The organism is Flavobacterium sp. ST-158 (assembly GCF_058309975.1).
Genome location: NZ_JBZEEN010000002.1, coordinates 57,672 through 173,014, shown reverse-complemented (window position 1 = coordinate 173,014; position 115,343 = coordinate 57,672). Strand labels below are relative to the sequence as shown.

Below are 115,343 nucleotides of genomic sequence, written 5' to 3'. Positions count from 1 at the left end.
GAAATACCTTTACCTAAGAATTATAAACATTTAAAAATCAGAATTATGAAAATTATTATTGTAGGTGCCTCTGGCACAATGGGAAAGCATTTAGTAAAAGCTTTAGAAAAAGAACATGAAATTATTAAGGTAGCCTCAAAAGGCGGAGACATTAATGCTGATATTACTTCAACAGAATCCATCGAAAATATGTTTAAACAAGTAGGTTCATTTGATGCATTAATTTCAACAGCAGGACCAACATTTGTAGGACCTTGGAGTAAATTAAATAATGAAACTTTTAGAAACGGTGTTGAAGGAAAGATGATGGGACAAATCAATTTAGTGCTAATTGGTCAAAATTACATTAATCCTAAAGGTTCATTTACCTTAATCACTGGTGCTTTAACAAATGAACCTCAAGTAAACTTCGCCAATGCTTCTGCATCTAATGGTGCTGTTGAAGGTTTTGTTCGTGCTGCGGCAATCGAATTAGAAAATGGAATCCGTATCAATGCTGTGAACCCTACCGTTATTGAGGATTCTCCACAATATTTCCCCTACTTTCCTGGTGAAATTCCAACTACTATGAGACAATTAGAATTTATGTTCCGTAAAAGCATATTTGGAAAAGTTACCGGACACATTATCAAACCCTAAATAATCTACTGGTCATTATTAAAAAAGATAATGACCAGTATAGTTTCAGTCATTAAAATAATCAAAACACATGAAAATAAATAAATATATTATCTATCTTACTATACTTCTTAACACAATAGCTGCGCCCATTTCAAAAGCTCAAAACAAAATAAGTCTTGTCCGTTACAATGATGACTTTTCCTCGTTAAAAAAAGACACGTTAAAAAAAGGATTCGACAAACTAAAATATATAAAACTAGGTGAAAACAAAAATTTGTCAATTGGAGGCGAAATTAGAGAACAATTTCAATATTATGAAAACCAAAATTTTGGGGATGTTCCACATTCTGTAACTAATCCTAATGCAATACAAGTCTGGCAAAGAATAATGCTACATACCAATATTGAACTGGGAAATAAAATAAGACTCTTTTCACAAATAAGTAGTACGTTTCGATTTGGAAATCCAGACCCGTTAGTACCTGAAATCGATGAAAATCAACTATCCATTCATCAGATGTTTATAGATTACAAGTTTAATGAAAAATGGTTAACCAGAATTGGGAGGCAAGAAGTTTTTTACGGTAATCATCGTTTATTTACTTTTAGAGAGGGACCTAATACACGTCTAGCATTTGATGCCGTTATCATTAAGCATTATACAACAAAAAGAAAATATGATTTTTTTGTTATGACACCAGTAATCTCTCAAAAAGGAATATTTGATGATAAATCTTTTAAAGAAGTAGTTATTGGACTATATACTACCGAAAAAATATATAAAAATCATTTAATCTTAGATTCATATTCATTCTTCTTTAGTTCAGATAAAAGAAGCTATAACTACACCTCAGGCAATGAAAAAAGAGAAACTTCAGGGATAAGACTTTATTCTGAGAATAATAACTTTAACTATGAAGTTGAAGCTAATTATCAAAAAGGAAAATTTAACAATCAGAAAATTAAAGCATACAGTTTCAGTGCCGATGTTAACCACAAATTAATTGATAAAAATAAATTCATAGTAGGCTTTAATGTAAATTATATGTCTGGCGACAAAAATGAAAATGATAATAAATTGAATACATACAATTCTATATTTTCAAAACCGCCTTTCGGATTAGTGGCTCCTATCGGTTTATCTAATATCGTAAATTTCAATCCTTATATAAAAATAAACCCAACAGCTAAAAGTAATATTTATGCCGGAACATATTGGTTAAGCAGGCTAAGTTATCAGGACGACATCTATTCTCCTGGTGCAGGAGGCGCATTAGAGACACGACCAAATAATCCATTATTCAATAATGCTACTTCAAAAAGAATAGGTACTCTTTTTGTAATAGAAAGTAATTTTTATTTGAATAAAAATACAACCTTTAGTTTTGATACTTCATACCTAAAATCAGGAAGTTATCCGAAAGAAAGCGGTTCAGGAAAAGACATTCTATACCTTTCATTTAAATCTAATTATAAATTTTAGAATGTGAATAAACAAAATAGAAACAGCTCCCGTAGAATAAAGTCGGAAATGATTACTCTTAGCTTTAATTAAAAGATATTTTCCTTAATTAAAAACACTAAAAATGAACTTAAAATTATCAAACAGTAATGATTTAATATCATTAAAAAACAGTAAAATACCTTTGTCTCGTAAAACCGCTTTTGGAGCTGGTCTTTTTTACATACTCACATTTGTTTCTATTCCAACCCTATTTCTTTACTCACCTATTCACAATCCTGATTATTTACTCAGCAAAGCAAACAACAATAATGTTGTTATAGGAGTGATATTGGAATTAACAGTGGCACTATGTGGTATCGTCTCATCTATAATTCTACATTCTGTATTGAAGAAACAAAATCAAACTCTTTCTATTGGTTTAATAGCTTCGCGCATTGTGGAAGCTGGTACAATATTCGTTGGTGTATCATTTTTATTGGCCGCTGTATCACTGCATCAAAATGGTGCAAATACCTCTTATATTCCAATTACAAAAACACTTGTTATACTGTATGATCGTATTTTTAGCATCGGACAGGGATTTATGCCGGCCATTAATGATATATTACTTGGCGTATTACTTTACAAATCCCGAATAGTCCCTCGCAGTTTGGCGCTTATTGGAATTATTGGTGCATTTCCATTATTCTTAGGATTTCTCGCCATTATCTTTGGAATTATTGAACGAACTTCTCCTTTTGCAGCTTTATCTGCCTTAATGGTAGCCGTTTTTGAGTTTTCATTAGGCATTTATTTTTTAATTAAAAGTATATAGAAAATCATAAAAACTAAACAGCCATAACAGTAAAATCTTTTTATATCATAAAAATTTCTTTTTGTTATTCATTAACTCTAAAGAATATATAAGTCAATTTATCATAGAACTTAAACCACACATACAAAAAACCAACTAACTAAGACAGAATTATTTTATTGTACTTATTCCTGTATTCTACAGGTGTTAATCCCGTGATTTTTTTAAACATAGTCCTAAAAGCCTTACTGTCAGTATAGCCTATTTCAAGCATAACATCATTTATATTTTTATTACTATTCTCAAAACTGCGTTTAGCGGCTTCAATTTTAACTCTATGAATATATTCTAGAACTGAATTGTTAGTCGCTTTTTTAAATCTCCTTTCAAACGTTCTTCTCCCTAAAAGTGACCTGTCTGCCAAAACCTCAACGTTAATTCGATCTTCAATATTATTTTCGATATACTCTTGGGCTAGTTTTATAATTTCATCATTATGATTTTTTTGTCCTCTAAATATAGAAAATGCCGATTGACTCTCTCTATCAATATCTATAGCAAAAAATTTAGAAGCTAAAATTGATATCGAACGATTAGTATACTTTTCAGCTAAATGCAATAATAAGTTCCAGTAAAAACTAGCTCCACCACTTGAATAAATTCCTTGATCTTCAGTTATAATTGCATTATCTACTAATTCAACTTTGGGGTATGTACAACGGAATTTATCCGCTAAAAACCAATGTGAAGAACATTTTTTATTATTTAACAATCCTGTTGAAGCAAGAAAAAAAGAGCCTAAACATAATGAAACCAATTCAGCTCCATTCTCGTATTGTTTAATAATCCATGGAATAAATGCCTTATTAAGTGATAAAGCTTCATTCATGTCGCCACTCAGTGGAGTAACAAAAATAATGTCATACGGTTTATCTTCTTCTAATAATGAATCAACCGTCACACTATATTTTCCATTATTCAGTTTAACAACCTGATTCAAACCTACTAATTCAGTAGTAAAAACCGGATCCATATTTCTATTAATTAAAATCTGATTGATTACTTCAAAAAAATGTTCAACATCAGTAATTACATTTATTAAAGTAGTTTCAGGAATTAATATCGCAATTCTTTTCATACAATTAACTTTAAAACATTAAGTAACAAACTGGATTTTCAAATGTAAAATTAATAAAAAACATTGTCGCAAAACACCTCTATATTATCACAAATACACATTTTCAATCAAATCTTATATTCTAAATTTGATATACAGAACAAACAAGTACAAATTATCCCAAATTGATATTTAGACAAGAGTAGTACTTATCTTCTATTTTGTTATCGATTTCAATTTTAAAATAACAACCTTTTTAATACTTGAAAAATGAAATATGTCTTAATAATCCACGAAGTTGAAGATTATATCGCTTGGAAAAAAATATTTGATAACGCTAGTCAAATTAGAAAAGAAGCAGGTGAAATCTCCTATCAAGTTCTTAAATACGAGAACGAACCCAACAAGATTGTACATTTCTCGGTTTGGACTTCAATAGAAAATGCTAAGCAATTCTTTGAGTCTCCAAAACTTGTTGAAATTAGAAAAGCAGCAGGAGTTAAATCCCCAGAGTTCATCTATTTAGAGCAACTCGATTACGGAATCCTATAATAAATAACGTCAACTTAAAAATATAAAAATGGATATTAATTATTTAGAAAGTGCCAAAAAGCAATTTGAGTACTATAAAATGTTAGGCGATAAAACCTTTGCGCAAGTTCCAGACGAGAAATTGTTTTGGAAATTTAATGACGAAAGCAACAACATTGCCATTATCGTAAAGCATATGAGCGGAAATATGTTATCCCGTTGGACAGATTTCTTGACCTCTGACGGTGAGAAAGAATGGAGACAACGTGATGCTGAATTTGAGAATGATGTTAAAAATAAAGAAGAACTTATTCAAAAATGGAATCAGGGATGGAATTGCCTATTCGAAGCGTTAAATACTTTGAAAGAAGAAGATTTATACAAAACTATATACATCCGAAACCAAGGACATTCGGTTACTGAAGCTATCAACAGACAACTGGCACACTACCCCTATCACGTGGGACAAATAGTATTAATTGGTAAAATGATTTGTAACGAAAAATGGACTTCACTTTCTATTCCAAAAGGCAATTCAAAGAATTATAATGCTGAAAAATTTTCTAAAGAAAAACACAACGAACACTTTACTGATGAGTTCTTAAAAAATAACAACAATGAATAAAAACGAAATAATAAACAATCTTACTATGACACATTTGAGTTTTTGGAATACGGCAATTAATTTACCAAATGGCAATATCTCAATAAATAATAAATGGTCGGTAGCACAAAATGTGCAACACATAAATATGGTTCTATTGAGAGTCAATAATTATTTGTCTGTTCCAAAATTAACCATCGAAACCAATTTTGGCTTATCAAACAGAGCATCCGTTAAAAACGAAGAATTAATCAAATTATACCTGGATATTTTAGCTAAAGGTGTAAAAGCTACTGATCCGTTTATCCCACAATCAAACTTAAAAACGGATTGTAAAGAATTAATCGCTCAGAGCAAAGAGCTCCTCAAGTCTATGATTTCAAATTTAGATAATTGGTCAGAAGAAGAATTAGAAAAGTACAATTGTCCACATCCTGCATTGGGTATAATTACAGCCAGAGAAGTTTTGTTCTTTACCATTTATCATGCACAACATCACGAACAGATAATAAAAAGAAACAATAATTTAAAAAACTCATAAATATAGTAGAACCGGAATATGAAAAACAAATCTAATAATCCAAACATCCCTATTCCTGAAAAACTGGTCTTGGAGTTTTTTGCCAGAGTTTGGAATAATCCGCATGATTTAGATGCCATCGACGAATTAATGACCGAAGATTATACTATTACAACAGCAGGGAAAGTAGTAAAAGGACGAAAAGAATTTAAAAACTGGGTAGCTGAATTTCAAAAACAACTGCTTGATGCAACAAACGAAAGTGTAGATCTTTTCTACAATGAAGAGAAAAACAAAGTTGTTTCGAGATGGAATACCTCAGGCAGAAATAATGGTCTTTTCGGCCTTAAACCCGACAACCGACATATATCATTTACCGGAATTGCTATCTGGACGATAAAAGACAATAGACTTTCAGAATGTTGGGTTGAAAGAAGCGCTTATGAATTGTATCAAAATTTAATTTCTGGAGAAAAAGAAAATGATTTTGTTTAGTCATTCCCAAATCTATAATTTTTAATGTAATTAATTATGAAAAACCAATTCGACAAAGCAGTACTATTTAAAAAATTGCACGATGACAAATCTACTTTTATAATTCCAAATCCTTGGGATATTGCTTCTACAAAAATTTTAGCTCATTTTGGTTTTAAAGCAATAGCAACATCAAGTGCAGCATATTCATTTTCACAAGGAGAAGCTGACAACCAATTACCAATGGATAAGGTTCTGGTTCATTTACAAGAAATTGCATCTGCTACAAATTTACCTGTTAGTGCTGATTTAGGTAATGGCTTTGATGATGCCCCGGGGAAAATATTTGAAACGATTAAGAAAGCTTCAAAAACCGGAATTGTAGGTGCATCTATAGAAGATGTCAATTCTAAATCTACTTATCCTTTAGAACTTGCAACTGAAAGAATTAGTGCTGCAGTTGAAGCTGCTCGAAGTTTAGATTTCCCTTTTATCCTTACTGCACGTGCAGACAATTATTTCATTGGCAAGCCAGACATTAAAGATACTATAAAACGACTACAGGCTTACCAAGATGCAGGTGCCGATGTACTCTTCGCTCCTGGGATAAAAACGTTAGAAGACATTCAATCCATACTCCATGAAATAGACAGACCGTTAAATGTATTAATGGGAATAAAAGGAAGTAATTTGAATTTTGATGATTTATCAAATATTGGAGTAAAGAGAATTAGTCTGGGAGCATCATTGTACAGAAATGCCATGACAACTTTCATCGAAACAATAAAGAGTATTAATAAAAATGGAAAATTTGATTATGCAGACGAATCAGTTAGCGCTAATGACCTTATTAAGCTTTTCGTATCAAATAATTAAGAACTTACAATGAAAAACGAATACAATGAAAAATTCATGCACAGAGCAATTGAACTTTCTCAGATGGCCTATACAAGCGGTAAAGGACTTCCAATAGGTTGTGTAATTGTAAAAGATAACAAAATAATTAGCGAAGGTCATAATGAAATTTTTTCAAGAACCAATCCTACCGCTCATGGTGAAATGGTAGCAATAGAAAATGCTTGTAAAAACTTAGGAAACTTAGCATTAACAGATTGTGCCATCTACACAACATTAGAACCTTGTCCAATGTGTCTTGGAGCTATTTACTGGGCTAAACTGGATGTGATCTATTTTGCTAACTCGAATGAAACCGCTTCTAAAATAGGCTTTAGTGACAGCTTTATTTTTGATGAAATAAAACTTCAACCTGAAAAAAGAAAAATACCAATGTTCAAAAAAGAAGATACAAAAGCAATTAAAATTTTGACAGACTGGAAATCCAATGAACTTTCATCTTCTCAACCATGGTAAGACAAATAGTTTCAAATTAGGATCCAAACCACACTTTTTCATAAATAATCAAATCATGAATTTCAATCTTAACAAATCAATCGAAATACTAGAAAGGACTCCTGTTTCATTATATTCTCTTTTAAACAATGTGTCTGAAGATTGGACATTAAACAATGAAGGTGGTCAAAGTTGGTCAGCATATGATATTGTTGGACACCTCATACATTGTGACACCGATAACTGGATACCTAGAATTGAAATTATACTCACAAAATCTATAGTCGTTCAATTTGATCCACTTAATAGATTGGCTCAAATTGAAAAAAGTAAAAACAAAACACTTACAGATCTATTAAATGAATTTATTCGAGTCCGTTCTGCAAGTATTGAAAAGCTAAGAGCTTTAAACATTTCTGATGAACAATTATTAAAAGAAGCAATCCATCCGGAGCTTGGAAGAGTAAATTTATCCCAATTAATTGCTACTTGGGTGGTACACGACCTGGATCATCTTGCGCAAATATCACGTGTAATGGCAAAACAATATAAAAACGAAGTGGGGCCATGGATTCATTACTTAAAAATTTTAAACGTATAAAATAGAACTAACCTAATACAACCATTAAGATAAAAACACTAAAAAATAGCTTTTCTTTAAAGCAATATTAAAAATACAGAAATGTCCAACTAAATACCACGGGTTTGCCATTTTTATAGCGAAATACTAGTAATTAACACTACTGGTATTTCTCGTATTGTAAAACCACAGTTGTCCAAAATGTAAAATAATCATACTTACAATTGATTGTTATATCAGGACTTCAAAATCCAGTTCAAACACACAACTTCTAAACTGGAAAGAATACCTTTTTTAAACTATTCAATTGTACAGTCAATAAATAGCATAAAAAGTTACATTCAATAGTTTTACAAAACATGAACAACAAATACCTACTTGAAAAATTTGACACTCTAATAAGTGAAATACAAAATTCAGAAAATATTACCTCTGAATATATGCTAACACTTTTATATACTGAAATACCACAAAGTCACACAATTTATGAAGTAGAATTTTCAAATTCAAACACAAAACAACCAATTCGTATTTCGAAAGGAATAAACAACTTAGATCCTCTTGCTCCCATTCTAAAAAAATCCCGAACAAATCTTCCTGAAGAAATAGTAAAATGGATTCCTAATATTGAAAAACAATTACAAATTAATAAAAACACTTATAACTGTTTTTTGGATAAAAAAAGTGCAAAATTATATTGCCTGGTTAATTGCAAATTAGAAAGCCATTCCGACCAAGATCTATTTTTATACTATTGTAACTCACTATTAAAAAAAGAATTAGAGACAATCAAAAAAAAAATTAAAGAAGTCGTTGCTTCCTTATCATCAAAGGAAGAAATCCAAAACTTTATACAAAAAAAACATTCTGACATACAACGTTTATTAGACAAATTACTTACCGAAATCAATCCCAATACATTTGATGAATTATATGAACTTTGCAATAATTGCTGTGAAATAAAAGGACTTAAACTTACTTACCAATATCTCGAAAAATTAATCAATTACTTAGAAATAGACCACTATCCATATCTTGACAAAAAAGAGAACGCAACGTACCAAATCATTTTAGATACCAGAAAGAAAATAGAGCCGCAATACAAGCAAATATGCTCCTATTACAATCAGTCACAACCTGATTCAAAAATAGTAAAGCTCATAAATGATAATCTGTCTAAAATTATAGAACCGCAACTATCCCATACGGTTACCTATAACGAGTTAAATTATACTATTGAATTCACAACTAAACTTTTACAATTAATCAACAACAAAGAAGATTCAAACCTTTTAATCATACATTTACTCCTCTTAAATTTCAACTCTCTTGATTTCTTCGATTATTATACAGATATAATTATCAAAGATTTAGAAAAGCAACCATCAGAAATCGAACAAATAAAATTACTCTACAAATACCTCAAATCTACCAATCAAAAACAGCTGCACATCCAAAGCAAATTAATTTACAACCTACCCTCAACCAAAGAACAAATTGTAGCTTGGATTGAAGAAGAAATTCATTATTTAAATCAAAAGAGACTACTGGAACCTTACCAGCCGGTCAAACGAGATACTCAGGAAGTAAACGATAAAATACAAACTGGCTTATCAGTACCTCAACTCAGTTACTTCTTTGGATTACTTATCCAGACAGGAATCATACAACCCAAAACTCAAAGATCAGTATTTAGATTTATTGCCAATAATTTTAGAACTAAAATCACTGAAACAATTTCCGTGGATAGTATCAACTCAAAATACTATAATGTAGAAACAGCAACCAAAATGGCTGTGAGAGAAAAAATAATTGAATTATTGAATTTTACGAAGTTGTAATACCTCTTTTAGCAATCGCCATCCAAAACCTTCCATCCCAAGCAAGCGCTCATTATCAAAAACTAATAAAGCGGCCACACTTGGGATTTTTTGTGTGCTCATAAATTCCTGTAGTTCCGGCGAAACAACCTCTTCCTGCTTTGTTTTCATAATTTTAAAAATTTAAAATCATGTCCCGGTTGGAGTTGCTATAAACAAACTGCGTGGGACATCGATCACCAGCCACAGAGGTACCGCCAAGCACCCACAGCTCCGATAAACCGAGCCCACGCATTGCGTAGGCGACAGTTTATTTGTAGAGCTTTTATAGAATTTTTTGGCGGTTTTCTGTGGCTCGAAATAACTTTCGCTAATATGTCGTAAGAGGATAAATCCTCTGTATTTATTTACAAAGCAAATCTAATCATAAAACAATATAAATACAATTTATTGGGCTAGTATTAAAAACTTTTTTCATTCAAATAGCTTGTTTTGCTACTATTTGGCAGGGGTTGTACAACCCCCACAACTGGCGCAATAAAGAGTAGTATCTTTTATTTGTAGTCAATTTAAAATAAAATAGTATGCCAATCGAAATTATCACAAAAGAAGATCTAAACGAATTCAGAACACTTTTACTGTCTGAACTTAAAGAAATCCTGCAATCCAAACCCGAACAAACAAAACAATGGCTAAAATCCAATGAAGTCCGCAAACTATTAAACATCTCTCCCGGCACACTCCAAAACCTCCGCATCAACGGAACCATTAGCTACACTAAAATTGGAGGAATATTATACTACTCCAGTACCGATTTAAACAAATTACTAGAAGCCAATAAAGTCGATGCCTCAGTTACCTTATTCAATCCAAAATGGCTAGTGCGATAAACTATGTAGTTACTTTTTCCTAAAAATGTGTCCTTAGCTTCCGCTGTCCAACGTCAAATATTTAAACGAATCGAAAATGTCCTTAGCTTCCGCAGTCGAGTGTCAAATGTTTGAAGAAGTCGTAAAAACAAAAACTGTTTGAGCGTAGCGAGTTTTTTTGTTTTAGACTTCGAAAACTAATTTGACCGACGAGGAAGTGCAGACTTGATTTTTTTGTTTCTTTTTTGATCAAGCAAAAAAGAAAATAGACAACTCTAATTATTCACTTTTAATGAAAACATCATTGCTAATTTATCAAAGATTATTTGGGACTATTTACTATTCACTAATCACTCAAAAGAAATGAACTACATCAAACACCTCACTGGCTTCTTCGAAAAAGTCGCCATTGACAAAACACTCAATCCAACACACATCAGTTTGTACATGTCTTTGTTCCAATTCTGGAATTGCAATCGATTCAAAAATCCTATAAGTATATCTCGTGATGAGATCATGCGGATAAGTAAAATCAGTTCCAAGGCAACTTACCATAAGTGTTTGAAAAATTTGCATAGTCTGGGTTATATCAATTACGAACCGTCCTACAATCCCTTCAAAGGAAGTCATGTCATTTTATTCAACTTTTCAGATGATTTAAAACCACAGCCAAAAAGTGAGAGAAAGCTAAATAATGAACCTCTTTTTGAACCTGTTGCTGAACAAGCTTTGAACAAGTCTTGTACTAGTGATGAAACAAGTACTGAACAAGCAGTAGTACCTTATATAAACAATACAAACATTACAAATAGTTTAAACTATAAAAACGTTTCAAACTTGGAAAAGCAAGCAAAAAAATTCATTGCAAAAAATGAAACAATTTCTGAAAATGATTTTTTTAAAACCGAAAAAATAAAAGAAGAAAAAAGTTCCGTTAAAAAAGAAGAAAAAGAAATGCCGGATGAAAAGCTTGTAGGGAAAAGAAATACTCCTGATCCGGCATTCGCTGACTACAATGCGAAGCAAACTGAAACGAGTCAGCAAAAAAGTTCCGCGAAAAAAGAAAAAGATAAAATTAAGAATTCTGATTTGTCATCCCGAGCGCGTCACCTCGAGCCTGTCTTCTCGAGCGCAGTCGAGAGACGAGAGGTCAAGGACGAGAAGCCAACAATCGAAGAAGTCAAAACCTATTTCTTGGAAAACAACTTCCCGGAACTCGAAGCCCAAAAGTTTTTCAATTATTTCTCCAGTGTCGGTTGGCTCGTTGGCGGCAAAACCCCCATGGTCGATTGGCAAGCCGCAGCACAAAACTGGATATTAAACAGCGTAAATTTCAACCACAACACCGATACAAAACCATCACACCACCGTCACAACCTCAACGCAACAACCGAGAAAAATTATGCAGAACCGTTGTAGCTGTCATTGCGAGGAACGAAGCAATCTCACTTTACAAACCTCGCGTTGTCACCCTAAGCCTGTTGAAGGTCTTTGTGAACCTTGCGATAACTCTTTGCGCCCTTTGTGGTTAAATTTTAACTTATGGAAAACGACATAAAATCCCATTACAACTACAATGAAGTCATTTCTTGGCTCGAAAAAAAAGGCGTAGAACTCTACGGCAATCATTTCAAAATCCATGAATCCGATTACCCTATCGTTCACAAACTAATCGCTTACTTTCTCGTTCATTTTTCCAGTAGCATCCGCCCTTAAATAAAAAGGGGAAGAAAGCAACGAAGAAGTGAAGTGGCAGCAGTCCACGAGTTGAGCCTGAAAGGCGAACGGCTTGGGCTGCGGAACATTTGAAATTAAAAGGAGGACTGCCAGTGGCAGTCAGGTATAAAAATTAATTTTATTATGAAAGAAGCTTATAACTATTCGGAAGTCATTTCTTGGCTCGAAAAAAAAGGCGTAGAACTCTACGGTAATCACTTCAAAATCCATGAATCCGATTACCCAATAATCTACAAACTCATAGCCTATTTTTTAAAAGATGAACCAACATGCTTTCAATACAACATCAACCTCAAAAAAGGAATCCTACTTTCCGGACCAGTCGGCTGTGGCAAAACATCACTAATGAATGTAATGAAATACCTCACCCCTACTGAACACAAATTCTCAGTAAAACCCTGCCGGGACATCAGCTTCGAATTTATCCAGGACGGCTACCAAATCATTCACAAATACAGCATTGGAAAACTATACGAATCCCAACCAAAGACCATTTGCTTCGACGACTTAGGAGTAGAAAACAATCTAAAATACTATGGCAATGAATGCAATGTAATGGCAGAAATTCTATTAAGCCGTTATGATCTATACATTTCCAAAAAACTACTAACCCACATTACCACAAACCTATCAGCCACAGAAATAGAAAATCATTATGGCAATAGAGTTAGAAGTAGATTAAGGAAAATGGTAAACTTAATAGCTTATGATAAATCAACACCAGACAAACGTTAATATTCCCATCCTTTGGAGGGGTGCCCGAAGGGCGGGGTGGCAAAAACTTAAAACAAAATGAACACAATAACCAATTTCTGGAATCACTTCCTACAAAACAACTTCGTTTTCCTACTCCTAAACGAAATCCCAAAAGAAGAACTAAAAACCCATTTCGACCAACTAATCGAGATACTACATCAATATAACAAAGACCTTGACCTCATAATCAAAAACAAAACAAATGGTGCAGAGTTAATCATCACCGCAAACGGAAATCCTTACTTGTTCAAAGAAGTAGAATTACTAGTCCATCATGCTCCAGTTGTAGAACGTTGGAAAATAACCCCATTCCTCCAACCCGAAACCAACCTATCGAAATACGAAAACGGCACCGACAAACCACTAGAATATTACGGCATCACTTTACGAATAAGCAAAATGTATTTCATTCCATTAGAAAACCCAAACAAGCCAACCGATTTAGGAATTAAAGTACTACTCAAAAATTACATCGTCCACAAAGACAACCCAAAACTTCAAGAAGCAGTTTATGCTCATATAGAACACTTAATAGGTGAAAAAGCTTTTGCTAATGATATTGCTTTTATTAAGATTGGGCAATTGGAAGGAGATGATGAAAACCAAATTGAATTATATCATCTAAAATCATATATCGACATTGAAATGAATAATTAACTTTCGGCAATAAATTCAATTTACTGCCAGTACTTAACAAATATTCCATTCGCAATTTACTACACAATCTGTAGTAAATCGCAAATGAAATAGATCAAATGAAATAACTGTATTATAAAACTAGCCTATTATCAATCGCATATCGCAATATGCAATAGTTGTCCCAATTATTGACAAAATTTGGGACAAAAAACAAATTAACTTTCGGCAATAAACTCAATTTACTGCCAATACTTAAATACTATAATTTTGTCGCAAATATTTACTATTTTTGCGACAAATTCTTTACAGAAAAACTATGCAAAGCATTGATGACAAAGTAATTTTTAAAATTAAAAAAGCCAAGAGGGGTTCGCTATTTTTTACCGAAGATTTCCTTTCTTTTGGTTCGGCTAAAGCCGTCGCAAAAGCCTTAGAGAGATTAGTCATAAAAGAAATGATTTCCCGTGTGGCTAGAGGTATCTATGCCCGATTGGAAACAGATCCGGTTTTTGGAGTTTTAAAACCCAGCACAGAGGTCATTGCACAAGCAATCGCAAAAAGAGACAAAGCCCGGATAATCCCAACAGGCAGTTTAGCACTAAACGCTTTGGGACTCTCTACTCAAATTCCAATGAATGCCGTTTACCTTACCGATGGTGCAGCTCGCAAAATTGATTTAGGCAAGCGAAAAATCATATTCAAAAAGACGAGTCCTAAAAATTTATCGGCCATTGGCCAAATAAGCAGCTTAGTTATTCAGGCTGCCAGAGAAATTGGCAAAGACCATATTTCCGAAAACGAAAAACAAATAATAATAGAACACCTGAAAAACGAAGATCCATACCGTTTGGAGCATGATATAAAATTAGCTCCCGAATGGATTAGAATCATCATGCGTCAGGCATTAAAAAAAGATACCGATGAATAAATGGCTAACATTCCCGGATGAACGTAAAATTGCTGACTACTTACTGCCAATACTTAACAAACATTCCGTTCGCAAAACACTACACAATCTGTAGTAAATCGCAAATGAAATATTTCAAATAAAATAACTGTATTATAAAACTAGTTTATTATCAATCGCACATCGCAATATGCAATATATGTCCAAATTATTAACCAAATCTGGGACAAAACAACAAATTAACTTTCGGCAATAAAACTATTTTACTGCCAAAACTTAATTTTCAAAAAAAAGTAGTATCTTTCAAAAAATTTAAAAGCTAAAGTGACAAAAACGATAGAAAATACAATCCAGAGTTACTTCAAATCGATAAGCCAAATTTCTAGAGAAAAACTTGGTAGCTTGATCAAAAAGGATTTTCCGGAACTTTCGGAAGGTACAATTACAGTGTATTTGTCTAAACTAAAAAAAGCGGGAATCATAAACAATCCGGAAAGAGGGGTATATTCCATTACAGACAAACAAATCTTTAATCCGGAAATAAATCAAACCTTAAAAAAAACATACAATAAAATCCATAAAGAATTTCCATTTATTAATCTATGTGTATGGAATACCAAATGGTTAAACGACTTAATGCGACACCAGCCATTTAAAAACTATATCATTATTGAAGTAGAAAAAGAAGCAGAAGAGCAAATATTTAATGCGGTAAGCGAATGGAATAAAAACGTGTATTTCAATCCAGATGAGGAAATATTGGAACGCTACATCAGCACTAATTGGGAAGAAGTTACAATTATTAAAAATTTAGTAACCGAAGCACCAACAACTAAAAACGATAAAATTGAAATTCCAACATTGGAAAAGATGTTGGTAGACATTATCATCGACAAAGAACTTTTTGCAGCCCAACAAGGAGAACTCGAATTCATTTACAATTCCGCTTTCAAAAAATACACGATTAATACAGCAAAAATGAAACGGTATGCCATTAGGAGAAACAAAGAAAGTGAATTAGAAAAAATGATCAATACAATCACGATCAATGATTAATAACGAAACCCATACATTAGATTGGATTATTAACTTAAAAAGCAAGTTAGGAAAACGCATCGATCCCAAATTAATCGAAAAAGTGATTTGGGCACTAACACTATTGGAACAATTAAAGACAAACGGGCTACACTTTACATTCAAAGGCGGTACAGCATTGTTGTTGGCTACTGAAAAACCAAAACGATTCTCAATTGACATCGATATCATAACAGAACATTCTGAAAAAGAAATAATAACCGTTTTACAAAAAATAGTGGAGGAACAAATCTTCCTGGACTGGGAACCGGACAACGATAGAAAACATACACCCGATGCACCAATCGGACATTTCAAAACCAATTACAAAAGCGTAGTAGATGGTAATATCGAACCTATTTTATTGGATCTGCTCTATACACCAAACCCATATCCTCAAATTCGCGAACTACCTATAAAACACAATTGGATTTCCACTTCGGGAGAAGATAGTATAATCGCAATGCCCACCTTTGATGCCATTTTGGGCGACAAACTAACCGCATTCGCTCCCAAAACAACTGGAATTCTATACAGCAAAAACCGTCCGGTAGAAATCATAAAACAGCTATACGATATCGCATTTCTATTTGATAACCTAAGAGATTTAGAAGTAGTAAAAAGCAGCTATAACAAAGTAGTTCGGGAAGAAATTGGATTTAGAAAATTAAATATTACAGCAACTGAAGTTTTAGAAGATACCTGGCAAGCTTGCTATACATTAGCAGAACGCGATATAAAATCAGAAGAGTTTAATCATTTACAGTTAGGTATCAGAAACTTTACCAATTTCACAATTGACAGATTCAACATAGATGAAGCCATAACAGCAGCAGCCAAAGTGGCATATCTCACCAAGCTATTACAATCCGAAAAAGAAATAAAAATGGAAAGGTTTAAAAATCCATTAGAAATAAAAGATTGGATAATTGAAGACCAGAATTACAACAAACTGAATAAATTAAAAAAGAATAATCCAGAAGCTCTTTACTATTGGTTTAAAGCTTTCTAACAAAATAACTAGGATGATTAATATCAAATACCAAACCAATAAAGGAAAAATTATTGAAGGAAACTCAATAGAACTTTTAAGCGGTAAAATGAAGAAAGAACTTAAAGGTAAGGTAAATTTAATTATTACCTCACCTCCTTTTCCATTAAATAATAAAAAACAATATGGAAATGAAAAAGGTGACGAATATTTAAAATGGTTTATTGATATGGCTCCAATCTTTTCAGATTTGCTAACTGAAGATGGGTCTCTAGTCATTGAAATTGGAAATGCTTGGGAGCCTGAAAGACCCGTACAATCATTATTACATTTAGAATGTTTATTTGGTCTTGTAAAACATCCTAAAGCAAATTTAAGGCTAATACAAGAATTTATATGTTACAATCCTTCAAAACTGCCATCCCCAGCTCAATGGGTTACAGTTAACAGATTGAGAACTGTAGATAGTTACACACATGTCTGGTGGATAGCTAAAAATGACTTCCCTAAAGCAGATAATAGTAAAGTGCTTAGACCTTATAGTAAGAGTATGCAAAGCCTGTTAAAAAAGCAAAAATATAATGCTGGAAAGAGACCTTCTGAGCATAATATTAGCGAGACTGGATTTTTAAAAGATAATGGTGGTAGTATAGCCCATAACTTTTTTGAATTAGAACAAGTTGATGATAATAGAGAAGTAAGGTTACCGCACAGTGTCCTAAGCTTTTCTAATACGAGTTCCAATGATTATTATCTGAAAATGTGTAGAGAAAAAAACATAAAACCACATCCTGCAAGAATGTCTGGAGGCTTAGTTAATTTCTTTATAGAATTTCTTACAGATGAAGATGATTTGATTTTGGATCCATTCTCAGGAAGCAATACGACTGGGTATTGTGCTGAAAAATTAAATCGAAAATGGGTATCATTTGAAGTTAAAGAAGATTATATAAATCAAGCTATTATAAGGTTTAGTAACCCTAATTTAAAATCTCTATCAAAACAGCTATAATTATGGAAAACTTAAGAGACGAATTTGAAAAAATTGCCAAGACAGACATTTTTGAAGTCGCAAAAGACTCAAATAATTTTGTTGGTAATCCTTTCAAAATAGATTACAGCAAAACAAGTCTACTTACATGTGATGATTGGAAATATAATGTTGGAGGAATTGCCCAAGGTTGTTTTTTGTTAGCATTCTATGAAAATGACTTTGGAGAAGAAATCATTCATGAAGCATTATTATTAAGAGCACTGAGACCTTGTCCTATTCCAAGTGATAATAGCGTAATTAGTTCTAGGATAGAGTACTTCAAAGAAGAACTTAAGACCGCGGGAAAGAACAGGCAAATTGATCAATTTACCAGATTTGAGTTTAGTTGCTCGGGGATGGAATGTTCTATACTTGGAACATTTTATAAAACAGCTGACGGCAAAGTTGAGTTTGGTGCAGATTTAGAAAATTTTTATTCTCCTCATTTATATAAAGTGTATAAACCGTCAGGTCAATATCTTCAATATATTGTAAATCTTAGGGATAATGATGGTCCGTTAAAACCAGATTCTAATTTTCAAATAGGAACTGTTCGTTACAGTTCAAGTAGAAAAAACTATTCTGAAAACACTAGTACTGATGAAAAGGTTTATATGCATACCAAAGATATATTAGGAAAAAGGACGGCATTGTTTGGTATGACTAGAACCGGTAAATCAAATACAGTTAAAAAGTTAATTGAGGCTACTCAAGAACTTTCAAGTAAAGCTACAGTTAGTACTTCAATAGGAAACTTTCAGGAAGACATTAACCCATATAATGAAAATGAAATTCCTAAAGTAAAAGTAGGTCAAATCATTTTTGATATTAATGGTGAGTATGCCAATAAAAACTTGCAAGATGGAACTGCGATTTTCGAAAAATATAAAAAAGATGTAACTCGATATAGCGTATTAGAAAAGGATGATTTTGAGGTATTAAAAATTAACTTTTATAAAGATATTTCAGCCGGACAGGAATTAATGCGAGGATATTTTAAGCAATTCGGAAAACAATCTGATTACGTAGAAGATTTTCTAGGTGTTAATCTTGAAAAAGAAGGAGAATTACAAGGAGGAGAAAAAATTAGATATGACAGAAAGATGGCGGCTTATAAATGCTGTTTGAAACTAGCAGGATTCACCTTGTCAGGAAGTAATAAACTTTACTTCGAAGGATGTAAAGAAATTAATGAGCAGGTAAAAGAAGGTGGTATAGACCCCAAACAAGGTGTTATTTATGATGAAGCAATAACCTGGTTCAGCCAAGTTTGGAAAAATTATAACGAGTGGGATTATTTAAAAAATTATGAATCAAAAAAAGGAAAACCTTGGGCAGATAATGACTTAAAAGCCATTTTAAGGTTTTTAACTCAATATAGAAGTCCAGGAGAAAGAGGTCCGGTAAATAGTTTCATAAAATTACGTCCTTTGATAAAGTACCATACAACTTCTGAAACAGATTTGTTTGAAAACAATATTTGCAAGCTTGTTAAAGCTGGAAAAATAGTAATTGTAGATTTATCTCAAGGAGATCCTGAAATTCAACATTTATATTCTGAAAAGATTTGTCGTGCTATTTTTAATTCGTCTATGAGTAATTTCATTGATGCTAAACCTAATAATTTTATACAGTTTTACTTTGAAGAAGCACACAACCTTTTCCCTAAGAAAGATGACAAAGATTTAAGTCAAATTTATAATAGAATTGCCAAAGAAGGTGCTAAACTTAACTTAGGAATGGTGTATGCTACACAAGAAGTGAGTTCAATCAGTTCAAATATTCTGAAAAACACACAGAATTGGTTTATAGCACACTTAAACAATGAAGATGAAGTGAAAGAATTACGTAAATTTTATGATTTTAGTGATTTTGCAGATGCGTTGATTAAGTTTAGTGCGAAGAATGATAAAGGATTTGTCCGAATGAAAACCTATTCTAACCCTTTTGTTGTTCCTGTACAAATCGGACTTTTTAAATAACAGAATATGTCAAATGATTACACAAATAATAGTTTTGAGCGAGGCAGTCGAATTTCACATAGTCACATTATTAATGATGATGAGGTTAAGCAATATTTGAACAATTGTGAAATTCCTGTTGAAGCAGAGGATGTAGAATTGAATGATGCTCTTAAGCATGATATTGTTTATCCAGAAAAAAATACAATTGAATTTATTGTTGCAGTTGATGGAGAAAGCACGACCATTCCTGTCAAAAAAAGTTTTCCATCTTCACTAATTACTTTTTTTCAATTTGGTTCACTTCTTATCAAAGGTTCTGATTTGGATGAAATGGAAAAGAAGCCGTTTGTATCTCCTTCAGATATTAATAAACTGAAGAAAATAGAGAGAGAAAAGTTTGTTTTACCTACTAAGAACGTTACTCTTAAAAAAGATATTGATTTTAGAACTACAGTTAGAGAAGCTATTCACGAATTTTTCAAAAAGAAACATTCGGGGACAACATCTATTCTAGAAACATTGTATTGGTTCATATTTGAGCAATATAATCTTGCTTCAGATAAAAGTAATTATAAGCTTTCTCAATGTCCACATTGCGGAACAAATGACATTCTTTTGAATAAAAATCAAATGGACTTTAAGAATTATTCATGGAAATGTACAAAGAGTAATTGTGAAAAAGAAATATTGATTACTGATGTACTAAGGTTATTTGAGAAAGTTGATAAGCTTGAAAACGCTGATGCATCGGGAATTATTACTTATTTAGAAAAGGCTACAGAAAGTTTCTTTATAATCCACACTATCAAAAGCTTAATGGAAATTCAGGATGGTTTAGTAGATAGATTTTTATTTGTAAAAGATGGACCTTTAAGTTTTGGTGGTGAAACTGCTAATATGCATAAACCAATGCAGGCATTGCTAACTTATCTTAACAAGAACAATAAGATTAATTTCATTGGAGTTGAAACTTCGGGGGCTTTTGTAGATCATGCAAGACAAATCAAAGATAAACTGAATCCTGGTCAGGTTTTTCTATTAAATAACGAACATATATATACTTATATACAAGTAGGTAATCACAAAGAACAACAATATGGTAGTACGTCATATTACAGTGGGAAGTTTATTTATAAATCTTTTGACGAAAGAGTGTATGTTTTAACATTGCCAGTTGAAAATCACAAAACATATTATAATCAGCCCGAACTGACCGATTTAAAGAATATTCAGGAAATACTAATGAATATTGATAAATTAAGATGTGATATTTATGAAAATGCATTGATTCCTGTTGCTGTAGCCAATAAACTTATATCACTAACAAACCATCCTAGCTCAAACATATTGGAAAGGTTTGCTAAAAAATCTATGGGAAGATGATTAAGATAGAAAAACAAAAAGCTCCTGACTTTTTAAATTCTTCAACAGTTGATTTAGCCATTGAAAAAATGGAAGAATTTTTCGCATCTAAAAACAGAAGCCAAAAACGTTACGATTGGCCTTTTAATGTAGCAATAGATAAAGAGCTTAAAGGACATTTACATGAAGTGTTCCATGGAAAGTGTGGTTATTGCGAAATTAAAATTGATTATCCGGAATTAGGAACTGTCGATAGATACAGACCTAATAATGGAGTAAGGGATAAAAATGAATTTTATCAGGATTTATATTGGTGGCTAACATTTGAATGGGATAACTTGATTTATGCTTGTAAAGAATGTAATCAATATAAAGGAAATTATTTTCCAATAAAAGGAAGGCGGGCACTAGATGAAAAAGATGATTATGAAAATGAACATCGGATGCTATTAAATCCCTATCTTGATGAAACCGATAAACATTTAAACTATATACATAGTAACGATGGTCATATTGATGCATTAACAGATGAAGGAAATCAAACCATAGAATTGTTACGACTAAATAGAACTAATTTATTAGAAGGAAGAAAAAAAGCAAGAAAAGAGATAATAGAAGCAGTAGAATCTTTAGTTAATGGAAAACAAATCGATAATCGTTCAGTTAAAAAATACCTTGGTAACATTTACGAACTAGAAGATCCAAGTATTGAATTTCTTTCATACAAAAGATTTGTATTACTAAATGAATTGGATACAGAGCCTTTTTTAGGGCAAATAATAGGTCTAGAGGATTTTCAAACAGACGATGATTGGTTTAGAGAAAAAGAAAAACCAACTAAAAGAGAAGGATTATGGAAAGATCTTATAAAAAGTGACTACTTCCCAATAGAGTACATTCATATCAAAAACTTTAAATCCGTTGATGATTTAAGAATTGACTTTAAAGAAGACGAGTTAAACAAAAAATCTTGGTTGTTTTTACTTGGAGAAAATGGAGTAGGAAAAAGTTCAATTCTTCAAGCGATTGCAGTTGGTTTAAAATTAGACAGAAAGCTCATTGAACCATTAATTCAATCATTGATTAAGAAAGGTAAACGAACTGCCGAAATTACAATCAAAGAAAGAAACAACGAAAATATTATCTACACTAAACTGGTACGTAAAACTGGTACGGTAGAACAATCAGGTAGTTTTAATTCCTACCTAATTGGTTATGGTTCATTGCGACTTTCAGTTGATGAGATTGAAAGTAGTTCACCAAAAGATACTTCAAAAATAAGCTATCAAAATCTATTCAAGCCAACTAAAGCATTAAATGATGTAACTAAATGGTTGAGGTCAATACATAGAAATGATGTTGATTTTTTTGATCGTATAGCTATTTCTATAAAGCAATTATTACCACACGATAAATCAGACACTAATCTTTCCATAAAGAATGGAGAAATCGTTCTTGGTAATTCTGAAACATTGTTTGCAGAATTAAGTGATGGTTATAAAAGTACCATTACTCTAGCTATTGATATAATGATGAAACTTTCTGATGCACAATCAGATATGAAAGTAATGTCAGGAATTGTGTTAATTGATGAATTAGGCAATCAGTTACACCCAAGGTGGCAAATGAGGATTGTTAGACAGCTGAGAGAAGTGTTTCCTAATATCAACTTTATTATTTCTACACACCACCCGCTCTGTTTAAGAGGAGCAGAGAGGAAAGAAATATTGTTGCTTAGAAATATAGACAATCAAGTTATTTCTAATACAGAATTACCCGACCCTGCTTCCTTAAGAGTAGATCAAATCTTAGCATCTGAATTTTTTGGATTAAGCAGTCTTGTCGATCCCGAGATAGAAGCGAAGTTTAATCGGTATTATGAGCTGTTGGCTAAAAATAATGATATTACACCAAGTGAAAGAACAGAAATTGATGAATTGAAAGATTTTCTTAGAAATAAGAAACAACTCGGAGCTTCTTTGAGAGAAGAGCTAATGTATACAGTTATAGATAGGTTATTAGCAGAAAAAGTAGCATTTAATAAGAATTCTTTTGACCGAGATAGTTTAAAAGAGGAAGCTGTGAAAAGGGTAAAAGAAGTATGGAAAAATCTAAATCTTAATACAGATGATTAATGTTAAAAGATCGGATTGTCCAGACATACTTAAAATAAGTTCAACTCCTCAAAGTTCTGGTGAATTGGAAACAAGAGATGCAATCGAATATTATCGGGATATTGCTAATCATCCAGAAAAATACAAAAAAACTGGAGCAAATGGAGTAAGAATCCAACAAGGGTATTCAATTTATTCAGATAAAAGTGTAAGGAAGATACTTTTAAAGATGTTTAATGGAAAATGTGCTTATTGTGAGAGTAAAATAACAGCAATTTATAATGGAGATATAGAGCATTTCAGACCTAAAGGAAAAATTCAGAATGCCAATCCTTCCAGACCAGGTTATTTTTGGCTAGCTTCTGAATGGGAAAATTTATTGTTTGCTTGTCCTTTCTGTAATCAAACGAATACACATGAATTTAGAAATGGAAACAATATCGAAGAAGCAGTTTTTGGTAAACTTGACCAATTTCCATTAGAAACAGAAACTCACCGTTTAAAATATACTCACGGAATAGTATATTTTACGGATAGTGTGACCTACAAACAAGCATTTGATTTAGAAGAATCCGAAAGACTGTTACTTAATCCATGTAATGATGACAATGTTGAGAAGTATTTCAAATTTGCTGATGACGGAGCTATTATTTCAAATGATGGTCTAACCGATTTTGAGGAAAGGAAAGCCCAAACATCAATCATTACATACGCATTACATAGATTACCGCTAACGATAGCACGAGAAGAGAAAATTATACAGGTTAAGGCTCAAATTCGAAGAGTAGAAATAGCTATTACTAACTATAATAAATACATGGATAAATCGGACGAAGAAAAAGTTTGGTTTGAAGGAATTATGAGAGAGGAAATGAAAATACTGAGAAAATTTAAAGATGCTGACCAAGAATATTCGGGATTGGCTAGATACATTATTGACAAATATTTTGATGATGCAAGTTTGTTATGACAGGAAACTATTTAAATAAAATATTATCTGTTAATGCTAAACATGCCTTGTATAGAGAGGATGGAAAATGGTATCATAATCTTACCCGGTTTCCTGGAGTGTTATTTGATAAAAATGGCTATATAATTTTTAAGAAAGAAGAGGATTATATTAATAACCCTAAACTGCAAATAAAAAAAGACTTACACATAATTAATGGTATAGAAAGCCTTGATAATTATTCAAAGTTCACAGAAAGAGAAAAGGAATTAATCAAAGGTATTGCCTTTGGAACTGAGGACAAAGATGATAATGAAGAGAGTACAATTCGCGTCTTTAGAGAAATTGAGATCATTCTTCGCAAAAAGAATTTAGTTGATAAGATAAAAAAACTTTATTATAACACTTGTCAATTATGTGAAACCCAAGTTGTAATTGGAGAAAATAAATATTATTCTGAAGTCCATCATATTATTCCTTTAGGAAAACCTCACAACGGAGTAGATTCTCTAGAAAACATGGTATGTGTTTGTCCAAACTGTCATATTGAGCTCGACTTTAAAGCTATTCCATTAAATGAAGATATGTTAAAACAGACTCGTCACACAATTTCTTCGAAAAGTATTGAATATCATAACTCTTTATATAGAATAAAAAAGGGATTGCTGTAAATGTAATATGAAAACTAAAGACGAAATCTTATCAAAACTAATAGGAGATCTGTTGGACATCCAAACAGAAGGGGAGCATATTATCATTGCGGAACTTAAAACAATTGACAAAAATGGATTGAATGAAACAATTGATATAAATACTGCTTTAATATCATCAAACCTGCTCAATAGAATAAAATCATCACATGTTAATCCATATGTAAATCTGTCAGGAGCTTACTATAGAGAAGATTATGAATACAAACCTTCATTCTCATTATATCTTTCAAAATCTTCAGGATTAAGTAAAGCAGAACCTTTGGTTATTTCTTGGTGCTCAGGTAATCTCCCGCTGGTTCGAGCGTCTCGCTCGGATCTCGCTGCCTAATAATCACTAACGGCTTTTACGAATGGCAATGGTTGGATTCCAAAGGCAAAGAAAAAGTAAAATACGAAATAGGTATTGGAGACAGAGAACTATTTGCTTTTGCCGGACTCTATTCACACTGGTCCGATACCCACACCGGTGAAATCATAAACAGCTACACCATCGTCACCACCGAAGCCAATCCGCTAATGGCAGAAATACATAATATCAAAAAAAGAATGCCTGTCATCCTTAAACCCGAAGATGAAATAAAATGGCTCCAAAACGAAAACTACCACAATTTTGCTTTTCCTTATCAAGTCAACTTGACAGCCAATAAACTATCAGATAATCTTAGCTTATTTTAATTTTATACTAAAATGGACAAGCAAATTTTACTACACGCTATATCTCCAGACGATCTAAAACAAATAATCAAAGAAGAATTCATAGATTTTAAAAAGAATTTAGAAATAAAAGAATCGGATATTTTGTTAACCAGAACAGAAACCTGTGAATTACTTAAAATAAACATGACAACCCTTTGGCATTGGACAAAAAAAGGAAAAATTACTTGTTATAGCATTGCTTCTAGAAGATATTACAAAAAAGATGAAACCTGCTGACTCTATGAAAAAATGGGTCTGGATTGCCATATCTTGTGTGTGAGGTTAGTAAATAAGAATGCCTGCTTAAAGAGTAGCATTTTGGCTTTTCAGGGACAAATATTCTCCCTAATTAGGATTTTAAAAAATTACTGCTTAGCATTTTAACGGTACTGTACCGATAAAAAACAGCCTTGTAAAGCAGAGAAACTTTTATTGTTTTGTAGTGTTTTTTAGATACAAAAAAACATAGGTAGTTAGGGGAACTTATGGGGTAAGTTCCGTACCAGGATTTTTTATAAAAGGAAAGGGATAGCTTATTTGAAACTACAAATAGAAGTTTTTTACTCCAGGTTCGCAAAGCATAAAGTAAAAACCTAAATCTATTCAAATCTAAACATCATTGTGAACGCTGCGCAAAGTCAGGAAACATTTGCGCAGCAACAGTAGTAAATAGGAACACTTCGGAGAGTGTAATATTTTAAACGTTGAATTATAGTTGTTTTATTTATTAAATTCTAACTATTATTATTGGAAATAATAGCTCTTGTCTTAATATAAAAATGATCTATATAAAAAGAAACAAAATTGAACCAATGCTCACATTTATTTAATATCCAAGCGTCTGAACTAATAACAACTTTATTATCCGTTATTAAAAATTTATCAGGAGAAAACTCCAAGTAAACATCCCAATCAAAATTATATCTTTGGGCTATTTCATAACAAAACGCTTTCATCATACCACTATTGGATACAGGCGAATCGAATACCCAAACAACTTTTTCAACTTGTAATTCCTGAAGGGTTTTACCTAAAGTAATCAATACTTCTTCAGTTTGATTCACTCTTTTATAAGTACCTCGTACAACTGAAATATCCCTATAGCAGCCATCCAATCCTTGAAAAACATAGGCTTCAGAAAACAAACTCTCTAATAATATTACAAGATTAAATCCATCTATATGTATAGTTTTACTTAGTAATTGAGTATGATTTAATTCTTTTTCTCTTCTTTTTTGTATATCCTTTTCTGAACAACTCATCCCTTGCAAGGCAAGAATTTGTCTTGGTTTTAAACGATATCTAAGACTAACCAATGGCAATATTGATTTTATAGAATACTCTTTACTCATTAAATAATACATATCATCTAGAGCCTGATATAACTTGTTCAATTCATTTGCGTTACCAAATAATTTATCGTCTTCTGAACTCTTCCCTCTATTTTTTCTTTCTTGCAATGGATTAGTTTTTGTATGTTAAAAAGGATTTCCGCCTTCTTTATATCGTTGAATTCGATTATTTATCAGACTTGGTAATGTATGAGTCATTTTTTTGTAAGGTTCACTTAAACCCGCCGCTTCATCATTGTAATAAGTAAGATATAAATTAGGATTATCTCCTTCGTCTAAATATATAAAAATACACCAATCGCCACTATAAATTTCTAATGCAAAAAAAGGTCTTGTATATACCTTACCGTTATCTAACAATTCTTCTCTCACGTATTCCTGTAATTCTTGTTGGGTTGAGTAAATGCCTCCGTCTATTACAGTACAAAAATTACCTGCCAAATGCAAATATTCTTTAAGCACTTTAGGGAAAGGATTGCCATTGTTATACAATTGCTCTAATTGCGTAATTTCTTCAAGCGATATAGGTTCACAAGTACGTTCATACATCGAAGGATAATCTTTTAATTTTTTTAAATAGTTTATTTCCATATTAATTATTTTAAATCAAATGTGGTTTTCACTCCAGGTTCGCAAAGCATAAAGTAAAAACCTAAATCTATTGAAATCTAAACATCATTGTGAACGCTGCGCAAAGTCAGGAAACATTTGCGCAGCAACAGTGGTAAATATCAACACTTCGGAGAACGGGATCAATAGTTTAAAAATCAGTTTTCAATTGATTTACATACTTATTTTCTGTCAAGTTAAAATGATTTTGTTCTAAAATTAGTGTAATATAAATATCACTTATAGTTATAGCAAAATGAAAATCAGAATTTGGAAATCTTTTATAACTGTTAGGATTAGCCTTAATAGCTGTAAATGCTTGCCCAACAATATTTTTTAAAGTAACTTGATTTTGATATTGTTCTTTAAAATTTTTGATTTCAGTTAATAAATTAAGCATCGTGGTATTAGGCACATCTGCTAATTCATTATCATTTTCATCTTTACATAAAGAACCTTCAGGATCTGAATCAACCATAAACTGATCAACTCCCCAAGTGATTACTCCAGTGGGTTTTGTTACTATATAATTTAAATCATCAATTGATTTGTTGATAGAATCTAAATCTAGTTTTGATAAATCTCCAGAATTAGGAATTGTAGTATCACTAACTCCTATATTAACCCTTTTGTATTTAGTTACTAATATTCCTTTAAAATATGACATAATACAATTTTTATTTTTTACTTATCTTTTTGGAAAGGCTGAACCATAATTAACTAACTGACTAGGTACACCTATTGGGAAATCATTTGTTCCAGCCCCAATATACATGTTAATTTTAACTCCAGTACTACTAAGACCACTCCATTCATTAGAATAATTACCTATTTTCTTGGGCGGAATCCATCTAGAGACTGACAAATTAAACCTAGCAAAAGCAATTTCATTCAATATTTTTTCTTCAGTCAAACCAACAAATACAGTTGTTTCACCTTGGTTATTTAATTTTGGCACCCAAGCTTTAATAGGATTTCCATTTGTATCTAAAACAAATTGCCAATTAGGACTATTTCTTGTTCCTACATTCTCTCTAGCATAACCCCAAACTAATACTTCGCATTCTTTAACTCCATTTCCTGGTTTTACCGTTCCCTTTTTAATTGCCGTTTGTACTGTGGCAGTAACTGTAGGCAATGGTCCTGTAATATGAGTTTTACCTTTAATAATTGTTTATTTAACTTATCTATCTGACAACCAATGTGGATCAGGAATAGTTTGTAAAAAAGCTTTCCATTCTTCTAAGATTTGTAAAAAATCCGAAAGAGGTATGATAACCTCTTTACCTCCAGTATTAAAAACAGCTACTGGCTGATTTGGGGGAGAATTACGTATCTCTACACTTTCAGAATCATGATAGCCCCAAACATCATAGCCTGTAAAAGGGTTATTAAAATTAAAAAATTAATTTCGTCTTTTATACTATCAACAAGTTCGATTCCATTAGGTTCTAAAAAACTTGCAATTTCATAGTTTTTTGATTCTCCATTTACTAAAGAAACACCTATACTAGGCTTTACTGTTTCATCATATCTATGGTGAATGCTAAAATGTAAATTATATTCTTCTGCTTTACTCATAATAATAAATATTTAAAACTATTTTAATTCGAAATAAGAATAGTGATTATAAAAAGGACTTTGTAAATTATATCTGTGAAAATTCACATATTTTATATCTATTGGTGTACCATCTAATAATTCCCCGCTCTCCGAAGTCTTCTAAAAACAAAATAGTCGAGAAGGCTTTGCGAAGTCTCCTGACATCGTACCCACTCCTATAAGCTGTACCAACTTTTTCAAAGTCAATATTCATTGTATTTAGTAAAATTATTTAATTTCAAAACATCAACAATAGGAATATTTGCTTTCTCTATTTTTAATAAACCTGTATCTGAAACATAATTACTGGCGCTAGAATAAATGTAATGTGATGCTTTCTCAACAATTCCTGCACGAACAGGATTTAAATGGATGTAATTTTTATTTGCACATCCATTCTTAGAATCTACAAAACTTTAGATTTTTCACTACAACGTTTTGGTAACACAGCATTTATCATTTTGGCTATATGAGATGAAAATAGAATTGCTGTAAACATAACTACTACATGAATTATAACCTTAACTACATAAATAGGTCCTACCGGCCCGCTATAACCCAGTTCCGCAAAGTCTCCTGACTTTGCACTACCACAGTAGTAAATAGGAACTCTTTAGAGAGCGGGAATTAATTTAAAAGAATACTGAAATATTAACCTTTAAAAAGTCGTAGTAATTTAAAAGTTGATTTCATCTTATAAAGATTATATCCAGGCCCACTTAAATAATTCCAAGAAATAATAAAATAGAGTAAAATCGTAGGTAAAATAGCAACAATAATATAAGTTTGTAAATCTAATTTAGGCTTTCCAACCTTTTCTATAAAATAATCATTCCAACTTTTATAATATAATACAGCATTAAATCCTGCAAAACTTAAACCTATTGAACCTATAAAAAATAATAATTCTATACCATTGGTAATTTTAAAAAAAGGTAATACTATGAATAATAAGCCCAGAAGTATAACAAATAAAGACAACCAAACAATGAATAGTCTTTTATTTTGCTTTGGGTAAGTATCTAATCGATGTTTTAATATCTTATTATGAGCTGCTTTAATTAAAGCATTAAATTCATCAGGATCTATTTCCTGATTTTTTAAAAACCTTTCAAGATCATCTTCATCATAACCTGCGTTAATTTTATTTACCAAAGTATCAATAACTTTTTTATTTTTCATATGATCTAAAATTAATTTTACTATTTTCTTTTAAATTTTACTCTTGTAAATAATTTCTCCAAGCCTCTACTATAACTTTAAAATGAACTGTTGGTAACACAAAATCAGGGGAAATATTATTATTTTCTTCCCAAGCTTCCATATCTCTATAAATTTTAGTTTCATTACTATTTATATCAGCAAGATACAGACTTCTAGATTGACCTCCCGCTCTTAAAATCTCTCCGTTAAGAACCTCATTTATATCATTTAATAATTTATCTGCAACATAATAATAATAATAATCACACAAATAAGCAGACATCCATGTATTCATTGTAAAGATTTGTTTCCCAAATGTAGGTCTATTTATAAATTGAACTTTGTAATCGCTTAATATACTCATCTTCTCTAATTTTATTAACGTTTTGGCCAAATAGTTTTAATTTTTTCTGAATAAGTATTAACATCATCAATACAAATAATTAAAGTTTTACCATCACTCATAATACCACGGTATTGATTTCCTATTCCAGTATATACTTTTGAGGAATATGCCAAAGCAACATTTTCTAGCAACTCTTGTTTTGTCCAATGTCTTGGAAACATATCATTCTCTATCAAATTTCCTCTAAAATCTCTTTTTTCTACCCATATATCATTTACCTTAACTGAAATATATGCTAAGAAATAACCTCTTGGATCTGAATCATCTATAATGCTATCTGTTCTTCCAAAAGCATTGTTTTCTAAAAAACCCCCGCTCTCCGAAGTCTTCTAAAAACAAAATAGTCGAGAAGGCTTTGCGAAGTCTCCTGACATCGTACCCCCTCCTACAAGCTGTACCAACTTTTTCAAAGTCAATATTCATTGTATTTAGTAAAATTATTTAATTTCAAAACATCAACAATAGGAATATTTGCTTTCTCTATTTTTAATAAACCTGTATCTGAAACATAATTACTGGCGCTAGAATAAATGTAATGTGATGCTTTCTCAACAATTCCTGCACGAACAGGATTTAAATGGATGTAATCCAATTTTGACCACATGAATTTGTTGCTATAAATTTCTTCAGGATGATTGCCATAACGCCAATACTGATAATTTTTGTTTCGAGAATGACTTTCGGTTGCTAGTTTAAAACTTTCCAGCATCCATTCTCTTCGGCTCTCAGGCTCTGATTTTATCTTTTCAATAATTTTTGTAGCTGTAAATTTTTTAAAATCTCGTAACAAATCTGATAATTCTCCATTGCTAGATTGCACAACTATGTGTATGTGATTACTCATAATTACATAACCATACAAAACCATAGCATTTTCTTTAATACAAAACTCTAAACAAGCTATAACGATGTCTCTGTAATTTTTTCTTGTAAAAACATCAATCCAATCAACAACAGTAGCTGTTACAAAATGTGGCAAAGCCTGATCTCTTATTTTATATCCATCTGACATAGCTTTTTATTCAAATGTAGCAATTTTTACTACAAATAATTATATGACTTGTCTATTGGAACGGGTACGAAGTCGGGAGACTTCGCACAGCACTCCTATATTTAAGAACGTTTAGTTTTCAAAGAACACTTCGGAGAGCGGGGCTTTCTAATAAAAATCTCTCTTCTCCCTATTATTTCCCCTTTAAATTAACATTAATATTCTACAACCACGATTTCACCATTTTTTTGATAAACTACTACATTGAAATCAACATAAAATGGAGAATCAAAATCCCTTTTTGTTTTTTTGAATACCTCTCCTTGTTCTAGGTTATAAATAAGTAAATCGTTGCTTCCTACTATACACAATAATGTATCCGTAATATAATGTATTTGTTGTGGTCTATAGTTTCTATAACTTAAAATAGTTTTAAATATTTGGATAGGTTCTTGTTCATTTTCAATAGAATACACACATATTGAAAAATAATCTCTATCCTGAAGTTCACCATTAAATGTAAGAGAAACAAATCTATCTCCTTCAGCATTAAAAGTTATATTTCTTATAGGATAATCATAGTTTAAGTTGTCATAATCAAAAATTAATTCAGTATTTCCATTGTTAGTATTTTCAAATATTTTTATGCCTTCAACTCCATAAGTGGGGAAATCACAAATCACAGCAAATTGATTAGGTCTGTTAGTTGTTGCCATTCCGGCAATATATTCATAACCACCCCAATCTTTTCCTTCAAATGCTTTGTGGTCTAAAATATCGATATGATTTATACTCTCATTTTCAATCGAAAAAATACTAATTGGACTATAACAACATTCAACATCTTTGGTTAATGAAACTAATATATCATCTCCATAATTTACTAAAATTATTTCTCCCGATGTCGAAAATTGTTTATGGTAATGGACAGTTTCATCAAAATCAAACTGATAGTAATTGAGTTTATCGTATTTCAATTCTATCATTTTTTTTCCATTAAGGATGATGATTTTAAAATGCCTAATTTTTTCTGTATAGTAACAAGACTCTAAATTTAAATTGATTTCTTTAATAAGATTTCGATTTGCATCATAAACAGATACAAAATAGAAATTATCTCTTGAATTAAGTGCGTATAAGGTTTTATCTTCCTTATCAAAATAAATTTGATGTAATTCTATCGTTTTTATATAATAATCATCGGGTATTAATAGCCTTTTGGTAATTGTAGTGTTGTCGAATATTGGACTCTGTACAGAATTATCATTTTCTTCAATTTCATTACCACTACTAAAACCACTTCTTTTTATGTACAAATAAAGAGCCAGAAAACAAGCTCCAACTATAAGTGCAAAATTTTCGATCATTATTTTTAAATTAATTCTTACATAATCACTCCTTCGTAATCCTATCCATTTCCTTCAAAATAGTAGACATTCGGTAAGCTCCTTTCATGTTTTTAATCAGTTCGGCAGTCTCTTCCAAATCCATAGCCACAACCGAAACGTAAAGCGGCTATGGCATTTACTCCTAAAACTTCTTTATTCTGTGATTATCAATTAGTTTACCACAATATACCTTCTACTTAGATTCTATAACGCTGAAAACTTTTCACTATAGCTTTTTGGTAAAACAGCTTTTATTATATTGGAAATAGGAGCTGCTAAGACTATCAAAATCAATAAAATAAGTACTCTAAAAACACTCCCAATGATATAAACAGGTTCTACGGGGCCAATATGATCATGATATAAAATTAGAGTAATTAGATTGGATAAGCCTCTATCTATTGTAAACATTAAAATGGAAATTGAAATAATTAATAACGTAATAAAATCGCCAATGGTATTTAATTTCAATTGCTTTCGAACCGCTAGTTTTCCTATTAATAAGAATCCTATTATTTGAGGAATGTAAATAATAACTAATAAATTCAGTATTGGCCCGAAAGCAATAATACTACTAAAAAATAAAAGCACTAAAAGGCTGATAATCATAAATGAAGTATTATTTGATGTGACTGTAGTTTCAATTGGTTTAATCATTTTTAATTCTATTTTTTCCGATATCTTATCCAAAAAACCTGTTTTATTAGAGAGGAAAATGAACAACAAACCACTAACTAGGCAAAAATAGATTCCAGTTGATTGCTGATTCAAATATTTAATCAAAGAACAAAAAATCAGAAGCATCCCTGAAATCAGAAATAAGAATCGGCAAGATGAAATTGGTTTGATTGTATTGGCCAATCTATGGGAAAACAAAAAACTCAAGGGTACTAAAACGTGAAATGTTAAATCCTTAATCATATAGACTGTATCACCATCATTATAATCAGATTCATATAAAAAATGATCTAGATTAAGTAAAAAGAGGATCCAAAAAAATAGGACATAGCTAAAATGTAAATTGGTTATTTTGGTTTCATCTTGGGCTAAAAAACTATAAATAAATGGAGAACCAATACAAAGAAATAGAATTGTAAAATTTAAAAACAAATCTCTTACATAAAAAGGACCATTATAAAAATTACCATATACGCTGAAAATGCAAAAGAAAAGCAGTATTGAAAATAATGAAAACACAAAAGCATTTTTTGATTGAGCATCAGAAAGTGAATTAATTTTTCGAATCATGTATCTAGTAATAATCTTATGAGCTATGATTAAAAACAACGCCATGATAAAAGATACAGATTTAATCATTAACCAAAAATGTTCCGCATTATAAAACAAGATAGGACGAACCAATGCAAAAATGGCAAATGTTAAAAAGACCAATTTTAGAAGCTTATATTGATTGTGCTCATGTAAATCAATAACGTAATTTCTTTTGTAGAACAAAGAGCTTAAAAAATCGGGCTTATTTACAAAAAATACAAAACAAAATACGCAAACGGCAACTACATTCAATACCCCCCATATACCCATATCTATTTCATCATGAATGTAACCATTAATGTCAATTAAATTTCCTAATGTAAATTTAAAAAGTGTTATATAAATAAGAAGACCTCCTATAAGTCTTAAAAGCAAATTGTTAAATTGTCTGATTTCCATTTTATAGTTTGTTGGATTATATTATTAAGTTATCAGTTCCCTAGTTTATTAATCTTTTCTGTCATTTAAGCAATAGGATCCTAGATCATTACCATTTAAATATGTATTGTTAATCTTTCGTAATCCTATCCATTTCTTTCAAAATGCTTGGCATTCGGTAAGAGCCTTTCATCGTATTAATAAGTTCGGCAGCCACATCCAAATCCATTCCCAAGGCAGAAATGTATAACGGCTTCGAACTTTCTCCACGAAAGACTTCCTTAACTATATTTTTATTCCTGAAGAAAGAAGTTTTAGCAACACCTATAACTGGGATTTTTCGGTCTAAACTTTCCCAGGTATAACCACCCAGTCCGTAACTACCATCATTATCTACATAAATATGGCCATCTATAATTACTGCTTCAATATCGTTTAAATTAACTTTTTGAAGAATACTTTCAATACATGGTAATTCTCTTTTATAAAATTCACCAGATACATAATCCTCAATACCAGTTATTAGGTCAATAACTATACTTTGTGGAATCTCATCTTCAGGATTAAATAAAACAGCTACAACTTTAGCTTCATTTTCTTTGTAATAGACATCTATTGCTAATATCATTTAACTGATATTTAAGGTTGATATTCAGTGCCAAAATCTATTTGTTTCACTAGATTACCATTTTCATCCCATTTTCTTGAATTACCATATGGCCTATTAAAACTTTCAAAATGTTCTTCCATTATTTGTCCATTATCATAATATATAGCTACTCTGCCTTTTTTGTAACCACCCACCACAGTTATTTCTCCTATCAATACATTATCATTATTAAATTCAACAATGGTTCCTGTGAAGGGTTCATTATTATAATAATATTCCGCCCCACCTCCAGCATCAAAGTTATTAATTTCTATGTCATCAAAATTTACATTCATTTTTTTATTTTATAAAGGTTAATAAATCTGTTATATAAAAACAACCACCCCCCGCTATCCGAAGTCTTCTAAGAACAAAGTAGTCGAGAAGGCTTTGCGAAGTCTCCTGACATCGTACCCACTCCTATAAGCTGTACCAACTTTTTCAAAGTCAATATTCATTGTATTTAGTAAAATTATTTAATTTCAAAACATCAACAATAGGAATATTTGCTTTCTCTATTTTTAATAAACCTGTATCTGAAACATAATTACTGGCGCTAGAATAAATGTAATGTGATGCTTTCTCAACAATTCCTGCACGAACAGGATTTAAATGGATGTAATCCAACCTTGATACTTCGTTAGGTTTCTCTTCAGCTCTCAGGCTCTGATTTTATCTTTTCAATAATTTTTGTAGCTGTAATTTTTTTAAAATCTCGTAACAAATCTGTTAATTCTCCATTGCTAGCTTGCACAACCATGTCTATGTGATTACTCCTAATTACATAACCATACAAAAGTTGATGTAACCCCATTTATTTTAAAATATCCTAATTAATTTACATTTTCTAATTGTTAGAATCCTGCCATTTAATAAAAAAAAAAAATCGTAGCAAACGAACCTGAAATTATTACTTAAATCATACAAATACATTTGAAATTATATTTTTTTAAAAATACTGTATTTTTTCGTACTAAAACAAATAATTTTATACAATAAAGCTTATTATATTTGATAAAAATTACTTGACTATCCTAAAAAAATTAAGTTCATTCACTAAGCCAAATACCTTAATATTTTGAAAAAATTGATTTCCATATTTAATAAATTATTTAGACAAAAAGAGCAATCTGCACTAACGCAATCTGCCCCTGATGAAAGAGAAATCATGAGGAGATTAGAGGAGGATTATTTTAGTTACCGTAGAGTACGTAATACAAGTAAAATTTTGGATTATTATTTAGGGCGCGATATCTATTTTATTCGCGATGACTGGGGAACTCATGATACTTCAACTACTTTTTACAGGCTAGAAAAATATGCTTATCAAGTAGGTAATGCAAAAATGCTTCAATCATTTAAAAAAGATTTGGAAACCATATTATTTTCAACTTTAAATATTAGCGATTTTTTACATACTATCAATTATATATGGATGTATTCAATTCATTTTTATGAAAATAAAAATTCGCCTTTCACAATTGAGTGGAGAGTAGAAAAAAAAATACGTTCGTTAATTGTAAAACAATTTAATTATTTCCCAGTTGTATCATTAGAAGAAAACTACAAACAGTTAACTGATGAGTGGTTGTATCAGCAATTATATCGGAAATTGGAAAATATAAAAAAAAGATTCGGTATAGATTTATTAGATGTATCTGGAGCTAGTGATATCCCCTATCAAAACCTTGTTTAAAACAAAATGTAAACATCACGGGCAATCAAGCGGTCTCTCTCCGGTCGTTTCCTTTGTTCCGTTCGGCTGCTCCAGTCGGTTCACCCTGAACTCGTTTCAGGGTCTATTCCTGATAAAAATCAGGGTCTCCCTCCATTCCACAGACACGGCGCAGCCACAATAAAAACAGCAGCTTGACCCGAGCCTGTCAAGGCGAATTGGCGTTAGCAAAATAAGCAGCTATTTGTATTGCGCTGCTTGTTCCTCATCTTCACACGGTCACTTCCTGCGTTCGGTCGGGCTTATGCATCCACAATACCGCTTCATTCCGTTACGCTTTCACCTTGTTTTGTATTTTATGGAAGTATCACTATTCTATAATTATATTTTGTCACCCTGAGCGCACTCGAAGGGCGCTCCACTACATTCCAGCCGTATTATGTCTGCCGCCCTATACTTTTTCAGCGGTTGCTCCTTCGCACAGCCATCGGGGTTGGCTCGCTCCACAATCTGCATATAGAGACGTTTTAGTATAAAAAGCCGATTAGGGTTTCTTTTAAACTTTTATTATTCTAGGTCGCTATGCCCTAAATCAAGGTTTGCCTTTGGCAGTCTTGTATTTTTTCCCCGCCGTTACACGCTGCTATCCCTTCTCTCCATTACGCTACCGCTTCATTCCGTTCCCGGTCTAGCGTGGCTGTTCGATTGCCGCAACCCCGCCACGGCGCTCCTCATCCGCAAAAAAAAGTTCCTTGCCCCTGAAAACGGGGCACCACTTTTTTTGCTCCTTGCGGTGCTTGGGGGGCTTTGAATAGTATCAAAATAACATTCATATAGTAAGGTCCTTAGCATCCGCAAGCGAGTGTCAAATATTTGAAGAATGCGTTAAAAGAAAAGCTGTTTGAGACCGTAGGTCGAGTTTTTTTCTTTTAGCATTCGAAAATAAATTTGACCGATGAGGATGCAGAGACTTGATTTTTTTGTTTCTTTTTTGATCAAGCAAAAAAGAAAAATCGAGTTATTATTCAATTTGTACTTCTGCACAAAGACTTAAAAAATATAGGAATAGAACGTTCCTACTATTTTCCGAAAAGAAAACAGAAAAAAAGGCAGCAAGTTTAGCGTCCATTCCTCACTTTCAGTCGGTTCACCCTGAACTTGTTTCAGGGTCTTCTAAATTATTTGTTTCAGGGTCTCCCTCCGTTTTCGTTCGTCTTTTCCGCTGTTTTAAGGGCTTTCTTTTTTTCTGTTTTTTCTTTTCGAAAAATCAGATTGTAACTTTTAAAACAATCGAGCCATGCTGAATTTTATTATCAAAACCCACCGAAATCAATACCTCTACAACGGAACTACCATCTTCATCCTGAACAAAGGAATGAACAGTGGCCGACCTTCAAAAGAACCTTGTGCCAACTGTTTTGTGCTCCTGTTCCAAAATGAGCAAGATGCCGAAAACCTATATTTTGTGGCCTATAGCTTGTGGAAAATCAAGTTTTGGCACCAACATTTGGTTGGCTCTGTTATTCCCTTTTTACGCCTGTCTGAGTTTAAGAAAATGTTCTTTTTGAAATCAACAACGATGTTACAAGAACACCAGGAGCATCTAAAATATGTTGAAGCGCTAAAACAGCTGCAACAAAGAGAAGAGCAATTACAACAAAACACCCACCTCATCAACGAAATGCGCAACTTGATTCTTTATCGCTTTTGTAATAAGTAATTGATTGACCAACCTTTAAAAATGAGTAGTATGAGTATCTTTTTATTATTTCAAACCGACACTTGGAAGTCTAGAGCTTCCAGAATATTTTTTGGGGCTTTCGATAGCCGAAACAAAGCCCTTGATTTTGCCAAATACCATCATTTAACCGGAAAAACCGCAGCTGTAGTCGTTGTTGAGGTTACCCTTAACCAATTTGGTGAAATATAAAAACAGAAAAACCTGATCTCACGATCAGGCTTTCATTTTGTTTAACCCAAAGGTCACCACAACTAGGGCTAAACTTATTTTTTGTGCTTCTTATTTAGGCTTTTAAGCAGTAACGAAATAGCAAAACTGACAATTGCTCCAACAGTAGCCAAAACAGCCGTTTTTACAATATCTTCAGATTGAATATTAGGTATCATACTTAAAAATGTGCCTCCGGCAGTTCCCATCAAAGTGTGGTTATTGGCTGTCATCAGTGGTACTAAGCTGGCTAGCAGCGGACAAAACACCACCGGCTACAGCAACATAACCTCCAATAGTAGTTACTATTACAGGTAACGCAATAGGAGCAGCTAAGATAGTTCCACCAATAGCTGCCATAGCCAAACCAACATTTCGAAGCACTTTAAAAAACTTTGGTGTGGGAGCTGTCGCTCTTTTTATAATTTTTTTCATAATCTAATAGTTAAAATTGAATTAGTATTTCGACACTTTCTTTATTCTCCAAAGCCTTATAAACAATGTCTTTTAGCTTCATAAAAGCTTTTCGGGACATCAAACCAAGTCCTGGACCAGAAAGTTTAGTCACCGGAGCAATACAGCCTTGCAATTCTTTTTGGGCATTATTAGCGGGATGAAAAAGAATAAACTTTCTATTGGGTACATCCACCAATTCCAAATGCCATTTATATTTAGCACTGTATCGTTTTCTTATAAAATATTTCCCTTCCGGAACACAGGAAACCTTCGTTTCGTTCCTCCTCCACGGCAATTCAATGGTATTACAAATCAATTTGCCTTCGCATTCGAGTTTACCATTGGTTCCTTCAGGGAAATAAGTTCTAGTTAAAAACAAAACCATAATTCTGATTACACGCCTCCGTTAACTACGATAAGCGCTAAAGGGTTGTAAGCACCGTTTTTCAAGGAATACATTTTGCCGTTTACCTCTTGGTAAAACTCCAATCCCAAAGCCAAAAACAAAGGTTTAGTACTGTTGGGAGTAACGGTATTCACTTGGTTAATCACAGCTGTAGCCGTAGCATCCCAAGCTAAAATAGCTGTTTCTGCATGCTGCTCTACAAAAGTTTCATTTTCAAAATCAATTTCAACACCAGCTGAAATAATTTTGAAATGAGTAGTTCCTCCTGGAGCAGCAATCATGTTGGATGGAATAAAAGAGGGAATATCCACAGTAATTTCACCCGTAACCCTGTCGATGCTACCAGTATAGGGGGCAAATAAACTAGTACCTAACTTACCGCGAATATTAAATTCAAATCCAGCCAACAATTCTGCTTCACCATCAATCACGTTTCGCAATCCACGTTCGTTAGTAGAGTCAGCCTGTATCACCTTTACCATAGATTGTGTCAAACGACTTACCATTCTGCTATCCGCAGAATTCAAAAGCAACACTCTAAGGGCTGTTCTTAAAACCTTTCCGGCTTTTCCGGCTCTCCCAAATTCAGAACCGTTTTCACGTGTTCTTTGAAACGCAGGATCAGTTGCGATTCTGTTAGCATCAATTCCGCCTTTTTCTCTCGCTAAATGCCCGTCCTGCGTTTTGTAAAAAGTAATATCTCCGATAGTACCCTTCAATTTAATTATGCCTTTTTGCCTTGCCATAATTCCTCAAAATTTAGATTAATAAATGTTTCTATTTCCCTCAATCATCTCTTCCTGTTGCAACATTTTAGATTGAATTTGAAACAAAGATTACACTTAAACTAATGAGTTATATCAAGCTAATGTTCCATATGTCTTTGAATGGAATAAATGACCTATAAAGACATAAATGGCGCTCAATTTTAAAAACAACTATCAATCAATAGCTATATGCTTTTACATATAAAAACAATATATTTACACAAAGTATATGCTTTTACATATAATTAACTATATTTGTTTAAAATCAATGCTAAAGCATATAATTATGATGACACTAGCTAATTTCGTAAAAGAGAAAAGAAACGAAGTAAAACTCACCCAAGAAGCCTTTGCGGAACGTGCTGGAGTGGCACTTACCGTGATTCGAAAAATTGAACAGGGAAAGGAAAACCTCAACCTCGAAAAAGTAAACCAAGTACTCAAAATGTTTGGGCATACCTTGGCACCAGTAAATGCAAGAGAATTATCCAAAATTGACAAGGAGAACGTATGAGAAAAGCAGCTATATTTTATAAAGACTATCTGGCGGGAACACTTACAGAAACGGACGACGGTGACTACTACTTTCAATACGATGAAAATTACATTGCTGAACATCCTCAAGAAAGCATCAGTTTGACGATGCCAGTTCGTTCAAAAACATACACTGATAAACGATTATTCCCTTTTTTTGAAGGTCTAATTCCCGAAGGATGGTTACTGGATATCGCTTCTAAAAACTGGAAAATTAATCCAAACGACCGTATGGGACTTCTTTTGGCTTGTTGCCAAAATTGTATCGGTGCGGTAAGTGTTCAACCAATACCAAATGAAGATGCCTAAGAAATGTTTATATTGTTACCAATCACTAGACGATACAATCGTAGGTGATTTCCACGAGCAATGCAGTCTGGAGTTTTTCGGTACCAAGCAACAACCTGTATTCGAGCATTCGCTAAAGCAAATGTCGGAATTAGCTAAAAATGTAGTAGAACGAAGTGTAGCTGTTCCTGGAGTGCAACCCAAGTTATCCTTAACTATTGTAAACAATACAATACAAGACGGAACCAAAGGACGCCTTACGGTAGTTGGTGCATTGGGCGGAAATTATATTTTCAAACCACCATCCGAACATTTTTCTGAAATGCCCGAAAACGAACACCTCACCATGCGAATAGCGGAAGCCTTTGGAATTAACACCGTCCAATCCAGTTTGATCCGACTGCAATCAGGGGAACTCTCGTACATCACCAAACGCATCGACAGAACCGAAACAGGAGAAAAAATCCACATGCTCGACATGTTCCAAATCACAGAAGCTTTTGACAAATACAAAAGCTCCATGGAGAAGATAGGCAAAGCTCTGGATGATTTCTCAGATAACACCTTACTCGACAAACTATACTTTTTAGAACTGGGTATCTTCAGTTTCCTAACAGGCAACAATGATATGCATTTGAAAAACTTTTCGATGATTCATTCGGCAGATACTTGGACATTGGCACCAGCCTATGATTTATTAAACGTAGCCATAGTAAATCCAGACGACACCGAAGAACTAGCACTGACATTGGATGGAAAAAAGAAAAAACTAAAATGGGATCATTTCAAAAAACTTGGCATCAGCCTAGGACTAAATGAAAAACAATTAAAAGGAATCGCAAAACGCTTTCAAAAAAACAAACTCATCGCTCACCAATGGATCGATAATTCATTCCTATCAGATGATTTCAAAGAAAAATACAAAACACTACTAGAAGAAAGATACCATAGATTGTTTGGGACAGATTAAGCAAACACTTTTTTTTATAAATTTATACTTAATAAAGTCTGACAAGTAGTCCTTTACAGTAAATCAAAGCCTAGTCAAAGTAATAGATAGAGTATGAAAATAGAGAAACAAAGAATTTGCATCTATCCAAAGGACATCCAACGTATAACTGGAAAGAGTTATCGTCAAAGTACAAGACTGATGCAAAAAATAAGAACAGACCTTAAAAAACTAGAAAATGAGTTCTTAACTATTGAAGAATTTTGTTCATATGCAGGATTAAAACATGAACAAGTTGTTCACTTAATTTTTGGTTAAAATTGAAAACTACTTCACACAAATTTTAATCAAGATACACATAACTAAACACTTAAACTACCAGTTCATTTTTTAGCCTTGACACTTTGAAAAACAGACTATTATACTTATATTTGCTCTATACGATTTAAGATAATTTGAATAGTTTAAAAAGGTGGTAAAATCGGTTACCCTAAATTGGTTAACTTTTCTAACACCTTTGAAATAGCACGTTTAAAGGGAAAGTTCGATTCCCGGCGACTCCACAAAGGCAGAAAATGATATATTTTCTGCCTTTTTTTATGTTAAAAAGCAATAAACCAAAGGAATCTAAAGTGTTCGATTAAAAAATCCATTCTTAACACAAAAAAAAAACACAAGTAACTTATAATCTACACACTACATATGAAAACAATAATAATATCAATGGGAGCATCAAACTATTTTGAAAATCTTGTTTTCGTATAACAAAAGGGATGATTTTTCAATCATCCCTTTTGTTTAAAAATTATTTTTTATTCAGAAATATTAATATTTATTTGACAATCCAACCCGTCATCAGGTAATTTCACATAAACAATCCCCTGTTTTTCATCCCAACTGTAAGATGGTTTTTCATTTGTCGTAAAGCCTTTTTCGTTTAACACTTCTGTTTTTTCTTTTTTAATTTTGGATGTATTAACCAATACACTTTTAGGTTTAGAATTGCTATGCAATTTTACAATGTAGTTTCTAGCCCCTGTAGGCCTGTATCCTTTATCCTCTCTGGCATTTATATGTATTACAAAGCCTGTTGAATTGGCTAATGAAGTAATTTTTGTTTTACAAAAAACATCTTTTTCATAATCTCTGGTTTCTCCATCATCTTCATATAACACAAAGGAAGATTCTTTCCTTATTTTATCAGGATAAACATCAAAACTAACAGGGTAATTAGGTTTTTCATGTATGTATTGCATCACTGGCATTGTAGGTATTATGGCTCCTTTTTTTACAAACATTGGAATTACATTTAAAGGCGCTTCAACGGTAATCCATTGTTTTCCTTTGTAAACAGTTTTACCGTCATTATAATTAATCCATTCTCCCTCTGGTAAATAAAGTTTTTTTGAAGTAGACCCTTTTTCAACTACTGGTGCGACCAATAATTCGCGACCAAACAAGAACTGCCCATTCAAATCAAACGTTTCACTATCATTAGGATATTCCAAAAACAAAGCTCTTATTAAAGGCATTCCGGTATCGTGAGCTTCTCTGGCGTAAGTATAGATATAAGGGAATAATTGATATTTTAACTCAATAGCAGTTCGGGTAATGTTTTCTGCTTCAGTACCAAAAAGCCAAGGCTCTACGGCATTTCCACCTTCATGATGGGCACGACTAAGAGGATTAAAAATACCGAATTGCATCCAACGTACATACAATTCTGCCATTGCATCATAATCTTTGATATCACCACAATAACCAGAGATATCTGAAGTCCAAAACGGAATGATACCCATCCCGGCAGAAAGTCCCACAGGAATCTGATTCGCAAATTGATTCCAACCTTCTAAAACATTATTACCATTACCGGAGTCACCAGACCAACCAAACGTATAGCGTTGTAAACCGGCATAGGCAGCTCTTGTCATTTGAAATACGCGCTTATTAGGATTATGCTTGTAAAATTGTTCCGTTACAACTTTATCCCATGTAAAACCATATACGTTGTGAATCTCATCATGCATTCCTAAATAATGTTTCATATGAAGTCGATCAGTAGCATCTTCGTTACTCCAAGCGGGCTCTCCCATATCAGTCCAAAAACCTCGAACACCATCATTTAAGGGTTTTTGCTGATAGTTGCCCCACCAGTCAGCCACTTCAGGCTTGGTAAAATCAACTACCCCACAATTCCCGCCCCAAGGCCATGGCATATCATAACTCTTTCCAGTACGCGCATCAATGGCAAAATAGCCTTTTGCATCAGCTTCACTCCACTGTTTTTTATTGGCTTGGGAAATAACAGGGTCTTGAGAAACTATTATTTTAAATCCTTGGTCTCCCAATTCTTTTACCATGTTTTTTGGATTTTGATAGTTATTTTTCTTCCAGTCAAAATCCTGAAGTCCTTCAACCCAACCAATATCTTGATAAATTATATCGCACGGGATTTTTCGTTTTCTAAACGCTGCAGCAATATCCTTGGCTTGTGTTTCTTCTGTATAATTCCCTCGACATTGCGAAAAACCCAATGCCCATTTTGGAGGCATAATAGGTTTTCCGGTAAGTGCGATATAATTCTGAATGATTTGTTTATAATCATTCCCATACATAAAATAGTAAATCATTTCTCCAGAAGCTGCTTCAAAAGAATAATAATCGTTGGATTCACTACCGAATTTAAACTCTGTTTTATAGGTGTTATCAAAGAAAATTCCATAATGATTGGTGCTCATAAAAAAAGGAATACTTTTATAAAGAGGATCTTCATTTACACCATAGCAAGGCTGATCGCTATTCCACATTTTGTAACTCTTGCCTCGTCGGTTAAGAGTTCCCGCTTTTTCTCCTAAACCAAAAAATTGCTCATCTGATTTTAATGTTTTGTAACTCGTAATATGTTTGTTGTTTTTGATGTATCCTTTTTCATTGTAATCACTAAATAATAGCTTTTGATATTTATCAAAAATTTGCAATTTAAAAGGACTCTTTTGAACTCTTATTCTCAATTGTTCTGTAAAAACCTCATAGGCAGAGGTTTCTTCATTGACATTAACGCTACCTGACCAACCCAAATTCTCATTGACAACAGCAAAGGATTCATTATTTCGTTTAAAATTTCCATCAGCAGAAATCCATACTTTTAGAACCTGACCGCTACAAAATTGTAAAAATACTTTCGCTTTATTCTCACAATTAAAAACGACCTGATTATTATGTATTTCGTAGGAGGAACAATTGCCTAGCGTTTGATTTTCTTTTCCTGTATTTTGAGCAATAAGTGGATTCAAAATCACTACGAAGATTAGAATCAAATAAATGGATGTTTTTTTCATAACTCAAGTTTTCTTTTAAATACAGCTTAGTTTTTAATTTCAATGATACTAATCGCATAACCACCGCCAGGAGCTGAAAACTGACTCAATTTTGATTTATTAGTTACTTTCATTTTGCGAATAACATAAGCCTTTGTATTGGTTTTATAATCGGCATCTTTTGCATCAGCGTAAATAGTCGCTTCATATTTTTTTCCTTTTTCCAAAAAGTCGAATTTAATAGTTGAAGTTCGAGCAGTTTCACCATTTACATTTCCAATGAACCAATTAGAAGTTCCTTTGGCTTTTCTGGCAACCGTAATGTATTGTCCCGGTTCTGCTTCAAGGTATTTACTGTCATCCCAATCTACGGCAACGTCCTTAATAAACTGGAAGGCATCTGAGAAACGCTCATAATTCTCAGGAAAATCTGCCGCCATCTGCAACGGACTGTACATCGTAACATAAAGTGCTAATTGGTTAGCAATAGTTGCATTAACATGTGAGCCATTCGTAACATCCATTTCGAAGATACCTGGAGTATAGTCCATTGGACCACCAATTAATCTTGTAAAGGGTAAAATAGTAACGTGGTTTGGATGATTTCGGTCATTACCAAAAGCTTGGTATTCGGTACCTCTTGCCGCTTCATTGCCAATTAAATTAGGATAGGTTCTGCAAATACCTGTTGGACGCACTGCTTCGTGAGCGTTAACCATAATTTTATAATCAGCAGCTTTTTCAACGGCATATTGATAATGATTTACAATCCATTGGTCATAATGATTTTCTCCTCGTGGAAGAATTGGTCCAACATACCCACTTTTAACAGCATCATATCCATTGTCTTTCATAAACTGATAGGCTTTGTCCATGTGACGTTCGTAATTGCGTGTTGACCCAGATGTTTCATGATGCATAATCATTTTTACTCCTTTTGATTTAGCATAGTCATGAATACCTTTTACATCAAAATCCGGATAAGGAGTAACAAAATCAAAAACATAATCTTTAGAATTTCCAAACCAATCTTCCCATCCTTCGTTCCATCCTTCCACTAAAACTGCATCAAAACCATTTTTAGCTGCAAAATCAATGTATCTTTTTACATTAGTTGTAGTCGCTCCATGTTTACCGTTAGGCTTCGCTTTGGAATAATCGGTTACGCCCAACTGCACAGAAGGAAAATCATCTGTATAAGCCCATGAGCTTTTTCCACTAATCATTTCCCACCAAACACCCACATATTTTACTGGTTTTATCCAAGAAGTATCTTCAATTTTGCATGGGTCATTTAAATTTAATGTCATTTTTGAAGCCAAAATTTCACGTGCATCATCACTAACTATAATGGTTCGCCAAGGTGTATGACAAGGTGCTTGCATGTATCCTTTATCTCCATTTGCATCAGGAGTTAACCAAGATTCAAAGACCATATTTTTGTCATCCAAATTCAAATGCATACAAGAATAATTGATTAATGCTGCTTCATGCAAATTGATATACAATCCATCTTGCGTTTTCATCATCAAAGAAGTTTGCACACCGGTTGGAGAAAACGAAGTTTGCGAAACATTTCCTGTTGTGTATGCTTGTTTCATTAAACTTCTTATTTCAGAAAGTTTTGAAGTGGTATAATTGTATTCCTGAGTGTCGTAATCTCCAGGAATCCAATAAGCGGTATGATTTCCATTCATGGCAAACTGTGTTCGCTCTTCTTTAATTACAAAATAAACCAAGTTATTTTGTTGAGGAAATTCATAACGAAAACCAAGACCTTCGTCAAATAAACGAAAACGAATTATCATTTGTCTATTCGTCCCTTTTTGATTTAAAGTGACTGCCAATTCATTATAGTGATTGCGTATTGAAGCTACTTCACCCCATACCGGTTTCCAGGTTTCATCAAAAGCACTGGTCTTTGTATCTAAAACCGTAAAATCATTCAATAATGATTTCGCATCATTTTTTAATTCAAGGCCTAGTTTACTCTGTTTTATTACAACTTTATTTTTGTAGTTTAAACTATAAGTTGGTGTGCCATCACTTTGAAGAGCAAATTGCATTTGCAATTTTTGATTAGGCGATTTTAGTTGTTGTGCATTTATAGTGGTAAAAAACAACATAACTAACAAAATTGTAAAAATTGATTTTTTCATATGATTTCTTAATTATTTTTTTGTGAAAAATGAATGTATAGCTGAGCTTAAAAAGCATTAATACTCAACCACTATCATACCCCAATATTGAAGCGATGGAATTTTAAACACCAAATTACCGCCTACCTGATTGAAACTTAATTCTTTTGAAGCACCACCGTCTAAATCTGGTGAAGCATACCAAACCTTAGTGACATTTTGATTGTTTTGAAGATTCAATATCATATTTGTTTTTTGAGTTGGAGTAGCTTGTTCCCCATTAGTATCTCTCCAATTTAAACTGGTTGCATTAGTAAAATTGATTAAATGAATCAATTGTTTATTCGCTATTTTTTTTCCAACTACGGCAACATTAGAATAACTAGGAGGCCACGCTTTTAAATTTATTTTACCATCTCCTGAACTTATAATTGGGGTGTTAAAATCCCCTCCGTCACGTAACAGATTTTGATAAGCCACCAAGAAATCATAATACTCGATAAGAGATTTTTTTAGTTCACCATCCATTTGTAAATTATCATGAGGAAAATATTCTTTGCTCAACATGTGTTCTCCTAATTCTAAATGAGATCCTCCAAATGCAAAAATTACAGCGTCTGTCAACAAAACTCCTGAAGTGTTAAAAAAACCAGTACCATTAGCTTTGTCATAATCCATGTAAGCTGCTAAAATAGTATTCAAAGTATTATTAGAAAGGGTATTATTTTCCTGAATAATATCAGCTAAATCTTTATAGCCATCACGTGGTCCCCATACTTCAGTATAGGCTGCGTCAACTGGAGCATTTAGTATATAAGATTGCCCATATTGAGAAACGGCATTCAACATGTTTTTTTTGTTTGGAAAACGCTGTTTAAGATTTTGAAGAAAAGGAGTAAAAGTTTCATCTACTCTAACAAAATTTCCGTTGTAATCGTAAACATTTCCGCGACCACCTAATTGATCCAAATGCCATCCGTCAAAATTTAAATTTTGATATACCAGATCCGTTTTATCAAAAATATAGTTTTGCCAAGCTGTATTGGCTGGATTAGTGACCAAAATATCACTTTGCCAGGAATCCGGTAAGTCATGTTTATTAATGTTGCTGTGATTTTGATCATTAAATAAAAGCCATTGACTAGACACACCATCAACACTATAATCACTCCATGCTCCGTACAATAAATTATAACTCATTGAGGCTATATTTTTAGTATGCGCTTTATCAATGTAAGTTTTGACTGTGTTAAATGACATCGTCCTTCCGGCAATATCCAACCAAGTAGCGGCTGGGGAACTTCCATTCATTTTCAAAGGAGAATGATGTTTGTTTCCCCAATCGTAATATTGTAACGAATTGATATGGTAATCTTTTAAATTATCTAATACTGATGTGATCTGGTTGTCGCTCATCGTTCCAAATTTAGATAAGAAACCATATCTTGGAAATTTAGTCCAATCTGAAGAAACATCAATTGCAGTAGTTCCTAAAATAGTTTCTATATTATCTACTGTTTTATATATTTCCACCATATAACCTCTATAATCATCAGAAGGGGGAGTCCAGCTCCAGGAATTTGATGATAATGGCTCTTCAGATAAAATTACATTCAAATATTTATATCGGATAGTACTGTTTTCAGATACTTTGTCGATGGTAAAATTAACGACATCGCCAGGAGCATATTTTGCCTTATCTGATTTAATAATTACAGATGTTATAGCAGAAGGAGGATCTACAGGTATTGGTGAAGATGTTGATTCACTGCTGCTACAAGCATTAAAAAATATAATGAATACAATACATTTATAAATAGTTATGATTAAATGTTTCATGATTTTAGTTTAAATAGGCCAATCCATTATAGATTGACCTAAAGTTTAATTATTGAGGAACAACAGTCATCGTTCCATTGTCTAAATTGATAGTAATTTGGTAATTACCCGCATTTCCGCTTTGTAACTTCCATTTGTTATCGGGTCCATCACATCCATGAGTAATGATATAATTACCATTCAATATTGACTGATTGGCAGTTGAAGGATTAATCCAATCGCCATCACACCAGTCGCCTTTAAATTTTGAAATTTTAAATTCTCCGGTAGCATTTAAACTTCCAAGAGCACCAGTATAGGTATAATTCCCATTACTATATGTCATTGCTGTTGGGGTTGCTATATTCCAACCATTTGGTCCTCCATCACCTATGATGTATAAGTTTACTTTTTCTATTTTTATGGTATTATTTTGAGTATCCAAAGTAATCTTATATCGTCCAACATCTCCAGAACCTACAGCCCAATTGTTATCTACAGTACAGCCTGAATTTTGTTCTACAGCAGTTGAAGATAATGCCTGTCCGTCAGTTAATGGGCGGTACCATTCTCCACACCAATCACCGGTAGTGCCAGCAAGAATTTTGAAATTACCTTGTGTTAAGTTGGCTTCGTAAATAAAAATAAAAGGGTTATCCTGACTTTTAGTAAATTCTCTTGGAGTATTAATATCCCATCCACTTGGCGATGCATCTCCAACTATATAAATATGGGAAAATGCCGGTCCTGAAATTGCTTCTATATTTATAGTTAAATTCAATAAATCTGCCGTAATCTTATATTGTCCGGCTTGTGTAATTTCCCATTGTAAATCATCACCGCTACCGCCTGTATTATGGACCATTTTTGTGGCATCTGTTGCATTTTGGGTATAAAAATCTTGACAAAAACAACCCTCTTTACTTACTGGTAGTTTGAAAGAACCAGTACTTAAAACCCCTTGATAAACAAATGTTCCCGGTTTAGAGGATGAAAGTGTTAATGGTAAGGCATTTGAAATATCCCAACCTGAAGAAGTGGCACTTCCTATGATATACAGCTCTTTTGAAACAGGCAAGTAGGTTGTTACCGAAAATGTAACACTTGCTATTTGAGGTTCAACATTTTCATTGGCAACAGTTGCTATGACCCTGGCTTCAAAATTCTGAGTAGCTCCAGGCTGCACTCCAAAAGTATTTATTAAAATGGTATTTAAAGTAGTCGAACTTAAGGAAAATAAATATGAATTGACACCCATTTCATAATCAATAGCTGTAGCATAATTATTCCCCTCTTTGTCAATTTGAAGGACATAACTAATGGAGGCACTAGTGCCTTCATTTGTTCCCGTTGTCCAATTAAAGGTTAATTTATCATTAGGTTGACGTTCATCTAAAACCAATTCAGAGTTTGAAACGCTAAGTGTTAATTCGTCATTTTGATTCAGGCTAGAATCATTTAATACATCTTCACAAGAAGTATTCATTAGTACTAAAATTAGAGTACCAAGAATAGAAAGTGTTTTTATAAAAATATTTTTCATAATCGTATTTTTTAGTACCCAGGATTTTGGGTTAATTTTGGATTTCTATCTCTTTCAATTTGTGGTATTGGAAATAATAAATGTTTAGTAGTGGCATTTGTTTTTCCTATAGAATGAAGAAAATCAAGTCCGTATTGTCCATTGAGTACCCGTACTAAATCAAACCATCTTTGCCCTTCAAATGCCAATTCGACTCTACGTTCATGCAATACCTTTTCTCTAAACTGTTCTTTGGATAATCCGGTAGCAATATTTGGAAGTCCGGCTCGATTTCTAACTTTATTCAAAGGAGTTTCAGCTTGAGATGTTTGTCCTAATTCATTTAATGCCTCTGCTTTCATCAATAAAATAGTAGAAAAACGAAGAATTGGAAAATTCATAGGACTATTATCATAGGAACTAACAACACTTAAGGGCACCAAAAATTTTCTAACATTATACCCCGTTGTAGAATAACTGCTTTGATAGTTTTTCCCATCAAAAGCTGGCGCTCCGTCATAAAAAACAGTTACATCTTTTCTGGAATCATTAGCTTCATAAGAAGCTACAAATTCCTGTGTAGGCTGATTCCATCCAAATCCACCTCCTACAAAATTTGCACCTCTGGGTCCCATAAAAGGACTAGTCCACGAAGCTTGGTTTTCATTATCCCAAAAACTATATCCTCCATTGCTGGCATACTGTACTTCAAAAAGAGACTCTATGGAATTTTCGGCATTAGGATTGAAATTATCAGCATAATTTTCATTTAGTGCAAAACCAAGTCCTTCAACTTGAGTAGTCAAGTCAACTACTTTTTGCCAATTATTTCCAAGTGTCAAATGGACTTCTGCCAATTCTCCTAAGGCAGCTCCTTTATTGGCTCTTCCAATATCGCTTCCTGAATATTCACTTTTATTGGGAAGTAATTGAACCGCTTTTTCTAAATCGGAAATAATTTGTTCATAAACTAAATCTTTAGAAACTCGGGCTGGAAACAAATCAGTGTTAGAACTTCCAGGAGTTGTAATTAAAGGCACATCACCAAAAAAGCGTACTAAAATGAAATAATAATGCGCTCTTAAGAAATAAGCTTCTCCCATTGAACGATTTTTGATATTTTCATCAATATTTAAATCCGGAGCAACACTTAATACAATGTTTGACCTTAAAATACCCGGCCATGGACCTCTCCAAATGTCTAATACGCCTTGATTATCAGTACTGGTTACAAAATTAGACATGTCCTGAGTCTCAATACCATCTGTACCTCCACCTGCACCTACAATACTATTTCCTGCCATTATATCTGTAGTCCACATTCTTAGATTATACAATTTAGGCCATTGTAAAGGTTGGTAGGCTCCATTAACTAATGTTACCAATTCGGCTGCATTAGTAGGATAATTTGAAGTGTTAATGGTGTCTAAGGGAGCTTTATCCAAAAAGTCATTAGAACATTGAGTACTAGCAAAAATTGCTAATGCTAAAACTATTATTTTTATAAATTTCATCTTTTTATTTTTTAAAATCCAACATTTAAACCAAGAGAAATAATTCTTGTAACAGGATAGATATTGTTGTCAATACCATTAGTAGAAACTTCTGGGTCAAACCCACTATATTTTGTAAATGTGAATAAATTTTGACCAGACAGATATACTTTTGCATAATCAAAAATCTTATCTTTTCCAAAATCAGTTGGGATATTGTATGTGAGACTTACATTTTTAATTCTTAAATAGGAACCGTCTTCAATATATCTTGAAGATGCTCTGTTGTTGTTATTCGGGTCTCCATAAACAGCTCTCGGCATACTGTTACTTGTTCCCGGTCCTGTCCATCTTCCTAATACTGCAGTAGATTGATTGGTGGTGATTGACATCGCTTCATTATACAATCTATTAGCATTGAAAATATCATTCCCATAAACTCCTTGTAAATAAACACTTAGACTAAAGTCGCCGTATATAATTGTATTGTTTAAAGAAGCTGAAAAATCAGGGTTTGGATTTCCAATATAGGCACGGTCAGCATCTGTAATCAAACCATCATTATTTAAATCTTTGAATCTAATATCTCCTGGAGATGTACTGTTGCTCGAAGAAGTTCCCTGTACTTGAATAGCATGGTTATCTACTTCAGCCTGAGTTTGGAAAATACCGTCTTGAACAAATCCATAAAATACATTGATTGGTAATCCTTCTTTGATTCTTGATACATTATAATTTAAGCCTAAACCTCCTGTTACTAGTGGAGCATCACCGTTTAGATCGATTACTTTGTTTCTATTTAATGAAAAAACAAAGTCTGTATTCCAACTAAATTTATCTTTTTGAATGTTTTTGGTATTAATAACCAATTCAATTCCTTTGTTTCTAATTTTTCCGGCATTAATATAAGGTACAAAAATGTCTGAATAACCGGATGTTACCGGTACCGATTGAGGCACTAACATATCGTTAGTGTTTTTAATATAAGCGTCCAAAGTAAGATTAACTCTCTCGTTAAAAAGTGACGCATCTAAACCTATGTTATATTGTTCCTGAGATTCCCATTTAACATTCGAATTAGGCAAAACCGTTGGAATGGCAGCACTAACAAAATTCCCATTAAAGTTATACAGATAGGTATTGTAGTTAGAAGAAAAGGAATAATTACCAATTTCCTGGTTTCCGGTAACTCCATAACCTAATCGTAATTTCAAATCATTTACACTTTTTGATTTAAAAAAATCTTCATTTGAAATTCTCCAGGCTAATGAAGCAGAAGGAAATGTTCCATATTTATTTCCTTCACCAAATCGTGATGAACCGTCTCTACGTACTGTTGCTGTTGCATAATACTTACTTTTATAATCGAAATTAGCTCTGGCAAATGTGGAGAAAATTGCCCATTCGGAACCACTACCATGTAAAGTACTTTGTGCGATACCATTATTTAAAGTTTGGGTACTTTCGCTTGGAAAATTTTGAATAGAACCACTGATATATTCGAATTTATTTTGTTGTGCACTCGTTCCGACAACAGCTGTTAAATTTATACCACTATCAAACTTTTTAGAAAAAGTCAATGTGTTATCAAATAATAAAGTAATTGCCTGATTTGAAGATTCTGATAAAAAAGCATTTTGCCCTATTTTAGAATCCCAATTATAGGTTGGTGCCCAAGTTCTGCTCTTCCAAAAATTAGCTTCAGCTCCTGCAAGTGTTTTGAATTTAAAGTTTTTCAAAAAAGTAAGCTCACCAAAAACATTTCCTTGAACATTATAGCCTTTTGTCGAATTATCAATAATATTAGCTTTACCAATTGGATTATCTACGTCACCAGAGTATATAGCTTGTCCTATTGGTCCCGAATAATTACCATTTTCTCTATAAATAGGTTGGGTTGGCAGTGAAATCAGTGCATTTTGAATACTATAGTCTCCTTGCGATTTTATATCATGGTTTAATTTTAAACTGTTGCCAAATTTTATATTGTTAGAGATTTTAGTGTCCGTATTAAACTGTAAAATATATCTTTTATAATCCGTATTGATGATGATTCCTTTTTGATCAAAAACATTTAAGGAAGTGTAAACTTTTGTTTTCTCATTACCGGCAGAATAGGACATCGTGTAATTATTTTGAATCCCTGTTTTGAAAAAGGCATCTACCCAATCCGTGCCTTTTCCTAAGGATTCAGGATTTTGAAAGTCAGGATTTGGTGTTAATCCGGCATTATTTAAAATGTCATTATGAAGACTTGCAAACTGCGAAGCATTTAAAACGGGAAGTATGTCGGTTGCTTGAGATATTCCGGTAGAAAAATCAAATGACAACGAAGATTTTCCTAAAGAGCCTCTTTTTGTTGTAATGATTACTACACCATTCGCACCTCGGGCTCCATAAATAGCGGTCGAAGAAGCATCTTTAAGTATTTGTAAACTTTCAACATCATTCATGTTTATTTGATTCAGTCCTCCGGTTAAAGGCATTCCGTCAACAACAATCAATGGATCATTATTCCCAATCGTACCAGTACCTCTAATTCTAAAAGTTGGATTATCACCAGGCTTTCCGGAAGTAATTACCTGAACACCGGCGGCACGTCCCTGAATAGCATCACCCACATTGGCCACAGGTTGTTTATTGATGTCAGCCAGTTTTACAGTAGAAATAGATCCGGTCAAATCTTTCGATTTAACCTCACCATAACCAATTACAACAACCGTGTTAAGAGATTCTGAAGCTAATTCTAAATTAATATTTAAGGATGTTTTACCGTTTGTAGCAATATCTTTGGTCTTATATCCAATAAAAGAAATACTTAAAACGGCATTTTCATTAGGTACAATAATTTCAAATTTTCCATCAAAATCGGTAATGGAAGTCTGATTACTGTTTTTAAGTAAAACCGAGGCACCTGGTAAAGGTTGGTTGGTTTCATCCGTTACTTTACCAGTAATTTTAATTTTTCCATTTTGAGCCATCATAAAGAATGGAAGGAGAAGAAAAATTAAGAAACACAGGATTGTTTTTTTCCTGTTTAATGAAGCAATTTTCATAATACATTAATTTTTTAGTTAGTTATTTTAGTTTTGATTGTGTCTTATGAAAAACACTTTCAATACAAAATTGCATAAATAACATGTCGAGAATACTCTCTTAAAAAAACGTATAGAAAAATACAGCCTATTTTTAGATAAAATTCAGAACAACCCCTTTATTTTGTTGACTTTACCACATTTAAAAGCCAAATAATGATATAGAAAATCAGACTATTTTATAGCTTTAAAGTGGTGTTTTTGAGTAGTTTTTTGTCAAAATCTTCTTTATTAATTGACGAATTATTTCGGATTTTTGTTTTGTAAGCGTAAATAGAATTAACAGAATAGCCTAAAATTTGCGCTATAATTTCATTCTGTGTAATTCCCAGACGAATTAAAGCATAAATTCGTAACTCTTTAGTCAGAACTTGTTCTTTGTCTAATAGAATTTTGTGTTCTTCTTTCATTAAAGAGTTAAATTCTTTTATAAAATTAGGAAATAGACTCACAAAAGCTTTGTCAAAATTCTCTAATAATTTTTCTTTTTCTTTCTTTAAATTATAGCTTAAAATGGTACGGTTTACTTTGTCGTATCTTTCTTCTTCAATGTTTTTTTTCATCGAATTTATAAAGGCATTAAATTTTTCAAAAATAGCGTCGTATTGTGTAAAAAATAATCCTAGATATTCTTCCTTAATTTTATTAGCCTCAGAAAGTTGATTGTTAACCTCTTTGATTTCTATATTTTGAGATTTGATTTTATCGTTTACTTTTAGTAACTGTTTATTAATCTGCTTTAAATTTTGATGAGCATCTGCAATAATTTTCCTTGCTTTAGTAAGCTTTCTATTTTGATTGTAGATAATAACTGCAAAGCAAATAGCTATAATCAAAAATATACTTACAATGATATATTGCCAGTATAGTCTTTGTTTTTCCTTTTCAACAAGTTTAAGCATTTCTTGTTCTACAAGAGGTAAAATAGCTCCAACCTGAATTTTTCGCTGTTGGGCACCATAAAAAGAAGCATCTTCATTTGCCTTTTTGATGAGTATTGAAGCATTAATCAAATCACCTTTTTTAAATAAAAGTTCTGAGAGTTTAATTATTGCTAATGATTCTTTGGTTGAAGTTTTAATGTCAGAAATTACAGCTTCAGAAAAATGCGAAATTGCTTGATCATTATTTCCTAGTTGTTGGTATAATTCACCAAGCATATAATGCACTAACGCCTGATCATGAGGTTGATTTTTCTTTTGTAAAAGGGTTTTAAAATCAGAAAATGATTCTTGTAATTTACCTTCTTTAAACTTATTAAAAGCCTCTAAAAAATAATGAAAGAAAGTGCCGTCTTCTGTTAGCGAAAGAGCTTTCTCCCTATATAAATAGGCTAAATTTAAATATTGTTTATTAAAATAGGGCGTATTACTATATTCAGCCATATCACCGTAACAACGTCCCAAAATACCATAATAAAGCGTATTGTAATCGGTATTTTTATCATCTATTTTAGAAGGTTCCAAAAAATCCAGTGCTTCTTTATACATTCCTGATGACACACAAATATCTGCCAGATTCATATTAGCAGTTGCTAATAACGATTCATTATTTAATTGTTGCGCCAGTGATTTACTTTTTATTCCATAATAAAATGCCGAATCCCGTTGAAAAACTTTAAAGCGATAAAACATTTCGGTATTTAGATTATAAAGTGATAAAACGTCACTTTTTTTTGTATTCTTTAAAATAGTTCGAATACTGTCTATTTCAGCTTTTTTCTTTGCATCATATTTTGAGGCATTTTCAATAATATGAATTAATGAATCTAATTTACTTTCTTGGGCTGACGAAGAAGTATAAATTAATACTATAATCGTAATTAAAATGCTTAACTGTTTTGATGGGAATAATTTTGTCATTGCCAATATAATTTAAAAAGTCAATTAAGAAGTATTGTTTTTAAAATTCAGAAGATGAGTTGTAATACTTGCAGAAAGGAATTCAATTTGTTCTTAATGAACTTGATATTTTTACAACTAATACTCTGCAATTTTACTATTAATTACACTAAGATTACTCTTTTTCAATAACTTTTTTAAAGTAAACCTTTTTGATTTGATTAAAATTCCTGATAAGTTTTCTACTAAACAATAATGAATTACATAACAACTATTAAAAATGCCCCAAAGAGTATTTAACTTTTTGGGGCATGTTCAAAAGAATGTACAGGCTTTTCGAAAAAATAGTAAATTAAGATTTTAACATCATAAATTTACTGATGTCTTTTTTAGTCAATACAGGATTAGCGCCTTCACTTCCGGCAACCAAAGCACCTACTGCACAAGCAAAATTCAAAGCTTTTTGAGGAGTTTTACCTTTTAACAACTTAAATAGTAAAGAGGCTAAAAAAGAATCACCGGCTCCAACTGTGTCGACAACCTTAATGAAGTAACCACTGTTGTAATAAAATTTATCATTATAATACAAAACGGCTCCAAAAGCACCTTTGGTCACGCATATATGCTTGGTATTGGTTTCTTTGGCTATAAATTTGATATTTTGCTCAAAAGAGTGATAAGGAGATCCCATTTTTTGGCTGATTTCCAGTAATTCTTCATCATTTAATTTGACAAAATCTGCCTCATGCATCAAATGACTAATCAATTCAAAAGTATAGTATGGTGCTCTTAAATTAACATCAAAAACTTTATAAGTACTACTATTTTCTAACAAATGCATTAAAGTAGCCCGCGAATCTTCGTCACGAGCGCTCAAACTTCCAAAAACAAAAACATCGGAATCTGAAATTTGATGTACCAATCCGTCTTCAGCTTTTATCTTGTCCCAGGCTGATGGATATAAAATATCATAAGATGCATTTCCTTTCTCATTTACCATTACATGAACTACACCTGTCTTATAATCTGCTCCTGCCTGAATATAATTGGTATTCACTCCATTTTCTTTCACAAATGTAACGATAGCCTCTCCATCCTCGTCAAGCCCTACTTTACTTATCATCGCCACATCGGCACCTAAAGACTGCATTCTCAATGCCACATTTAAAGGAGCTCCTCCAATTTTTTTATGAGTTGGAAAAACATCCCACAATACTTCTCCAAATGAGAACGCTTTTACTTTTTTATTTTTAGTCATTTTATCTAAAAAATATTTGATTTACTCGATTCCTTTTAATGTCAAATTAGAAACTTTGAACTGGTTTCCTTCAGACAGTAATCCCCATTTATTAAGTTCTCTGCCATAAATGCGATTGCTAAGTACTTTTTTCCCTCCAATATAAAATGTGCAAATACTGGAATCTGTAATTATTTCTACCTCATAATTAACATCTTTCACTATTTCAAAAGGAATTTGTGTTACCAGCTGGTTTGTCGAATTATATGCCGCAATTCGGTTATTTGACGGTTCTAAAACTATTTTGTAATACGCTCCCGCATCATTAACTTCAAATTTAAATCCTGCTGAAGCTGTTGTATTTCCTAAAGAAACAGTAGCATTAATTTTTGCTTTTTTACCAGCTGATTTAAAATCTACACTCGCATTTCCGCTGAGCTGAAAGTTAGTATTATTTTCGGTAACTGTTCCACTGGTATTTACCGATTCCAAAAGAATTTCTTTGGTAAATAAATCCTTAACAGCTTGTGGTGCCTTAAAAATCAAAGTTCCATCGGTATTTTGATTGATTTCATGAATGACCATATTTCCGGCCCATTCTTTATTTCCGCCGTCATTTTGCGGTGATTTACGCGCAGTCCAACCAAAAGCATAGCGTTTATTTCCATCCGATGCGGTTTTTGCCGCATAAAAATATTCTCCGTCGATCATATCCTGCTCTGGTGTAATCCAAGGACCGTTAAAAGAAGTTGCCATTCTGTAATGAGTTCCTTTACTGTTTCCCCAGTTTTCTGAGAAAAGCAAATACCAATAATTCCCCATTTTAAAAACATCGGCACATTCCATCATCAAATAATTTTCCTGAGGTGTCGTGGTATAAATTGGAGCCTGAACATCCCAATTTCCAGAAGCAGGATTAGACGAAGTAAAGTGAAGCAAAACAGCTTTCCTTCCCGGTTCTGTTTGCGTACTTACTAACATCGAATATTTATTTAATTCTTCATTAAAGAAAACATGAGGATCTCTAAAATCATAATCCAAATAACTCGCCGGAGCAGTAATTTTGAAATTTGAAATTTTAGTCCAATTCTTTAAATCCGTACTTGTGGCACAAAGTACACTTTCTCTTGGATTTGATTCTAAAAAAGCATCAATACCATTATGCCCTGTGTAATAAAAATAATAGGTACTTCCAACCTTCACCACAGAACCAGTTCCTACTCCAAAATCTGCCTCATTAGCAGTACCATAGGGAATCATCTGTCCATTATAGTTAAAATGAGCCAAATCAGTAGTTTGGTATTCATGAATATCATGAAATCCTTTTCCGGCAGGCTTGTTTTGGGCATCGTGCAGGAAATAAATATGAAATTTTCCATTATCAAAAAATGGCATAATATCTCCGGTATAACCGGCGCTATAATAGGGATCCTTTCCCCCCATCCATTGGGATGGAGGAATTGGATAAATACTGGCTATTGACGATTCGCCACCTGAAATGGAACCACCAATGTAAGTGTCTTCATTTTGACTGCATGATAACAGCGAAAAGAATATTGATGAGCCCAGAATTATATTTTTAATTTTCATCTGTTTTTATTTTAGTTATTTATTGCTAAATAATTGATGCTATTTTGCGTTAGTGTTTTTATATTGGTAATAAACTCATTTGGCTGACTTGGCACACCATTACTTTCTTCATTATACCAATCATAAGCCCCCATTGATATTACTACAACATTTTTATCAGCATTGTTATTAGGCCATTCTGCAATAGTTACGCGACCATCTAAATTATCATCCCAACCTTCACTGGCTAAGTTTGTACCTCCGGTTTGATCTCTCCATCCGGCACCATTAACATATCCTCCCCATTCCGGCACAAACCACCAGGCAGTATGATTTAATCTGTAAGTACCACTTTGAAGTAAATAAGCTTTTCCTGTTTCATAAGTAATAAGACCATTAAAAATTGGATGTGATTCATGACCTCTAAATGACATTCCCCAAGAATTGCCGTCAACCCAACCACCAGGTAAGAAATCTCCAAAAACATTATTTGGCCCTTTTCCGGATGGAACAATACCCAAAGCATCTACATATTGTGACGCAAATGATGTTAGTAATAAATTACCTCCATTAGATCGGAATGTTTGTAAGGCTTGCGTAACAACTGGTTTAAATGCAACCGTAGGTAAGTTAGTAGCTGAGTCAAAATGCCACCAAATCACATCAATGTCCGCTAAAGAAGCACCATTAACAATATCATCAAAAGAAATGTATCGGGCACCTCCTCCGTAAGTATCAAAAAGCCAATCAGCTGCAGTTATTTCGTCCATATTTGTTAAAGCTGCACGGTTGGCTGCTGTTCCTAAAAATGCCACCACTAAACCTTGTACCGGCACCCCCACATTAGCAGTATAATTAACACTTTTACCATTAGCCGTAATTACAAAAGTAACCGGAGCAGAAAAATCAATTGTTGTTCCTGAAGTTGGAGAAATACTAACCCCTGTAGTGGTTTCTATAACAGGTTTTAAACTGCTTAAATCTGTTCCTTCCGGTAAAGTAAGTGTAATTGTTTTGGCTGCATCATTGATAACCGCCGCTACATTGTTAATTGTAAAAGTTTTGATAGGGCTTAAAATGGTTGTCTTGATGGTATAATCTTTAAAAAGATTACCATTTACGACTCTAAATTTGATGGTATTTCTAAAATCCATCGCCTCTGAAAAATCAATATTGGCAGTTGCACCATCTTCTAAAACCACTTCAGGTATTACAGAAGTTACGTCAGAACCATAAGGCATAACCAAATTAATTTCTCCTGTATTTTGACTTATTGTTGCTTCAACACCATTAACTGTTAAAGAAGCAACATTTGAAGGACTGTCAATATCTAATCCGTTTTCGTTAAAATTATCTTCGCAGGAAGTTAGACTTAACAGCATTAGTATAAATACTGTCCACAGATATCCTATTTTATTAAGTGTTATTTTCATCTTTTCTGAATATTAGAATTAATAATTCGAATTTTGTTTGTATAAGCCTTGACTAAAGTTAATCTGAGCCAATGGTATCGGACAATATTCTTCTTTTTCGGCATCAAAATGCGCATCGCTATAATAGCTACGTTTTGATTTTTCTCCATCATAAAAAGTATTCATCACCTCCTCAGTCACTCCCCAACGCACTAAATCAAAGAAACGACTACCTTCCATTGCAAATTCCAATCTTCTTTCAAATCGTAATGCCTTACGGGCATAATCCTGAGTCCAATTACAGTTTACACCATCTACATATGGATTGATTTTGAAATTAGTAACATAGGTCAATCTTCCTGTACTTTGAGCTGCACGGTTACGAACCTCATTGATTAGAGGCAAAGCATCTGCTTGTTGCCCTAATTCGATTAAAGCCTCAGCTCTGAACAAAAGGACATCGGCATATCTGATTTGGATTCTGTTTTTTGAATTTCCGTAAAAAGGGTCAATATTTACTACACAACTACAACTTGGAGCCACGTTTTCTTTTAATGATGCATAATAGCCGTAAGCACCCGGATTACGAACCCAAGCTTCAACATATAAATATTCTGGATCGTATTTATAAGGCAATCCCGGCATAGCTACCGTATGATACAATCTAGGATCTACCGTAAATTCATCGATGTTTTTATAATCAAAATCATCATTGTTGAAAGTATCAAATTCAGGTAAACCATTCGCATCGGTCTTGAAAGCATTCACCAAATTTTGACTTGGTTTGTGGAAATCACAACAACCCAATCCCTGTGGAGTAGAAAGCACATCTGAAAAGTTCAATCTTCCGTATAAAGTCCCATCGTTATCCGAAAACTGTATTGCAAAAAGGGATTCCTGACCATTTTCATAAGTTCCCGGTAAAAAGTTATTTGCAAAATCACCTTCCAGACTTGCTTTTCCAATTACTTTGTCGGTTGCATCCAAAACCTGTTGCAAATGCTCTGTATTAATTCCTGTTACATTGTATTTTTCATCCTGTGTATAAGCCTGATACAATCTGGTTTTGGCCAAATAAGCGTAGGCTGCTTTTTTAGTCGCTCTTCCTACCTGAGATTGAGTATCTGGCAATACTGCTGCTGCAGCTTCAAAATCTTCGGCAATTTTTTCCCAAAGTGCTTCATTTGAAAGCGCATTATTAGCAATTAATTTATAATCTTCCACCGGAATATCTTCTGTAATATAAGGTACATTTCTATACATTATTTTCAGCATAAAATAAAAATGCCCTCGAAGAAAACGCATTTCAGCTATTCTTCTATTCTTCAAAGGATATTCACTTTCGTTGATTAATTCTAAAGCTTTCAATGCTTTGTTAACTCTGGAAACCCCTACATAACTGATGTACCAAAAGGAATCTAATTCGCCAAAATCCGGACGAATGTTATTGGACACTTCAAAAAAGTGGAAGTTTTGAATATCATTCGTTCCGCTTCCTCCTTTGTATGCATCATCGGAACGAACGTTCCCAAATGGCCACAAGCTATATGGTGAATCGTAATGGTCATTCCCTAATTGGGCGTAAGCCGCATTCATAAAACCTTCAATCGATTGTGGTGTTACCACATCATCTTCAGATAAAACACCTCTCGGGTTATTATCTAAAAAATCGGTACAGGACGAGCTGATCAATAAGGTTAAAAAACTCGCTATATATATTATTTTTTTCATTTTGCTAAATTTTAATTAGATTATAAAGTCAGGTTTAGTCCCATTGTAAAAGTGGTTGGTTGCGGATAACCAAATCCGGCATTTTCCGGATCAACGCCTGTAAATGATTTTGCATCCAGGATAAATAAGTTTTGACCACTAACATAAAATCTAAAGCTGTTCATTTTCATTTTTTTCAATAAATCTTTAGAAAAACTATAGCCCAATTGAAGCACACGTAGTTTTAAATAACTTCCATTTTCAACGTAATAGGTAGAAAATCTTGATTCGGCATTTTTATCAATGGTAGTTAATGCCGGAATAGTAGAATTAGGATTATCTAATGACCAGGCATTCAATAATCGTGTTCCTTTATTAGATCCTACATCGTCAACACTCCAAAAATCGGTTTGATATTTTGTTCTGTTTATTACATCTACATTTCCGGTTCCTTCCCAAAATGTTGTCAAATCAAAGTTTTTATATCCTAAACCAAGATTAAAACCGTATTGAAATCCAGGATTTGGATTCCCAATCCATGTTCTGTCTTTATCGGTTATAGTTCCATCACCATTTAAGTCAACGTATCTGATACGACCTAAACCTTTTCCTTCCTGAAGTGGAGAATTGTCAACTTCATCCTGAGATTTAAACAATCCGTCTGCAACATAACCATACATGGAATTAATAGGTCTTCCTAAAATATTGTCATCCAAACCATTTCCTCCATAGCTGTTTTTAACCTCATCCGGTAGTTTTGTAATTTTATTTCTATTAGCTGAAAAGTTTGCCGAAATATCATATTTTAATCCAAAAGAAGTTTCATCATGATAAGCCAAAGCAAATTCCCAACCTTTGTTTTCCATAGCGGCACCATTTACCCAGCGACTTCCTCCTTCACCAATTACTCCTAAATAAGGTGGCAATACCAAAATATCTTTCGTTTGCTTATTGTAATAATCAATAGAACCGCTCAATTTTTGTTTAAAAAATCCAAAATCCAAACCAATATTCGTTTGCGTTGTGGTTTCCCATTTTAAATCATCATTACCAGTTTGGGTAGCAATAAATCCAGATGGAAGTAATCCGTTTCCATTACCGGCAATATCATAAGCCGTTCCAAAAGAGGTAGCCCAGGTAGGACTTCCACCGGCATAACTGGCCAAATACAGACTATAAACAGCGGTATTACTAATTTCCTGATTACCGGTTTGTCCCCAACCGGCACGTACTTTTAAGTCAGAAATAAAATCTGCTTTGTCTTTGATAAAAGCTTCATTACTGATTCTCCATCCTGCTGAAACCGCCGGGAATGTCCCAAACTGATTGTTTTTTCCAAAACGGGAAGAACCATCTCGTCTAATTGTACCTGATAACAAAAAGTGATTGTCAAATTCGTAATCTATTTTACCAAAATAAGAAAGCAAAGAATAACTTGTTGATGAACCGCTTGTAAAAGACTCCCCTGTTCCGGCATCCGGATACATATAGTCAGGAGTTTCAATTAGAAAATCATTTTTACGTAAGGTAGTTGTATCAAAAACATCTTTGTACATCTCAGTTCCGGCAAGTAAATTTAATTTGTGTTTGCCCAATTCTACATTATACAAAGCGGTATTACTCCAAGTCCATTTGTCACTTACAGATTGGTCTATGGTAACCGAATTTTGGTCATTTTGCAAATAGCCAGAAACATAACTGCGTTGCAAATTTCTTTTTTTGTAAAAACCATAATCTACCCCAAAACTGGTTTTGATATGTAAATTTTTAACCACTTCTAAATCGGCATATGCATTTCCGAATAATCGTAAGTAATCGTATTTGTTGTCTTTATTGTATTCTAATAAACGTACCGGATTTTGTCTGTCGTTCATTCCGCCTACAGGACCACCCCATCCTTTACCGTCTACTGTGCGAACCGGAATCAAAGGCAATGCACGTAAAGCCGGATCAAGAACTCCCGGATCTGAAACTTCATTAGTACGGTTTAAAGTGAAATTCTCTCCAATAACTAATTTTCCATCAAAATATTTATAAGAACTGTTCATTCTTGCAGAAATTCTTTCAAATTCGGTCGTTTTTACAACTCCTTGGTTGTTGTAATACCCCAAAGAAAAAAGATAACTTCCCTTATCAGAAGCATTTGAAGCAGCCAAATCATAGGATTGTGCTATTCCTGTTCTGGAAATTTCATCATACCAATTGGTATTTCCCGATTTTAAAGTTTGATTAGCATCTAAATATTCAGGAACCAGAATCTTATTCAATTGTGGTTTGTTATTTGCCACTTCCCAGTCAAACTGATAACTCAAATTGTTACTGTTTGGATTTAAGCCATCATTAATATTAGCCTGCCAAAGTGCTTTTCCATATTGTTCTACATTTAAAACACTCAATCTTCTGCTGTAAGATGATAATGCAGTATAATGACTGAAATCAATTTTCATATTACCGGCTTTTCCTTTTTTGGTAGTAATAATGATTACACCGTTTGAAGCTCTCGAACCATAAATACTAGCCGAAGAAGCATCTTTTAAAACCTGAATAGATTCAATATCATTAGGATTTAATTCATGCATACCTGACTTTGTTGGCATACCATCGATTACAAGTAAAGGAGAAGTGTTGTTAAGAGTTCCAACCCCTCTAATCACAATATTAGTATTAGCGCCACTTGGAGAACCATCAGAAGTAACTTTCACCCCAGCTAATCGCCCTTGTAATCCTTTTAATGGATTAGGTTCCGGCTGTTTGGATAATTCTTTCATATCCACCACACTTACAGCTCCGGTAATGTCTGTTTTTTTCTGTTTGGAGTACCCTGTAACAATAATTTCAGTTAATTGATTACTTTCACCTATTAAAGCTATTTTAAAGGTTTTTTGTCCCTTTATTTGAATCGTTTGCGTATTATATCCTACATAGGAAATAATTAAACTTCCATTGGAAGCAACATTTGCAAAAGCAAAGTTACCATCTATATCTGTACTTACACTCTTATCTGTGCCTGCAATCAGTACCGTTGCACCTGGTAAAGGCAATCCGTCTTCAGAAGAGATTACAGTACCTTTTATCCCTATTTTCTGTGCCTGTATAAAAGACATTGAAAAGAGGAAACATAAAAAATAAATTAATTTACATTTCATTGGTTAGTTGTTTTTAGTTAATATTTATTTGGTTAATTTTTAGTTTTTTTACATTGAGTTCTCCTTTGGACACAAGATCTAATTGAGTAAAAGGACTAGTATTGAAAAATATTTCTGTCATTACTTTTTCACCATTATTATAAAATAATTCTATAGATGTTTTATCGAGAATAATTTTAAAAGCGGCTTCAGATTGGCTATTATCTAAATTCACACGGCTAATAGATGAGGCAAACTTTTCAGAAAAATCAGTTATCCCAGACTTGGAACGATCAAGAAATAAATAGTCTTCAATGTTATTTATTCCAAAAGTCAGTGATTCACCTTTTGAATTGGAAAGAATAAATTGGTAGCTGTCACTTTTCATATTTACCAAATCCAATTCTATAATTGCTTGGGTCAAATCGATTTCTCCGGCTTTTACAATTGCTAATTTTTCATTGGCTGTTAAATTTTTCTTCTTTATCGTTTTTGAAATATAATTATTGATCTCTGAAACCGGTTTACTGATCAAATTATAATCGTTTTCTTTTTTAATTAATTTCAATTCACGAGCAATCGTTGTGCTTCCTCTCCATGTATAGGTAGGCACTTTTTGTGCATAATCCCAATTTGACATCCATCCTATAAATAATTTTCTGCCATCAGAATTCGGAACATTATTCCAGATTACTCCTGCATAATTATCTTTTCCATAGTCAATCCATACAGCGTTTCCATTAGCTACTCGCTTTGAAAAATGAGCATCAAGTGTATAATGAGTCCCATCAAAATCACCTACAAAGTATTGCGTCCCCGAACCACCATTTGCCCCTCCTGGATTCAAACTCTGTATTAAAACCCATTTGGTTTCAGCTAGCCCCTCTACTTTCATCTCAAAAAAATCAGGACATTCCCAAACACCTCCATAAGCTCCTTTTTTATCTCCAAAATCAGATAAGAATTCCCAGTTTTTAAGATTATCAGATTTATAAAACCTTACCCTGTCTTGCGCTGCAAGAGCCATAATCCATTGCTTATGCTTAGCATCCCAAGTTACCTTTGGATCACGAAAATCGCGTATATCAGGGTTCTTTATGACAGGATTTCCTTCCTCAAATTTTTGCCAAGTAAAACCATTATCATTAGAATATGCAATATCCTGCTGTTCCACATCAATTCTCCCTTCTTTTTCTTTTGCCATATCATGCAGGGTATAAATGGCTACTACAGGAGATGATTTTCCCTTTTTAAAACCAGAGGTGTTTTGATGATCAACAACAGCACTTCCTGAAAAAATATACTTCCTATTGTCCGGATAAATTGCAATTGGTTCTTCTTGCCACTGAATCAAATCCTTACTGGTAGCATGCCCCCAATGCATGGGGCCCCAAACATTCCCTTCAGGAAAATATTGATAAAACAAATGATAGATTCCGTCTAAAAAAAACATCCCGTTAGGATCATTCATCCATCCTTTTTGAGGAGTAAAATGAAAATTAGGACGGTACATAATTTCCTCTTGAGTCTTTGTCTTATCTATAACTTTTTGCGTTAATGCCGATGAATTTTTACAACTTTCTAAAGCCAGAATTAGAAAACTACAAAATATCAGCAGTAGATGTCTTTTTGAATTCATTTTTGTTGAGATTTTTATTAGTTAAATTTTCACTTAAAGTTTCTAATGAAATCCCTTTAGTTTCAGGCATTAAAAACATGACAAACAGCAATTGTAAAACCATCATTAAGGTAAAAATTAAAAATACAACTGCTGGACCAATTTCTGAGAATAACACCGGGATCAAAGATGGGATTATTGCAGCCAAGACCCAGTGAACGGAACTTCCAAATGCCTGTCCGGAAGCGCGAATATGATTTGGAAATATTTCAGATATAAATACCCAAATCACAGCTCCTTGTCCAATAGCATGCGAGGCGATAAATAAGAACAGAAAAACTGGTACTGATAAACCTCCCCAATTGAAATAAAAAGATGCCGAAACCAGTCCCAATGAAATGATATAACCCACGGACCCAATATACATCAAGATCTTTCTCCCTAATTTATCAATTAAACTAACCCCTACTAATGTAAAAACAAGGTTAGTAATGCCAATTCCTATACTACTTAGTAATGCTGTATTTTGACCTAAACCAGCTTCTTCAAAAATTCTTGGAGCAAAATATAAAAAGGCATTTATCCCTGATAACTGATTAAAAAAAGCAATTAAGAATGCTAGAATAAGAGGAAATCGATATTTCTTAAGAAAAATATTTTCGTTAGACACCGTATTTTCCATCTCTTGCTTTATCTCTAGCATGAGTGTTTCGGGATCCTGACCAGGATTGATTTTTTGTAGCATCTTTATGGCCTCATCCTTTCTGAATTTGGTAAGCAACCATCGTGGACTTTTAGGGATGCTAAACGCAAAGACTGTATATATAGCTGCAGGAAACGCCTCTATTCCTACCATCCAACGCCAGGCATTCTCTCCAATATCATTTAAAAGATAATTTGATAAAAAAGCAATTAAAATTCCAAATACAATATTAAATTGGTAAAGTCCTACCAGTTTACCTCTGTCTTTCGCTGGCGCTATTTCTGAAATATAGGCTGGTGCAGCGATTGTTGACGCGCCAACTCCTAAACCTCCAATAAACCTAAAAAAAGCAAAAATCCAAGGGCTGTCCGCTAATCCAGAACCAATTGCAGATATAGTGTATAATGCACCAATCCATATTAAGGTATTTTTACGCCCAATTCTATTTGTAGGGATTCCTCCAAAAAAAGCACCAATCACGGTGCCCCAAAGCGCCATACCTATTACTACAATACCATGGAACATATCTGAAGTACCCCATAATAATTGTAATTTTTTTTCAGCCCCCGATATCACTACGGTATCAAAGCCGAAAAGAAAACCTGCCAGTGCAGCAGTAACTGACCAAAGTAGTATCTTATTCATTGTACATGTAATTAAAAATGTTTTGCTAAGATATTCGTAAAAAAAGCAACTTATTTTTAATGATGTTACAATTAATTAATTCAATAAATTCAGTATTAGTATTTTTATATTAAATCCTTTGTTTTCAATGGTTTTCAGCTATTTTATTTATGTTACGAAAACCATATAGTTATGATTTTGTAACTTTAGATATGAAAATGTTACCTAAAAATAACCTGACTTTAACTCTTTCTATAAAGATGTTTTGTATTCTTTGGGAGAAACTCCAAATTTATTCTTAAATGCAGTTGAAAAATAATTTGGAGAAGAGAAACCAAGTGCATAGGCAATCTCCGAAATATTCATTTCATTGAGTTTTAAAAGTTCAGCTGCTTTCTCTAATTTAATATTATTAATATGATCACTAATATTAATTCCCATGATAGCTTTTACTTTTCTATACAATTGAATTCTGGATACCCCCATTTTACTTGCTAAATCTTCAACTGAGAATTTTGAATTCTCAACATTATTACCAATAATTTCATTCATTTTTGTAATAAAAGATTGTTCCTGATTGCCAAATCTTGATTCCGGTTCAACTCTATAAATATTATTGGTATAATAATATCGAAGTTTTTCTCTGTTAAATAGTAAACTGGATATAAATTGTTTCAGAATAGCCAAGCTAAAAGGCTTGGTTAAGTATTGATCTACTCCGCTTTGTAAACCTTTTAAAATGGACTCTTTACTACTTTGAGCTGTCAATATTATAATTGGAATATGTGAAGATCGCAAATCCTTTTTTAGCGCTTTACTAATTTCGTAACCATCCTTATCAACCAAATTAATATCGCAAATAATAATATCAGGAATTATTTCAGTTGCTTTTTCAATAGCATCACTTCCGTCAGAACTATAAACTATGTATTCATTAGATAATTTTGATTTTAGAAAAGAAACTAAATCGCTATTATCTTCAATCAACAAAATAGAATGCTTTTCAGAATCTGTTACGATATTAAATGGTTCCACCTCAGATCCAAGTTCTGCATAGTCACTAATTATATTTTGACTGATATTCTTGCTTTCGATGTTTTCAATAATTTCATCATTAGTCAAATGACTATTTCCTTTTAATAAAGTAATTACAAATTCACTGCCCTGTTTTGATTTTAAATCAATGGTACCATGATGTAACAAAACAAATTCTTTAGATAAATGAAGTCCTATTCCGGAGCTGTTTTTGCTGTTATTAGAAGCTTTAAAAAATGGCTGAAATACATTAGACAACTCCTTATCAGGTATTCCTATTCCAGAATCTTTAAAACTAACTTTAACGGTGTTATCTTGAGTTTCAGTAATTGAAATATGAATTTTACCATTGTCTGGCGTAAATTTAAAAGCGTTGGATAATAAATTAAAATATACTTTATCCATCAAATTCCTATCGATAAATAATTCCAGGTTTTTATTTTTACAATTGATCTGAAAATCAATATTTCTACGATTTGCCTCACTTTTAAAATTAATCATTACCTCATTAGTAAAATCATAGAGATTTGTTTTAGAAGCTCTTAAGACAAATTTTTGTTCTTCTATTTTTCTAAAATCCAATAATTGATTAATTAATCGTAATAATCGATTTGAATTTTTATAAATCAATTTCATTTCTTCAATGACTTCTGATTCTTTAATTTTTTTATCTTCAATCAAACACTCAGTGGAACTCATTATCAAAGTTAATGGCGTTTTAAATTCATGTGAAAGACCGGTGAAAAAATTAAGTCTAATTTCATTTATACGTTTTTTTTCTTCAGCAAATTTTTCTATTTCATTACGCTGACTAATAATCTTGGCATTAGTCAATTCCAATTCTTTCTTTTTTCTGCTGATAACAATTCGGGAATAGATGCTATGAATCGCAAATAAAAAAATAATGAGACTCAATACAATTAAAGCTTTTAATAAGTTACTTTGATTACTATATTTTTGTAATTGTTCTTTAATAAAATGTTGTTGATTTTCAATATCAGATTGTTGCAAAGAAATTTTATCAAATTGACTACTCATGATTTCTGCATTCAGCGTATCTATCAAGGTAGTGTTAAGCTTATTAACTTTTGGAACAATTTCTTTATTCTTAATTTTTAATGCCAATTTTATAGCTTCGGCACCCCCTGTAGGATATAATATTGTTCCGGTCAAAACACCTTCTTTAACAAACTCTAAACCTCCATTAGGTCCGTTAAGACCATCAACTCCTATAAACTTAATTTTATTATTGGGTTTTCTCTTTTTGGAAATTTTCCAAGCATTATAAGCCAAAACATCATTGAATGCAAATACATAATCAATAGTAGGCAAACTATCTAAAAGCCTAACATATTTACTATTAGGCGCATTAAAATCATCGGCATCAACACTAATTTTATGTATGCCTGGATACTTTTCTAAAACTTGCTGAAGCCCTTTACTTCTCTCCATTCCTGGATATGTGACTGATTCTCCTCTTATTTCAACCACAGTCGCCTTCCCTTTAGATAAAGAAACAATTTGTTTCCCGGCAAGTTTACCAACTTCAACATTATCAGCACCTAAAAAAGCACTATAATTTAAAGTATTCACTTTTCTATCCACTATAATAACAGGTATGCCTTTCCTATTGGCTTTTTCGATTACCGGTATGATTGAATCTGATTCATATGGTGCAACAATAATGACATCCATATTTTGATCAATCATATTTTCAACATCCTGAATTTGTTTTTTTACTTTACGATCGGCATTGTAAATTGTCAACTTAACATTTGGATGAAGAGATGCTTCTACTTCCATAGCATGATCCATTGATTTTCTCCACAAATCATTATTTATACATTGTGAAAAACCTATAGTAATGGTTTCTTCATTCTCATTTGATGAATTGCATGATTGTAACAAATACCCAAAAAATAATATTATTGTGATAAGATATACTCTTGACATAAATTTGGAATGAATTAAGAAGTACTGTAAAATTGACTTTGTTAAATGAATATCTAAAAAGGAAAAATTTCGACCTGAATTTAATTTTTTAATAAATATAAAATTTAATACAATATATTTCTGTAATCGAATTTTGAGAGGTTGTCATAAAAAACAACTTTTTATGAGCTCAATTGCTACTGACAAATGTAAAAAAATCAAATTATTAATATCAAAATGACATCCTATTTCTTTTGAATTTATTTTGAATTTATTTTGATTTTATTTTTAACCTTTTATACTAAGTTTTTTAAAATTTTTATGTTTTACAACACGCAACTTAAATACCATTAGATAGCTGATAAAAAACCTGAAAAAAAAATTTGGAGCGATTTGACTAACTTTATATTTTTTTGAATTAAGTTCAAACAAAATAAAAAGTAAGTTGAGATATAATTTTAAAAATTCAATCATGAGCATTCGACTCAATAATACAAAGGAATTACACACTATTTATAGAGACTTTCAATGAACCTCAACACTGGAAAAATAATTCGATTGTAATCTGCCCCTGACTCTACAATAATACCTGTAAAACATTATTTTTTTTAGTATTTTTGTATTTCATGCAAAAACAACTATTCACATATCATAGTTTAGCGATTGAAATGATTGCCTGATTCCGGGGCTTGTTTCTAAAGTTGCCTATTTGGTAGTTCCAGAGCTATCAAGAGGTATTCAGATAATTCTGAAAATCTTTGCTTATATCAATTGGTGCATTAAGAACATCTGCATTTTGTATTTACGATGTGGCTTTTGATGTCATAAAAAAGACATAAAATCAAAAGTAAAAAAGGCTTTATATTTGGAATTTTCTCATTTTTAATAAATTTATATATAGCATTCGTTAGTCATTATTTTTTTTATGTTAGACTTTAAATTGAGTATTTAAAAAGTTTACTTAAATCTAATAGAAGTTTGTTAGACTTTTTTTGTGATGTTCTGTCCAGATTTACATCTTATTTGTAACTCATAATTGAATATGCAAATAAAATTACAGTCTAAGTTAAAATCGAATATATTTACAGCAAAGAAGCTAGTCTTAATACATTACAGCAAAACACATTAAAATATGTATATTTGTAATTTATACACTATTTTTTATGGAAGAAAATAAAGATATTACGATCTACGATATAGCAAATAAATTAAATCTGGCTACATCAACTATATCAAGAGCCTTAAAAGATCATCATTCAATTAGCGAAAAAACCATAAAGAAAGTAAAAAAAACAGCTGAAGAAATGGGATATGTACCCAATACTCTAGCAGCTGGACTTCGCGGTAATAAGACAAAAACAATTGGAGTATTAATTCCAACTGTAACCCAACCTTTCTTATCGTCCTTAATTAGTGGTATAGAAATAACTGCACAAAAGTCAGGTTATAATGTTATCATCATGCAATCTAACGACTCTTATGAAGCAGAAGTCAGTATGGCAAAATCATTATATGGAAGTAGAGTAAGTGGTGTAATTTGCTCATTAGCAATGAAGACAACAGATACTTCTCATTTTCATCAATTTGTAAGCAACAATATTCCATTGGTGTTTGTTGATAGGGTACCTAAAGATTTTAATACATTTCGAGTAATTATTGACAACTATACCGCAGGGTTCAAGGCTACTGAACATCTTATAGAACAAGGATGTACTCGAATAGGTCATTTGACAGCAGGTTCTAAATTTGGTAATTTATATACCGAAAGGATGCGAGGTTATTTAGACGCCTTAAAAAAACATAATTTATCAACAGATACAGAACTTATTGTAGATTTAGAAGCAGTTACATACACAGAGGGTGTAAAAGCGAGCAATAAACTACTGAGCTTAAAAAATCCCCCTGATGGTATTTTTGCATCAGGAGATATTATGGCGGTAAGTGCCATACAAAGTGCCAAGAAAAAAGGAATTAGGGTTCCCGAAGATATTGCAATTATTGGTTTTAATAACGATCCTATTTCTGAAATCATAGACCCTAACTTGTCTACAATTACTCATCCGGCGGAAAAAATGGGGCAAATTTCGGCCGAAATTATTTTAAAAAACATAAAATCTCCTAAGAAAGAAGACGTTAAAGAAATTACTTTTTTAAATACCGAAGTACTAATAAGAGAATCTTCTAAAAGAAAATAATTGAAAAAAAACTCATTGACAAATTAGATTATCAATGAGTTTTTTATTTACTTTTTTACTTCAAAAGGAGTCGAAGGTAAACCATCTTTAGAATATAAGTTAGCTTCATCCGGATTATTATCCCAAGCATATCGTACCACAGTTGGATTTTTTATTTTATCATTCCAAACTTCTACTTTATCTCCAATTATCTTAGCATTTGCCCAAACAAAGTTTTTACCATCATTGGAAATCGCAAAAGATTTTAATTCTGTTCCATTTTTAGTAATCAATCCACCGCCAATATTTTTAAAAGTAATAATCACTTTATCTTTTTCAAACACAGTTTGAAAGGGCATCGGACTTTCGGCATTTAAACTCTTTTCTCCATAAGCTATTTTACGAGCCAACAATGCCAAACGATTTCCAACGTCTTCTTTGTTTAATGGATGAATATCATTCCGTTCGCCCAAATCGATAGCAACAGCCATAGCCGTATTAGGAACACTTAAAGATTCAAGCTGTGCTTGTCTTAAAACAGCCCAATTGCTTTCTCTTGGTTCGGCATAAGTTTCCATATAATTAGGCAATTGAACATATAAAAAAGGAAAGTTTCCTTGCCCCCATTTTTTTCTCCAATCCTGAATTAAAGCAGGCAATGTTTTAGCATACATTTTTGGATTTCCCGCATTTGATTCTCCTTGATACCACAACACTCCTTTAATTTTTAAATTAGTCAAAGGCGCTATCATCGCATTAAACAACCCCTCGGGTTTCCATCGAATAAATGTTGGTCCTTGCAAAGGTTTCATTGTAGCTCCTAATTTGTATTTCCAAGTCCCTTTTAAATCAATGGTATCATTACCTACAGCCAGAAAATAAGGCTTGTCTTCTACAAAACCACCTCTGCCTGAATTATTGATTACTCTTATCGAAATAGTATTTTTTCCTTCTTTTAATACATCAGCATTAACATCATATCTTCGAGGAGGATATTGATAACTTGTTGTTCCAATTAATTGATCATTTACATAAACAAAATCCTGATCTACTATACGTCCCATGAATAATTTAGTTGGCTTACCAATCATAGCTTTTGGAACCTCAATTTCTTTGCGAAACCAGACTACTCCATTTACATTTCCTAATGAAGAATCAGCCCAATAACCTGGTATTTGCATTTGATTCCAATCTTTATCATAAGTTCCCGCTAAATCCCAATGATTTTCCAAACCCAAATCGGTTTTATTCAATAAATTATACCAGTCACCATTTCTTTTTTTGTCACCAGACTCAATCTCTTTGATTAACTCTTTATTTTTAAATTTTTGACTTTCCTGATACGCTTCTGGAAAAGCCTTTAAGGCATCTTCACTCAACCAGGATTCTATAGGAGAACCACCTAAAGCTGAATTGATCAAACCAATAGGAATTTGCTCTTTTTCATATATTGCTTTTGCAAAAAAATAAGCAACTCCAGAAAATTCAAGCACCGTTTTTGGATCTGCCGAAACCCAATTTCCCGCATCTAAGTCGGTTTGTTCTTTATTAAAATCATATTTATCAGGCACTAAGAATTGTCTAATATTAGAATTTTTAGCATTCTTAATTACAGTACCATATTTTTCTTTTAAACGCTCCATGGGCAACTCCATATTAGATTGTCCTGAACAAATCCAAACATCGCCAAACAAAATATCTTTTACTTTGATTTCATTAGTTGCCTTAAAAACCATTTCATAAGGTCCACCAGCATTTTGGGCAGGAAGTATCATGTTCCAATTTCCTTCTGCATTTGCTTTAGCAGTATATGTTTTAGCTTTAAATTCTAATTGAATGGATTCATTTGGCGCAGCCCAACCCCAAATTTTTACTTTTTCATTTCTTTGCAAAACAACACCATCACTGATCAATTTTGGTAATCTGATTTGGGCATCTACAGCTCCTATTTGTACCAAAAATAAAGCGATAAATAAATTTTTGATTGTTTTCATTGCATTACTTTTTTTAGATTATTTCACATTTACTACTAATTCAGCCATTTTTGGCGCACCCAATTCAAAACTTCTTTTCATTGGACAGGAACCTCCTACATAAATTTTAAATTCTCCTGATTCTATTGTTTTTGAACCATCCATTTTCACTATTTCAAAAGCTTTTGGTGTCAACTGAAAAGATACTTCTTTAGATTCGCCTGCCTCTAGGCTAATTCTTTTGACTGCATTCAATTGAAAATTAGGAACATCAACAGACGCTTTTAAATCGGACACATACAATTGTACTACTTCATCTGATTTCACCTGACCTGTATTGGTCACTTTTACCGTTACAGTTACGTCCTCTTTTTTAGAAATTTTATTTTTAGAAATTTTAGCTTCACTATAAGTAAAATTAGTATAGCTCAACCCAAAACCAAAAGGATACATTGGGTCAACATTCATGTATTTATAGGTTCTGCCTTTCATAGAATAATCCTCAAAAGGAGGCAATTGATCTAAAGATTTTGGGAAAGTGATTGGCAATTTTCCCGAAGGGGCAACTTTTCCAAAAAGAATATCCGCTACTGCGTTTCCACCCTCTTCTCCCGGATACCAAACTAGCAAAACAGCATCGGCTAGTTCTTGCACTTCCGCTAAATTAATAGGGCTACCTCCAGTAATAATCGCTACTATTGGTTTTTTATTTTCCGGCTGTTTATCGGCTGTTTTTCTTAAATCTCTAAGGTATTCTATTTGATTTTCAGGCAAATCATAATTTAATCTATCACCGGCTGAATTAGAATCTATAGAATCGCCTTCTTCTCCCTCCAAAGTACTTGAAACGCCTAATACAACAATGGTTACATCACTATTACCAGCATTCCCAGTAGCATAATTAATTGGGTTTATTGAAGGTTTATTCAACATAGCACCTAATCGGTATCCTAATTTACTTTCTGGTTTTATAGCCGCAGTAATCCCTTCTAATATTGTTACCATATTAGGATTTATTCCATAATAATTTCCTAAAAGCACTTCTGTACTGGAAGCATTAGGACCTGTAACAAAATATTTTTGGAGGTCATTTCTCAATGGTAAAATACCATTATTTTTCAACAAAACTATACTTTTTTGCGCCACTTCTTTGGCTAAAGCTCTATGCTCTGGACTATTAACCACTTCATAAGGTATGGCGTCATAGGGATTGCTTCCAACTTTATCAAACAAACCTAGCTTGAATCGTGTTTTTAAAAGAGTGGCCAGTTGAGCATCTATTTCTTTTTCTGTAATTAATCCTTTGCTTATTGCTTCCGGCAATGCATCATACGAATTTCCACAGTTCAAACTAACGCCACTTTTAACTACAAGAGCTGCAGCTTCAGCTTTGGTAGCAACAACTCCGTGACCGCCTTTATCTTTAGCAGCAAAAAAATCGGCTATAGCGCCACAATCAGTTACTACGTGTCCTTTAAAATTCCATTGTTTTCTAAGAACATCGGAAATTAAATATTTATTAGAACAACAAGGCTCTCCATTAGTACTATTGTAAGCACACATTACTGACTCTACTTGAGCCTCTTCCACTAAAGATTGAAAAGCAGGCAAATAAGTTTCCCATAAATCTTTTGGAGTAGCTTCGGCATTAAACTCATGTCTTAACTTTTCCGGTCCGCTGTGTACTGCAAAATGTTTGGCGCAAGCTGCTGTTTTTAAATAATTTGGATTATCCCCTTGCAAACCTTTTACGAAAGCAGTTCCTATTTTTGAAGTCAAAAAAGGATCTTCTCCATAAGTCTCTTGCCCTCGCCCCCATCTTGGGTCTCTAAAAATATTAATATTGGGTGTCCAAAAGGTCAATCCTCCATATTGAGAATGGTATCCTTTGTCATTAAACACATTATACATGGCTCTTGCTTCATCGGATATTGCAGAAGAAACCCGATACGCTAAATCACTATCAAAAGTGGCTCCTAAACCAATAGCTTGTGGAAAAATGGTAGCCACTCCTGAACGTCCAACTCCATGCAAGGCTTCATTCCAATAGTCATAAGGCAGGATATTCAAACGTTCTATTGCAGGAGTGCTATTCATCATTTGACTTACTTTTTCTTCTAATGTCAATCTTGATATTAGGTCCTGTACCCGCTCATCAATAGACAAAGATGTATTATAAAAAGCCATTGATTGATTTTTATTAGCTGTTATTTGTCCTACGCAACAAAAATCAATAAACAACAACAATACTAAAACGAAATACCTAGAATTAATTCTCATAACTTTATCTTTTATCAGTTTTTTAATGATTTTATTACGAATATAAAAAAAACACAGTAAAATTTTTTTTATATATTCTAATGTTTTACTTTTACGCAACCGATTGCAAATATACAGGAAAATAAATTAGATTTACAAAAAAATTAAAATCGTAAATTATTACATCCAGAAAACAAAAATCATTTCATTAAAAAGTAATAGATAATGTCTCTAAAATTTCAAATATTGGGCAATTACAAAAAAGCAGTTTTATTCCTATTTATGCTTTTGAGTTTACAAAAAATAATAGCTCAAAAAGATTATAAATTATGGTTACAATATAATAAGGTAGAAGATTCTAAAAACCTTAATATATATCAATCTGCTATAAAAGGTATATTTTCCTATGGAAATTCAGAAACTATTACTATCGCTAAAAAAGAACTTCAACTAGGTTTAAATAGTTTACTAGATCAAAAAGTGACTGAAATAACTAATGAAAATACTTCAAACATAGTCGTAATAGGAAAGACATCTGAACTTTCTGCAGAATTACAGCAAAACATAAAAAAAGACATCACAACCATAAACAATGAAGGTTATATTATCAAAACTTTAAACAACAACAAACAAGTTTTAATAACTGGAAAAACGGATGTAGCTGTTTTATATGGTGTATTTCATTTTTTAAGATTATTACAAACCAATCAATCTATTAGCAATTTGGCTATTACAGATGCTCCAAAAATAAATGTTCGAATACTCAACCACTGGGATAACCTTAACGAAACTGTTGAGCGTGGTTATGCAGGTTCATCCATCTGGAATTGGCAAAAACTTCCAGATTTTATTGATCAACGTTATATTGATTATGCTCGAGCCAATGCTTCTGTAGGGATCAATGGTACCGTTTTAAATAATGTAAATGCCAATGCCCTAATATTAACGCCACAATATTTAGAAAAAGTAACTGCCTTAGCTAACACTTTTAGACCCTATGGAATAAAAGTGTATTTAACAGCACGCTTTTCAGCACCTATTGAAATAGGAAAATTAAAAACTGCCGATCCTTATGACCCTGAAGTACAAAAATGGTGGAAAGACAAGGCCGCTGAAATTTATAAATCAATTCCTGACTTTGGAGGTTTTCTTGTAAAAGCCAATTCAGAAGGACAGCCCGGACCACAAAATTATGGCAGAAATCATGTGGATGGAGCCAATATGCTTGCAGATGCCTTAGCTCCTTTTGGGGGAATTGTGATGTGGAGAGCCTTTGTATATTCTGAACACGATGCTGATGACAGAGCCAAACAAGCCTATAGCGAATTTGTTCCTTATGATGGAAAATTTAGAGATAATGTAATTGTACAGGTTAAAAATGGCGCTATCGATTTTCAACCTCGCGAACCTTTTCATCCTATGTTTGGAGCTATGCCCAAAACACCATTAATGATGGAGTTTCAAATTACTCAGGAATATTTAGGCTTTAGTACCCATTTGGTTTTTCTTCCTAAATTATTTCAGGAAGTTTTACAATCAGATACCTACAGCAAAGGAAAAGAATCAACAGTAGCTAAAATAATTGATGGGACATTAGAAAATCATAAACTTACCGGAATGGCTGGAGTTGCTAATATTGGTAGCGATATCAATTGGTGCGGACATCCTTTTGCTCAAGCCAATTGGTATGGATTTGGACGCTTGGCATGGAATCCGAATTTAGATTCAAAAACTATTGCAGAAGAATGGTTGCGAATGACTTTTTCTAATGATGAAAAATTTGTTCAGGCTGTTCAAGAAATGATGATAGATTCCAGAGAAGCCGTAGTTAATTACATGACTCCACTAGGTTTACATCATATTATGGATACCGGACATCATTATGGTCCTGGTCCGTGGGTGAGCAATTTATCCAGACCCGAATGGAATCCTGTTTATTATCACAAAGCCGATAAAAATGGAATTGGATTCGACCGTTCTTCAACTGGAAGCAATGCAACAGCACAATACGCTCCAGAAGTAGCAAAAGAATTTAACTATATAGACAAGTGCCCGGAAAAAGAGCTGTTATGGTTCCATCATGTATCCTGGGATTATAAACTAAAAAATGGGGCAACACTTTGGAACGGATTAGCACAAAAATATCAGGAAGGTGTAAATCAAGTGGCGAGTATGCAAAGCACTTGGAACAAGATGAAACCCCATGTTGATGAACAACGTTTTCATGAAGTGGAAATGCTTTTAAATATTCAACACAAAGAGGCCAAATGGTGGCGTGATGCCTGCTTACTCTATTTTCAACAATTTTCAGGCAAAGAATTACCAAATGGGGTTGAAAAACCTACACAAACCCTAGAGTATTTTGAATCACTCAAATTCCCATTTGCTCCGGGAAATAATTAATAAAAAAACAGCATTTTAGAATTGACAAAATAGAAATAGTACAAATTAGAATAAAGGATTGAAAAAATAGAATGAACAACATAATCAAAAAATATAGCTTTTATACTTTATTGACAGTATTGATTTTCACTGTTCAGAACAACTATGCAATCAATCCTAATAAATATGTAACTAATTCTATTACAACAGGAAGTTTTCCTATTGTAAGCAAAGGTGAAATTGCCTCAATCTTAGTAAGTGATAATGATTTTGCGGGTGTTTTACGTGTTGCGGGACATTTAGAAAATGATCTTTATAATGTAACTGATTTACATGCTAAAAGATTAGATAATAATCCGAAAACAGAAAATGTCATTATCATTGGTACATTAGGACATAGTGCAATCATTGACCAATTAGTGAAAGATGGAAAAATAAATGCCGCTGGACTAACTGGCAAATGGGAGAAATTCAGCACTCAAATTGTAGAAAACCCAACAAAAAACATAAAACGAGCTTTAGTAATAGCAGGTTCAGACAAAAGAGGAACCATATACGGCATGTATGATTTATCAAATCAAATTGGCGTTTCTCCCTGGTATTTTTGGGCTGATGTTCCTGTAAAAAAACAATCGGAATTACATGTTTTACCAGGGATTCATACTTTGGGAGAACCAAAAGTAAAATACCGAGGCATTTTTATCAATGACGAAGCTCCTGCACTTACCGGTTGGGTTCGTGAAAATTATGGAAAATTCAATGCAAAATTCTACGATAAAGTTTTTGAATTAATCCTAAGACTGAAAGGGAATTATTTATGGCCAGCCATGTGGAATGAAAAATTTTATGCTGATGATCCTCAAAACGGAATTTTAGCTGACGAATATGGTATTGTCATGGGAACTTCGCATCACGAACCATTAGCCAAAGCGCATGGGGAATGGAATAAAGCTGTTAATGGCGAATGGGATTTTAATAAAAATCCTGAAGGTTTAAAGAAATTCTGGACAGATGGAATGCAACGAATGGGTACTAAAGAAACACTGGTTACCATTGGTATGCGCGGCGATGGAGATGAACCTATGACCGAAGGTACAGCCATTGAACTTTTAGAAAATATTGTAAAAACACAACGCGAAATCATAAGTAACGTAACCCAAAAACCTGCGGATAAAACCCCTCAAATTTGGGCATTATACAAAGAAGTTCAGGAATACTATGACAAAGGAATGCAAGTCCCTGACGATGTAACCCTATTACTTTGCGATGATAACTGGGGAAATTTAAGAAAATTACCTGAATTGAATGCAAAGCCGCGTCAAGGAGGTTTTGGAATCTATTACCACTTTGATTACGTAGGTGGTCCTAGAAATTACAAATGGATTAACACCAACCAAATTGGACGTACTTGGGAACAAATGCATCTCGCTTATGAACATGGCGCAAACAAAGTTTGGATTGTAAATGTAGGCGATATCAAACCTGTTGAATTCCCTATCGAATTCTTCTTGGATTATGCTTGGAATCCAGAATATTGGAATGCCACAAATTTACAAGACTATTATATCCAATGGGCTTCAGCAAATTTTGGAGAACAAAATGCAAAAGACATTGCAACTATTTTGAAAATGTACACCAAATACAATTCAAATAGAAAACCTGAATTATTGAATGCTTCAACCTATAGTTTAGTGAATTATAAAGAAGCCGAAAACGTAGTGGCAAGCTACAACGAATTGGTTCAAAAAGCACAAGAAATAAACGCGAAACTCAATCCTGAATATAAAGATGCTTTTTATCAATTAGTATTGTATCCTGTCTTGGCAAGTGCTAATTTAAATGAATTGTATGTCACAGCAGCAAAAAATAATTGGTATGCCAGCCAGGGAAGGTCCGCTACTAATCAATATGCTGAAAAAGTAAAAACATTGTTTGACAAAGATGCTGAACTTTCTAACTATTACAATAAAACAATGGCTAATGGTAAATGGAATCATATGATGTCTCAAACTCATATAGGCTACACCAATTGGCAAGAACCAAGAACTAACATTATACCAGAAACCAAAACAATTACAATTCCGGAAAAAGCGGAAATTGGAATTGCTATTGAAGGCAGTACACAATGGTGGCCTTACTCCTCCGAAGTTGCTGTTTTGCCGGAATTTAATGCGTTTTCCAACAGTATTTCCTACGTTGATATTTTTAATCGAAGTTCAAAACCTTTTAATTATACTATCAGTACAAAATCTAATTGGATACAGATTTCTAAAACAAAAGGGACAATTGACCAACAAGAACGCATAGCAATAACTATAAATTGGGAAAAAGCACCTAAGGGTGTTCAAACATCAGAAATCATAATTTCAGGAGCTGGAGAAAAAATCCCAGTAAAAATGACAACGAATAATCGTAGTAAACAAGGAATTAAAGGTTTTGTAGCCAATGATGGGTATATTGTTATTAATGCAGAAAATTTCTCAAACAAATTAGAACCAGAAGATTTCAAATGGGAAGTGGTAGAAAATTTAGGAAAAAGTACCGCAGGAGTTATATCCTTACCTATCCAAAAAGGACGCGTAGCATTGACTGAAAATTCGCCTAAACTTTCCTATGATGTAAATTTTCAAAAAGCTGGTAAAGTTAAAGTACACCTCTATTTTTCTCCAACCATAAACTATTCTATCAGGGAAGGATTTTACTATGGATTATCTTTTGACAACGAAAAACCAAGTCAAATAAATTATGCATCAGAGCCTAATATTTTTGATTATAACGGAAAAGTCCCTAAATTTTGGGATAAGAATGTTTCGGATAACATAAAAGTAATTACCACCGAATTTGATATACAAGAAGGCAATCATATTCTAAATTATTTTAGAATTGACGAAGGTTTAGTACTTCAAAAAATCATTATAGAAACAGAAGAAAGTAATTTAAAACAAAGCTATTTAGGACCACCTCAAAGTTTGAACATAAAAAATAATTCAAAATATTAAATTTTAAATATGAAACCAACCAAACCTTTTTTATTATTCTTCTCAGCAGTATTTGCTTTAAGTAGCTGCAATAATAAAATTAACAACCAATCTGCTGTAAATACTTCGCTTAAAAACGCCTATAATGGTGATTTTTATATAGGAACGGCACTAAATGTGAATCAAATTGAGGAGAAAGATTCCAAAACAACTCAATTAATTTCGAATGAGTTTAATGCTATTACTGCTGAAAACATCATGAAATCAATGTTTGTGCATCCGCAAAAAGATAAATTTGATTTTGAAACAACAGATAAATATGTGGCTTTCGGAAAAAAACACAATATGTTTATTCACGGGCATACTTTAATTTGGCATAGCCAATTACCGAAATGGTTTTCTGAAATAAAAGATAGTGCGGAAATGAATGCCGCATTCGAAAACCACATTACTACCATTGTAAAAAAATACAAAGGTCAAATTAATTCATGGGATGTTGTTAATGAAGCAGTCAACGATGATGGAAGTTTAAGAAAATCGGTTTTTTTAAAAACACTTGGAGAAGATTTTATAACTAAAGCATTCCAACTTGCGGCAGCAGCTGACCCTAAAGTGGATCTTTATTATAATGATTACAGCATGACAAATCCCGCAAAAAGAGAAGGAGTAATCAGAATGGTAAAAAAAATACAGGAAAAAGGAGTTAAAATTGACGGTATTGGCATGCAGGGACACTGGCATCTTGATAGACCTACAATTCAGGAAATAGAAAAAAGTATTCTTGCGTATTCCAGTTTAGGTGTAAAAGTAGCTATTACTGAACTTGATGTATCTGTATTACCAAGTCCTTATGGATTGCAAGGGGCTGAAGTGAGTCAACGATTTGAAAATAATGAAAAGATGAATCCGTATCCAAAATCATTACCTGATTCCATGCAAGTTAAACTTGCGCAGCGTTATGAAGATATCTTTAAACTATTCCTGAAACACAAAGACAAAATAAGTAGAGTTACCTTCTGGGGAGTTAATGATACGCAGTCTTGGTTAAATGGTTTCCCTATTAGAGGAAGAACGGATTATCCTTTATTATTTGATACCAAATTCCAACCAAAGAAAGCATATTATCAAGTTTTAAATTTAAAGCAAAAAGCAAATAACTAACTCCATGAAAACGACTTCACAAAAATTATCTATTCAAGAAAAAATTGGATACAGCTTAGGAGACCTTGCCGCCAATTTGGTTTTTCAAACCTTAATGACCTACCTAGCCTATTTTTACACTGACATTTACGGATTATCGCCTACGCATTCGTCCATAATAATGTTAGTGGTAGGATTAATTGCTGCTTTTATTTTCAACCCAATTATTGGTGCAATTGCGGATAGAACCACTAGTAAATGGGGGAAATTCCGTCCGTGGATTTTATGGACTTCAGTTCCTTTAGGAATCGTTGCCTTACTAGCTTTTAGTACTCCAAATTTCTCCTATGAAGGAAAAGTAATTTATGCAGTAATAACCTATTCCTTTTTGCTATTGCTTTATGCCGCTAACAACCTCCCTTATTCTGCTTTGAGCGGAGTAATTACCGGAGATATGGCGGAGAGAAATAGTTTATCCTCGTACCGGTTTGTTGCTGTAATGTTTGCTCAATTTTTTGTGCAGGTATTTATGTTAGGAATTATCAAGAGTGCCGGAAATGGAGACAAAGCCATTGGTATTGAAAAAGTAATGACAATTCTGGCTATTGTGGGTACTATAATGCTATTGATAACCTTTTTCACTACCAAAGAACGAATTGTTCCTAAACCAGAGCAAAAATCAAGTGTTAAAGAAGATTTAGGTGATTTAGTTAAAAACAAACCTTGGTTAATTATGCTAACGCTAACTACTTTAGTGTTTGTTACCTTGGCCTTAAAAGGAGGTTCTTATGTGTATTATTTTGAAAATTATGTTGATAAAGAAGAATTGGCTTTATTTATCAAACCAATATTAGATTTTCTATCATCTGTAGGTTTAAATCACTTTGGTGATGATCCTACTTCTGCTGGATTTGGTTTGTTTAATGCTGGTGGTATTATTTTCATGATTGTGGGGATTACGTTGTCTAAAAAATTAGCAGACAAATATGGGAAACGAGACATTTTTGGTCTTTTCTTATTCATTTCAACACTGTTTATTATCGCTTTTTATTTTTATTCTCCGCAATCGGTTTCTTTGATGTTTTTCTCTCAAATTTTCCATGGTTTCTTCTATGGCATCACCATTCCTATTTTATGGGCTATGATTGCTGATGTTGCTGATTATTCTGAATGGAAAAACAACCGTCGTGCAACAGCTATCATCTTTTCGGCTATGATGGTTGGGTTAAAAGCTGGATTAAGTATTGGTGGTGCTTTGACCACTTCCCTATTGGGCCTTTTTAATTATGTGCCAAATTCATTACAACAACCTGAAACTGCTATAGATGGAATTAAATTATTAGTAAGCATTTTTCCAGCAACACCTTTCCTAATTGGAGTTGGTTTATTGTTTTTCTACGAGATTAACAAAAAAATGGAGGTTCAAATAGAATCTGATTTAAAACAAAGAAGATCATAATTACATTATACAAATACTAAAAACAAGAATATGCCTGAAGAAAGTATAGAACATATAGATTTTAAAGAATTAATACAAAAATCTATATCAAAACCACTAGTATCTCACATATATACAGCAGATCCTTCCGCACATGTATTTGATGGAAAAATTTATATTTATCCTTCTCATGATATTGATGCCGGAATACCTTTCAATGACAATGGTGATCATTTTGGAATGGAAGATTATCATGTCTTCTCCATGGATAATATCAATTCCGAAGCAAAGGATAACGGAGTAGCATTGCATGTAAAAGATGTTCCATGGGCTGAACGCCAAATGTGGGCTCCTGATGCAGCTCATAAAAACGGAAAATACTACCTGTATTTTCCTGCCAAACGTGCCAATGGTATTTTCCAAATAGGTGTTGCCGTTAGTGATTCTCCAACAGGTCCTTTTGTTCCTGAAAAAGAAGCCATCAAAGGAAGTTATAGTATTGACCCAGCCGTTTTTGAAGATGAGGACGGAAAATATTATATGTATTTTGGAGGAATTTGGGGAGGACAGTTGCAAAAATATCGAAACAATATTTTTGCGGAAGAAAATGAAGAACCAACAGCAAAAGAAGTCGCTTTAGGACCTATTGTAGCGATGCTTTCAGATGATATGAAAGAATTTGCAGAAACTCCAAAAGAGATTAAAATTTTAGACCAAGAAGGTAATGTACTCTTAGCTGGAGATCATAATTGTCGTTTTTTTGAAGGACCATGGCTTCATAAATACAATGGAAAATATTATTTTTCCTATTCTACAGGAGATACTCATTATATTTGTTATGCAACGGGCGACAGTCCTTATGGACCATTTACCTATCAGGGAATTATTTTAGAACCTGTTATTGGATGGACAACCCACCATTCTATTTGCGAAGTAAACGGAAAATGGTATTTATTCTATCATGACTCCTCTCTATCTGAAGGGATAACACATTTAAGATCTATTAAAGTTACTGAGATTACTTATAATGAAGACGGAAGCATAAAAACTATTAATCCCTATGAAAAAAATATCGATTGAATACTAATAAATGATTCCGAAAATATTTCAGTAGATAGATAAAAATATATTACGCTTTTTAAACAGTAGTAACTCTGGGTATACTACTGTTTTTTTTTGCTTAATTTTGATATTAATCTTAAAATTTTAATTCATTCTATATTAAAGTAAAATTTACGTAAATACCTATATCAAAATTTCATTATAATCCTCTCGTAAACACTTGGCATAAAAAAAGCTATCCAAAAATTTAGGATAGCTTTTCAAAGGATTATTTTGGTTGATTGGTTTCTTATTTAAATTTTAACTTTCTGTAAAGCTGATGTGTCAGCTACTCATTTTATAGTTTCTTACATTTTTTTTAAGACAAACATCAAGCAGCTTTTTGTTTTCTAAATAATTGCTTTTTTAGTTACACAATTTCATTGTTTTAGCATAGTCTTTAAACCATTTATAAACTGGATTTGCGCATGCCTGTGGATCATTATCATAAGCAACTCCACCAGTTATAGATCCTTTGTCAATAAGATTTTCAGGAGATAAAACATTCCAACTTACATTGCCGGATTCATCAGTAATAGCTTTAAAATTAGCACCAAACCCCCAACTACCCGCTGTACCGGTAACTCCTCCTTTACCCCATACAGCATATTTATCTGGTCCCCAATCGATTTCTGTAACGGCTATAGGTGCGATGTCAGCTACAGGTTTAATATTTTCATTCCAGTTGGCCCTAAATACTGCAGGATCATTGTTATCTCTCCCCCAATAACCTGGATAAATATGTACAGCATAACCAATATTTTCTCCTTCAATAGGATTCACAGCATAGCCCTTATATTGCGATTGCCACCCTGAACCTGGAATCCAAAGAATATTATTGGCTCCATTAGCCCTAATCATATTAACAATGGGCTGAAAAAATAATTTTAATTGGTCAAAATGTGCCTGAGTATTTGCTCCTACCGAATTATCAGGAAGTTTAACTCTTATAGGTTCATTTGCTAATTCAAACATAACATTATCAGCATTTTTTAAAGAAGAATGTTTCGATATATAATCCCAAACTAATTTTAAATAATCGTGATAAGCATCTCCAACAGCAATCTCTTCAGGGCATACCCCCGGAGGTCTTAAAATAATGTACATTCCCTTGGATTTTGCATAAGTAATAAGCGGTAGAATAACATTATCAATAGCCGACTTAAATCTTTCAAAATTAAACTGGGATATATCATTTTCCTGAATGCCTGAAACACCTGGATTATTTGTCCAATAAGGATCTATATGCAAGCGTACATAATTAAGATACCATCCTTGTTTTGCATCCGATAATTTATTCATTACCGCTTTGTTGTAAGTCAAACATCCTGCTACGTCATAATTATTCCAACGCCACTCCCCTACAGCACCTCCATTAAACCAAGGGCTTGGTGTCATAGCTACACCATGTAACTTAACAATATTGCCACAAGGATCTTTCAGATATTTGCCAACTACTTTTAATTTAGGTGTACTTAATGGCCAGCTGATTGTTTCTTCAGCCGGAGGTGTATCATCTTTAGGACTTGATGTTTTAGGAGTATCGTCTTTTGAACAAGAAAAAAAGAGTAAAAAAGCAAATTGGATACTCAAAATTTTATATAATTTCATTTGGATTAATTTTAAAATTAAAAACCCTTTGGACGTAGTTAAAAATAAATACGACCAAAGGGAAAACTCAAACTTGATATTTAAGATTGATTTTAAATAATTGAAAGTATTATCAACTATATTATTTATTATAACGATTTAAGACCTTCGACAAAACTACTATAAGAAGGCTTTCGAGTAAAATTAACATCCCATAATCCTTGATGTTTACCTGGTAACCAAGAGGCATCATCCTTACTATCTGTTAATCCCCAAACCGTAATTCCGTATCGCTGATTTACAGGAACATATTTTTTATACATATCCACAACAAACTTGTACATATCGGCTTGCAATTCTAATTCATTTTCTGTAAGATCAGTTCCCTTAACTCCTGCTGCTACATCTAGTTCTGAAACTTTTATAAGTTTACCCGTATTAGCCAGTAATTGGAACATTTCTTCAATTTTATCTTTATCCGAATAGATGTTAATATGCATCTGAGTCCCTATACCATCAACTACTTGACCTTTACTTTCTATATAATTAACATATTGAATAAGTCCTTTACATTTGTCAATATTATACTCTAAATTATAATCATTTATAAATAATTTATCGGTTGCATTACCATGTAGTCTGGCAAGTCTGAATGCTTCTACCGCATAATCTTTACCTAAATAATCTTGCCAGTAAAATTCATCTCCTGCCATATTGGTCTTGCCTACACCCGTTTTTAATTCATAAGGATTTGCATCATCCATTGGTTCATTCACAACATCCCAGGCTTTTACATAAGGAGCACAATTAGTGACCATCCCTGTTATCCAATGATCCAGTGCTTCACCTATTATAGCTGTTTTTTCTTCAGGAGTTTTTATAATTGTCATTCCTCCAAAACCTCCAAAGCCTTCACCATCTGCAGATTTTACACGAGTAGAAGCATCCCATCCAAAAAAGCCACCAAGACCATTTTCGAAATCATTTACAGGAATGATATAATTATCACTTCCTTTTTTTTGCAACGATACATTATCGACGAAAACTACTCCATCTAATAGTCCTAAATTTAAAATTAAACGATTACGTACCTTGGTTGTTGTTAATTTAAGCTCATACTCTTTATATTGAGTTGTTAAAGCAACAGTACCAAAACTATCACCACTGTAGTCAGAAGTGGCTTGTAAATCAACACCCAAAGTACCTGCTATGGTAGTCTTAGCTGCAAATTTTAGAATATATTCGGTATTGTTCTCAACACCTGAAATATCAATTGCTGTTTGTCTTTGCCATATTGCTGTAGTAGCATCTCGGTTAGACGTCATCTTCAATGCATACCCCTCCTCAATAGGTTCTGTACCACCAGATATAGTTATAGGAGCAATCAATTTATTTAAATAAGTTGCATTTTGATTGGCATGCCAACAAAGGGTATGTCCAAAAACGGATACATTAGCTTCTTGTGCTGCTTTCAATAAATCATTGACATTATCAAGATTAAGAGTTCCATCAGATTGAACTACTGCACCATGTTTCATTTGATAGCCCAAAGTAATCTCATCAAAATTTCTATTTACCAATCTATACATCAAACTTTTACTGGTATAATCAGATAAAGAAATTCCAGCACCTAATTTAAAATCAGGATTCGCATCTCTATCCAGATAAGTTTTTAAATCCGAATAGGCATCTATTTGCTCCTGATTAGCAATACTTATAGGCTTTTCCACATCGTAAGAGAGCAGATGTGATTCTGTACAGGAGGCTAACGTTATTAAAAACGCTACAAATGGTACAATTCTATATATTTTTTTCATATCGTTTAATTTTAATAATTGATAAATTACTTAAGGACAGGGCTAAATGTTTCCGCCTTAACACCTCTATCTCTCAATACCAATATGTCTTTAGTTACATACTTAATGTCTTCAATATCGTCAGCTAATCCTTTTTTTGGAAAACTAGTTTTAATTTTATAGTTAACTGTGTAATCTAAATACATTGCATCCCTATCTTTATTTCCCCAACTATTTTTTTCTCCGTCTTTTACAAAAGATCCTGTTCCAGAGGCTGAAATATTATACACACTTGTAGAATCATTTAGTTGATAAGAAGTTTCTCTTTCCTTAACTGTACATTTTTGATTTTGATCAACTGTAACATCAACTTTAAAATTTAAGTTTATTCCATATTTAGTTTTATAATTATTAATAGGATATACTATTTTTGAAAGCGATGATGTACTTAATTTAACCACTTCATCATTTTCTACATATTGTTTCTTACGCTCCTCAGTAACGATATTATTATCTTTGGTAATCATATCGGTTCCTCTTCGCAAATAAAAACCGTCCCAAGGATTAACATACTTTATAGCATAAAATATAAAATCTTTTGGAGCAACAGACCAATCTCCAGCAATGACTCTATTTGGATTTGCAACTAATGCTTTACCTGACAAAATAGTATCCGCATTCATAACATTAGTCATTTTAAGAGCAATTACATAGGTATTCTTAATGGCAAGAGGATCTGCAAAAAAAGCGTCTGTCAATTGAACATCAACTCCTCCTGTAATTTGCCCTTTCGAAATCACAATCTTATCGGACAATAAGGAATAATAATTACTTGGCATTGGAACAATATCATCACCGCCTTGTTTAAATAACAATCCTGTAGTTAGCGCATTAGCCGTTTCAACATCTATAGTAACATTTTTATTATTACTGTAAACGCCTCCCAAAGTAGCCATGATTGTACATTTATGCTCATTATCTAAAGATGTATCAAAAACATCTTCTCCCAGCGTAATTGTTCTAACAGGAAATTGATAAGCAAAATAAACTGACTGGTAATCAAAATTATCATACTCCATATCTTGATTGGTACAAGATGTTAAGCTGATAAATAAAACCGTAAACATTAAAAATATCTTGTTTTTCATTTTTTTGAAATTTTATTAAAAATAAATAGCATTACATATAGGCTCTATAAACCTTACCAACCTTTGTTTTGTATCAAAGCATTAAACTTAAGTGTTTCACTATAAGGTATTGGACCATAGTACATATAATCAGCAAAAACCCTATCTTCAACGGAAGGAATCTTTGTATATGTAGGAGCAGCAGTAGTTCCTTGAATATTCATTCCTTGAGCAGCATCTCCTAAATTTAATTTCCATCTGCGTAAATCCCAAAAACGATATCCTTCAAAACACAATTCTAATCGACGTTCATTTCTAATTAAATCACGCATAGCATCTTTGTCATTCTTAATAGACTCTAAGTAATTATCAGGTTGAGTAATACCAGCTCGTTTTCTTATGGCTTTAATCACGTCATATGCTGAAAAACCATAGCTTCCAGTAGCTTGAGGTCCCCAAGCTTCATTAGCTGCTTCTGCATAAATAAGGTACAATTCTGTATAACGCATACGTGGTCTATAATGCCTTTGATTAGTTGTTGACTGAGGATTTAAATTCACATCTTGTCTTAATAGCTTTCTCAAGTAATAACCTGTACGGGTTGATGTTGCTACTTTATTAAGTGCATCATTAGTTGTACCATTACTTGCAGTTGTAATAACAGTTGAACTCACTCCTGCTGTTCCTTGATTAACTAAAATAAAAGTTTTTAATCGAGGATCACGATTTGTATAAGGCATTAAAGGATCATAATTACTTAATGCATTTGTAATAGGATATCCGTTAGCTGCAGGGAATGCATCTACTAAATTTTGTGTAGGATTTACACGTCCATTACCATAAAGTGTTGGTGGAAAATTGTCTGTTTCTAAGTTATGACTATCTGAAATATCTGTTCTCCATAATACTTCTTTAGGATTAATACCTGATCCTAAATCCTTTAATTCTGTGGCATTACTATACCAAGTCAAACCATTAGGGTCTATACCAGATAAGCCACCATTAAGAACTAATAAATCTCCTGCATAATTTGCTGCATCACTCCAAGTAGATGTATTACCGCCAATACTAAATGCAGGGCTAGCTGCTAATAAAGCTGCTTGTGCTTTTACAAACATTACAATTCTTCCACTCATTCTCTGTCTTGCATAATCTCCAAAAACTCGATTATAATCATTTAAATTATCATAACCTGGTGGTAAACTACTAGCTTCTTCAAAATCTAAAGGAAGCATTTCTTTTGCTTTTGCTACGTCACTGTATAACTGATTCATACATTGTTGAAAAGTATTACGTGGTATATTAAAATTAGAAGTTGGTACTTCAGGTTCTACTAAAATAGGTACCCCTAATAATTCATTAGATTCCGTAACACCTGCATGAGCTTGTAATAAGTAATACATATACAAAGCACGCAATCCATAGGCTTCCCCTTTTAATCTCTTCGCAAACAATTTACTAACATTTTCATCTTTTGCCCAAGTTACTTTATCAGCTTCTGCAAGAAAAATATTGATATATTGAATGGCAGCTTTAGAATTTGTCCACTGGTCTAATGGATTAAAATTTGCCGCCCATTGACCTGTAGCAGCTTTACGATAATTATTAGTTACATCATTAGATACAGCATCATCTGTTGCTACATCATTAAATGACCATCCATTACTAGGAAGCCTAGTATATGCATTAAGAAGTATTCCTTGTGCATATTCAGCTTCTGCATACATGTCACTTAGTCCTCTATTATTTTCTATTGCTGGTTCTATAAGATCATCACAGCTAATACACATAAAGATGACTGATAATACTATTAGAATTTTTTTATTCATATCATTTTATTTTTTAATGATTTGTTAATTTAAAATAAAGCTTTTACCCCTAAATTGAAAAATCTAGTTTGTGGCGTACTGCCAATATTTAATTCCATAGTTTTACGCTCAGGAGATATTGTTAACAAATTAGCTCCATTTACATAAACTCCAAGTTCATTAATAAATGAATTTTGAATCCATTTTTTTGGTACATCATACGTAATCTGAAGCTTGGCTAAATCAACTCTATCAGTACTATAAATCCAAAAATCAGATGAACGGTAATTATTATCACTTGTCTTTGTAGTAAGTCTAGGATAGGTTGCAGTTGCTTGATTTTCTACAGTCCAACTGTCTCTAACCATAACTGAATATTTATCTTCACCATCTATCCAAAAATAAGAATTGTTCTTCATCCCATAGGCTCCAAACTGTCCTGTAGCTAAAGCAAAAAATGTTAGACTTTTCCATTTTGCTGTAAAATTTACACCAGCAGTAAATGGAGCGCCACTCCAACCTCCTTTACCTAAATACACCTCATCTTGAGCATTAATAATACCATCTCCATTTTGATCTTTGTATTTAATATCACCTGGTTGAACCTGACCAAAAGTTTGCGAAGCATGATTAGCAATATCAATATCATCCATAAAAAAGCCTTCGCTTTTAAGTCCCCAAATAGCATCCAGTGGTTTTCCTTGTCTGTTTTGGTATTGGTCATCAAATTGTTCAGCTCTTTTAGCCGCTTTAGTATCATAAAAGTTCCCAGTAATTCCCAGAGACAAGTCTACTTGCCCAACTTTTTTATTCACTCTAACATTAAAATCAAAACCAATACGATCATCGTTATTGTAATTGATATAAGGCATGAAATTAGAATTTGGAAAACCTGTTGTAAAATAGTTAGGATATAAAACAGAAGCCTGTATTACATTCCCCTTAATTCTATTAGCGTAGAATGAACCATTAAAAGTGATTAATTTATTGAAAAATGATGCTTCTAAACCTACATTTACTTCTTTTTTCTTAGCAAAAGTAAGTGCTAAGTTTTCACCTCTACGAGAATCAGTACTTCTATTTAGAGAGCCATCTCTCCAACTGTACCAAGCTCCATCAGTTTGTTTGTAAACAGTTTGATACAAATAATAGTCAGAAACATCCAAATCTGTATTCAATATACCCGCAGAAACTGTAAGCTTTAAATTATCTAAAGCCGACCAGTTTTTCAAGAAATTCTCTTCACTCAATCTCCAGCCTAAAGATAAAGTTGGTGAAGTAGCATTTCGTTTCGTTTCAGCAAATTTAGCTGAATGCACTAGCGCTTCATTAAATTCTACATAATATTTACTTGCATAATTGTAGCTTAAATTAAGTCCTAAATTAGCGTTACTTACTTTATGATACACTTCTGAAATTGACTGTTGGAATCCATTTGCTATCAACATTCCTGAAAAATTATGAACTCCATTAATCTTTTTCACATAATCAAACTGACCTGAAAAAGCAATAGTTTGTTTATAAGCACTATTAGAAATATTCTGAACACCTGATTTTGCGTCCTCACCATATTTAGTCAAAGATGTTATTTGATCGAACCCTGCATACGTATTCCATTTTGGTTCGTATACTGCATAGGTATTATTATAAGCCTGATTGTAAGAAGTTTCATAATCTACAGCAAATTTAGAATGAAAAGACAATCCATCAATAACACTATTTAACTTTGCATCTACACCTGTATTAAATTGAAACTGACGATTAGTATAGGTATTATATCCTCCAGCATAAATAGCAGCAAATGAATTATTTGAATCTAATTGTGTACCACCTAATAAATACTTACCATCAATAAGATAGTTACTATTATTTATAGCTGCTTGAGAAACAGCATCCCCTTGTTCTATTAAATCAATTGGTAATAAAGGAGTAAATCGATTTGGTCTTGTAGTTGCTGCACTTCCCCAATAATCTGTATTTACACCTCTACCATTGTAATAGATTGCGTTTGTTCCAATTGAAGCAGAAATAAAATCATTGATGGCAAGATCTACATTCCCCCTAATATTAAAACGATTGGTTCTATTATTTTTAGCTTCGCCAAAATTTAATAAATCTCCTGAATTAGAAAAATTAACTACTGTGAAGTATTGAGCAATATTATTTCCTCCTTTAATTTCAACATTAGCATCATAACGTTTAGAAAAGTCTTTTAAATATTTAGAGGAATAATAATCTACATTAGCATATCTATATGGATTTGTTCCTGAAGCGTAATTATAAATAGTTTCATCTGAATATAATGGAGATAAACCATCATTGACACGAGCTTGGTTGTAATAGCGCATATACTCTGCAGAACCTAAATATTTAGGATAACTTTTTGGTACATCTATACCTGCATCTACTCTAACATTGATTTGTTGTTTTTGGATATTTCCTTTTTTAGAAGTAATATAGATTACCCCTTTAGCAGCCCTACTTCCATACAATGCTACAGCAGAAACTCCTTTCATAAATGAAACTTGTTCAATCTCTACAGGTAAAATAGTTCCAGCACCACGAGGAATACCATCAACTAATACTAAGGCTCCACCAGACCCCCAAATATTTCCATTATATCCACCTACAAAAGCTTGTAAACCATCCAAACTGTAAGTTGTATAATTTTTTTCTAAAATTTCTGGTAAATTAACATAGGATACTCCTCCTAAAAGATCACTTTCTTGTACTTTTTTAAAGGCAACTTGTACTGATTGATCCTTATCTAATATCAAATCTATTTCATTCGATTCTGAATTAATGACAACCGATTTTGTAATATATCCCTTTGCATTAATTAATAATTTTGAATTTACAGGTGCTTTAAGCGAAAACTTACCCATAAAATCTGTTGTTGTGGAAATATTGTCTTTTTCACTAACAAGGGTAGCACCAATAATAGGCTTCCCCTCAACTCCCTTAACGATACCAGTAACGTCAATTTTACGAACAACTTGAGCTATTAAAATTGAGGGAGAAAAAGCAATAATTAAAAAACATAACACTATTTTTAGTTGTATATATCTCATTATTTTCTAATTTGTATTTATAATTTTTAAAACAATATGAATAATTACCATCCTGGATTTTGAGGAAATTCCAAATACATATTTACATCGGCATTTTTTAATGGTAACCAATAATGCTTTTCACTAAATCTTCGTTCTAAAATAACTGTTTCGCGAATATTAAGCACTTTGTTATTTTTAGGATTTGCAGTACTAAAACTTGCATCTCGATCAAATTCTATTGATTTCTTCAAAGTATATGGACTTTGAATTAATAACATCCATCTACGCAAATCATTAAAACGATGCCCTTCAAAAGCTAATTCAACAGCACGTTCGCGTCTTACTTCACTCATAAAAGAATCAAGTGATCCTAAGAATTTTGTAGCAACATGACCTACACCTGCTCTATCTCTAACAACATTTATAGCTTCTACAGCCGTTTTGCTATATGAAGGATCTTTCCCCGTAGGAGAATTATAAGCCACTGCTGCTGCTTCAGCATACATCAAATAAATATCTGCTAAACGCATCCATGGGATATGGATATTTAAATTATTACCATAATCATATCCCCCATCATATTTATTTGCCGTTATTGGAATAAATTTATACAGTAAATAACCAGTTCTACTTCCAGTACTTATATTACGATAACTCCCTCCTGTAGACAAATTAGCATAACGATCTGATTCTACATCAGGAGGCATCGTTCCTTTAACACATTTGACACCATCATAAACGATATCATTATAAAAACGAGGATCACGACCTTGCCAAGGGTGTGTTGGATCATAACCCGACTCTACATCAGCTTGAGTAATACTTGTGATTGGTAAGCCGTTTGCCATGCCATAATTGTCAACATAATTGGCTGTTGGTAAAAATTTCACATCTCCATCTGTTAACACAGGTGCAGGCTGGTATTGTTTACTTGTTCCCCAATTAGATCCATTAGCTCCCCAATAAGGTCCTCTAAAAATAGCTTCAGAACCTCCTGGAATTGCCCAGTTTTTACCAGTAGTGTAAAAATTATCACTATATTTATCAAAAGTCAGCAAACTATATTGGGAACCACTCTCTGTATTAGTTAATAATTCACCAAAAGCTTGTGCTGCTTTTTTACAGAATTCTGTATTATAATTTGCATTACCAGTAGAGGCTTTATTCATCAATGGGCTACCTGCCCAAAGATAGTTTTTACCTAAATAACCCAATGCCATAATTTTATTGATACGCAGCGCATTTTTTCCTAAAGTTCTTTTACCTACAGTAGTATCATCCCAATTAGATGGTAACAAATCTGCTGCTAATCTAAAATCTGCCGCTGCTTTCTCAGCACATTCAGCATAACTAAGTCTAGGTAATGTTAATGGTTGGTCACTAGGAAGAACTTGGTCTATATATGGTAATCCTCCAAAATACTGCATGAACTGAAAATGAAACCACCCTCTAAAAAACAAAAGCTGTCCTTTTATCATATCTTTTTCTTCCTGAGTAGCATCTGTTAATTTATCAATATTGGCTAAACCAATATTTGCTTTACGGATACCTACCCAGCCTAAAGTCCATAAATCTTTATGCATACGATCATTATCTGTAGACATACCTCTTCTATTCATCCATCCCGCTTGCCAACCATCAAACTCAGATTGCCAACCCCAAAAATTCCCATTGTCAATTTTACATACAAAATGAAAATCACGAGCTGTAGATTGAATCTCATCTTCTCCCCAATTCCAAGAGTTTGTCCAATAAGCATTAGTAAAATCAGGAATACACTGATATAGTTCTTCAGTAAATCCTTGAAATTTTGTAAAATTCTCAAATGCTTCAGTGTCTGAAATCTGAGTATCTGCAGAAACATCAAGATATTGTTCACAAGATATCGAACTAGCAAGTAAACCAAATACAAGGCTATACTTAAATATTGTTTTGAAATAATTTTTCATAATTTCTAATTTAAAAAATAATATTAGCTCCTACATTAAAACGTTTCACTGTTGGATATGCTCCCTGAGAAGCCCAGCCAGTTCCTGCATAATTACTTTCTCTATCATCAGGCATTTTTGACCAGAAATAAAGATTATCACCATTAATGAACACTCTTATATTTTGAATTCCCAAGGATTTTACTAAAGTTCCCCCATCAAATGTATAAGCAATTTCAGCATTCTTTAAACGAACATAAGAACCATCATACATATAACGCTGAGCACTATTGTATTCACTTGGAGTAGAAAGCCAACGAGGCATTGGAGCATCTGCATTAATGTTATCTTTTGACCATAAAGATCCATTATCATACACAGTATGATTTTGTGAAGTTAAACTCCCTAGTACAACTTGTCGTGTAACATTATTTACTCCATAAAACTGAACGAAAGCACTGAATTTTTTCCAATTAAAACCAATCGTTGCATTATAGGTGTTTTGCGGTGTTCCAGAATAACCATAAGGTATATTGTCTTTAGAATCAATAACACCATCGCCATTATAATCAAGTACATTATAACTACCAGGTAATTTTTGATTATCATTTGTACTTTGAATCGTACTTGCATACAACTCGTCCCATGTATTATAATACCCTTGCGCAACATAGGAATAAGCCTGACCAATCGGTTTATTTTCAGATTTTTGATAATCTGGTAATAACTGAGGATTATCTGCACTAATAATTTTATTTTTTGAATGAGTCATATTCATTTCTGACCAAATATTCAAACCGTTTGCGAAAGTATGATTCAATTTAATCTCCAATTCATAACCTGCATTCTTAACTCTACCTAAGTTAGCCACAGGAGCTGTTGCGCCATAATAGGACGGAATGGCTCTACTACCACCTGCTAATAAAATATCTGAACGATCTTCTTTAAAGTAATCAACGGATCCTTTAATAAGACCTTTAAAAAATCCATAATCAAGACCAAAGTTTGATTTTTTCACCTTTTCCCAATGTACATCTGGATTACCAACAGCACTCTCTTTATACCAAACGTAAGGGCTTGACTCTCCTCCTTCACCACTTGTTCCTAATTGAGATTGTCCTCCATAACTCCATTGAGTTAGATAAAGCCATCTACCATTAATGTTATCATCACCAATCTCTCCATAATTTGCTCTAATTTTCAGCAAGTCTATAAAAGATTCTGTTTTCTTCATAAAACTCTCTTTAGAAAGAATCCAGCTAAGTCCTCCAGATGAAAAGAAAGCAAAGCGATTATCTTTACTAAATTTTTCAGAACCATTGTAGGCACCATTGTATTCAGCAAAATATTTTCCATTGTATCCATACGTAGTTCTAAAAACCCAATCTTCTCTATAATGAGGAACCTCACTTCCTGTAGCACTTTGATTACGGCTAAAAAGTCCCATTGCAGTAATATCATGCTTTGAATTTAGTTTTACACTATAATTTAATTGAGTTTGATAGAAAAGTCTTCTTTTAGTTGCCCAATCCTGAACAGTTCCTGCACTAGTTGACCATTTTATTCCTTCTTGAAAGTCAAATCTATTATTTGAATCATAACTCTTTTTATAGGTAACTATTCCAGTTGCTGGATCAATATATTTCTGTTGAGTATCATTATATAAATCACTAATTCCACGATCACCTTCTACAAAAGTATTGTCTAAAGCTATTGTTCCTTTAAAATTAAGGCCTTTAACAAATACGTCTAGATTTTGATCAATTGTAAAGTCTGTAGTAAGTTGTGTTGTGGTTTTATATTGTATTCCACTGATCGCCAAATTACGAACCGAATTTGATGCCTTGCCTTCATTTGGAGCATAATAGCCCCAAGAACCATCGGATTCATAATAAGGTAAAAATACATCTGGTGCTGTTGAATAAGCAGCATCCCACATGGTATATTCTCCACCAGAAGCTCCCCAAGGGCTTTTCTTTACACCATGAGAACCTGCAAGATTTACTTTAAAAGTGGTTGATGAAGAAATTTTAAAATCTAAATTAGTTCTAACATTTAAACGATTGAATCCATAACCAGGATCATAACCTCTATTATTACTATATTGTCTAAAAAGATCTCCTTCATGCAAAAAATCTGCACTGGTAAAATACTTTACAAATTCAGTACCTCCACTTACATTCAAACTAGCATTTTGAGACATCGCAAAATCCTTAAATAAGGTTTTTGCCCAATCCACATTTGGATAACGTTCTCTTTCTTCTTGATTAGCAGGATATCTATATTTATTGATAATATCCTGTGGAAGATAGTCATTCCAAGCTGATGGCGTTAATGACAATTCATTCTCAATAGCTTGATTTTTAATCATTAAAGCATCGTAAGCATCATATTTATTTGGCAATTTAGAAGGAACTTTCATCGTTGTATTTACACGAGCTCTAATTAATGCTTTACCAATACTTCCACGTTTAGTAGTAATCAAAATTACTCCATTTGCACCTCTAACTCCATAAACAGCTGTTGCTGATGCATCTTTTAATACAGAAACTGATTCTACTGAACCAATATCGACGCTATTCATTGGACGTTCAATTCCATCAACCAAAATAAGAGGAGAAGAATCATTCCAAGTACTACCTCCACGTATTACAATACGAGGATCTTCTTCCCCAGGCATACCGGTACTTGCAGAAGTAATTAATCCAGGTGCATTACCGGTTAATGCTGCACCTATACTTTGAACTCCACCTGCACGCTCTAATGTTGTTCCTGAAACTTGAGAAATGGCTGCAACCAAACTCTCTTTCTTTTGCTTACCATACCCTACAACCACAACTTCTTCTAATGAAGTTTGGTCAACTCCCATAGCAATATTAATAGTTGATTGACCATTTATTTGCTTTTCAATCGTTTTAAAACCAATACTACTAAAGATTAATATAGCGTCTTTAGAAGGTACGTTGATTTTATATTTCCCATCAAAATCAGAAACAACTGCTAATTTAGGATTACCTTTAACAGAAATAGTAACACCCGGAATTGGCAGTTTATCCTCAGAGGAAGTTATTGTTCCTACTATAGTTATTTGTTGGGCATATTCATCTTTTTCAGAAGCCGAAAAAGGAATTGATGTATTTCCTTCATTAGCCAATAATACATTCGAAAACATAAACTGAAACAAAACTCCCATTACCACGAACTTTCCTTTTCGTGGAATCTTAATTAATTGTATTTTCATATTAATATTTTGACATTTTTTAATTTATTAAAAATTAACACTTAAATTAAACATCACATACTTTACAATCTATTATACTTTAAGCTTAATCGAATTGATAATACTTTTGAGACTTAAATCTAAAATAAAACACAGTACATGATTTAATTGAAATAAAACACCCTCCTCTTACTTCACATCTTCTAAAGAAATATGAATATTAGTTACATAAAAAGGTGTTTTCTTTTTGAAAACTTATCCCATAGGCTTTTTGGTTATTATTTGGTTAGTTAATAGTAGTTTATTGTTGGTTATTTAAAATTTTGTAAAATCCAAATCCTGTTTAAACAATCGGTTGTGTAATTGTTTTAAAAAAATAAGTGTTAGCACAACACTAAATAATTTTAACACAGTCTTTTGAATAAGTGTTAAACAAATGTAAAATAAAAAAAGATAAAAACAACCGATTGTGTTGTTTTTTTTAATATAAATACAAAAAAAAGTAAAATAAAATATTTTAACTGTATTTATATAACAATTAAACTAAACATATAGCAACATTAAACCTAAGCAAGCTTTATACTTTTTTCAGGTAATAATTATTTAAACAATATTTATAGTAGTTAAATCATTTTAGAAGATATGTTTTATCTGTTAAGCTTTTTGGATAATGATTCAAGCTTAACAGATAAAACATATTCCTTTATTTATGGGTGTGCATCATTGTTTGAAGTAGCATACAATCCTAACAAGCAACCTGTAAATCCACCTGCTACATCAGTTGATAAAATATCTCCAGAAACAGGTCCGCCAACATTAACAAAATTAACTCCATCAAGAGAATAACTGAAGTTGTATTCGTCTCCTTTGGCTTTTATTTGTAATTGTACTGGTTTCTTAATATCAATTTTTGTACTGCCAACTATTGTAGAGTTTACTGCAGCATCTCTTCTTGTTTTTTGATTTTTTTGTAAAACGACATAATAGTCTTTATCTTTCATCGTAATTCCAAAAACATAATTAGAAGCTTCATTTTGCAAAGCCACAACACCTGCCAAATCTTTGTCTGATTTTGGTTTATAATCAATCGTAGTCGTCAATGAAAAACTATTATGTTGCTGACGATAAAACAAAGTAGAAGTTGGTTTTACTTCCTTGATATTAGTATCAAATGGATTAATTGTTAATCCTTTTTTCGAAGTTGTGATAAATTTTTCACGTGGACCTCTTAGACCAATCCAACGATAATCTAACTTAGTTGCGGTAAAATTATCATTAAATGTAAAATTTCCATTAGGGAAGAATCCCTCTTTTCCTGTTCTATTTTCGCTAACTCCTTTTGGCATTTTTAGTTTTGGTTCCAAAGGAATTAAACCATTTTCAAAAACCGGAAATTCACCAGTCCAATCTACAGGTAGAATAAAAGTTTCACGTCCTGTATTTACCCTGTTTTTTTCATTTGGTCTTACTGCCAAGAAAACGCCGTAGTATTTATCTCCAGGTCCTTTTACTAAATCCGCATGACCAGCCCAATCAACTTTATTGGCTCTGTCTCTTGGAAAGAAGCGCTGAGTCAAAATTGGATTGCTTGGAGCTGGGATAAAAGGCCCTTTAGGACTATCACTTTTAAAAATAACTTCAGTATGATTGCCTCCTGTCCCACCTTCAGCACACATTAAAAAATATTTTCCATCTTTTTTATATAGATGTGGTGCTTCGATCCAAATTGGCTTTTTAGCCGGATCTACTCCTCCATCCACAATAATTTTATCTGTTCCTGGAATGACCTTATCATTTTCAACATCATATTCCCATACTTTAATCACACGGTGGCCATTGTAACGCTCTTTTCCTTGATCAGGAGCATCATTATGAACAATATATCCTTTTCCATCATCATCGAAAAAGATACAAGGATCTATTCCTCCAAATCCTAATTTTATAGGATTCCCCCAACCTTTCTTAGGATCTTTAGTTTTTACAATAATATTGTTCAAACCTCCGGAAAAAGCAGTTACTATCATATAAAAAGTATCATTGTGAGGATTATAAGTTATCCCAGGAGCATAAACACCTGCACTAATACCTGTATCGTGTGGATTAAATTGAGTGACATCATTTAAAACTCCACCTAAATCTGTCCAGTTTACTAAATCCTTAGAGTGAAAAACAGGTACTCCTGGAAACATGGCAAATGAAGAGCAAACCATATAATAATCATCTCCTTTTCTGGTAATGGCAGGATCTGGGTAGCAACCTTGCAAAATTGGAGTATAAAACTCATCCGATTTTAGGGGGTTATCTTTATATACTTGATCATCTCCTTGGTAGGTAAAATTCGAAAATAATGGTGCATTATTCTTTGATTTATTTTGACTGTTCGCTCCCATAAAAGAAAACAGTACTAACATTAATAACAATTGCTGCACTTGCGTTTTTTTCATTACATTAATTTTAATTGGTTTATTTATAATTTATTTATTAAAAAAATAATTTTTAATAGCATTAATTTGCGGTTGTTTAAAAAATCTAATTTATACTTTTTTTCAACACAAAAACAACCGATTGCTTAAATATTTAAAAAGAGGATTATTTAGAAAACATCCAATAATCGAAGTACATGATTTGACTCGTTGCTTTTCCTTTGAAAACAAAATATAAATCGTGAATTCCGGCTACTTTTTTAATACCAATTGTCTGTAGCGACCAACGGTCATTACCTCCAGTCATGGGTACTTTTAGCGTTCCCAATAATTCTCCGTCTTTGCTGTCTAATCTTATTTCCATTGATACATTTCCATTATGAGTGGTACCAATTCGTGCAGTAAATTTTGAAGCACCTTCTTTTCGGAAGTCTACAGCTTTTACTTTAGTATAAGCATCATTGTATTTTGCGTTAATAAAATTCCCCACAACATCATTTTTCATTGATTTCACGCCTTCCGACCAGGCAATAGTCTCTGCTTCATTCTTAGCATAAGGATTTAACGTACTTAAGCTCTGTTTGATGCCTTCGGTCATATTCAACGGTGTAATAGAACCATCTTTATTAAATTTAAGTTCTTCTACACATACCGAACGATTAAAACCACTTCCTCCAGGCAAACCTGCATTATGATAGAAAAAATAACTTTTCCCTTTAAAATCGATAACACCGGGATGATTGGTAAAAGACCCACCTTGTGTAGGCATTACAACACCCTGATATTTCCAAGGTCCGGTTATACTTTTACTGGTTGAATATCCGATATGTTCCGATATTGGACCGGCAGCAAAAAATAAATAATAGAGATTATTGCGTTTGTACATCCAAGGGCCTTCTTCATAAGTCGTTGGTCTTTGTTCGTTCACTTTTCCTTCACGCTTGCCAAAAGCTTCAATTGTATTAGGAATTTGCTTGATTTCGCCTTCATAAGAAATCATATCTTCATTCAATTTCACATAATGACAAACAGGATTTCCCCAAAATAAATACCCCTGTCCATCATCATCAATAAAAACTGTTGGATCAATATCAGCATTACTATTTGAGACTAAAGGTTTTCCTAATGCGTCAATAAATGGTCCATAAGGACTGTTAGCAACAGCGACACCAATACCGTTCTTTCCCTGACGATCAGTAATGGGTACATACATATAAAATTTTCCATCGCGCTCGATACATTGAGGAGCCCAGGCATTCATTTTTGCCCAAGCAAACTCTTTATATGACAAAACAGCCCCGTGATCTGTCCAATTAACCATATCTTCTGTGGTATATAATCGCCAATCATTCATGGTAAACCAAGTCGATTCATCTTCATCATGACTAGTATATAAATATACTTTGCCATTGTAAACCATTGGAGCAGGATCGGCAGTATAATTGGTTTGCACAATAGGATTTTGAGCTTCTCCTATCGTAACTTTTAAAAGAATTATAAGTAATACTACTATTTTATAAAGATGCTTCATTTTATTTTAATTTGTTAATACAAATCCTCCATTAGGTTGTATTGTAATTGTAAGATCTCCTTTTTTAGAAACTTTAACCGATGTTGTATACGTTTCTTTATCAACCTTATCATTATAGATATTGATTGTTTGATCAGCAAGCATTGGCAATTTAAGTTTTAACACTTTAGCTGTTTTTTCGGCATTCACACCAGCAACATACCATTTTTGATTATTTCTTCGGGCAATTACACTATATTTCCCTGGATAACCATCAATAAAAACAGTCTCATCCCAAGTGGTTGGAACAGTTTTCAGAAAATCCAATTCGAATGCTGGCACATCTTGAAGGTTATTGGGAGTCAAACCAAACATTTGAACAGGATTTTGAAAAAGAACAGCAGTTGCTAACTGAAAAGCATCAGTGGTTAAACGCTCTTGTCCTTTTTGATTTCCTTTATTTAGAAATTTATTTAACAATACTCCACCAAATTCCATACTTCCAACCGCATTTCGAATAAAAGGGTGTAATGACGCAAAATAAGCTTCTTTTTCGCGAACATCCTGCGAAAAAATTAGCATTTCGGAGGCAAGAACAGCTTCGCTACCAACAAAATTGGGATACATTTTTTCCCAACCACGTGGAAGAGTTGTACCGTGAAAAATTATCATTAGACCATAATCATTCGCATCTGAAAGAATATCTTCGTACAATTTCATTGTTTCTTGCTTGTCACCACCAAAGAAATCTACTTTCAGCCCTTTTACACCAGTTTCTTTGAGCCATTTCATCTCATTTTTTCGGGCAATCGTAGTATTCATTTTATTAAGCGGAGTCTGAAATGCATCATTTGCAGTACCATTCGAATTGTACCACAAGAATACCTCTACATTTTTAGATTTGGCATACTGGATTAATTCTTTCATTTTTTCATAACCAATTCTTTCATCCCACCAGGCATCAATTAGAATATATTCGAACTTCATAGCAGCAGCCAAATCAATATATTTAACCTGATCATCGTAGTTCATACTATTGTCTTGCCAAACAATCCAACTCCAGGAACCACGCCCCGTTTTATATTCTTGCGATGGTTTATAAAGTGGTTTTACTACATCAAAAGGGATTGTTGTTTCAACAATTGGTTTGAGTGTTTCACCAACAGTAATCGTTCTCCAAGGTGTTACTCCAGGAAGGCTTATTTGTGCTCCCGAGCTTCCAAAACCATTATTTTGTTTGGGATTAGGATATTCTACAGTAAACAATCCATCTTTAAACTTACTCAAATGTGAGCCTGTATATAAACTACTAACTCCTGTTTCGGATAACAAAACCCATGCTTTATCTCCTAAATGGAAAAGTCCCGGAAATACATAACCTTCAGAAGATGTAGCCTTATCCAATGGCAAATCGGCTTCGTAACCACTTTCATAACTAGGTGCTGTACGCGCAAATCCCGTCATCGGTCTCATCATCGGAGAAAGAAATGTAGTTGTTGAAGAAGGAAAGCTAAATCCTGTCTTTTCTTCAGTAACGACGCAAACTTTAGTATCTCCCCAAGAAGGGATTTCATATCTAAAAGCAATATTATTATTACTCACTTGAAACAAAACAGCTATTTTTTGTTCTTTAGCATTCGAAAACACACAGTTTAAAGTATTTGCTTTATAGCTTACTTGCGATTGTTTAATTTTTGTTTGATTGTAATTTTCCTCCACTTTAGCTGTAGCTGAACTTACAAAATTCATATTAGCCGTAAAATCACCTGCATTAGTAATTAGTCCTAATGGAGAATCTTCTAGTACAATTCCACCTTTATACGTTACTGAATAAACGGGTTGACCACTTTTGACCAATACATTCAATATCAATTCTCCATCAGGACTAGAAACTGACATTGTGTTTTGCGAATAAACTACCGAAGCCATTATCAAGCAGTATAAAACAATTATTTTTCTCATTTTTATCTATTTACTGAATTTCCATGCATCAAAATTAAACAACTCTCCTTGTCCTCCTTTAAAAATAAAAAACAAATCATGCACACCATCTACTTTCTTAACTTTAGTTTGAACTGTTTTCCAGTTTTGCCATCCACCAGTACTTCCAATTTTTAGTGTTCCAATAATTTCACCAACTTCATTATCCAAACGAACCTCAACCTTTCCCTCATTTAAAGAAGCAGCTATAATTTCTATTTTTTTAGCTCCTTTTGCAAAGTCAACTCCTCGCACCTGAATAAAATCGCCATTGTGAATTTGGGTGACATATACTCCCGTATCCTCACTTTTATCTGTTTTAACGCCTTTACTCCAAGCCATAGTTTCGGCTTCAATACGTCTAAATGGATTGACTGTTTCTATTTGTTCAGGACCTTCATTTGTAAAATAAGAATGATTTTGAATAGTTCCGTCCTCGTTATAAATAATCCTGTCAGCATCAACAGAACGTCTTTCATAAAAGGTAGAAGTTTCACTTTTAATCAAATCATAACTGTGTCCAAAAACATAGGATTTCCCCTTATAATCAATAATTCCGGGATGATTTCCTCTTGTTTTTTCGCTTGCATCTACAATCATTCCTTTGTATTCCCAAGGTCCTGTAGCGGAATTACTCATTGCATACCCAATACCTTCCGGACAACAAGTAGAAGCATAGGCTAAATAATAATGGTCATTTCTTTTCCAAACCCACGGTCCTTCCTGATAATTTTTAGGTTTTGAATCCACTTTTACAACTTCGCCTGAAGTAGAAATCATATCCTCATTCAGTTTGACATAATACAAATGCGGATTCCCCCAGTACAAGTAAGCCTGACCATCATCATCAATAAACGGAGTTGGATCGATGTCGTCCCAAATATTATGATCAGAATACACTAGTCTCTTACCCAGAGGATCTTTAAATGGTCCATAAGGACTATCAGAAACTAAAACCCCGATACCTCCACCATGCATGGGACAGTATAAATAAAATTTACCATTGCGTTCAATGCATTGCACTGCCCAAGCACCATTATCTTGTCTGGCCCAAGAAAAGTCTTTTAGAGAAGCAACAATTCCATGCTCCGTCCAATTGACCATATCGGTTGATGTATACAATAACCAATTGAGCATTTTAAATCCTTTGGCATCATCTTCATCATGTGAAGTATAAAGAAATATGGTGTCATTATGAACCATTGGAGCAGGATCAGCCGTATATTTAGTTTGAATTATTGGTTTTTGAGCCATTACTGCTGCAAAATTCAAAAGAAACAGGACTCCTAAAACCCTTATTTTTTTTGTGTTATATTCTAATAATTTAATCATAATTGATGTTTTTTACTTTCCTTTAGAGGTGTTATCTAAAATAGTGTATTGGTTTAATGATGAAACATCAACAGGCTTGAACAAAAACTGAGATAACATATATAGACCATTTTTCCAAACTTTAAAATCATGCCCGCCTGGTTCTAAATAATACACATGAGGTACATTGTTTTGAAGTAAATAGTCGTGAGTACGTTTACTGAAATTAAGTAATCCATCAGCATCACCACAGGAAATCCATAACAGTTTTAATTGTTTCTTTGCTTCTTCTGGATTTGGAACTAAAACTTCGGGTAATTTAGTATTTGGTGCAGAAGAAAAACCTCCTACCCAGGCAAATTTATCTAAGTTCCCTAAACCAAAATTCAGTGATTGTCCACCTCCCATAGAAAGTCCAGCAATGGCACGGTTCTCTCTATCGGTCAAGGTGGGATATGTTTTTTCAATAAACGGAATTAAATCGTCCAGCAAATCTCTTTCAAAAGTGGCAAACCCCTGAACTTTATCCGGAGCCATAATATTTCCTGTAGCTCTATCATCTTTAATAGCGCGACCATTTGGCATCACCACAATCATTGGTTTAATTTTTCCTTCAGCATATAAATTATCTAATATTACTTGAGGAGAACCTCCTTTTAACCATTCTTTTTCATCACCACCAATACCGTGTAGCAAATAAAGTACGGGATATTTATTACTTTTTGAAAAACCAGGAGTAGTATAAACCAAAGCTTTTCTGGTTGTGCCTACTGTTTTTGAATCATAAGAAATGGTGTCTATTTTACCGTGTGCAATAGCTGCTCTTTCCTGGTCAAATCCTTTTGGTCCTTCTTTTTCTATTTTTTGGGCAACAACAATTAGGTTACACATAAAAAGCATGCTTGCTGTAGCGATAATTTTTTTCATTATTTTATTTTTAGATTGATTGATAGCTTAATTATTCTTTTAATCTTTAAAAAGCAAAGGAGCTAATTCTTTTATGCTGCGACGCCAAGTTTGAAACTCATGAGCTGTTTGACCAGACACGTAGGAAACGGCATTGAATCCAGCCTCTTTAAGTCCTTTTACAGCAGTTTGAACACGATCTGGATTTTCGCGACTTCCACAGCTTATGAAAATAAGTTTCACTTTAGATTTATCTTTAATCTCTTCCGGAGTATAAATGCCTCCACTTAGCAGTGCAAATTGTGAAAAAACATCTGGTTTATTCAATGTGATTGTATGGGTTTCCATACCTCCCATAGAAAGACCAGCCATTGCACGATTGGGTTGGTTGGCTAACGTACGGAAATTAGCGTCCACATAAGGAATTAATTCATCGACCAAAACCGTCTGAAATGGTTCAATCTTGAAACTTGCTATACCCCCCCATTTGATTTCATTAGTCATTCCATAAGTCATCACAATAATGAAAGGTTTTATTTTCCCTTCGGCAATTAAATTATCCATGATCAAATTGACGCGTCCTTGATTGCTCCAAGCTGTTTCATCTTCTCCCCAACCGTGTTGCAAATACAAAACTGGAAAACGTTTTGATTGCTCTTTTGAATAACTTGGCGGTGTATAGACATAAGCTCTACGTGAAGTATTGGTGCTTTTTGAAGGAAAAAGAATTTGCTGTACATGACCATGAGGAACATTTTTCAAAGCATAAAAATCTTGATCATGAGCCGGAATTTCGATACCACTTTCCCAACGAGTAGAGCCATAAAAATTTAGTGCTCCAGGATCATTAAAAACACCTCCATCAACTGTAACGTGATAATAATGAAATCCTTCATCCATAGGACCAGCAGTAGTCCCTATCCAAAATCCATTTTCTCCTTTAGAAAGTTCAGTTCCTCCTTTTGCTCCCCCCAATCCCAGACTTACCACAACCGATTTAGCATCGGGTGCTTTAATTTGGAATCGAGCATAGCCTTGAGAATTCACTTGAGGATATTCTTGTCCGGGTTGATTTACTGTTGAAGGTTTGAAATCTTCAATAATAGTTGCCTGTGCTGTTTGTGCTGAACACAAAGAACCAGAGAACGTTAGAAATACGAATAAGATAATTGAATACTTTTTCATGTTTTTTAATTATTTAAATTTTTACTTTTTTATAATCATAATATTAAATCAACTATTTAATTCTAAACCAATCAAAATCAACATATCCTCCTGGATTTTTAGTTGCATAATTAAATAATCCAAAACGATAGCCCATGAAATGCGGAAGTGTATAAGGTAGGTTTATCGTGTTTCCAATAGGAGTCCATTTTTTTTCATCAAGACTGTAATAAAACCGTCCTTTATCTGCTCTGTTTTTAAAATCACATGCTGCTTTAAAATATACTTTGTCCTGATTTAAAGGAACACTTTCAATTTCTTTTGGAATGTCTTGTGCGGCATCAATCATTACAATTTTTTTAGAACCGTTTTCAATTTTAACAGCAATCAAACCATATTGTTTTTGTAATAAAGAAAGTCCGGCAAGATCTCCTTCTTTCATTTTAGAAACATCAACAAGTGTCGTTGTGGAACTTTCTGGTCCAAAAGTTCTTTGAGTTAAGGTATTTTTGGCTTGAACAAAACTGCTGTCTATTCTTGATGTTTTTAATCTTAAATAGCCTTTTCGCTCTGTAACCGACCAAAGTGAATTATCCGGATTATGGTTCCATTGCCAAACCAAAGGCAAAGCTGCATCTCCTTTTTTACGATTAAATTCATCAGAATTTACAATTCCCGGAATTAATCCTTTGCTAGGTGGTAAATCTAAATATTCCGGAACTTTCCCATTTTCGCCTAAAATTGGCCAACCATTTTCCCATTTAACGGGAATTAAATAAGGAATTCGACCAACGCCTCCATTATCTTTAAATAAATACGAAAACCATCTGCCATCCGGAGTATCTATAAGTCCGCCTTGAGCCACACCCTGATCTTGTAATCCCACTTTTCCTTCCCAAGGACCATTGATGTTATCGGCACGATGGATAACTACAGTTCGCATTCCGCCACGCGGCCAACAAATATTAAATAAATAGTACTTTCCGTTTATTTTAAAAAGTTGAGAACCTTCAGAATTTAGCATAATGTTATTTCCAGCAGGTGCGCTGGCATTTTCAATCAAGACTCTTTTCGTTTCTTCTTTTACACCTGAAAGGTCTTTGTTTAGCTCTATAATTTCAAGTTTTCCTGCTCCCCAAACCAGATACACTTTTCCATCATCATCAAAAAGAATAGAATGATCATGGTAAGAACTGTTTAAAACTATTTTTTTCCAAGATCCTTTTTCGATATCTTTTGTTGAATAAATATAGGTTTTGCCTGTTGTTCCTGAAAAAGTACTTACATAATAAATTCCGTTTTGGTAGCGCAAACAACTAGCCCAAGAACCTCTGCCATAATCATTTTTACCGTTTTCTAAATTGAGTCTATCGTTATTATCTTCTAATGTTTCATAGGCATAATTAACCAGTTTCCAATTGACTAAATCAGTCGATTTCATAATGGGTACTCCTGGATTCACGTGCATTGTGGTACTGCTCATATAATACGTATCTCCTACTCTTATCATAGACATATCCGGAACATCAGCATAAATAATTGGATTTTGTGCTTTTTTTTCTTGTGCAAAAGCGACCATTTGGATAATTATAAGCAGACATGAGAAGATAAACCTGTTCTTATGTATCATTGGATAAAAGATTTAAATTGAATTAATTATTACTCGATTTTTTTAACGCCATCAGTAGTTTGTATTACTTTTTGAATCGTTCCGTCCTCATTATAATACATATAATCTACACAAACAGAGCGTCTGTAACTACCTCCAGTTGGTAAAGTTCCGTTATGGTAAAAGAAATACGATTTTCCTTTATAGTCAATGATACCTGGATGAGTAGTAAAACTGTTAGGTACATTTTCCTGAATAATTCCTTGGTACGTCCAAGGTCCTGTAATGCTTGTTGCTGTACAATACTCTATCATTTCTGGTTTTGTACCAGCACTAGCATATACTAAATAATACAGGCCTTTTCTTTTGTAAACCCAAGGTCCTTCTATATAATTTTTTGGTTTGAAAGTAGTAATGGAACCGTCTATTTCAGTCATATTCTCTTTCAATTTCACCCACTTACAACTTCCGTTACCCCAAAACATGTAGGCCTGCCCGTCATCATCCACAAATACGGTAGGATCAATATCATCCCATGCGTGAGGTAAATCTTTAGTCATTTCGTTAATAACAAGTGCTTTTCCTATGGCATCTTTGAAAGGCCCTGTAGGCGTATCTGAAACAGCAACTCCTATGGCAGCTCCACCGCCACTAACATCATCTTTTTCGTGAAAGGTAGAGACAAACCAGTAAAATTTACCATTTCGCTCGATACATTGAGCGGCATAAGCATCTCCTGTAGCCCAAGAAAAAGTACTTGGAGAAAGCGGTGCTCCGTGATCTTTCCACGTGGCCATATCAGTTGTTGAAAATACGTGCCAATCGGCCATTTTATAATTGGTATCTGCTTCTGTTGCTACATCATGACCAGTATATAGAAACAAAGTATCGTTATGTACAATCGGAGAAGGGTCTGCAGTAAAAATGTGTTTTATAATTGGATTTTGGGCTGTCATTTCAATCATTGGCAAACAACAAAATGCCAATACAATCTTAGTTTTCAATTTCATATTTATAGTTATTTTAGGTTGGTTATAATAGTTATTACTTAACGGTATTTATTTTATTCTTTTGTTAACACTACTTTCTTCGCTGAATATTTAATTGTTTTACTAACAGTTTCTTTTTCTGAAATCCATTTAATATTCATCGTATAAGTTCTTATTTGATTTTTATAATTTCCTTTTTGGTCATCAATAGTTAACACTTGACTCTTTTCGTTCCAAATTATAGGAATTTCAATGTGTTCTCCTTTTTCATAATTGTAATTATCCCCTTCGTCATCATACAATGTAAAAGTTGCATCCTTACCCGTATAAATTCGGATTTCAAGTTCATCTTGCTTCTCTTGAGTACTTTGAATTACTTTTTCCATTGGTACAATAGAACCTTCTTTTACAAAAATCGGAATTTGATCTAATGGTGCTGGCGTTGCAATTGTTTGTCCACCTTCAAATCGTTTTCCTGTCCAGAAATCATACCAAGTGGTTTGCTTTGGTAAATACACATTCCAGTTAGTAACATTAGCCTCAGTCACTGGTGCTACCAGAAATGCTTTTCCAAACATATATTCATAAGCTTGACTTACCGCCTTGGTATCACCATTAAAATCCATTAACAATGGTCGCATCAAAGTAGAATTATTACTGGAAATCTGCCAAGCTTCAGAATAGATATAAGGCATCAATTGATATCTTAGATTCATCATAGACCTCATATTATTTTCCACAGT

At 33.0% G+C, this 115,343-nt stretch carries 93 protein-coding genes (1 of these 93 only partly in view); 40 read left to right on the top strand and 53 right to left on the bottom strand.

The window, feature by feature from the left end; translation table 11 throughout:
- Positions 1 to 45 precede the first annotated feature (45 nt).
- The 3 genes from AC4FRF_RS05215 (at position 46) to AC4FRF_RS05205 (ending at position 2,900) form a co-directional block, all read left to right on the top strand.
- Entirely contained in the window at positions 46 to 639 is a 594-nt protein-coding gene (locus AC4FRF_RS05215) for a short chain dehydrogenase (RefSeq protein WP_491158428.1), read from the top strand.
- 70 nt (positions 640 to 709) lie between these two features.
- Complete coding sequence (locus tag AC4FRF_RS05210) at positions 710 to 2,104, top strand: alginate export family protein (protein WP_491158427.1); 1,395 nt, start codon at positions 710 to 712, stop codon at positions 2,102 to 2,104.
- A gap of 103 nt (positions 2,105 to 2,207) precedes the next feature.
- Positions 2,208 to 2,900: a DUF4386 domain-containing protein gene (locus AC4FRF_RS05205; RefSeq protein WP_491158426.1), complete on the top strand. Its 693-nt coding sequence runs from the start codon at positions 2,208 to 2,210 to the stop codon at positions 2,898 to 2,900.
- Between the two features lie 139 nt (positions 2,901 to 3,039).
- On the opposite strand, the gene AC4FRF_RS05200 is transcribed toward AC4FRF_RS05205, so the two are convergent.
- Entirely contained in the window at positions 3,040 to 4,017 is a 978-nt protein-coding gene (locus AC4FRF_RS05200; RefSeq protein ID WP_491158425.1) for a GlxA family transcriptional regulator, read from the bottom strand.
- Between the two features lie 249 nt (positions 4,018 to 4,266).
- Here AC4FRF_RS05200 and AC4FRF_RS05195 point away from each other — a divergent pair, with 249 nt between their 5' ends.
- From AC4FRF_RS05195 to AC4FRF_RS05160, 8 genes are all read left to right on the top strand, one after another.
- Entirely contained in the window at positions 4,267 to 4,548 is a 282-nt protein-coding gene (locus tag AC4FRF_RS05195) for a putative quinol monooxygenase (protein WP_491158424.1), read from the top strand.
- A 28-nt stretch (positions 4,549 to 4,576) separates the two neighbouring features.
- Positions 4,577 to 5,152 carry a DUF1572 domain-containing protein gene (locus tag AC4FRF_RS05190; RefSeq protein WP_491158423.1) on the top strand — a complete coding sequence of 192 codons (576 nt, stop codon included), beginning with the start codon at positions 4,577 to 4,579 and terminating at the stop codon, positions 5,150 to 5,152.
- Complete coding sequence (locus AC4FRF_RS05185; protein ID WP_491158422.1) at positions 5,145 to 5,672, top strand: DinB family protein; 528 nt, start codon at positions 5,145 to 5,147, stop codon at positions 5,670 to 5,672. Before AC4FRF_RS05190 ends, AC4FRF_RS05185 begins: the two co-directional genes overlap by 8 nt.
- 18 nt (positions 5,673 to 5,690) lie before the next feature.
- Positions 5,691 to 6,146 carry an ester cyclase gene (locus tag AC4FRF_RS05180; protein WP_491158421.1) on the top strand — a complete coding sequence of 152 codons (456 nt, stop codon included), beginning with the start codon at positions 5,691 to 5,693 and terminating at the stop codon, positions 6,144 to 6,146.
- Positions 6,147 to 6,182: 36 nt separating this feature from the next.
- Positions 6,183 to 7,001, top strand: coding sequence for an isocitrate lyase/PEP mutase family protein (locus AC4FRF_RS05175; RefSeq protein WP_491158420.1), 819 nt, complete (start codon positions 6,183 to 6,185; stop codon positions 6,999 to 7,001).
- 9 nt (positions 7,002 to 7,010) lie between these two features.
- Positions 7,011 to 7,496 carry a nucleoside deaminase gene (locus AC4FRF_RS05170; RefSeq protein ID WP_491158419.1) on the top strand — a complete coding sequence of 162 codons (486 nt, stop codon included), beginning with the start codon at positions 7,011 to 7,013 and terminating at the stop codon, positions 7,494 to 7,496.
- Between the two features lie 55 nt (positions 7,497 to 7,551).
- A complete protein-coding gene (locus AC4FRF_RS05165) occupies positions 7,552 to 8,076 on the top strand; it encodes a DinB family protein (RefSeq protein ID WP_491158418.1) in 525 nt (174 codons plus the stop codon).
- 338 nt (positions 8,077 to 8,414) lie between these two features.
- Entirely contained in the window at positions 8,415 to 9,896 is a 1,482-nt protein-coding gene (locus AC4FRF_RS05160) for a hypothetical protein (RefSeq protein ID WP_491158417.1), read from the top strand.
- On the opposite strand, the gene AC4FRF_RS05155 is transcribed toward AC4FRF_RS05160, so the two are convergent.
- Positions 9,873 to 10,046: a hypothetical protein gene (locus tag AC4FRF_RS05155; protein ID WP_491158416.1), complete on the bottom strand. Its 174-nt coding sequence runs from the start codon at positions 10,044 to 10,046 to the stop codon at positions 9,873 to 9,875. The two genes, AC4FRF_RS05160 and AC4FRF_RS05155, sit on opposite strands and share 24 nt — an antisense overlap.
- Positions 10,047 to 10,459: 413 nt before the next feature.
- Here AC4FRF_RS05155 and AC4FRF_RS05150 point away from each other — a divergent pair, with 413 nt between their 5' ends.
- From AC4FRF_RS05150 to AC4FRF_RS05070, 17 genes are all read left to right on the top strand, one after another.
- On the top strand, positions 10,460 to 10,765 hold the full coding sequence (locus tag AC4FRF_RS05150) for a helix-turn-helix domain-containing protein (RefSeq protein WP_491158415.1): 306 nt from the start codon (positions 10,460 to 10,462) through the stop codon (positions 10,763 to 10,765).
- 342 nt (positions 10,766 to 11,107) lie between these two features.
- Positions 11,108 to 12,163 (top strand): transcriptional regulator, encoded by a 1,056-nt coding sequence (locus AC4FRF_RS05145; protein WP_491158414.1) that lies wholly within the window; start codon positions 11,108 to 11,110, stop codon positions 12,161 to 12,163.
- 123 nt (positions 12,164 to 12,286) lie between these two features.
- On the top strand, positions 12,287 to 12,460 hold the full coding sequence (locus AC4FRF_RS05140; RefSeq protein ID WP_491158413.1) for a hypothetical protein: 174 nt from the start codon (positions 12,287 to 12,289) through the stop codon (positions 12,458 to 12,460).
- Between the two features lie 144 nt (positions 12,461 to 12,604).
- On the top strand, positions 12,605 to 13,216 hold the full coding sequence (locus AC4FRF_RS05135; protein ID WP_491158412.1) for an ATP-binding protein: 612 nt from the start codon (positions 12,605 to 12,607) through the stop codon (positions 13,214 to 13,216).
- Positions 13,217 to 13,273: 57 nt separating this feature from the next.
- Positions 13,274 to 13,894: a hypothetical protein gene (locus AC4FRF_RS05130; RefSeq protein WP_491158411.1), complete on the top strand. Its 621-nt coding sequence runs from the start codon at positions 13,274 to 13,276 to the stop codon at positions 13,892 to 13,894.
- 298 nt (positions 13,895 to 14,192) lie between these two features.
- The gene (locus AC4FRF_RS05125) at positions 14,193 to 14,804 is read left to right on the top strand and encodes a DUF6088 family protein (protein WP_491158410.1); all 612 of its coding nucleotides are present in this window, start codon (positions 14,193 to 14,195) and stop codon (positions 14,802 to 14,804) included.
- 303 nt (positions 14,805 to 15,107) lie between these two features.
- Complete coding sequence (locus AC4FRF_RS05120) at positions 15,108 to 15,839, top strand: DUF6577 family protein (protein ID WP_491158408.1); 732 nt, start codon at positions 15,108 to 15,110, stop codon at positions 15,837 to 15,839.
- Positions 15,832 to 16,869, top strand: coding sequence for a nucleotidyl transferase AbiEii/AbiGii toxin family protein (locus tag AC4FRF_RS05115; protein ID WP_491158407.1), 1,038 nt, complete (start codon positions 15,832 to 15,834; stop codon positions 16,867 to 16,869). Before AC4FRF_RS05120 ends, AC4FRF_RS05115 begins: the two co-directional genes overlap by 8 nt.
- 13 nt (positions 16,870 to 16,882) lie before the next feature.
- Entirely contained in the window at positions 16,883 to 17,860 is a 978-nt protein-coding gene (locus tag AC4FRF_RS05110; RefSeq protein WP_491158406.1) for a DNA-methyltransferase, read from the top strand.
- 2 nt (positions 17,861 to 17,862) lie between these two features.
- Positions 17,863 to 19,863 (top strand): ATP-binding protein, encoded by a 2,001-nt coding sequence (locus AC4FRF_RS05105; protein WP_491158404.1) that lies wholly within the window; start codon positions 17,863 to 17,865, stop codon positions 19,861 to 19,863.
- Between the two features lie 6 nt (positions 19,864 to 19,869).
- Positions 19,870 to 21,228: a hypothetical protein gene (locus tag AC4FRF_RS05100; protein ID WP_491158403.1), complete on the top strand. Its 1,359-nt coding sequence runs from the start codon at positions 19,870 to 19,872 to the stop codon at positions 21,226 to 21,228.
- The gene (locus tag AC4FRF_RS05095) at positions 21,225 to 23,342 is read left to right on the top strand and encodes an AAA family ATPase (protein WP_491158402.1); all 2,118 of its coding nucleotides are present in this window, start codon (positions 21,225 to 21,227) and stop codon (positions 23,340 to 23,342) included. The genes AC4FRF_RS05100 and AC4FRF_RS05095 overlap by 4 nt, the downstream gene beginning before the upstream one ends.
- Positions 23,335 to 24,291 carry an HNH endonuclease family protein gene (locus AC4FRF_RS05090; protein ID WP_491158401.1) on the top strand — a complete coding sequence of 319 codons (957 nt, stop codon included), beginning with the start codon at positions 23,335 to 23,337 and terminating at the stop codon, positions 24,289 to 24,291. Before AC4FRF_RS05095 ends, AC4FRF_RS05090 begins: the two co-directional genes overlap by 8 nt.
- Positions 24,288 to 24,941: an HNH endonuclease gene (locus AC4FRF_RS05085; protein ID WP_491158400.1), complete on the top strand. Its 654-nt coding sequence runs from the start codon at positions 24,288 to 24,290 to the stop codon at positions 24,939 to 24,941. The genes AC4FRF_RS05090 and AC4FRF_RS05085 overlap by 4 nt, the downstream gene beginning before the upstream one ends.
- A 7-nt stretch (positions 24,942 to 24,948) precedes the next feature.
- Positions 24,949 to 25,311 carry a hypothetical protein gene (locus AC4FRF_RS05080; protein ID WP_491158399.1) on the top strand — a complete coding sequence of 121 codons (363 nt, stop codon included), beginning with the start codon at positions 24,949 to 24,951 and terminating at the stop codon, positions 25,309 to 25,311.
- A 32-nt stretch (positions 25,312 to 25,343) separates the two neighbouring features.
- Positions 25,344 to 25,658, top strand: coding sequence for an SOS response-associated peptidase family protein (locus tag AC4FRF_RS05075; protein WP_491158398.1), 315 nt, complete (start codon positions 25,344 to 25,346; stop codon positions 25,656 to 25,658).
- 12 nt (positions 25,659 to 25,670) lie between these two features.
- Complete coding sequence (locus tag AC4FRF_RS05070; protein ID WP_491158397.1) at positions 25,671 to 25,916, top strand: helix-turn-helix domain-containing protein; 246 nt, start codon at positions 25,671 to 25,673, stop codon at positions 25,914 to 25,916.
- A 497-nt stretch (positions 25,917 to 26,413) separates the two neighbouring features.
- On the opposite strand, the gene AC4FRF_RS05065 is transcribed toward AC4FRF_RS05070, so the two are convergent.
- The 14 genes from AC4FRF_RS05065 to AC4FRF_RS05000 all read right to left on the bottom strand — a co-directional run bounded on the left by AC4FRF_RS05065 (position 26,414) and on the right by AC4FRF_RS05000 (position 36,156).
- Positions 26,414 to 27,139 (bottom strand): DUF434 domain-containing protein, encoded by a 726-nt coding sequence (locus tag AC4FRF_RS05065; protein ID WP_491158396.1) that lies wholly within the window; start codon positions 27,137 to 27,139, stop codon positions 26,414 to 26,416.
- Positions 27,140 to 27,157: 18 nt separating this feature from the next.
- Positions 27,158 to 27,622: a hypothetical protein gene (locus AC4FRF_RS05060; protein ID WP_491158395.1), complete on the bottom strand. Its 465-nt coding sequence runs from the start codon at positions 27,620 to 27,622 to the stop codon at positions 27,158 to 27,160.
- 169 nt (positions 27,623 to 27,791) lie between these two features.
- On the bottom strand, positions 27,792 to 28,307 hold the full coding sequence (locus AC4FRF_RS05055) for a hypothetical protein (RefSeq protein ID WP_491158394.1): 516 nt from the start codon (positions 28,305 to 28,307) through the stop codon (positions 27,792 to 27,794).
- A 21-nt stretch (positions 28,308 to 28,328) separates the two neighbouring features.
- Positions 28,329 to 28,778: a hypothetical protein gene (locus AC4FRF_RS05050; RefSeq protein WP_491158393.1), complete on the bottom strand. Its 450-nt coding sequence runs from the start codon at positions 28,776 to 28,778 to the stop codon at positions 28,329 to 28,331.
- Positions 28,779 to 28,978: 200 nt separating this feature from the next.
- Positions 28,979 to 29,221 (bottom strand): hypothetical protein, encoded by a 243-nt coding sequence (locus AC4FRF_RS05045; protein WP_491158392.1) that lies wholly within the window; start codon positions 29,219 to 29,221, stop codon positions 28,979 to 28,981.
- 672 nt (positions 29,222 to 29,893) lie between these two features.
- The gene (locus AC4FRF_RS05040) at positions 29,894 to 30,424 is read right to left on the bottom strand and encodes a hypothetical protein (RefSeq protein WP_491158391.1); all 531 of its coding nucleotides are present in this window, start codon (positions 30,422 to 30,424) and stop codon (positions 29,894 to 29,896) included.
- Between the two features lie 37 nt (positions 30,425 to 30,461).
- Positions 30,462 to 30,809, bottom strand: a complete 348-nt coding sequence (locus AC4FRF_RS05035) for a hypothetical protein (protein ID WP_491158390.1) — start codon at positions 30,807 to 30,809, stop codon at positions 30,462 to 30,464.
- 14 nt (positions 30,810 to 30,823) lie between these two features.
- Positions 30,824 to 31,120 carry an EndoU domain-containing protein gene (locus tag AC4FRF_RS05030; RefSeq protein WP_491158588.1) on the bottom strand — a complete coding sequence of 99 codons (297 nt, stop codon included), beginning with the start codon at positions 31,118 to 31,120 and terminating at the stop codon, positions 30,824 to 30,826.
- A gap of 143 nt (positions 31,121 to 31,263) precedes the next feature.
- The gene (locus tag AC4FRF_RS05025; RefSeq protein ID WP_491158389.1) at positions 31,264 to 31,863 is read right to left on the bottom strand and encodes an REP-associated tyrosine transposase; all 600 of its coding nucleotides are present in this window, start codon (positions 31,861 to 31,863) and stop codon (positions 31,264 to 31,266) included.
- A 194-nt stretch (positions 31,864 to 32,057) separates the two neighbouring features.
- Positions 32,058 to 33,209, bottom strand: a complete 1,152-nt coding sequence (locus AC4FRF_RS05020; protein ID WP_491158388.1) for a hypothetical protein — start codon at positions 33,207 to 33,209, stop codon at positions 32,058 to 32,060.
- A gap of 225 nt (positions 33,210 to 33,434) precedes the next feature.
- Positions 33,435 to 34,901 carry a hypothetical protein gene (locus AC4FRF_RS05015; protein WP_491158387.1) on the bottom strand — a complete coding sequence of 489 codons (1,467 nt, stop codon included), beginning with the start codon at positions 34,899 to 34,901 and terminating at the stop codon, positions 33,435 to 33,437.
- Between the two features lie 109 nt (positions 34,902 to 35,010).
- Entirely contained in the window at positions 35,011 to 35,508 is a 498-nt protein-coding gene (locus AC4FRF_RS05010) for an endonuclease V (RefSeq protein WP_491158386.1), read from the bottom strand.
- An 11-nt stretch (positions 35,509 to 35,519) separates the two neighbouring features.
- The gene (locus tag AC4FRF_RS05005) at positions 35,520 to 35,825 is read right to left on the bottom strand and encodes a toxin-antitoxin system YwqK family antitoxin (protein WP_491158385.1); all 306 of its coding nucleotides are present in this window, start codon (positions 35,823 to 35,825) and stop codon (positions 35,520 to 35,522) included.
- A gap of 151 nt (positions 35,826 to 35,976) precedes the next feature.
- The gene (locus AC4FRF_RS05000; RefSeq protein WP_491158384.1) at positions 35,977 to 36,156 is read right to left on the bottom strand and encodes a hypothetical protein; all 180 of its coding nucleotides are present in this window, start codon (positions 36,154 to 36,156) and stop codon (positions 35,977 to 35,979) included.
- 451 nt (positions 36,157 to 36,607) lie between these two features.
- On the opposite strand from AC4FRF_RS05000, the gene AC4FRF_RS04995 reads away from it, so the two are divergent.
- The 3 genes from AC4FRF_RS04995 (at position 36,608) to AC4FRF_RS04985 (ending at position 39,134) form a co-directional block, all read left to right on the top strand.
- Positions 36,608 to 37,225, top strand: a complete 618-nt coding sequence (locus tag AC4FRF_RS04995) for a hypothetical protein (RefSeq protein ID WP_491158383.1) — start codon at positions 36,608 to 36,610, stop codon at positions 37,223 to 37,225.
- 1,276 nt (positions 37,226 to 38,501) lie between these two features.
- Complete coding sequence (locus tag AC4FRF_RS04990) at positions 38,502 to 38,924, top strand: DUF6943 family protein (RefSeq protein WP_491158382.1); 423 nt, start codon at positions 38,502 to 38,504, stop codon at positions 38,922 to 38,924.
- Between the two features lie 30 nt (positions 38,925 to 38,954).
- Positions 38,955 to 39,134, top strand: coding sequence for a hypothetical protein (locus AC4FRF_RS04985; RefSeq protein ID WP_491158381.1), 180 nt, complete (start codon positions 38,955 to 38,957; stop codon positions 39,132 to 39,134).
- Positions 39,135 to 39,208: 74 nt separating this feature from the next.
- Here AC4FRF_RS04985 and AC4FRF_RS04980 read toward each other — a convergent pair whose 3' ends face one another.
- From AC4FRF_RS04980 to AC4FRF_RS04965, 4 genes are read right to left on the bottom strand one after another with little or no spacing between them, the layout of a single operon-like run.
- Positions 39,209 to 39,385 (bottom strand): hypothetical protein, encoded by a 177-nt coding sequence (locus tag AC4FRF_RS04980; protein WP_491158380.1) that lies wholly within the window; start codon positions 39,383 to 39,385, stop codon positions 39,209 to 39,211.
- Positions 39,372 to 39,587, bottom strand: a complete 216-nt coding sequence (locus tag AC4FRF_RS04975) for a hypothetical protein (RefSeq protein WP_491158379.1) — start codon at positions 39,585 to 39,587, stop codon at positions 39,372 to 39,374. Before AC4FRF_RS04975 ends, AC4FRF_RS04980 begins: the two co-directional genes overlap by 14 nt.
- A gap of 10 nt (positions 39,588 to 39,597) precedes the next feature.
- On the bottom strand, positions 39,598 to 39,993 hold the full coding sequence (locus AC4FRF_RS04970; RefSeq protein ID WP_491158378.1) for a DUF5675 family protein: 396 nt from the start codon (positions 39,991 to 39,993) through the stop codon (positions 39,598 to 39,600).
- 8 nt (positions 39,994 to 40,001) lie between these two features.
- Positions 40,002 to 40,760, bottom strand: coding sequence for a hypothetical protein (locus tag AC4FRF_RS04965; RefSeq protein ID WP_491158377.1), 759 nt, complete (start codon positions 40,758 to 40,760; stop codon positions 40,002 to 40,004).
- A gap of 307 nt (positions 40,761 to 41,067) precedes the next feature.
- On the opposite strand from AC4FRF_RS04965, the gene AC4FRF_RS04960 reads away from it, so the two are divergent.
- From AC4FRF_RS04960 to AC4FRF_RS04950, 3 genes are read left to right on the top strand one after another with little or no spacing between them, the layout of a single operon-like run.
- Complete coding sequence (locus AC4FRF_RS04960) at positions 41,068 to 41,295, top strand: type II toxin-antitoxin system Y4mF family antitoxin (protein WP_439227874.1); 228 nt, start codon at positions 41,068 to 41,070, stop codon at positions 41,293 to 41,295.
- Positions 41,292 to 41,624, top strand: a complete 333-nt coding sequence (locus AC4FRF_RS04955; RefSeq protein WP_491158376.1) for a HipA N-terminal domain-containing protein — start codon at positions 41,292 to 41,294, stop codon at positions 41,622 to 41,624. The genes AC4FRF_RS04960 and AC4FRF_RS04955 overlap by 4 nt, the downstream gene beginning before the upstream one ends.
- Entirely contained in the window at positions 41,617 to 42,573 is a 957-nt protein-coding gene (locus AC4FRF_RS04950) for a HipA domain-containing protein (RefSeq protein ID WP_491158375.1), read from the top strand. Before AC4FRF_RS04955 ends, AC4FRF_RS04950 begins: the two co-directional genes overlap by 8 nt.
- Before the next feature lie 791 nt (positions 42,574 to 43,364).
- Here the strand turns inward: AC4FRF_RS04950 and AC4FRF_RS04945 are convergent.
- The 15 genes from AC4FRF_RS04945 to AC4FRF_RS04875 form a co-directional block, all read right to left on the bottom strand.
- Complete coding sequence (locus AC4FRF_RS04945; protein WP_491158374.1) at positions 43,365 to 45,890, bottom strand: glycoside hydrolase family 31 protein; 2,526 nt, start codon at positions 45,888 to 45,890, stop codon at positions 43,365 to 43,367.
- A 26-nt stretch (positions 45,891 to 45,916) separates the two neighbouring features.
- Positions 45,917 to 48,028, bottom strand: a complete 2,112-nt coding sequence (locus AC4FRF_RS04940; protein WP_491158373.1) for a glycoside hydrolase family 97 protein — start codon at positions 48,026 to 48,028, stop codon at positions 45,917 to 45,919.
- A 57-nt stretch (positions 48,029 to 48,085) separates the two neighbouring features.
- Entirely contained in the window at positions 48,086 to 49,846 is a 1,761-nt protein-coding gene (locus AC4FRF_RS04935; protein WP_491158372.1) for an endo-dextranase, read from the bottom strand.
- Between the two features lie 49 nt (positions 49,847 to 49,895).
- Positions 49,896 to 51,368, bottom strand: a complete 1,473-nt coding sequence (locus AC4FRF_RS04930; RefSeq protein WP_491158371.1) for a SusE domain-containing protein — start codon at positions 51,366 to 51,368, stop codon at positions 49,896 to 49,898.
- Between the two features lie 11 nt (positions 51,369 to 51,379).
- Positions 51,380 to 52,861, bottom strand: a complete 1,482-nt coding sequence (locus AC4FRF_RS04925) for a RagB/SusD family nutrient uptake outer membrane protein (protein ID WP_491158370.1) — start codon at positions 52,859 to 52,861, stop codon at positions 51,380 to 51,382.
- 11 nt (positions 52,862 to 52,872) lie between these two features.
- Positions 52,873 to 55,896 carry a SusC/RagA family TonB-linked outer membrane protein gene (locus AC4FRF_RS04920; protein ID WP_491158369.1) on the bottom strand — a complete coding sequence of 1,008 codons (3,024 nt, stop codon included), beginning with the start codon at positions 55,894 to 55,896 and terminating at the stop codon, positions 52,873 to 52,875.
- A gap of 218 nt (positions 55,897 to 56,114) precedes the next feature.
- Positions 56,115 to 57,797 carry a SusR family glycan utilization regulator gene (susR, locus tag AC4FRF_RS04915; protein ID WP_491158368.1) on the bottom strand — a complete coding sequence of 561 codons (1,683 nt, stop codon included), beginning with the start codon at positions 57,795 to 57,797 and terminating at the stop codon, positions 56,115 to 56,117.
- A gap of 331 nt (positions 57,798 to 58,128) precedes the next feature.
- A complete protein-coding gene (locus tag AC4FRF_RS04910) occupies positions 58,129 to 59,034 on the bottom strand; it encodes a carbohydrate kinase family protein (RefSeq protein WP_491158367.1) in 906 nt (301 codons plus the stop codon).
- Between the two features lie 21 nt (positions 59,035 to 59,055).
- Complete coding sequence (locus AC4FRF_RS04905; RefSeq protein ID WP_491158366.1) at positions 59,056 to 60,603, bottom strand: glycoside hydrolase domain-containing protein; 1,548 nt, start codon at positions 60,601 to 60,603, stop codon at positions 59,056 to 59,058.
- Between the two features lie 11 nt (positions 60,604 to 60,614).
- Positions 60,615 to 62,015, bottom strand: a complete 1,401-nt coding sequence (locus tag AC4FRF_RS04900) for a DUF4960 domain-containing protein (RefSeq protein ID WP_491158365.1) — start codon at positions 62,013 to 62,015, stop codon at positions 60,615 to 60,617.
- 18 nt (positions 62,016 to 62,033) lie between these two features.
- Positions 62,034 to 63,725: a RagB/SusD family nutrient uptake outer membrane protein gene (locus AC4FRF_RS04895; RefSeq protein ID WP_491158363.1), complete on the bottom strand. Its 1,692-nt coding sequence runs from the start codon at positions 63,723 to 63,725 to the stop codon at positions 62,034 to 62,036.
- A gap of 20 nt (positions 63,726 to 63,745) precedes the next feature.
- Positions 63,746 to 66,850: a SusC/RagA family TonB-linked outer membrane protein gene (locus tag AC4FRF_RS04890; protein WP_491158362.1), complete on the bottom strand. Its 3,105-nt coding sequence runs from the start codon at positions 66,848 to 66,850 to the stop codon at positions 63,746 to 63,748.
- Between the two features lie 13 nt (positions 66,851 to 66,863).
- Positions 66,864 to 68,468, bottom strand: coding sequence for a glycoside hydrolase family 32 protein (locus tag AC4FRF_RS04885; protein WP_491158361.1), 1,605 nt, complete (start codon positions 68,466 to 68,468; stop codon positions 66,864 to 66,866).
- Positions 68,431 to 69,795, bottom strand: a complete 1,365-nt coding sequence (locus AC4FRF_RS04880; protein WP_491158360.1) for a sugar porter family MFS transporter — start codon at positions 69,793 to 69,795, stop codon at positions 68,431 to 68,433. Before AC4FRF_RS04880 ends, AC4FRF_RS04885 begins: the two co-directional genes overlap by 38 nt.
- Positions 69,796 to 70,026: 231 nt before the next feature.
- On the bottom strand, positions 70,027 to 72,762 hold the full coding sequence (locus AC4FRF_RS04875) for a substrate-binding domain-containing protein (RefSeq protein ID WP_491158359.1): 2,736 nt from the start codon (positions 72,760 to 72,762) through the stop codon (positions 70,027 to 70,029).
- Between the two features lie 1,142 nt (positions 72,763 to 73,904).
- On the opposite strand from AC4FRF_RS04875, the gene AC4FRF_RS04870 reads away from it, so the two are divergent.
- Positions 73,905 to 74,936, top strand: a complete 1,032-nt coding sequence (locus AC4FRF_RS04870) for a LacI family DNA-binding transcriptional regulator (protein WP_491158358.1) — start codon at positions 73,905 to 73,907, stop codon at positions 74,934 to 74,936.
- Between the two features lie 47 nt (positions 74,937 to 74,983).
- On the opposite strand, the gene AC4FRF_RS04865 is transcribed toward AC4FRF_RS04870, so the two are convergent.
- Both AC4FRF_RS04865 and AC4FRF_RS04860 read right to left on the bottom strand, forming a co-directional pair.
- Positions 74,984 to 76,909 (bottom strand): sialate O-acetylesterase, encoded by a 1,926-nt coding sequence (locus tag AC4FRF_RS04865; RefSeq protein ID WP_491158357.1) that lies wholly within the window; start codon positions 76,907 to 76,909, stop codon positions 74,984 to 74,986.
- Between the two features lie 18 nt (positions 76,910 to 76,927).
- Positions 76,928 to 79,168 (bottom strand): glycoside hydrolase family 3 C-terminal domain-containing protein, encoded by a 2,241-nt coding sequence (locus tag AC4FRF_RS04860; protein WP_491158356.1) that lies wholly within the window; start codon positions 79,166 to 79,168, stop codon positions 76,928 to 76,930.
- A gap of 204 nt (positions 79,169 to 79,372) precedes the next feature.
- Here AC4FRF_RS04860 and AC4FRF_RS04855 point away from each other — a divergent pair, with 204 nt between their 5' ends.
- The 5 genes from AC4FRF_RS04855 (at position 79,373) to AC4FRF_RS04835 (ending at position 88,165) form a co-directional block, all read left to right on the top strand.
- Positions 79,373 to 81,550 carry an alpha-glucuronidase family glycosyl hydrolase gene (locus AC4FRF_RS04855; RefSeq protein WP_491158355.1) on the top strand — a complete coding sequence of 726 codons (2,178 nt, stop codon included), beginning with the start codon at positions 79,373 to 79,375 and terminating at the stop codon, positions 81,548 to 81,550.
- A gap of 71 nt (positions 81,551 to 81,621) precedes the next feature.
- Positions 81,622 to 84,528 carry a glycosyl hydrolase 115 family protein gene (locus AC4FRF_RS04850; protein ID WP_491158354.1) on the top strand — a complete coding sequence of 969 codons (2,907 nt, stop codon included), beginning with the start codon at positions 81,622 to 81,624 and terminating at the stop codon, positions 84,526 to 84,528.
- Between the two features lie 9 nt (positions 84,529 to 84,537).
- Positions 84,538 to 85,668 (top strand): endo-1,4-beta-xylanase, encoded by a 1,131-nt coding sequence (locus AC4FRF_RS04845; protein ID WP_491158353.1) that lies wholly within the window; start codon positions 84,538 to 84,540, stop codon positions 85,666 to 85,668.
- A 4-nt stretch (positions 85,669 to 85,672) separates the two neighbouring features.
- Positions 85,673 to 87,106, top strand: a complete 1,434-nt coding sequence (locus tag AC4FRF_RS04840; protein WP_491158352.1) for an MFS transporter — start codon at positions 85,673 to 85,675, stop codon at positions 87,104 to 87,106.
- Between the two features lie 30 nt (positions 87,107 to 87,136).
- Positions 87,137 to 88,165 (top strand): glycoside hydrolase family 43 protein, encoded by a 1,029-nt coding sequence (locus AC4FRF_RS04835; protein ID WP_491158351.1) that lies wholly within the window; start codon positions 87,137 to 87,139, stop codon positions 88,163 to 88,165.
- 387 nt (positions 88,166 to 88,552) lie between these two features.
- Here AC4FRF_RS04835 and AC4FRF_RS04830 read toward each other — a convergent pair whose 3' ends face one another.
- The 16 genes from AC4FRF_RS04830 to AC4FRF_RS04755 form a co-directional block, all read right to left on the bottom strand.
- Positions 88,553 to 89,797: a cellulase family glycosylhydrolase gene (locus AC4FRF_RS04830; RefSeq protein WP_491158350.1), complete on the bottom strand. Its 1,245-nt coding sequence runs from the start codon at positions 89,795 to 89,797 to the stop codon at positions 88,553 to 88,555.
- A gap of 128 nt (positions 89,798 to 89,925) precedes the next feature.
- Entirely contained in the window at positions 89,926 to 91,593 is a 1,668-nt protein-coding gene (locus AC4FRF_RS04825) for an endo-1,4-beta-xylanase (RefSeq protein ID WP_491158349.1), read from the bottom strand.
- A gap of 26 nt (positions 91,594 to 91,619) precedes the next feature.
- Entirely contained in the window at positions 91,620 to 92,720 is a 1,101-nt protein-coding gene (locus AC4FRF_RS04820; RefSeq protein WP_491158348.1) for a DUF5627 domain-containing protein, read from the bottom strand.
- 53 nt (positions 92,721 to 92,773) lie between these two features.
- Positions 92,774 to 94,528 carry a RagB/SusD family nutrient uptake outer membrane protein gene (locus AC4FRF_RS04815; RefSeq protein ID WP_491158347.1) on the bottom strand — a complete coding sequence of 585 codons (1,755 nt, stop codon included), beginning with the start codon at positions 94,526 to 94,528 and terminating at the stop codon, positions 92,774 to 92,776.
- Between the two features lie 29 nt (positions 94,529 to 94,557).
- The gene (locus tag AC4FRF_RS04810; RefSeq protein ID WP_491158346.1) at positions 94,558 to 97,578 is read right to left on the bottom strand and encodes a SusC/RagA family TonB-linked outer membrane protein; all 3,021 of its coding nucleotides are present in this window, start codon (positions 97,576 to 97,578) and stop codon (positions 94,558 to 94,560) included.
- Positions 97,579 to 97,622: 44 nt separating this feature from the next.
- Positions 97,623 to 99,509 carry a RagB/SusD family nutrient uptake outer membrane protein gene (locus tag AC4FRF_RS04805; protein WP_491158345.1) on the bottom strand — a complete coding sequence of 629 codons (1,887 nt, stop codon included), beginning with the start codon at positions 99,507 to 99,509 and terminating at the stop codon, positions 97,623 to 97,625.
- A gap of 10 nt (positions 99,510 to 99,519) precedes the next feature.
- On the bottom strand, positions 99,520 to 102,729 hold the full coding sequence (locus AC4FRF_RS04800; RefSeq protein ID WP_491158344.1) for a SusC/RagA family TonB-linked outer membrane protein: 3,210 nt from the start codon (positions 102,727 to 102,729) through the stop codon (positions 99,520 to 99,522).
- Positions 102,730 to 103,415: 686 nt separating this feature from the next.
- A complete protein-coding gene (locus AC4FRF_RS04795; protein WP_491158343.1) occupies positions 103,416 to 105,152 on the bottom strand; it encodes a glycoside hydrolase family 43 protein in 1,737 nt (578 codons plus the stop codon).
- Between the two features lie 145 nt (positions 105,153 to 105,297).
- On the bottom strand, positions 105,298 to 106,662 hold the full coding sequence (locus AC4FRF_RS04790) for a glycoside hydrolase family 43 protein (protein WP_491158341.1): 1,365 nt from the start codon (positions 106,660 to 106,662) through the stop codon (positions 105,298 to 105,300).
- A gap of 6 nt (positions 106,663 to 106,668) precedes the next feature.
- Complete coding sequence (locus AC4FRF_RS04785; protein WP_491158340.1) at positions 106,669 to 108,603, bottom strand: glycoside hydrolase family 97 protein; 1,935 nt, start codon at positions 108,601 to 108,603, stop codon at positions 106,669 to 106,671.
- A 6-nt stretch (positions 108,604 to 108,609) separates the two neighbouring features.
- A complete protein-coding gene (locus AC4FRF_RS04780; RefSeq protein ID WP_491158339.1) occupies positions 108,610 to 109,953 on the bottom strand; it encodes a glycoside hydrolase family 43 protein in 1,344 nt (447 codons plus the stop codon).
- Between the two features lie 12 nt (positions 109,954 to 109,965).
- Entirely contained in the window at positions 109,966 to 110,859 is an 894-nt protein-coding gene (locus AC4FRF_RS04775) for an alpha/beta hydrolase (protein ID WP_491158338.1), read from the bottom strand.
- Between the two features lie 39 nt (positions 110,860 to 110,898).
- On the bottom strand, positions 110,899 to 112,023 hold the full coding sequence (locus tag AC4FRF_RS04770) for an alpha/beta hydrolase-fold protein (protein WP_491158337.1): 1,125 nt from the start codon (positions 112,021 to 112,023) through the stop codon (positions 110,899 to 110,901).
- 52 nt (positions 112,024 to 112,075) lie between these two features.
- A complete protein-coding gene (locus AC4FRF_RS04765; RefSeq protein ID WP_491158336.1) occupies positions 112,076 to 113,632 on the bottom strand; it encodes a glycoside hydrolase family 43 protein in 1,557 nt (518 codons plus the stop codon).
- A 29-nt stretch (positions 113,633 to 113,661) separates the two neighbouring features.
- Positions 113,662 to 114,621, bottom strand: coding sequence for a glycoside hydrolase family 43 protein (locus AC4FRF_RS04760; RefSeq protein ID WP_439228357.1), 960 nt, complete (start codon positions 114,619 to 114,621; stop codon positions 113,662 to 113,664).
- Positions 114,622 to 114,674: 53 nt separating this feature from the next.
- Positions 114,675 to 115,343, bottom strand: partial view of a glycoside hydrolase family 31 protein gene (locus AC4FRF_RS04755; protein ID WP_491158335.1) — the 3' portion only. The gene runs 1,923 nt beyond the window's last position; only the last 669 of its 2,592 coding nucleotides appear in the window; its start codon lies off the right edge, out of view; it ends in the stop codon at positions 114,675 to 114,677.

What these genes read in the sequence shown, in the direction of transcription:
- AC4FRF_RS05205 (WP_491158426.1), top strand. Translation starts at nt 2,208, where the DNA reads ATGAACTTAAAATTATCAAACAGTAATGATTTAATATCATTAAAAAAC.
- AC4FRF_RS05015 (WP_491158387.1), bottom strand. Translation starts at nt 34,901, where the DNA reads ATGGAAATCAGACAATTTAACAATTTGCTTTTAAGACTTATAGGAGGT.
- AC4FRF_RS05150 (WP_491158415.1), top strand. Translation starts at nt 10,460, where the DNA reads ATGCCAATCGAAATTATCACAAAAGAAGATCTAAACGAATTCAGAACA.
- AC4FRF_RS04860 (WP_491158356.1), bottom strand. Translation starts at nt 79,168, where the DNA reads ATGAGAATTAATTCTAGGTATTTCGTTTTAGTATTGTTGTTGTTTATT.
- AC4FRF_RS04830 (WP_491158350.1), bottom strand. Translation starts at nt 89,797, where the DNA reads ATGAAATTATATAAAATTTTGAGTATCCAATTTGCTTTTTTACTCTTT.
- AC4FRF_RS05210 (WP_491158427.1), top strand. Translation starts at nt 710, where the DNA reads ATGAAAATAAATAAATATATTATCTATCTTACTATACTTCTTAACACA.
- AC4FRF_RS04975 (WP_491158379.1), bottom strand. Translation starts at nt 39,587, where the DNA reads ATGAAAAAAATTATAAAAAGAGCGACAGCTCCCACACCAAAGTTTTTT.
- AC4FRF_RS05060 (WP_491158395.1), bottom strand. Translation starts at nt 27,622, where the DNA reads ATGGAAATAAACTATTTAAAAAAATTAAAAGATTATCCTTCGATGTAT.
- AC4FRF_RS05165 (WP_491158418.1), top strand. Translation starts at nt 7,552, where the DNA reads ATGAATTTCAATCTTAACAAATCAATCGAAATACTAGAAAGGACTCCT.
- AC4FRF_RS04980 (WP_491158380.1), bottom strand. Translation starts at nt 39,385, where the DNA reads ATGACAGCCAATAACCACACTTTGATGGGAACTGCCGGAGGCACATTT.
- AC4FRF_RS05195 (WP_491158424.1), top strand. Translation starts at nt 4,267, where the DNA reads ATGAAATATGTCTTAATAATCCACGAAGTTGAAGATTATATCGCTTGG.
- AC4FRF_RS04765 (WP_491158336.1), bottom strand. Translation starts at nt 113,632, where the DNA reads ATGATACATAAGAACAGGTTTATCTTCTCATGTCTGCTTATAATTATC.
- AC4FRF_RS04815 (WP_491158347.1), bottom strand. Translation starts at nt 94,528, where the DNA reads ATGAATAAAAAAATTCTAATAGTATTATCAGTCATCTTTATGTGTATT.
- AC4FRF_RS05040 (WP_491158391.1), bottom strand. Translation starts at nt 30,424, where the DNA reads ATGAAAAATAAAAAAGTTATTGATACTTTGGTAAATAAAATTAACGCA.
- AC4FRF_RS05185 (WP_491158422.1), top strand. Translation starts at nt 5,145, where the DNA reads ATGAATAAAAACGAAATAATAAACAATCTTACTATGACACATTTGAGT.
- AC4FRF_RS05155 (WP_491158416.1), bottom strand. Translation starts at nt 10,046, where the DNA reads ATGAAAACAAAGCAGGAAGAGGTTGTTTCGCCGGAACTACAGGAATTT.
- AC4FRF_RS04930 (WP_491158371.1), bottom strand. Translation starts at nt 51,368, where the DNA reads ATGAAAAATATTTTTATAAAAACACTTTCTATTCTTGGTACTCTAATT.
- AC4FRF_RS05020 (WP_491158388.1), bottom strand. Translation starts at nt 33,209, where the DNA reads ATGATCGAAAATTTTGCACTTATAGTTGGAGCTTGTTTTCTGGCTCTT.
- AC4FRF_RS05085 (WP_491158400.1), top strand. Translation starts at nt 24,288, where the DNA reads ATGACAGGAAACTATTTAAATAAAATATTATCTGTTAATGCTAAACAT.
- AC4FRF_RS04770 (WP_491158337.1), bottom strand. Translation starts at nt 112,023, where the DNA reads ATGAAAAAGTATTCAATTATCTTATTCGTATTTCTAACGTTCTCTGGT.
- AC4FRF_RS05100 (WP_491158403.1), top strand. Translation starts at nt 19,870, where the DNA reads ATGTCAAATGATTACACAAATAATAGTTTTGAGCGAGGCAGTCGAATT.
- AC4FRF_RS04795 (WP_491158343.1), bottom strand. Translation starts at nt 105,152, where the DNA reads ATGAAAAAAACGCAAGTGCAGCAATTGTTATTAATGTTAGTACTGTTT.
- AC4FRF_RS05045 (WP_491158392.1), bottom strand. Translation starts at nt 29,221, where the DNA reads ATGAGTAAAGCAGAAGAATATAATTTACATTTTAGCATTCACCATAGA.
- AC4FRF_RS04845 (WP_491158353.1), top strand. Translation starts at nt 84,538, where the DNA reads ATGAAACCAACCAAACCTTTTTTATTATTCTTCTCAGCAGTATTTGCT.
- AC4FRF_RS04885 (WP_491158361.1), bottom strand. Translation starts at nt 68,468, where the DNA reads ATGAATTCAAAAAGACATCTACTGCTGATATTTTGTAGTTTTCTAATT.
- AC4FRF_RS04900 (WP_491158365.1), bottom strand. Translation starts at nt 62,015, where the DNA reads ATGAAAATAACACTTAATAAAATAGGATATCTGTGGACAGTATTTATA.
- AC4FRF_RS04965 (WP_491158377.1), bottom strand. Translation starts at nt 40,760, where the DNA reads ATGGCAAGGCAAAAAGGCATAATTAAATTGAAGGGTACTATCGGAGAT.
- AC4FRF_RS04880 (WP_491158360.1), bottom strand. Translation starts at nt 69,795, where the DNA reads ATGAATAAGATACTACTTTGGTCAGTTACTGCTGCACTGGCAGGTTTT.
- AC4FRF_RS04950 (WP_491158375.1), top strand. Translation starts at nt 41,617, where the DNA reads ATGCCTAAGAAATGTTTATATTGTTACCAATCACTAGACGATACAATC.
- AC4FRF_RS05090 (WP_491158401.1), top strand. Translation starts at nt 23,335, where the DNA reads ATGATTAATGTTAAAAGATCGGATTGTCCAGACATACTTAAAATAAGT.
- AC4FRF_RS05140 (WP_491158413.1), top strand. Translation starts at nt 12,287, where the DNA reads ATGGAAAACGACATAAAATCCCATTACAACTACAATGAAGTCATTTCT.
- AC4FRF_RS04910 (WP_491158367.1), bottom strand. Translation starts at nt 59,034, where the DNA reads ATGACTAAAAATAAAAAAGTAAAAGCGTTCTCATTTGGAGAAGTATTG.
- AC4FRF_RS04785 (WP_491158340.1), bottom strand. Translation starts at nt 108,603, where the DNA reads ATGAGAAAAATAATTGTTTTATACTGCTTGATAATGGCTTCGGTAGTT.
- AC4FRF_RS05105 (WP_491158404.1), top strand. Translation starts at nt 17,863, where the DNA reads ATGGAAAACTTAAGAGACGAATTTGAAAAAATTGCCAAGACAGACATT.
- AC4FRF_RS05080 (WP_491158399.1), top strand. Translation starts at nt 24,949, where the DNA reads ATGAAAACTAAAGACGAAATCTTATCAAAACTAATAGGAGATCTGTTG.
- AC4FRF_RS05005 (WP_491158385.1), bottom strand. Translation starts at nt 35,825, where the DNA reads ATGAATGTAAATTTTGATGACATAGAAATTAATAACTTTGATGCTGGA.
- AC4FRF_RS05055 (WP_491158394.1), bottom strand. Translation starts at nt 28,307, where the DNA reads ATGTCATATTTTAAAGGAATATTAGTAACTAAATACAAAAGGGTTAAT.
- AC4FRF_RS05035 (WP_491158390.1), bottom strand. Translation starts at nt 30,809, where the DNA reads ATGAGTATATTAAGCGATTACAAAGTTCAATTTATAAATAGACCTACA.
- AC4FRF_RS05025 (WP_491158389.1), bottom strand. Translation starts at nt 31,863, where the DNA reads ATGTCAGATGGATATAAAATAAGAGATCAGGCTTTGCCACATTTTGTA.
- AC4FRF_RS05180 (WP_491158421.1), top strand. Translation starts at nt 5,691, where the DNA reads ATGAAAAACAAATCTAATAATCCAAACATCCCTATTCCTGAAAAACTG.
- AC4FRF_RS05115 (WP_491158407.1), top strand. Translation starts at nt 15,832, where the DNA reads ATGATTAATAACGAAACCCATACATTAGATTGGATTATTAACTTAAAA.
- AC4FRF_RS04985 (WP_491158381.1), top strand. Translation starts at nt 38,955, where the DNA reads ATGAGTATCTTTTTATTATTTCAAACCGACACTTGGAAGTCTAGAGCT.
- AC4FRF_RS05175 (WP_491158420.1), top strand. Translation starts at nt 6,183, where the DNA reads ATGAAAAACCAATTCGACAAAGCAGTACTATTTAAAAAATTGCACGAT.
- AC4FRF_RS05160 (WP_491158417.1), top strand. Translation starts at nt 8,415, where the DNA reads ATGAACAACAAATACCTACTTGAAAAATTTGACACTCTAATAAGTGAA.
- AC4FRF_RS04955 (WP_491158376.1), top strand. Translation starts at nt 41,292, where the DNA reads ATGAGAAAAGCAGCTATATTTTATAAAGACTATCTGGCGGGAACACTT.
- AC4FRF_RS05170 (WP_491158419.1), top strand. Translation starts at nt 7,011, where the DNA reads ATGAAAAACGAATACAATGAAAAATTCATGCACAGAGCAATTGAACTT.
- AC4FRF_RS04820 (WP_491158348.1), bottom strand. Translation starts at nt 92,720, where the DNA reads ATGAAAAACAAGATATTTTTAATGTTTACGGTTTTATTTATCAGCTTA.
- AC4FRF_RS04920 (WP_491158369.1), bottom strand. Translation starts at nt 55,896, where the DNA reads ATGAAAATTGCTTCATTAAACAGGAAAAAAACAATCCTGTGTTTCTTA.
- AC4FRF_RS04760 (WP_439228357.1), bottom strand. Translation starts at nt 114,621, where the DNA reads ATGAAATTGAAAACTAAGATTGTATTGGCATTTTGTTGTTTGCCAATG.
- AC4FRF_RS05190 (WP_491158423.1), top strand. Translation starts at nt 4,577, where the DNA reads ATGGATATTAATTATTTAGAAAGTGCCAAAAAGCAATTTGAGTACTAT.
- AC4FRF_RS04870 (WP_491158358.1), top strand. Translation starts at nt 73,905, where the DNA reads ATGGAAGAAAATAAAGATATTACGATCTACGATATAGCAAATAAATTA.
- AC4FRF_RS04945 (WP_491158374.1), bottom strand. Translation starts at nt 45,890, where the DNA reads ATGAAAAAAACATCCATTTATTTGATTCTAATCTTCGTAGTGATTTTG.
- AC4FRF_RS05130 (WP_491158411.1), top strand. Translation starts at nt 13,274, where the DNA reads ATGAACACAATAACCAATTTCTGGAATCACTTCCTACAAAACAACTTC.
- AC4FRF_RS04940 (WP_491158373.1), bottom strand. Translation starts at nt 48,028, where the DNA reads ATGAAAAAATCAATTTTTACAATTTTGTTAGTTATGTTGTTTTTTACC.
- AC4FRF_RS04875 (WP_491158359.1), bottom strand. Translation starts at nt 72,762, where the DNA reads ATGTCAAGAGTATATCTTATCACAATAATATTATTTTTTGGGTATTTG.
- AC4FRF_RS04895 (WP_491158363.1), bottom strand. Translation starts at nt 63,725, where the DNA reads ATGAAAAAAATAATATATATAGCGAGTTTTTTAACCTTATTGATCAGC.
- AC4FRF_RS04970 (WP_491158378.1), bottom strand. Translation starts at nt 39,993, where the DNA reads ATGGTTTTGTTTTTAACTAGAACTTATTTCCCTGAAGGAACCAATGGT.
- AC4FRF_RS04935 (WP_491158372.1), bottom strand. Translation starts at nt 49,846, where the DNA reads ATGAAACATTTAATCATAACTATTTATAAATGTATTGTATTCATTATA.
- AC4FRF_RS04775 (WP_491158338.1), bottom strand. Translation starts at nt 110,859, where the DNA reads ATGAAAAAAATTATCGCTACAGCAAGCATGCTTTTTATGTGTAACCTA.
- AC4FRF_RS04805 (WP_491158345.1), bottom strand. Translation starts at nt 99,509, where the DNA reads ATGAAAAATTATTTCAAAACAATATTTAAGTATAGCCTTGTATTTGGT.
- AC4FRF_RS05215 (WP_491158428.1), top strand. Translation starts at nt 46, where the DNA reads ATGAAAATTATTATTGTAGGTGCCTCTGGCACAATGGGAAAGCATTTA.
- AC4FRF_RS04890 (WP_491158362.1), bottom strand. Translation starts at nt 66,850, where the DNA reads ATGAAATGTAAATTAATTTATTTTTTATGTTTCCTCTTTTCAATGTCT.
- AC4FRF_RS05095 (WP_491158402.1), top strand. Translation starts at nt 21,225, where the DNA reads ATGATTAAGATAGAAAAACAAAAAGCTCCTGACTTTTTAAATTCTTCA.
- AC4FRF_RS04990 (WP_491158382.1), top strand. Translation starts at nt 38,502, where the DNA reads ATGCTGAATTTTATTATCAAAACCCACCGAAATCAATACCTCTACAAC.
- AC4FRF_RS05070 (WP_491158397.1), top strand. Translation starts at nt 25,671, where the DNA reads ATGGACAAGCAAATTTTACTACACGCTATATCTCCAGACGATCTAAAA.
- AC4FRF_RS04865 (WP_491158357.1), bottom strand. Translation starts at nt 76,909, where the DNA reads ATGAAAACAATCAAAAATTTATTTATCGCTTTATTTTTGGTACAAATA.
- AC4FRF_RS04840 (WP_491158352.1), top strand. Translation starts at nt 85,673, where the DNA reads ATGAAAACGACTTCACAAAAATTATCTATTCAAGAAAAAATTGGATAC.
- AC4FRF_RS04790 (WP_491158341.1), bottom strand. Translation starts at nt 106,662, where the DNA reads ATGAAGCATCTTTATAAAATAGTAGTATTACTTATAATTCTTTTAAAA.
- AC4FRF_RS04905 (WP_491158366.1), bottom strand. Translation starts at nt 60,603, where the DNA reads ATGAAAATTAAAAATATAATTCTGGGCTCATCAATATTCTTTTCGCTG.
- AC4FRF_RS05125 (WP_491158410.1), top strand. Translation starts at nt 14,193, where the DNA reads ATGCAAAGCATTGATGACAAAGTAATTTTTAAAATTAAAAAAGCCAAG.
- AC4FRF_RS05010 (WP_491158386.1), bottom strand. Translation starts at nt 35,508, where the DNA reads ATGATATTAGCAATAGATGTCTATTACAAAGAAAATGAAGCTAAAGTT.
- AC4FRF_RS04800 (WP_491158344.1), bottom strand. Translation starts at nt 102,729, where the DNA reads ATGAAAATACAATTAATTAAGATTCCACGAAAAGGAAAGTTCGTGGTA.
- AC4FRF_RS04925 (WP_491158370.1), bottom strand. Translation starts at nt 52,861, where the DNA reads ATGAAATTTATAAAAATAATAGTTTTAGCATTAGCAATTTTTGCTAGT.
- AC4FRF_RS05200 (WP_491158425.1), bottom strand. Translation starts at nt 4,017, where the DNA reads ATGAAAAGAATTGCGATATTAATTCCTGAAACTACTTTAATAAATGTA.
- AC4FRF_RS04810 (WP_491158346.1), bottom strand. Translation starts at nt 97,578, where the DNA reads ATGAGATATATACAACTAAAAATAGTGTTATGTTTTTTAATTATTGCT.
- AC4FRF_RS04960 (WP_439227874.1), top strand. Translation starts at nt 41,068, where the DNA reads ATGATGACACTAGCTAATTTCGTAAAAGAGAAAAGAAACGAAGTAAAA.
- AC4FRF_RS05110 (WP_491158406.1), top strand. Translation starts at nt 16,883, where the DNA reads ATGATTAATATCAAATACCAAACCAATAAAGGAAAAATTATTGAAGGA.
- AC4FRF_RS04835 (WP_491158351.1), top strand. Translation starts at nt 87,137, where the DNA reads ATGCCTGAAGAAAGTATAGAACATATAGATTTTAAAGAATTAATACAA.
- AC4FRF_RS05145 (WP_491158414.1), top strand. Translation starts at nt 11,108, where the DNA reads ATGAACTACATCAAACACCTCACTGGCTTCTTCGAAAAAGTCGCCATT.
- AC4FRF_RS04850 (WP_491158354.1), top strand. Translation starts at nt 81,622, where the DNA reads ATGAACAACATAATCAAAAAATATAGCTTTTATACTTTATTGACAGTA.
- AC4FRF_RS05135 (WP_491158412.1), top strand. Translation starts at nt 12,605, where the DNA reads ATGAAAGAAGCTTATAACTATTCGGAAGTCATTTCTTGGCTCGAAAAA.
- AC4FRF_RS04855 (WP_491158355.1), top strand. Translation starts at nt 79,373, where the DNA reads ATGTCTCTAAAATTTCAAATATTGGGCAATTACAAAAAAGCAGTTTTA.
- AC4FRF_RS04825 (WP_491158349.1), bottom strand. Translation starts at nt 91,593, where the DNA reads ATGAAAAAAATATATAGAATTGTACCATTTGTAGCGTTTTTAATAACG.
- susR (WP_491158368.1), bottom strand. Translation starts at nt 57,797, where the DNA reads ATGACAAAATTATTCCCATCAAAACAGTTAAGCATTTTAATTACGATT.
- AC4FRF_RS04780 (WP_491158339.1), bottom strand. Translation starts at nt 109,953, where the DNA reads ATGATTAAATTATTAGAATATAACACAAAAAAAATAAGGGTTTTAGGA.